The organism is Alloalcanivorax balearicus MACL04 (genome assembly GCF_025532145.1).
Classification (GTDB): Bacteria; Pseudomonadota; Gammaproteobacteria; order Pseudomonadales; family Alcanivoracaceae; genus Alloalcanivorax; species Alloalcanivorax balearicus.
Window position 1 is genome coordinate 1 of the sequence record NZ_ARXS01000005.1, and the last position, 114,845, is coordinate 114,845.

106 protein-coding genes, 1 other RNA gene and 2 pseudogenes (1 of these 109 running past the window's edge) are annotated in these 114,845 nt (G+C 62.4%); 49 read left to right on the forward strand and 60 right to left on the reverse strand.

Annotation, left to right across the window (positions count from 1 at the left end; translation table 11 throughout):
* Positions 1-83: 83 nt before the first annotated feature.
* Positions 84-1,724: a chaperonin GroEL gene (gene groL / locus MA04_RS05690; protein ID WP_014995777.1), complete on the reverse strand. Its 1,641-nt coding sequence runs from the start codon at positions 1,722-1,724 to the stop codon at positions 84-86.
* A 52-nt stretch (positions 1,725-1,776) separates the two neighbouring features.
* Positions 1,777-2,067 carry a co-chaperone GroES gene (groES, locus tag MA04_RS05695; protein ID WP_014995778.1) on the reverse strand — a complete coding sequence of 97 codons (291 nt, stop codon included), beginning with the start codon at positions 2,065-2,067 and terminating at the stop codon, positions 1,777-1,779.
* A gap of 296 nt (positions 2,068-2,363) precedes the next feature.
* Here groES and MA04_RS05700 point away from each other — a divergent pair, with 296 nt between their 5' ends.
* From MA04_RS05700 to MA04_RS05730, 7 genes are all read left to right on the forward strand, one after another.
* Positions 2,364-2,696: an MGMT family protein gene (locus MA04_RS05700; RefSeq protein WP_022993696.1), complete on the forward strand. Its 333-nt coding sequence runs from the start codon at positions 2,364-2,366 to the stop codon at positions 2,694-2,696.
* Positions 2,697-3,995, forward strand: coding sequence for an AmpG family muropeptide MFS transporter (locus tag MA04_RS05705; protein ID WP_262459743.1), 1,299 nt, complete (start codon positions 2,697-2,699; stop codon positions 3,993-3,995).
* Positions 3,992-4,861 carry a ketopantoate reductase family protein gene (locus MA04_RS05710; protein ID WP_262459744.1) on the forward strand — a complete coding sequence of 290 codons (870 nt, stop codon included), beginning with the start codon at positions 3,992-3,994 and terminating at the stop codon, positions 4,859-4,861. Before MA04_RS05705 ends, MA04_RS05710 begins: the two co-directional genes overlap by 4 nt.
* A 253-nt stretch (positions 4,862-5,114) precedes the next feature.
* Complete coding sequence (locus tag MA04_RS05715; protein WP_262459746.1) at positions 5,115-5,684, forward strand: cob(I)yrinic acid a,c-diamide adenosyltransferase; 570 nt, start codon at positions 5,115-5,117, stop codon at positions 5,682-5,684.
* 113 nt (positions 5,685-5,797) lie between these two features.
* The gene (locus MA04_RS05720; protein ID WP_163126290.1) at positions 5,798-7,174 is read left to right on the forward strand and encodes an ATP-binding protein; all 1,377 of its coding nucleotides are present in this window, start codon (positions 5,798-5,800) and stop codon (positions 7,172-7,174) included.
* Entirely contained in the window at positions 7,152-7,850 is a 699-nt protein-coding gene (locus MA04_RS05725; protein ID WP_262459747.1) for a response regulator, read from the forward strand. The genes MA04_RS05720 and MA04_RS05725 overlap by 23 nt, the downstream gene beginning before the upstream one ends.
* 85 nt (positions 7,851-7,935) lie before the next feature.
* Positions 7,936-8,283 (forward strand): Spy/CpxP family protein refolding chaperone, encoded by a 348-nt coding sequence (locus tag MA04_RS05730; protein ID WP_163126294.1) that lies wholly within the window; start codon positions 7,936-7,938, stop codon positions 8,281-8,283.
* 100 nt (positions 8,284-8,383) lie between these two features.
* Here MA04_RS05730 and aceF read toward each other — a convergent pair whose 3' ends face one another.
* The 5 genes from aceF to MA04_RS05755 all read right to left on the reverse strand — a co-directional run bounded on the left by aceF (position 8,384) and on the right by MA04_RS05755 (position 17,015).
* On the reverse strand, positions 8,384-10,090 hold the full coding sequence (gene aceF, locus MA04_RS05735; RefSeq protein WP_262459748.1) for a dihydrolipoyllysine-residue acetyltransferase: 1,707 nt from the start codon (positions 10,088-10,090) through the stop codon (positions 8,384-8,386).
* 37 nt (positions 10,091-10,127) lie between these two features.
* Positions 10,128-12,797: a pyruvate dehydrogenase (acetyl-transferring), homodimeric type gene (gene aceE, locus MA04_RS05740; protein WP_163126298.1), complete on the reverse strand. Its 2,670-nt coding sequence runs from the start codon at positions 12,795-12,797 to the stop codon at positions 10,128-10,130.
* Positions 12,798-13,318: 521 nt separating this feature from the next.
* Entirely contained in the window at positions 13,319-14,155 is an 837-nt protein-coding gene (locus MA04_RS05745) for a hypothetical protein (RefSeq protein WP_163126300.1), read from the reverse strand.
* Between the two features lie 53 nt (positions 14,156-14,208).
* Positions 14,209-14,778, reverse strand: coding sequence for a 1,6-anhydro-N-acetylmuramyl-L-alanine amidase AmpD (ampD, locus tag MA04_RS05750; RefSeq protein WP_262459749.1), 570 nt, complete (start codon positions 14,776-14,778; stop codon positions 14,209-14,211).
* Positions 14,779-14,810: 32 nt separating this feature from the next.
* Positions 14,811-17,015, reverse strand: coding sequence for a DUF1631 domain-containing protein (locus MA04_RS05755; protein WP_262459750.1), 2,205 nt, complete (start codon positions 17,013-17,015; stop codon positions 14,811-14,813).
* A 234-nt stretch (positions 17,016-17,249) separates the two neighbouring features.
* On the opposite strand from MA04_RS05755, the gene MA04_RS05760 reads away from it, so the two are divergent.
* The 8 genes from MA04_RS05760 (at position 17,250) to MA04_RS05795 (ending at position 24,859) form a co-directional block, all read left to right on the forward strand.
* Positions 17,250-18,581 carry an alanine/glycine:cation symporter family protein gene (locus MA04_RS05760; protein ID WP_080531396.1) on the forward strand — a complete coding sequence of 444 codons (1,332 nt, stop codon included), beginning with the start codon at positions 17,250-17,252 and terminating at the stop codon, positions 18,579-18,581.
* The gene (nadC, locus tag MA04_RS05765) at positions 18,578-19,429 is read left to right on the forward strand and encodes a carboxylating nicotinate-nucleotide diphosphorylase (protein WP_262459751.1); all 852 of its coding nucleotides are present in this window, start codon (positions 18,578-18,580) and stop codon (positions 19,427-19,429) included. Before MA04_RS05760 ends, nadC begins: the two co-directional genes overlap by 4 nt.
* A 192-nt stretch (positions 19,430-19,621) precedes the next feature.
* On the forward strand, positions 19,622-19,984 hold the full coding sequence (locus MA04_RS05770) for a glycine zipper family protein (RefSeq protein WP_262459752.1): 363 nt from the start codon (positions 19,622-19,624) through the stop codon (positions 19,982-19,984).
* Between the two features lie 249 nt (positions 19,985-20,233).
* Positions 20,234-21,274 (forward strand): TAXI family TRAP transporter solute-binding subunit, encoded by a 1,041-nt coding sequence (locus MA04_RS05775; RefSeq protein WP_080531399.1) that lies wholly within the window; start codon positions 20,234-20,236, stop codon positions 21,272-21,274.
* Between the two features lie 9 nt (positions 21,275-21,283).
* Positions 21,284-21,814, forward strand: coding sequence for a DUF1850 domain-containing protein (locus MA04_RS05780; RefSeq protein WP_262459753.1), 531 nt, complete (start codon positions 21,284-21,286; stop codon positions 21,812-21,814).
* Positions 21,815-21,861: 47 nt separating this feature from the next.
* Positions 21,862-24,021 carry a TRAP transporter permease gene (locus tag MA04_RS05785; RefSeq protein ID WP_262459754.1) on the forward strand — a complete coding sequence of 720 codons (2,160 nt, stop codon included), beginning with the start codon at positions 21,862-21,864 and terminating at the stop codon, positions 24,019-24,021.
* Between the two features lie 93 nt (positions 24,022-24,114).
* Positions 24,115-24,540: a hypothetical protein gene (locus tag MA04_RS05790; RefSeq protein WP_262459755.1), complete on the forward strand. Its 426-nt coding sequence runs from the start codon at positions 24,115-24,117 to the stop codon at positions 24,538-24,540.
* Positions 24,506-24,859 carry a hypothetical protein gene (locus MA04_RS05795; RefSeq protein ID WP_262459756.1) on the forward strand — a complete coding sequence of 118 codons (354 nt, stop codon included), beginning with the start codon at positions 24,506-24,508 and terminating at the stop codon, positions 24,857-24,859. The genes MA04_RS05790 and MA04_RS05795 overlap by 35 nt, the downstream gene beginning before the upstream one ends.
* Before the next feature lie 192 nt (positions 24,860-25,051).
* Here MA04_RS05795 and MA04_RS05800 read toward each other — a convergent pair whose 3' ends face one another.
* A complete protein-coding gene (locus tag MA04_RS05800) occupies positions 25,052-25,528 on the reverse strand; it encodes a pilin (protein WP_014995799.1) in 477 nt (158 codons plus the stop codon).
* A gap of 361 nt (positions 25,529-25,889) precedes the next feature.
* Here MA04_RS05800 and pilB point away from each other — a divergent pair, with 361 nt between their 5' ends.
* From pilB to MA04_RS05830, 5 genes are all read left to right on the forward strand, one after another.
* Positions 25,890-27,602, forward strand: coding sequence for a type IV-A pilus assembly ATPase PilB (gene pilB, locus MA04_RS05810; protein ID WP_262459757.1), 1,713 nt, complete (start codon positions 25,890-25,892; stop codon positions 27,600-27,602).
* A 71-nt stretch (positions 27,603-27,673) separates the two neighbouring features.
* A complete protein-coding gene (locus tag MA04_RS05815; RefSeq protein ID WP_262459758.1) occupies positions 27,674-28,897 on the forward strand; it encodes a type II secretion system F family protein in 1,224 nt (407 codons plus the stop codon).
* 27 nt (positions 28,898-28,924) lie between these two features.
* Positions 28,925-29,788, forward strand: coding sequence for a prepilin peptidase (locus MA04_RS05820; protein WP_262459760.1), 864 nt, complete (start codon positions 28,925-28,927; stop codon positions 29,786-29,788).
* Between the two features lie 216 nt (positions 29,789-30,004).
* Entirely contained in the window at positions 30,005-30,610 is a 606-nt protein-coding gene (gene coaE, locus MA04_RS05825; protein WP_262459761.1) for a dephospho-CoA kinase, read from the forward strand.
* Positions 30,600-30,794, forward strand: a complete 195-nt coding sequence (locus MA04_RS05830; protein ID WP_014995804.1) for a DNA gyrase inhibitor YacG — start codon at positions 30,600-30,602, stop codon at positions 30,792-30,794. The genes coaE and MA04_RS05830 overlap by 11 nt, the downstream gene beginning before the upstream one ends.
* A 171-nt stretch (positions 30,795-30,965) precedes the next feature.
* On the opposite strand, the gene MA04_RS05835 is transcribed toward MA04_RS05830, so the two are convergent.
* From MA04_RS05835 to MA04_RS05850, 4 genes are all read right to left on the reverse strand, one after another.
* On the reverse strand, positions 30,966-31,916 hold the full coding sequence (locus MA04_RS05835; RefSeq protein ID WP_262459763.1) for a Nudix family hydrolase: 951 nt from the start codon (positions 31,914-31,916) through the stop codon (positions 30,966-30,968).
* 2 nt (positions 31,917-31,918) lie between these two features.
* Positions 31,919-33,124 (reverse strand): bifunctional glutamate N-acetyltransferase/amino-acid acetyltransferase ArgJ, encoded by a 1,206-nt coding sequence (gene argJ, locus MA04_RS05840; protein WP_262459764.1) that lies wholly within the window; start codon positions 33,122-33,124, stop codon positions 31,919-31,921.
* A 169-nt stretch (positions 33,125-33,293) separates the two neighbouring features.
* The gene (gene secA, locus MA04_RS05845; protein WP_262459765.1) at positions 33,294-36,026 is read right to left on the reverse strand and encodes a preprotein translocase subunit SecA; all 2,733 of its coding nucleotides are present in this window, start codon (positions 36,024-36,026) and stop codon (positions 33,294-33,296) included.
* Between the two features lie 196 nt (positions 36,027-36,222).
* Positions 36,223-37,149: a M23 family metallopeptidase gene (locus MA04_RS05850; RefSeq protein WP_262459766.1), complete on the reverse strand. Its 927-nt coding sequence runs from the start codon at positions 37,147-37,149 to the stop codon at positions 36,223-36,225.
* A gap of 237 nt (positions 37,150-37,386) precedes the next feature.
* Between MA04_RS05850 and MA04_RS05855 the strand changes: the two genes are divergently transcribed.
* Positions 37,387-37,857 (forward strand): hypothetical protein, encoded by a 471-nt coding sequence (locus MA04_RS05855; protein WP_163126327.1) that lies wholly within the window; start codon positions 37,387-37,389, stop codon positions 37,855-37,857.
* A 79-nt stretch (positions 37,858-37,936) separates the two neighbouring features.
* Here the strand turns inward: MA04_RS05855 and lpxC are convergent, their stop codons facing one another.
* The 19 genes and pseudogenes from lpxC to rsmI all read right to left on the reverse strand — a co-directional run bounded on the left by lpxC (position 37,937) and on the right by rsmI (position 58,209).
* Positions 37,937-38,851 carry a UDP-3-O-acyl-N-acetylglucosamine deacetylase gene (lpxC, locus tag MA04_RS05860; RefSeq protein ID WP_163126330.1) on the reverse strand — a complete coding sequence of 305 codons (915 nt, stop codon included), beginning with the start codon at positions 38,849-38,851 and terminating at the stop codon, positions 37,937-37,939.
* Between the two features lie 137 nt (positions 38,852-38,988).
* On the reverse strand, positions 38,989-40,152 hold the full coding sequence (ftsZ, locus tag MA04_RS05865) for a cell division protein FtsZ (RefSeq protein WP_163126332.1): 1,164 nt from the start codon (positions 40,150-40,152) through the stop codon (positions 38,989-38,991).
* A gap of 109 nt (positions 40,153-40,261) precedes the next feature.
* On the reverse strand, positions 40,262-41,497 hold the full coding sequence (gene ftsA, locus MA04_RS05870) for a cell division protein FtsA (RefSeq protein ID WP_026948624.1): 1,236 nt from the start codon (positions 41,495-41,497) through the stop codon (positions 40,262-40,264).
* 19 nt (positions 41,498-41,516) lie between these two features.
* The gene (locus tag MA04_RS05875) at positions 41,517-42,350 is read right to left on the reverse strand and encodes a cell division protein FtsQ/DivIB (RefSeq protein ID WP_229682984.1); all 834 of its coding nucleotides are present in this window, start codon (positions 42,348-42,350) and stop codon (positions 41,517-41,519) included.
* Entirely contained in the window at positions 42,343-43,305 is a 963-nt protein-coding gene (locus MA04_RS05880; RefSeq protein ID WP_262459883.1) for a D-alanine--D-alanine ligase, read from the reverse strand. The genes MA04_RS05875 and MA04_RS05880 overlap by 8 nt, the downstream gene beginning before the upstream one ends.
* Complete coding sequence (murC, locus tag MA04_RS05885; protein WP_262459767.1) at positions 43,305-44,756, reverse strand: UDP-N-acetylmuramate--L-alanine ligase; 1,452 nt, start codon at positions 44,754-44,756, stop codon at positions 43,305-43,307. The genes MA04_RS05880 and murC overlap by 1 nt, the downstream gene beginning before the upstream one ends.
* Positions 44,746-45,813, reverse strand: coding sequence for an undecaprenyldiphospho-muramoylpentapeptide beta-N-acetylglucosaminyltransferase (gene murG, locus MA04_RS05890; protein ID WP_262459768.1), 1,068 nt, complete (start codon positions 45,811-45,813; stop codon positions 44,746-44,748). Before murG ends, murC begins: the two co-directional genes overlap by 11 nt.
* Positions 45,810-46,964: a putative lipid II flippase FtsW gene (gene ftsW / locus MA04_RS05895; RefSeq protein WP_240342759.1), complete on the reverse strand. Its 1,155-nt coding sequence runs from the start codon at positions 46,962-46,964 to the stop codon at positions 45,810-45,812. The genes murG and ftsW overlap by 4 nt, the downstream gene beginning before the upstream one ends.
* Positions 46,957-48,282: a UDP-N-acetylmuramoyl-L-alanine--D-glutamate ligase gene (gene murD, locus MA04_RS05900; protein WP_262459769.1), complete on the reverse strand. Its 1,326-nt coding sequence runs from the start codon at positions 48,280-48,282 to the stop codon at positions 46,957-46,959. Before murD ends, ftsW begins: the two co-directional genes overlap by 8 nt.
* A 2-nt stretch (positions 48,283-48,284) precedes the next feature.
* Entirely contained in the window at positions 48,285-49,367 is a 1,083-nt protein-coding gene (gene mraY / locus MA04_RS05905; RefSeq protein WP_014995819.1) for a phospho-N-acetylmuramoyl-pentapeptide-transferase, read from the reverse strand.
* The gene (locus MA04_RS05910) at positions 49,368-50,699 is read right to left on the reverse strand and encodes a UDP-N-acetylmuramoyl-tripeptide--D-alanyl-D-alanine ligase (RefSeq protein WP_262459770.1); all 1,332 of its coding nucleotides are present in this window, start codon (positions 50,697-50,699) and stop codon (positions 49,368-49,370) included.
* A complete protein-coding gene (locus MA04_RS05915; protein ID WP_262459771.1) occupies positions 50,696-52,168 on the reverse strand; it encodes a UDP-N-acetylmuramoyl-L-alanyl-D-glutamate--2,6-diaminopimelate ligase in 1,473 nt (490 codons plus the stop codon). Before MA04_RS05915 ends, MA04_RS05910 begins: the two co-directional genes overlap by 4 nt.
* Positions 52,165-53,904 (reverse strand): peptidoglycan D,D-transpeptidase FtsI family protein, encoded by a 1,740-nt coding sequence (locus tag MA04_RS05920; RefSeq protein ID WP_262459772.1) that lies wholly within the window; start codon positions 53,902-53,904, stop codon positions 52,165-52,167. Before MA04_RS05920 ends, MA04_RS05915 begins: the two co-directional genes overlap by 4 nt.
* A complete protein-coding gene (gene ftsL / locus MA04_RS05925) occupies positions 53,901-54,095 on the reverse strand; it encodes a cell division protein FtsL (RefSeq protein WP_262459884.1) in 195 nt (64 codons plus the stop codon). The genes MA04_RS05920 and ftsL overlap by 4 nt, the downstream gene beginning before the upstream one ends.
* 68 nt (positions 54,096-54,163) lie before the next feature.
* Positions 54,164-55,077, reverse strand: a pseudogene (gene rsmH / locus MA04_RS05930) (16S rRNA (cytosine(1402)-N(4))-methyltransferase RsmH).
* 17 nt (positions 55,078-55,094) lie between these two features.
* On the reverse strand, positions 55,095-55,538 hold the full coding sequence (mraZ, locus tag MA04_RS05935; RefSeq protein WP_014995825.1) for a division/cell wall cluster transcriptional repressor MraZ: 444 nt from the start codon (positions 55,536-55,538) through the stop codon (positions 55,095-55,097).
* A gap of 320 nt (positions 55,539-55,858) precedes the next feature.
* A complete protein-coding gene (locus MA04_RS05940; RefSeq protein WP_262459773.1) occupies positions 55,859-56,671 on the reverse strand; it encodes an MBL fold metallo-hydrolase in 813 nt (270 codons plus the stop codon).
* Between the two features lie 104 nt (positions 56,672-56,775).
* An RNA gene (gene rnpB / locus MA04_RS05945) (RNase P RNA component class A) lies at positions 56,776-57,133 on the reverse strand.
* A gap of 218 nt (positions 57,134-57,351) precedes the next feature.
* The gene (gene rsmI / locus MA04_RS05950; protein ID WP_163126350.1) at positions 57,352-58,209 is read right to left on the reverse strand and encodes a 16S rRNA (cytidine(1402)-2'-O)-methyltransferase; all 858 of its coding nucleotides are present in this window, start codon (positions 58,207-58,209) and stop codon (positions 57,352-57,354) included.
* Between the two features lie 129 nt (positions 58,210-58,338).
* Between rsmI and MA04_RS05955 the strand changes: the two genes are divergently transcribed.
* Genes MA04_RS05955 through MA04_RS05970 form a run of 4 tightly spaced genes read left to right on the forward strand, consistent with a single transcriptional unit; the run spans position 58,339 to position 61,667 of the window.
* Entirely contained in the window at positions 58,339-60,138 is a 1,800-nt protein-coding gene (locus MA04_RS05955; protein WP_262459774.1) for a penicillin-binding protein activator, read from the forward strand.
* 4 nt (positions 60,139-60,142) lie between these two features.
* Entirely contained in the window at positions 60,143-60,511 is a 369-nt protein-coding gene (locus tag MA04_RS05960; RefSeq protein ID WP_163126354.1) for a YraN family protein, read from the forward strand.
* Positions 60,511-61,098, forward strand: coding sequence for a phosphoheptose isomerase (locus MA04_RS05965; protein WP_085942845.1), 588 nt, complete (start codon positions 60,511-60,513; stop codon positions 61,096-61,098). Before MA04_RS05960 ends, MA04_RS05965 begins: the two co-directional genes overlap by 1 nt.
* Positions 61,098-61,667, forward strand: coding sequence for a BON domain-containing protein (locus tag MA04_RS05970; protein WP_163126356.1), 570 nt, complete (start codon positions 61,098-61,100; stop codon positions 61,665-61,667). The genes MA04_RS05965 and MA04_RS05970 overlap by 1 nt, the downstream gene beginning before the upstream one ends.
* 37 nt (positions 61,668-61,704) lie before the next feature.
* On the opposite strand, the gene MA04_RS05975 is transcribed toward MA04_RS05970, so the two are convergent.
* From MA04_RS05975 to MA04_RS05990, 4 genes are all read right to left on the reverse strand, one after another.
* Entirely contained in the window at positions 61,705-62,028 is a 324-nt protein-coding gene (locus tag MA04_RS05975; protein WP_262459775.1) for a DUF202 domain-containing protein, read from the reverse strand.
* Positions 62,029-62,041: 13 nt separating this feature from the next.
* A complete protein-coding gene (locus MA04_RS05980) occupies positions 62,042-62,410 on the reverse strand; it encodes a YidH family protein (protein WP_262459776.1) in 369 nt (122 codons plus the stop codon).
* A 72-nt stretch (positions 62,411-62,482) separates the two neighbouring features.
* Positions 62,483-63,619 carry a mandelate racemase/muconate lactonizing enzyme family protein gene (locus MA04_RS05985; protein WP_262459777.1) on the reverse strand — a complete coding sequence of 379 codons (1,137 nt, stop codon included), beginning with the start codon at positions 63,617-63,619 and terminating at the stop codon, positions 62,483-62,485.
* The gene (locus tag MA04_RS05990) at positions 63,616-64,356 is read right to left on the reverse strand and encodes a GntR family transcriptional regulator (protein ID WP_262459778.1); all 741 of its coding nucleotides are present in this window, start codon (positions 64,354-64,356) and stop codon (positions 63,616-63,618) included. Before MA04_RS05990 ends, MA04_RS05985 begins: the two co-directional genes overlap by 4 nt.
* 110 nt (positions 64,357-64,466) lie before the next feature.
* Here MA04_RS05990 and MA04_RS05995 point away from each other — a divergent pair, with 110 nt between their 5' ends.
* From MA04_RS05995 to MA04_RS06035, 9 genes and pseudogenes are all read left to right on the forward strand, one after another.
* Positions 64,467-66,092 (forward strand): GMC family oxidoreductase, encoded by a 1,626-nt coding sequence (locus MA04_RS05995; protein WP_262459779.1) that lies wholly within the window; start codon positions 64,467-64,469, stop codon positions 66,090-66,092.
* Positions 66,089-67,513 carry an aldehyde dehydrogenase family protein gene (locus MA04_RS06000; RefSeq protein WP_262459780.1) on the forward strand — a complete coding sequence of 475 codons (1,425 nt, stop codon included), beginning with the start codon at positions 66,089-66,091 and terminating at the stop codon, positions 67,511-67,513. The genes MA04_RS05995 and MA04_RS06000 overlap by 4 nt, the downstream gene beginning before the upstream one ends.
* A 20-nt stretch (positions 67,514-67,533) precedes the next feature.
* Positions 67,534-68,589: a TRAP transporter substrate-binding protein gene (locus tag MA04_RS06005; protein ID WP_262459781.1), complete on the forward strand. Its 1,056-nt coding sequence runs from the start codon at positions 67,534-67,536 to the stop codon at positions 68,587-68,589.
* Between the two features lie 55 nt (positions 68,590-68,644).
* The gene (locus MA04_RS06010; protein ID WP_262459782.1) at positions 68,645-69,118 is read left to right on the forward strand and encodes a TRAP transporter small permease; all 474 of its coding nucleotides are present in this window, start codon (positions 68,645-68,647) and stop codon (positions 69,116-69,118) included.
* The gene (locus MA04_RS06015) at positions 69,115-70,416 is read left to right on the forward strand and encodes a TRAP transporter large permease (protein ID WP_262459783.1); all 1,302 of its coding nucleotides are present in this window, start codon (positions 69,115-69,117) and stop codon (positions 70,414-70,416) included. The genes MA04_RS06010 and MA04_RS06015 overlap by 4 nt, the downstream gene beginning before the upstream one ends.
* Positions 70,417-70,586: 170 nt before the next feature.
* The gene (locus MA04_RS06020) at positions 70,587-72,146 is read left to right on the forward strand and encodes an AMP-binding protein (RefSeq protein WP_262459784.1); all 1,560 of its coding nucleotides are present in this window, start codon (positions 70,587-70,589) and stop codon (positions 72,144-72,146) included.
* A 141-nt stretch (positions 72,147-72,287) separates the two neighbouring features.
* Positions 72,288-73,073 carry an SDR family NAD(P)-dependent oxidoreductase gene (locus MA04_RS06025; protein ID WP_262459785.1) on the forward strand — a complete coding sequence of 262 codons (786 nt, stop codon included), beginning with the start codon at positions 72,288-72,290 and terminating at the stop codon, positions 73,071-73,073.
* A gap of 121 nt (positions 73,074-73,194) precedes the next feature.
* Positions 73,195-73,419: pseudogene (locus MA04_RS06030) on the forward strand (MFS transporter); the annotation flags it as partial.
* Between the two features lie 19 nt (positions 73,420-73,438).
* Positions 73,439-74,323, forward strand: a complete 885-nt coding sequence (locus tag MA04_RS06035) for an MFS transporter (protein ID WP_262459786.1) — start codon at positions 73,439-73,441, stop codon at positions 74,321-74,323.
* Between the two features lie 87 nt (positions 74,324-74,410).
* Here MA04_RS06035 and MA04_RS06040 read toward each other — a convergent pair whose 3' ends face one another.
* The 8 genes from MA04_RS06040 to rplM form a co-directional block, all read right to left on the reverse strand.
* Positions 74,411-76,405: an LTA synthase family protein gene (locus MA04_RS06040; RefSeq protein WP_163126365.1), complete on the reverse strand. Its 1,995-nt coding sequence runs from the start codon at positions 76,403-76,405 to the stop codon at positions 74,411-74,413.
* Between the two features lie 43 nt (positions 76,406-76,448).
* The gene (locus tag MA04_RS06045; RefSeq protein WP_022996217.1) at positions 76,449-76,856 is read right to left on the reverse strand and encodes a ClpXP protease specificity-enhancing factor; all 408 of its coding nucleotides are present in this window, start codon (positions 76,854-76,856) and stop codon (positions 76,449-76,451) included.
* A gap of 78 nt (positions 76,857-76,934) precedes the next feature.
* The gene (gene sspA, locus MA04_RS06050) at positions 76,935-77,573 is read right to left on the reverse strand and encodes a stringent starvation protein SspA (protein WP_022996218.1); all 639 of its coding nucleotides are present in this window, start codon (positions 77,571-77,573) and stop codon (positions 76,935-76,937) included.
* A gap of 91 nt (positions 77,574-77,664) precedes the next feature.
* A complete protein-coding gene (locus MA04_RS06055) occupies positions 77,665-78,321 on the reverse strand; it encodes a cytochrome c1 (RefSeq protein ID WP_262459787.1) in 657 nt (218 codons plus the stop codon).
* Positions 78,321-79,601: a cytochrome b gene (locus MA04_RS06060; RefSeq protein WP_205475426.1), complete on the reverse strand. Its 1,281-nt coding sequence runs from the start codon at positions 79,599-79,601 to the stop codon at positions 78,321-78,323. The genes MA04_RS06055 and MA04_RS06060 overlap by 1 nt, the downstream gene beginning before the upstream one ends.
* The gene (gene petA / locus MA04_RS06065) at positions 79,598-80,185 is read right to left on the reverse strand and encodes a ubiquinol-cytochrome c reductase iron-sulfur subunit (protein WP_163126369.1); all 588 of its coding nucleotides are present in this window, start codon (positions 80,183-80,185) and stop codon (positions 79,598-79,600) included. The genes MA04_RS06060 and petA overlap by 4 nt, the downstream gene beginning before the upstream one ends.
* Positions 80,186-80,711: 526 nt before the next feature.
* Positions 80,712-81,107 (reverse strand): 30S ribosomal protein S9, encoded by a 396-nt coding sequence (gene rpsI, locus MA04_RS06070; protein WP_022996222.1) that lies wholly within the window; start codon positions 81,105-81,107, stop codon positions 80,712-80,714.
* 11 nt (positions 81,108-81,118) lie between these two features.
* Positions 81,119-81,547, reverse strand: a complete 429-nt coding sequence (gene rplM / locus MA04_RS06075) for a 50S ribosomal protein L13 (RefSeq protein WP_022996223.1) — start codon at positions 81,545-81,547, stop codon at positions 81,119-81,121.
* Positions 81,548-81,786: 239 nt separating this feature from the next.
* On the opposite strand from rplM, the gene MA04_RS06080 reads away from it, so the two are divergent.
* The 4 genes from MA04_RS06080 (at position 81,787) to MA04_RS06095 (ending at position 86,077) form a co-directional block, all read left to right on the forward strand.
* On the forward strand, positions 81,787-82,824 hold the full coding sequence (locus MA04_RS06080; RefSeq protein ID WP_262459788.1) for an NADP(H)-dependent aldo-keto reductase: 1,038 nt from the start codon (positions 81,787-81,789) through the stop codon (positions 82,822-82,824).
* Positions 82,825-83,119: 295 nt separating this feature from the next.
* Positions 83,120-83,725, forward strand: a complete 606-nt coding sequence (locus tag MA04_RS06085) for a TetR/AcrR family transcriptional regulator (RefSeq protein WP_262459789.1) — start codon at positions 83,120-83,122, stop codon at positions 83,723-83,725.
* Positions 83,726-83,735: 10 nt separating this feature from the next.
* Positions 83,736-85,355 (forward strand): phytoene desaturase family protein, encoded by a 1,620-nt coding sequence (locus MA04_RS06090; RefSeq protein WP_262459790.1) that lies wholly within the window; start codon positions 83,736-83,738, stop codon positions 85,353-85,355.
* Between the two features lie 17 nt (positions 85,356-85,372).
* The gene (locus MA04_RS06095) at positions 85,373-86,077 is read left to right on the forward strand and encodes an SGNH/GDSL hydrolase family protein (protein WP_262459791.1); all 705 of its coding nucleotides are present in this window, start codon (positions 85,373-85,375) and stop codon (positions 86,075-86,077) included.
* Positions 86,078-86,081: 4 nt separating this feature from the next.
* Here the strand turns inward: MA04_RS06095 and MA04_RS06100 are convergent, their stop codons facing one another.
* On the reverse strand, positions 86,082-86,780 hold the full coding sequence (locus MA04_RS06100; RefSeq protein WP_163126382.1) for a GntR family transcriptional regulator: 699 nt from the start codon (positions 86,778-86,780) through the stop codon (positions 86,082-86,084).
* A gap of 223 nt (positions 86,781-87,003) precedes the next feature.
* Here MA04_RS06100 and MA04_RS06105 point away from each other — a divergent pair, with 223 nt between their 5' ends.
* From MA04_RS06105 to MA04_RS06135, 7 genes are all read left to right on the forward strand, one after another.
* Complete coding sequence (locus MA04_RS06105; protein ID WP_262459792.1) at positions 87,004-88,236, forward strand: branched-chain amino acid ABC transporter substrate-binding protein; 1,233 nt, start codon at positions 87,004-87,006, stop codon at positions 88,234-88,236.
* Positions 88,237-88,313: 77 nt separating this feature from the next.
* Positions 88,314-89,255 (forward strand): branched-chain amino acid ABC transporter permease, encoded by a 942-nt coding sequence (locus tag MA04_RS06110; RefSeq protein WP_014995856.1) that lies wholly within the window; start codon positions 88,314-88,316, stop codon positions 89,253-89,255.
* A gap of 10 nt (positions 89,256-89,265) precedes the next feature.
* On the forward strand, positions 89,266-90,555 hold the full coding sequence (locus MA04_RS06115; RefSeq protein ID WP_262459793.1) for a branched-chain amino acid ABC transporter permease: 1,290 nt from the start codon (positions 89,266-89,268) through the stop codon (positions 90,553-90,555).
* Positions 90,555-91,322 (forward strand): ABC transporter ATP-binding protein, encoded by a 768-nt coding sequence (locus MA04_RS06120; protein ID WP_205475427.1) that lies wholly within the window; start codon positions 90,555-90,557, stop codon positions 91,320-91,322. Before MA04_RS06115 ends, MA04_RS06120 begins: the two co-directional genes overlap by 1 nt.
* Positions 91,322-92,029 carry an ABC transporter ATP-binding protein gene (locus MA04_RS06125; RefSeq protein ID WP_080531419.1) on the forward strand — a complete coding sequence of 236 codons (708 nt, stop codon included), beginning with the start codon at positions 91,322-91,324 and terminating at the stop codon, positions 92,027-92,029. The genes MA04_RS06120 and MA04_RS06125 overlap by 1 nt, the downstream gene beginning before the upstream one ends.
* A gap of 10 nt (positions 92,030-92,039) precedes the next feature.
* Complete coding sequence (locus tag MA04_RS06130; RefSeq protein WP_163126388.1) at positions 92,040-93,656, forward strand: class I adenylate-forming enzyme family protein; 1,617 nt, start codon at positions 92,040-92,042, stop codon at positions 93,654-93,656.
* 8 nt (positions 93,657-93,664) lie between these two features.
* On the forward strand, positions 93,665-94,864 hold the full coding sequence (locus MA04_RS06135) for an acyl-CoA dehydrogenase family protein (RefSeq protein ID WP_262459794.1): 1,200 nt from the start codon (positions 93,665-93,667) through the stop codon (positions 94,862-94,864).
* A 75-nt stretch (positions 94,865-94,939) separates the two neighbouring features.
* On the opposite strand, the gene MA04_RS06140 is transcribed toward MA04_RS06135, so the two are convergent.
* Complete coding sequence (locus tag MA04_RS06140; RefSeq protein WP_262459795.1) at positions 94,940-95,260, reverse strand: HTH domain-containing protein; 321 nt, start codon at positions 95,258-95,260, stop codon at positions 94,940-94,942.
* Between the two features lie 121 nt (positions 95,261-95,381).
* On the opposite strand from MA04_RS06140, the gene MA04_RS06145 reads away from it, so the two are divergent.
* A complete protein-coding gene (locus MA04_RS06145; protein WP_262459796.1) occupies positions 95,382-95,636 on the forward strand; it encodes a type II toxin-antitoxin system HicA family toxin in 255 nt (84 codons plus the stop codon).
* Positions 95,633-95,965, forward strand: coding sequence for a type II toxin-antitoxin system HicB family antitoxin (locus MA04_RS06150; RefSeq protein ID WP_262459797.1), 333 nt, complete (start codon positions 95,633-95,635; stop codon positions 95,963-95,965). The genes MA04_RS06145 and MA04_RS06150 overlap by 4 nt, the downstream gene beginning before the upstream one ends.
* A 25-nt stretch (positions 95,966-95,990) precedes the next feature.
* Here MA04_RS06150 and MA04_RS06155 read toward each other — a convergent pair whose 3' ends face one another.
* The 5 genes from MA04_RS06155 to MA04_RS06175 form a co-directional block, all read right to left on the reverse strand.
* Positions 95,991-97,841, reverse strand: a complete 1,851-nt coding sequence (locus MA04_RS06155) for a hypothetical protein (protein WP_262459798.1) — start codon at positions 97,839-97,841, stop codon at positions 95,991-95,993.
* Positions 97,842-97,980: 139 nt separating this feature from the next.
* Positions 97,981-99,210: an OmpP1/FadL family transporter gene (locus tag MA04_RS06160; protein WP_205475429.1), complete on the reverse strand. Its 1,230-nt coding sequence runs from the start codon at positions 99,208-99,210 to the stop codon at positions 97,981-97,983.
* A gap of 360 nt (positions 99,211-99,570) precedes the next feature.
* Positions 99,571-100,716, reverse strand: coding sequence for an acyl-CoA dehydrogenase family protein (locus MA04_RS06165; protein ID WP_262459799.1), 1,146 nt, complete (start codon positions 100,714-100,716; stop codon positions 99,571-99,573).
* A gap of 97 nt (positions 100,717-100,813) precedes the next feature.
* Positions 100,814-101,902: a cell division protein ZapE gene (gene zapE, locus MA04_RS06170; RefSeq protein WP_022996243.1), complete on the reverse strand. Its 1,089-nt coding sequence runs from the start codon at positions 101,900-101,902 to the stop codon at positions 100,814-100,816.
* 116 nt (positions 101,903-102,018) lie between these two features.
* Complete coding sequence (locus tag MA04_RS06175) at positions 102,019-102,648, reverse strand: alpha/beta hydrolase (RefSeq protein ID WP_262459801.1); 630 nt, start codon at positions 102,646-102,648, stop codon at positions 102,019-102,021.
* Positions 102,649-102,932: 284 nt separating this feature from the next.
* Between MA04_RS06175 and MA04_RS06180 the strand changes: the two genes are divergently transcribed.
* Positions 102,933-103,445 carry a YhcB family protein gene (locus MA04_RS06180; protein ID WP_022996245.1) on the forward strand — a complete coding sequence of 171 codons (513 nt, stop codon included), beginning with the start codon at positions 102,933-102,935 and terminating at the stop codon, positions 103,443-103,445.
* Positions 103,446-103,547: 102 nt separating this feature from the next.
* Here MA04_RS06180 and sat read toward each other — a convergent pair whose 3' ends face one another.
* The 3 genes from sat to MA04_RS06195 all read right to left on the reverse strand — a co-directional run bounded on the left by sat (position 103,548) and on the right by MA04_RS06195 (position 106,762).
* Positions 103,548-104,762: a sulfate adenylyltransferase gene (sat, locus tag MA04_RS06185; protein ID WP_262459803.1), complete on the reverse strand. Its 1,215-nt coding sequence runs from the start codon at positions 104,760-104,762 to the stop codon at positions 103,548-103,550.
* 262 nt (positions 104,763-105,024) lie between these two features.
* The gene (locus tag MA04_RS06190; RefSeq protein ID WP_163126408.1) at positions 105,025-105,942 is read right to left on the reverse strand and encodes a diacylglycerol/lipid kinase family protein; all 918 of its coding nucleotides are present in this window, start codon (positions 105,940-105,942) and stop codon (positions 105,025-105,027) included.
* Positions 105,943-106,003: 61 nt separating this feature from the next.
* Positions 106,004-106,762 carry a Nif3-like dinuclear metal center hexameric protein gene (locus MA04_RS06195; protein ID WP_163126410.1) on the reverse strand — a complete coding sequence of 253 codons (759 nt, stop codon included), beginning with the start codon at positions 106,760-106,762 and terminating at the stop codon, positions 106,004-106,006.
* Between the two features lie 197 nt (positions 106,763-106,959).
* Here MA04_RS06195 and MA04_RS06200 point away from each other — a divergent pair, with 197 nt between their 5' ends.
* A complete protein-coding gene (locus MA04_RS06200) occupies positions 106,960-108,063 on the forward strand; it encodes a trypsin-like peptidase domain-containing protein (protein ID WP_163126412.1) in 1,104 nt (367 codons plus the stop codon).
* A 105-nt stretch (positions 108,064-108,168) separates the two neighbouring features.
* Here MA04_RS06200 and MA04_RS06205 read toward each other — a convergent pair whose 3' ends face one another.
* The 7 genes from MA04_RS06205 to MA04_RS06235 all read right to left on the reverse strand — a co-directional run.
* On the reverse strand, positions 108,169-109,794 hold the full coding sequence (locus MA04_RS06205; protein ID WP_262459806.1) for a DUF4139 domain-containing protein: 1,626 nt from the start codon (positions 109,792-109,794) through the stop codon (positions 108,169-108,171).
* A gap of 72 nt (positions 109,795-109,866) precedes the next feature.
* Positions 109,867-110,925, reverse strand: a complete 1,059-nt coding sequence (gene hisC, locus MA04_RS06210; protein ID WP_262459807.1) for a histidinol-phosphate transaminase — start codon at positions 110,923-110,925, stop codon at positions 109,867-109,869.
* Between the two features lie 78 nt (positions 110,926-111,003).
* A complete protein-coding gene (gene hisD / locus MA04_RS06215) occupies positions 111,004-112,305 on the reverse strand; it encodes a histidinol dehydrogenase (RefSeq protein ID WP_262459808.1) in 1,302 nt (433 codons plus the stop codon).
* A 1-nt stretch (position 112,306) separates the two neighbouring features.
* Complete coding sequence (gene hisG / locus MA04_RS06220; RefSeq protein WP_163126415.1) at positions 112,307-112,954, reverse strand: ATP phosphoribosyltransferase; 648 nt, start codon at positions 112,952-112,954, stop codon at positions 112,307-112,309.
* 10 nt (positions 112,955-112,964) lie between these two features.
* Positions 112,965-114,227, reverse strand: a complete 1,263-nt coding sequence (gene murA / locus MA04_RS06225) for a UDP-N-acetylglucosamine 1-carboxyvinyltransferase (RefSeq protein ID WP_163126416.1) — start codon at positions 114,225-114,227, stop codon at positions 112,965-112,967.
* 51 nt (positions 114,228-114,278) lie between these two features.
* Entirely contained in the window at positions 114,279-114,533 is a 255-nt protein-coding gene (locus MA04_RS06230) for a BolA family protein (RefSeq protein ID WP_014995896.1), read from the reverse strand.
* Positions 114,534-114,628: 95 nt separating this feature from the next.
* A protein-coding gene (locus MA04_RS06235) for an MlaC/ttg2D family ABC transporter substrate-binding protein (protein WP_262459809.1) crosses the window boundary here: on the reverse strand, positions 114,629-114,845 show its 3' end. The gene runs 428 nt beyond the window's last position; only the last 217 of its 645 coding nucleotides appear in the window; the start codon falls outside the window, past its right edge; the stop codon is at positions 114,629-114,631.

Genomic DNA, 114,845 nt, shown 5'->3' on the forward strand with positions numbered 1-114,845 from the left:
CCGGTAATCCGCGATGAACCATAAAAAAGCCCCGCCCTTGCGGGCGAGGCTTTTTCGGGCTTCGGTGGGAGCCGGAGCGGCGATTACATCATGCCGCCCATGCCACCCATTCCACCCATGCCGCCCATATCCGGAGCAGCACCTTTTTCTTCCGGCTTGTCCGCCACCATGGCTTCGGTGGTGATCATCAGACCGGCCACGGAAGCGGCGGCCTGCAGCGCGGAACGGGTGACCTTGGCGGGATCCAGGATACCCATTTCCAGCATGTCACCGTATTCGCCGGTGGCGGCGTTGTAACCGTAGTTACCGCTGCCGTTGCGAACTTCCTGCACGATCACGGACGCTTCGGCGCCAGCGTTGGTGGCGATCTGACGCAGCGGAGCCTGCAGAGCACGGATGGCGATGGTAATACCGGCATTCTGCTCTTCGTTGTCGCCTTTCAGGTCACCCATGTTGGCCAGAGCGCGTACCAGCGCCACGCCACCACCCGGGACCACGCCTTCTTCCACGGCGGCACGGGTTGCGTGCAGAGCATCGTCAACGCGGGCTTTCTTCTCTTTCATTTCCATTTCGGTGGCGGCACCGATCTTGATCACGGCCACGCCGCCGGCCAGTTTGGCCACACGCTCTTGCAGCTTCTCGCGATCGTAGTCGGAAGAGGAGTTATCAATCTCGCGACGGATCTGCTCGACACGGGCATCGATATCGCCTTGCTGGCCAGCGCCATCGACCAGGGTGGTGTTTTCCTTGTCGATGTTCACTTTCTTGGCGTTACCCAGATCTTCCAGGGAAACGTTCTCCAGGCTCAGGCCCACTTCCTCGGAGATCACGGTACCGCCGGTGAGGATGGCGATGTCCTGCAGCATGGCTTTGCGGCGATCGCCGAAGCCCGGCGCTTTCACGGCGGCGCATTTGATGATGCCGCGCATGTTGTTCACCACCAGGGTGGCCAGGGCTTCGCCTTCGATGTCCTCGGCGATGATCATCAGCGGACGACCGGCTTTGGCCACGTTCTCCAGTACCGGCAGCAGTTCGCGGATATTGGAGATCTTCTTGTCCACCAGCAGGATGTAGGGCTCTTCCAGCTCTACCTGCATTTTTTCCTGGTTGTTGATGAAGTACGGGCTCAGGTAACCGCGGTCGAACTGCATGCCTTCCACGACTTCCAGTTCGTTGGCCAGGGACTGGCCTTCCTCAACGGTGATCACGCCTTCCTTGCCCACTTTCTCCATGGCCTGGGCGATGATCTCGCCCACGGAGCTGTCGGCGTTGGCGGAGATGGTGCCCACCTGCTCGATGCTCTTGGTGTTGTCACAGGGGGTGGACAGTTTCTTGATTTCTTCGACCACGGCGATGACGGCTTTGTCGATGCCGCGCTTCAGATCCATCGGGTTCATGCCGGCGGCCACGGCTTTCAGGCCTTCGTTGACGATGGCCTGGGCCAGCACGGTGGCGGTGGTGGTGCCGTCACCGGCTTCGTCGTTGGCCTTGGAAGCGACTTCCTTGACCATTTGCGCACCCATGTTCTCGAACCGGTCTTCCAGCTCGATTTCCTTGGCCACGGACACGCCGTCCTTGGTGATGGCCGGAGCGCCGAAGGACTTCTCCAGCACCACGTTACGGCCTTTCGGACCCAGGGTGACTTTCACCGCGTCGGCCAGGATGTTCACGCCTTTCACCATGCGCTGGCGGGCGTCGTCACTAAACAGTACTTCTTTAGCCATTGTCGTGTTCCTCTGAAATTCGGTTATCCAGGAAAGCAGTGGGGAATAAGGATCAGCCTTCGATCACGGCCAGGATTTCAGCCTCGCTCATGATCAGCAGTTCTTCGCCTTCCACCTTCACGGTGTTACCGGCGTATTGGCCGAAGATCACCTTGTCGCCTGCTTTCACGTCCAGAGGACGCACGTCGCCGTTTTCCTGGATCTTGCCATTACCCACGGCGATCACTTCACCCCGGGAAGGCTTCTCAGCGGCTGAGCCGGGCAGCACGATACCGCCGGCGGTCTTGGTTTCTTCCTCTTCGCGACGCACCAGTACGCGATCATGCAACGGACGGATTTTCATTGCCTCTCTTCTCCTGTTGAGGTTTCAGCAATCAACGAATGTAGTCAGCATCATGGCCGGACCGGCATGGCCAGATCCGGCTTAGCACTCTATGCCAGAGAGTGCTAATCATAATTGGACCGTCATGACAGTCAATAGGCCGTCACGCCGGTGACCTCCTAATGGGGCTGCCAGCCGGCCTTTCAAGAGCGCGGAGCACAAAAAATCACCTGGAGTGATTTTTGACGTCGTGTCAGCGACGGCCCAAAGGGTGGATGGCGGTTGCGCGGTGCCCCCGGCACTTTCATACTCGCCGCATGAATCAGGAGTTCCGCGACGCGGTCTATCAGATTGTGGCGGCCATCCCCGCCGGCACCGTCTGCAGCTATGGTCAGGTGGCCCGTATGGCGGGTTACCCACGCCACGCCCGTTTTGTCGGCCGGTTGATGAGCCAGTTGCCCAAAGGCAGCAAACTACCGTGGCATCGGGTGATCCGGGGCGACGGCGGTCTGCCGTTGATCGGCACCCCCAGCGGAGAGACCCAACTGCGCCGGTTACACAAGGAAGGCGTGGCGGTGCTGGGCCACCGCGTGCCATTGCGCCGTTTCCAATGGCGCCCCGAGGCCGCCGAATCCGCCCCCGGAGAGTAAATGAAACTGGAAAACGCCTTTTTTGATCGCCGCATCCTGGTGATCTTTCTGCTGGGTATTGCCAGCGGCTTCCCCAAGGGCATGATCGTTTCCACCCTGTCCGCCTGGCTCACCGACGAGGGTCTGAGCCGTACCAGCCTGGGCCTGTTCGGTCTGGTCTCCCTGCCCTACGCGCTCAATTTTCTGTGGGCTCCATTGGTGGACAGTTTCCGTCTGGGACCGCTGGGGCGGGCGCTGGGCAAGCGCCGGGCCTGGATTCTGCTCAGCCAGATCGCACTGGTGGGGCTGCTGATCCTGCTCTCCGTGTTCACGCCCAGCAAACAGCTGCTGGCCGTGGGCATTATCTGTCTGATCATCGCTTTTGTTTCCGCCACCCAGGATATCGCCATCGACGCCCTGCGGATCGAATCCGTGCCGGTGGACCAGCAGGGCGCCGCCGCCTCCGCCGGCGTGGTGGGGTGGTTGCTGGGAAATCTGCTGATCGCCGGCATCGCCCTGTGGCTGACCGCCTTGCTCGACAGTTGGAACCAGATCTACCTGGTGATGAGCAGCGCCATGTTGTTCGGGGTGGCCGGCTGCCTGCTGGCACGGGAACCCGAAGACAGAACCATGGCGGGCGGACGCCTGGACGCCCCGCCGGGCGAGCGCATGGCACGCTGGCTGCAAAGCGCGGTATTCGCGCCTTTCATTGAGTTTTTCCGCCGCAACGGCACGCAGATGGCCGTGGTGCTGCTGGGGTTCATCTTTCTGTTCAAGATCGGCGAGGCGTTTCTCGGCACCATGTCGATCCGCTTCTACAACGAAATCGGCTACGAATGGGCGGAGGTGTTCGCCTACGTGAAAACCGCCGGCATGGTGGCACTCGGTGTTGGCAGCTTTCTCGGCGGTGCCATCAGTATCAAGTTGGGCGCCTCCCGGGGTCTGCTGGTAGCCGGGATCGCCATGGCCCTGACCAATCTGCTCTACGCCTGGCTGGCGGTGACCGGGCGTAACGACACCGTGCTGCTGACCTGCGTGATTCTCGACAACTTCACCGGCGGTGTTTCCACCATTGCCTTCGTCACTTATATCTCCGACCTGTGTAACCGGCAGTTCACCGCTACGCAGTATGCTCTGCTGGCATCGCTGGGCAATCTGGGCCGCACCACCCTGGCCGCCGGCAGCGGCTGGATGGTGGATCTTCTCGGAGGCCGCTGGGAGGTGTTCTTTATACTCACCGCGCTGATGGCGATACCGGGACTGCTGATTCTGCTGTGGCTGATCCGACACGGCGCCCGGCCGGAGGCACAACGGCTATGAGCACCTGGTACCTGCTCGGCGCCGGCAACATGGGCTTGCTGGCGGCGTACTACTTGCTCCAGGCCGGTTTCCCGGTGACCTTGCTGCGCCGCGACACCGCCAGCCCGCTTCGCAGGAGGCTCACCTTCGCCGACGGCAGGCCGTCATACGATCTGATCCTGCCGGTGCTTTCGCCCGCCGCGCTGACCGAACCGCCGCGCCATCTGATCGTGGCCTGCAAGGCGCCGTACAGCGCCACCGCCCTTGGGCAAGTGCCGCTGATCGCCGATACCCAGGTGCTGCGCCTGCAGAACGGTCTCGGCAGCCTTGATGGTCTGCTGCCAGAGGGCGTGCTGCCGATCGAGGTGGTCACCACTTCGGCGGTGAAGCAGGACGGGCCGGAACAACATCAGGTGGTGGCGGAAAACGAAACCTGGATGGGCGGCGGCGATGCCGCTCCGGACTGGTTCGAGCCGTTGAGCGCACACTGGCCGAACCTGAGCTGGCCAACGGACTTTCAACACCGCCAGTGGCATAAACTGGTGGCCAACGCGGTGATCAATCCGCTCACCGCGCTCCACGATGTGCCCAACGGCCGGCTGCTGGAAGACCGGGAGTTGCAACGCCAGGCCGCCGAACTGTGCCGGGAGGCCGACCAGTTGTTCACTGCTTTGGATCCGACCTGGCCCGGCGACTCCCTGCCCCGGGTGATGGCGGTGGCAAGCGCCACCGCGGGCAATACTTCGTCCATGCGTGCCGACGTCCGCAAAGGCGCCCGCACCGAGATCGATGCCATCAATGGCTATTTACTGCGCCGGGCCGCTGCCCAGGGGTTGTCACTGCCGGCCCATGAGCGCATCGTCGCCGCCATGACCTCGGAGACATGAAATCAGAGGTCGCTACAAGGCCGCTGTAGCTAGCCCTGCTGGCGAATAAGACACGGCGCCCAAAAGATTCGCCAGCAGGCTAGCTCCCACAGCGGCTTCGTAGCAGGGTGATCCGAAGCGAGCGGTTTCAGAGCTGGTGGAGAGCCGACGGTCGGCTCTCCTCCCCTCATGTCTCCGGGGTCGGGGCTGCACCCGTGGCGGAATCCGGAGTACATTCATGGATTCCACGCCACATCATCAAAAAGGAATCACCATGTCTTCCCGCAAGGATGAAAAGACCCGCATCAACCGGGTCATCACCCGCACCGGCGACGATGGCCAGACCGGCCTCGCCGATGGCAGCCGGGTCGCCAAGGACCATCCCCGCATCGAAGCCCTGGGCAGCCTGGATGAACTCAACAGCGCACTCGGCGTACTACGCGCTCACCCGCTTGATGAGGATCTGGACCGGTTGATCGAGAATTTGCAGCAATGGCTGTTCGATATCGGCGGCGAGCTGGCCATTCCCGCCACCGCGACCCTCACCGATGCCGAACTGGTGGAAATCGAATCCCAGGCCGATCTGATCAATGCCGAACTGCCGCCGCTGAAGGAGTTTGTATTACCCGGCGGCAACGCCGACGCCGCCTGGTGTCACCATTGCCGTACCGTGGCCCGGCGCGCCGAACGCCGGCTGGTGACGCTGGCCGCCGAGGAAGAGGTCAACCCGGTCAGCCTGGCGATCCTCAACCGTCTCGGCGACCTGCTGTTCATCATGGCCCGCCTGATCAATCTGCGCGCCGAAACGCCGGAATCACAGTGGGTACGGCGCGAAGATCGCTGACCGGACGCCGCGCGGCTTGGAGGCATTCCATTTTGAAAGAATGTGCAAGTCGCTAGGGAGACACCCCGGACGGCCTTACACTGGAGCGATTCTCCACGGCTCCCGCGGGCATCATGGGCATACGCAACAAGCTGTTCCTCACCTTTCTGGGTACTTTCCTGCTGCTGATCCTGGCGGCCAGCGCCTTCTATTACCTGTCGTTCGAGCAGAGCCTGTCCAAGTATCTGGATGAGCGTCAGCAAGCCCAGGTGGAACGGCTCGCCGATCACCTGGCAGTACTCTACGCGCAGCGGGGCAGCTGGGACTTTCTGTTACGTGACCCGCGTCAGTTGGGACGGCTGTACTGGCTCGCTGGTGACCGCAATCAGCCCGACCCGCGTAAAATCGATCGCGATGCCCATCGTCATCTGCAGTTGCTGACGGCCGACAAGCACCCTCTGCTGGGCCCACCAGTGGCGCCCAAATTCCGTCGCAAGGTGGCGATCCGTATCGGCGATCAGGTAGTGGGCTGGCTGGTCTATCCGGACCAGGAAGCGATCCGCGACTCCATGGATCGCCGATTCCAGGACCGGCAACTGCGTTTCATGCTGTGGATGACCCTGATTGGCCTGGCTCTGTCACTACTGGTGTCGTGGCTGCTGGCACGCCACTTCGTGGCACCGATCACCGCCCTGAGCCGCCATACCCGGCAACTGCGCGAAGGGAATTACGGGGCCCGGCTGACCAGTCAGCGGCGCGATGAGCTGGGCGATCTGATTCGCCATGTGGACAGCCTGGCGCAGCGCCTGAATCAGGGCCAGCAGGCCCGTCAGCGCTGGTTCTCTGATATCGCCCACGAGTTGCGCACGCCGTTGGCGGTACTGCGCGGCGAGCTGGAAGCGATCCAGGACGGCGTGCGTCCGATGAGCAAGGAGACCATCAGCACCCTGGAATCCGAGGTCCGGCACCTGACCCATCTGGTCAGCGATCTGCACGATCTGGCCCTGGCCGATGCCGGCAACCTGCGCTATCACTTTACCCGGATGGACCTGGACGCCCTCTGCGAGGACGCCGTGGACGCGGTGCGCCCGGCGATGCAGCGCCAGGGGTTGACCCTGCTCACCACCCTGCCGCCGGCCACCCTTAGCGGCGATCCGGTACGCCTGCGCCAGTTGCTCGATAATCTGCTGCACAACAGCCTGAAATACACCGATCAGGGTGGCGAAGTGCAACTGGTTCTGGACGACGAGCAGGACCATTGGCGCCTTACCATCAACGACACCGCTCCGGGTGTGCCAGAGGAAGCGTTGCCGAAACTGTTCGATCACCTGTTCCGGGTGGAAAGCTCGCGCAACCGCCGCACCGGCGGCGCCGGCCTGGGACTGGCGATCTGCCAGCGCATCGTCGAAGCCCATGGCGGCACCATCACGGCCGGGCACAGCCCGCTGGGCGGCCTGCGTATCACCATTCGATTGCCCAAGGATCATCATGCCCCGCGTACTGATCGTTGAAGACGAGCCCCGCCTGGCGCAGCTACTGGCGGACTATCTGACCCACAGTCACTTCCAGGCGGATCAGACCGCCAGTGTGCGGGAGGCGGAACGGCTCGTCCGTGAAGGAGGTTATCAGGCGGTACTGCTGGATCTGATGCTGCCCGACGGCGACGGCATGGAACTGTGCAAAACCATCCGCCGCTTCTCCCAGGTACCGATTCTGATGATCACCGCCCGGGTGGAAGAGGTGGATCGGTTGTTGGGGCTGGAGATCGGCGCCGACGACTACATTTGCAAGCCGTTCAGCCCCCGGGAAGTGGTGGCGCGGGTCAAGGCGGTGTTGCGCCGCTCCCTGGCCACGGAACAGGAACCGGGCAGCGGCCTGGAACTGGACCGTCACCGCTTCGAGGCGGTCTACCAAAGTGCCCGGGTGGCGCTCACCGCCATCGAGTTCGAACTGTTGGCCACCCTGGCCAAACAACCGGGCCGAATCTGGAGCCGCGATCATTTGATGGATGTGATCTACCCGGACCACCGAGTGGTCTCCGATCGCACCATAGACAGCCATATTCGCAAGCTGCGACGAAAACTGGGCGAAGGGCTGCCCGGTGACCACGACTGGATCGGCAGCGTCTACGGTGTGGGCTACCGTCTTCAGACCCGGCCGGAAGACGGTACCGACGAAGACGAATAAGCGCGGGTTGTTCCACGGTTCCTGCACGCTCTCTGCACATTTTTCTCCGACACTGGGTGCATCGAAGTTCAACGGAGAAAACGCCATGAAGAAAGCACTACTGATCGCCCTCACCCTGGTCACCACCACCGCCTTCGCCGGCCCCGGCATGGGTCACGGTTCGAAGATGAAGTTCGATCCGGAGCAACGCATGGACCGCATGGCGGAAACCCTGGAGTTGACCGACGCTCAACGTACCGAGATTGAATCGATCTTCGAGGAACAGCACGAGAAAATGAAAACGCTGCACGATGAGACCCGCGAACGAGTGGACGCGGTGTTAACCACGGAACAGCGGGACAAAGCGCAGGCACTGCAGGAAGAACGCAAGGAAAAGATGAAGGAGCGCATGGAACGGATGCAGCAGCGTCTGGAGCGGAAAAACGCGGAATAAACCACGACCGTGCTGAGATAATTCGCGGCCAAGGCCGCTCCCACAGCGACTTCTTGAAATAGCAATGGGAGCAGGCCAATTGGCCGCGATCTTTCTTTTACTACAGCAACACTCTACGCAAATCCCCCAGCAGACTGCTCAGGTAAGTGGTAAAGCGCGCCGCGTCGGCGCCGTCGATCACCCGGTGATCGTAGGACAGTGACAACGGCAGCGTCAGCCTGGGCTGGAACGCCTGGCCATCCCACACTGGTTTAGTGTCGGAGCGGCTGACACCGAGAATCGCCACCTCCGGCCAATTGACGATCGGCGTGAAGGCGGTCCCGCCGATACCGCCCAGGGACGAGATGCTGAAGCAGGCGCCCTTCATGTCCGCCGGTGTCAGCTTGCGATCCCGCGCCTTGGCCGCCAGTTCCGACATTTCCAGAGCAATCTCCTTGAGCCCTTTCTTGTCGGCGTCACGTAATACCGGCACCACCAGACCGTTGGGGGTGTCCACGGCGATGCCAATGTGCACATAGTCCTTCTGAATCAGGGCTTCGCCGCCTTTCTCCAGGGAACTGTTGAAACGCGGGAAGGCGCGCAACGCATTGGCACAGGCTTTCACCAGAAAGGCCAGCATGGTGAGCTTGACGCCTTCCTTCTCCAGCAGTTTGTTCTGGCTCTTGCGGAACGCTTCCAGGTCAGTGATATCGGCTTCGTCGAACTGGGTAACGTGCGGAATGGTGATCCAGCTGCGGTGCAGGTTGCGGGCCGCCACCTTACGCAGTTTGTTCAGTTCCACTCGCTCCACCGGTCCGAATTCGCTGAAATCAATGTCCGGCAAATCGTCCACCGGTGCCGCCGTGCCTGCCCCGGCCGGCGCTTCCATACGGCTTTTCAGATAGGCGTGGACGTCTTCCTTGAGGATACGCTCCTTGGGACCGGAGCCTTTGACCCGCGCCAGGTCCACACCGGTATCACGGGCCAGCTTGCGTACCGCCGGGCCGGCATGAACCTGGGCGGATGGCTGACCGGAGGACGCGGAAGCCGCGCTGCTCTCCTGTCTGGCAGGCGCCTGATCGGCCGGTTTTTGTGTCTGACCGGCACTTTTCGCCGGGCTGGATTCGGCTTTGGCCACGGCCTTGTCACCGCCGGCTTTCGCCGCCGCTTTACCGTCGTCGCCGGACGCTTTCTTCGCCCCGCCGCCGCCGGCCCCATCCAGATCCATCAGCTGATCACCGGTACCGACCTTGTCACCCACCTTGACCCGCAACCGGGCCACGGTGCCCGCCGCCGGCGAGGGGATGTCCAGGGACGCCTTGTCGGACTCCAGCACCACCAGGGTCTGCTCGGCCTCGACCTGATCCCCGTCCTGGACCGGGATCTCGATGATTTCAGCGCCTTCGATATCGCCAAGATCGGGCACCGTCACGGTCTGGCTGCCGCCTCCCTGGGGTGCTTCCTGTTCATCATCTTCGCTGTCAGCGCCTTCGTCCGTGCTTTTGCTCTCCTGTTCAGGCTCGGCTTCCTCAGCGCCATTCTGATCAGCTTGTTCCTCCCCGGCCGCCTGTCCGGCATCGTCGTCACCAGCTTCCGCCTCCAGCTCCAACAGCGGGTCGCCTTCCTTGACTTTGTCACCCTGCTTGACCAGAAGACCAAGCACTTTGCCGCCTTTGGGCGCTGGCACTTCCACCGTCGCCTTGTCCGATTCCAACACCACGATGGTGTCTTCCGGGGCAATGGTATCGCCCTCTTTCACCGTCACCTCGATGACATCAACAGGATCGCTGCTGCCGACATCGGGGACTCGAATAGTTTCCTTGCTCACGCTTTGCTCCTTCTTGTGGAAGAAGAGTGGAAAATCATTAGTGGGTCACCGGGTAGGGTTTGGCCGGATCGATTCGGTATTTTTCCATGGCTTTTTGCACCACGTCGGCATCGACCTCGCCTTCATCGCGCAGCGCGGTCAACGCCGCCAGCACCACGAAGTAGCGGTCCACCTCGAAGAAGTGGCGCAGTTGCGCACGGGAATCACTGCGGCCGAAGCCGTCGGTGCCCAGCACCCGGTAAGGCGCCTTGACCCAGGGCCTGATCTGATCCGCGTAAGCCCGTATGTAGTCGGTGGAAGCGATCACCGGGCCGGCACGGTCCGCCAGACAGCGCTCCACCCAGGTCGGTTCGTGCTTGTCGCGTTCCGGCGCCAGCATGCGATCACGGTCGGCACGGATGCCTTCACGGCGCAGCTCATTGAAGCTGGTGACACTCCACACGTCAGCGCTGACGCCAAAGTCCTGGTGCAGCAATTCCGCCGCGGCCTCCACCTCACGCAAAATAGTGCCGGAGCCCAACAGCTGCACCTTCGATGCCTTCTTACCACCCTTGCCTTCGTGCAACAGATACATGCCGCGACGAATGCCTTCCTCCGCCCCTTCCGGCATGGCGCCGTGCACGTAGTTCTCGTTCATCAGCGTCAGGTAGTAGAAGATGTTCTCGTGGTCTTCATACATGCGCTTCAGACCATCCTGCAGGATCACCGCCACTTCATACGCGTAGGTGGGATCGTAGCTGACGCAGTTCGGCACCGTGCTGGCGAGAACATGGCTGTGACCATCCTGGTGTTGCAGCCCTTCGCCATTGAGCGTGGTACGCCCGGCGGTGCCGCCCAGCAGGAAGCCGCGGGCCTGGCTGTCGCCGGCGGCCCACCAGAAATCCCCGGTGCGCTGGAAGCCGAACATGGAGTAGTAGATAAAGAACGGAATCAGGGTGAAATCGTGGACGCTGTAGCTGGTGGCCGCGGCGATCCAGGCGGCCATGGCGCCGGCTTCGTTGATGCCTTCCTCGAGGATCTGCCCTTTTTTGTCCTCGCGGTAGTACATCACCTGACCGGCATCCTCCGGCTCGTACTTCTGCCCCTTGGAAGAATAGATACCCAGTTGCCGGAACATGCCTTCCATACCGAAGGTGCGCGCTTCATCGGGTACGATCGGGACCACCCGCTGGCCCAGGGTCTTGTCCTTGACCAAAGCGTTGAGCATGCGCACGAACGCCATGGTGGTGGAAATCTCCCGGTCGCCGGTGCCTTCCAGAAAGTTGGAAAAGAAGTCCAGGCCCGGCATTTTCAGGGCCTGGCTGGCTTCACGCCGGCGCACCGGCATATAGCCGCCCAGTTTCTCCCGCTGCTGGCGCATGTAGCGCAGCTCCGGAGAATCCTCTTCCGGTTTGTAGTAGGGGATCGTTTCCAGCTCTTCGTCGGTGAACGGCATGTCGAAGCGATCGCGGAATTCCTTCAGGCTCTCCAGATCCATCTTCTTCATCTGGTGAGTCTTGTTGACCGCTTCCCCGGCACCGGTGGCGTAACCCTTCACGGTTTTCGCCAGAATCACGGTGGGCTGACCGGAGTGGTTCACCGCCTCGTTGTAGGCGGCAAATACCTTGAACGGGTCGTGGCCGCCGCGGTTGAGACGATAGATGTCCTCATCGCTCATGTGCTCGACCATTTTCTTCAGTTCCGGATAGGCACCGAAGAAGTGCTCGCGGGTGTAGGCACCGCCGTTCTTTTTGTAGGCCTGATATTCACCGTCCACGCACTCTTCCATGCGGCGGCGTAACAGTCCCTCGTCGTCCTTTTCCAACAACGGATCCCACAAGCGCCCCCAGATTACCTTGATCACGTTCCAGCCGGCTCCCCGGAACAAGCTTTCCAGTTCCTGGATGATCTTGCCGTTGCCGCGCACCGGACCATCCAGGCGCTGCAGGTTACAGTTGACCACGAACACCAGGTTATCGAGTTTCTCCCGCCCGGCCATGGACAGCGCGCCGAGGGATTCCGGCTCGTCCATTTCGCCGTCGCCGAGGAAGGCCCAGACCTTGCGATTATGATCGGCAACCAGCTCGCGGTTCTGCAGGTACTTCATCACATAGGCCTGGTAGATGGCCTGCATCGGCCCCAGCCCCATGGACACGGTGGGGAACTGCCAGAAGTCCGGCATCAGCCAGGGGTGCGGATAGGAGGATAGTCCCTTGCCCGCCACTTCCCGGCGGAAGTTATCCAGTTGCTCCTCGTCGATACGCCCTTCCAGGTAGGCACGGGCGTAGACACCGGGAGCGGAGTGTCCCTGAAAGAACACCAAGTCACCGGGGTTGTCATCGTGAGGAGCATGGAAGAAGTGATTGAAGCCGACGTCGTAGAGGGTGGCGGAAGAGGCGAAGCTGGCGATGTGACCACCCAGATCGTCATCGCTCTTATTGGCCCGTAGCACCGTCACCAACGCATTCCAGCGGATCAGGGAGCGAATACGCCGCTCCATGAACAAATCACCGGGTAACGGCGCCTCCTTGCGAGGCGGAATGGTGTTGATGTAAGGGGTGTTCAGGTGGGTGCGCAATACGCCTTGTTCCTGGGCTCCGTTGGTCAATATGTCCAACAGCCAGGCGGCCCGTTGCGGCCCCTCCCGTTCGATCACCGATTCCAGCGCGTCCAGCCATTCACGCGTTTCCGCCGGATCGATATCATCGAAGAAGTTTCTTTTCTGCATGGGCTTGCGTCCTTTTTAATCGCGTTAGCCACGCCGTCGCGGGATCGCCGCGACAGCGAATGTCGTGCCTGTGTCGACGGTTCCGGGTGTGGTCGTCGCGACAGGTCGAGGAAGCTCGCTCCTCCGGTGATTCGAGGGCAATCAACACCAGGGAGCTAGGAAACCGGAGCGTTATTCAGGGTTCCCTGACCAGGAGGTCACCGGCCATAGTAACAGGCCTCGAACGATTCCCCCACCGCTCCATGGCGGGCAAACCGTAACCGAAATAGCGTTTCATTTTTATGGGCAGACAGGAGCAATCATCCGAAGGGAGAACGCAAATCGTGGATCGTGAGTCGCTGCTGTCCCGCAGTTTGCCGTGACGGGTTGAATGGGTTCATCCGCCGGAAGCGAACACGCCGTTAAAACCACCCCGTCATCCCGGGCCTGACCCGGGATCTCCCTCTGGAGAGCAATGGACTTTGTAGAGGGAAATGCCGGATCAAGTCCGGCATGACGTGGTTCCTCTGAATTCATACCGATCAGGCCAGCAGGCTCCAGAGCGCGGCGAAGATCAGCCATACCGCCAGGGCGCGCAACAGCACTCCGTGCAGTGCCTCCAGACGATCCATTCCCGCCGCCAGCGGTTCCTCGGTGCTCTTCTCGGCGATTTCCTCCACCGGCTCCGCTGCCTGGGCGGTATCGTTGAGCAGTTCACGGCTATCGTCCAGGCGCCAGAGTTTACCCGCCGCCGCCCGCGTCACCGCGCCGAACTGTCCCGCCAGTGCCAGCGCCAGCACCGTCAGGCGCGCCGGAATCCAGCGCAGCGCCGCATCCAGACTCTGTGACCAGTCACTGTGTTCGCGGTGACGCTGCAACCAGGCCCGGTTAAGCACGAACAGCACCACCGCGCCGAACCCCAGCGTCATCAGCCAGAACAAAGCGGCGAACAAGACAAAGACCCGTTCCAGGAAGCCACTTTCCAACTGTCGGAACCAGTCCTGGGAACCGGCTTCGCCGGTGATCGGCAACGCCTGTTCGGCCCGCTCCCGCAGCGCTTCGCCGTCGTTCAGGCGCCCACACACCAGCAGTTCATCCACCAGTCGGAATTCGCTTTCCACACCGACCAGCCACAGCATCAGGGCGGTCCCCAATGCCAGCACCAGCAGGTTGCCCCAGCCGCCGGCCAGCCAATCGAACAGCAATGCCGCCAGGATCGCCGGCAGGGCCACGCTCAGCCACCAGCCCGGAATACCGTGACGCACCGGCGACAAGGTGGCGAGGCAGCGCTGGTGCCGATCCGGCCGCGCCAGCACCCCGGGCCAGCCGCCATCGCGACGACGCAAAGCCAGAACCAAAAGCAAGACGAGCAATTTCATAGCGCTCCCAGCGGTTTCCCTCGGTGGTTACTTTCAGTGGTTATGTCCAGCTGTCATTGCCAAACGCCGATCCGCGCCCAGTCAAAACAGGGACCCGGATCGGTTTTACGGCCCGGAGCGATGTGCTCATGGCCGGTGATGGTATCGCGGCTCAATCGAGGATAATCACGGATCAGAGCCGCCAGCAACGGCTTTAACGCCGCGTATTGACGTTCATCAAAGGCTTGATCATCGCATCCTTCCAGCTCGATGCCGAGCGCATAATCGTTGCAGTTGTCCCGCCCGCGCCAGGACGAGGCCCCGGCATGCCAGGCACGCTGGTCACAGGCGACGAACTGAACCAGCTCTCCGTCACGGCGAATCAGGAAATGGGCGGACACCCGCAGATCTCTCAAACCCTCGAAATAGGGGTGAGCCTCATGGTCAAGGCGGTTCTGGAACAGCGCTTCGATATGCGGGCCGCCAAACTGGCCCGGCGGCAGACTGATGTTGTGCAGAACGATCAGCCCAATGTCGTCCGGATCGGGGCGGGCATTGAAGTTCGGTGAGGGCACCTTGCGGGCTTGCTCCACCCAGTGCTCTTGCAAGGTATAGGTCGGCGTCAACGACGGTGATACGGACACGGAAACTCCCCAATGATGATGGGGAGCGCCGCTCAGTGGCCTTGCCGCCGGCGCAGATCGCCGATCACCGCCTCCAGGGCCCGGTCGAACAGCGCTCCCTCATCAATGAGTTTAACAGTGCCTTCCCGCATGGCAACGGCCAGCGCGGTGGCGTCGAATTCCTCCACCTTGATGCCCCGGCGGTTAATGAACACCAGTTTGGCGCCCTCGCGGATATTGGCCGCCAGTCGCGCGCGACGGGCCTCGTCGCCCATGCCGATTTCCACCCACTGACCGGGTCGCAGCGCCCGCGCCCGCGCCAGCAAGGCATCGTCCTCCGGCAAGGGTGAGGCGGTGACGTCCTCCGGCGCCGTTTTCACTTTCACCCGCCGCGGCTCCTGCCCCCGCAACATCGCCTCCTGGGCCAGGGCCAGGCCACGCACCAACGCCTGACTTTCCACCTCGTCATGCTGTATCGCCGCCAGCCCTTGAGCCACCGCCACCCTCAGTTTGGGTGCCATCTGGCGGGCCTTATGCTGATCGGCTTCCGTCGCGTGGGGCAGCAGACACCAGATCAGCGCATCGGCGATCTTGCTTTGCCGGCGCCAGGCTTCGCTGTCTTCTCCTTCACGCAGCAGGGTCAGGTACAGCACCTGTTGCCAACCCTGACGCAACAGGCGGATCAGCGCCTCCGGCAAGGCCCGGCCCGCCAGCCGCTGGTCCAGGTGCGCCCGCGCCCGCGTCATCGCCTGCTCGGCCCGGGCACGCCCCTCCTCGCTTTCGCGCAAACGTTGCGCCAGCCGGCGGGCACGGGTGTCCTGCTCACTGAAATACTCGTCGAATTCCGTCTGTAACTGGGCGAACAGGCCGTCGTCTTCATCGTAATGGTCGATAACCGTGTACACCGCCCGGCGGATACGCTGGTACAGCTCGTCACCAGTACCTTGCTGCGGATCCCACTGAGCGCCGGCCCGGGCCAGAGTGTTGAGCAACGCCCGGGCCGGATGGCCGTCGTCACCGAAAAAACCGTTGTCGTTGATCGCCACTTTCAGCAGCGGAATCTGCAGACGCCCGATCAACGCTTTGACGTCAGCGGGCAGCGATTCGTCATCCAGGATGAAGTCGAACAGCATGGCCACCAGATTGATGAGGTCATCATCGGCCTGCTCCAGGGCATGCACCACCGGGGCACCTTGCTGCTGGTCCCGCTGTTGATCCAGTTCCCGGGCCAGGGACTCGCGCAGTCCCTGACGTTCCTCCCGCCCCGGTTGCCCCTGGCCATCACGCTGCAGGCGCGACAACACCTGCATCAGATCGTCGCGGCTGACCGCCTGCACCGGTTGATCCAGGGTGATCGGCGCGCCATCCCGATGCGCCACGCCGTCCAGCAGCGTGGCCAGGCCGGAAAGATCAAACGGTTCCGGGGTCGCCTCCGGTACCGCCTTGGCCGGCCCCCGCAGCAAGGCCAGCAACTCGCCCAGTTGGCCAAGGTCGGCGCCGGAAGTTTGGCTATCACCGGCCTGGCGCGATTCCGTGCCGCCGGAACGCCGGGCCGGACGCCGCGCTACCGGCGCGCTGGCCAGTTCCGACAACACGCCGGCCTGCGCCAGAGTGCGATTAGCCTGCTCCACCAGGGCCGGCGCCTCGTCCATGACCACCCGCTCGAACAGCTTCAACACGATCAGGCGGGCGCGGATATCCAGCGACAAGCGCAATACGCAGTCGGCAAAGCAGGCGGCCAGTTGGCGGGGTTCCAGCGGATTGTTTTTCTCGCTGATCGCCACCTTGCCCTCGAACAGATATTCCAGGCGGTGACACAGCAGGGCCAGAGCCTCCTCGCAGCCGTTACGGGCCCGGCGCGCCAGATTATCCAGCGCCACGGAGATTTCCAGCTCGTCATTCTGCACCAGCGTCAGCGACTCGATGCCAGCGGAGGACGCCTCCGGAGACGGCTTGCGTTCCCGGCCGATCTCATTGAACAAGGCGACGATGCCGTCATGAAAGCCGGTTTCCAACGCCCGCCTTTGCAGGCGAAGTTCACGCATGGCGTCGAAGTACCGATCCCGCTCACGGTCGGTTTCGGTTTCCGCCATGTTGAACAGCATGTCGTCGGCGCCGTCGAGCATGCCCGCCAGCAGCGCCAGAGCCCGTTCCCGGGTGCACTCGCGAACCTGCTCCAGCGGACGCGGCAAAGGCTCGGCGCCGGCGGCGCGGGCGCGGCGACCTGGTGCGGTACCGATGTGCGTGACGTTGGTCATGGCTGATTACCCCGGAACCCCGAAAAGAAGGCCCAGCAAGAATGGCCCATACGGATGCAGAGAAACTAAGCTAGCACGCTCCAAAAATCACTATTTTGAACCAACTCTCAAATAAGACATTCGTCTCATTACAATCCCCCGCCTGGCCGGTAAAAACCCGCGAACCCCGGATTCCCGCTTTTCCCGGCAGGCCGAATTCCCTACTCTTCCTGTGAAAAGACAGGAAGGGAAACGATGGAAACCATCATTGATCACACCGAGGCCGTCCGCGACCTCATGTGGGGCTGGCCGGCTCTGATATTGATCGCCGGCACCGGTATTTATCTGAGTCTGCGCCTGGGATTCTTGCCCATCCGGCGCCTGGGATTCGGCTTTCGGCAGATGTTCCGCCCCTCCCAGGGCCAAGGCACCATCGGCTCCAACGCCGCGCTGGCCACGGCGCTGTCCGCCACCATCGGCACCGGCAACATCGTCGGCGTCGCCACCGCCATCGCTTCTGGCGGCCCCGGCGCGCTGGTATGGATGTGGCTGATCGCCCTGGTCGGCATGGCCACAAAATACGCCGAGGCGGTACTGGCGGTGCATTACCGGGAACAGGATCACCACGGGCAATACGTGGGCGGCCCGATGTACTACATCCGCAAGGGCATGGGGTCGCGCTGGGCCTGGCTGGCGGTGCTGTTCGCCTTCTTCGGCATGTGCGCCGGTTTCGGCATCGGCAACACCACGCAAACCCACTCCGTGGCCGATGGTCTCCACGATAGTTTTGGCGTACCCACCTGGACCACCGGGCTGGTGCTGATGGCCATGGTCGGTCTGGTGGTACTGGGCGGCATCAAGCGTATCGCCCGGGTAGCCACCTTCGTGGTGCCCTTCATGGCCCTGGCGTATCTGCTCACCGGCCTGGCGGTACTGGTGGATCACGCCGCCGCCCTGCCCGCCGCCATTGCTCTGTGCTTCGACGGCGCTTTCAGCGGCACCGCCGCCGCGGGCGGCTTCGCCGGCGCCGTGATCAAGGAGGCGATCCAATATGGTATCGCCCGGGGCATTTTCTCCAACGAGGCCGGCCTGGGCAGCGCCCCCATCGCCCATGCGTCCGCCAACACCGACCACCCCGCCCGCCAGGGCAGTGTCGCCATGCTCGGCACCTTTATCGACACCATCGTGGTATGCTCCGTCACCGGTCTGGCCATCGTCGCCAGTGGTGCCTGGACCAGCGGTGAAAAGGGCGCGCCCCTGTCCGCCCTGGCCTTTTCCAGCACTTTTGGCACCTATGGCGAAATCGTGGTGACCTGTGGCCTGGCCATCTTCGCGTTCACCACCCTGCTCGGCTGGAGCCTGTACAGCGAACGCTGCACCCAGTATTTGTTCGGCGACCGCGCACTGGTGCCGTTTCGCTGGGTCTGGGTGCTGGTGGTGCCAGTGGGCGCGATGATGGACCTGGGCCTGGTCTGGCCAATAGCCGATATCATGAACATTTTGATGGCGGTCCCGAATCTGATCGCTCTGTTATTCCTGGCCCCCGTGGTGGTGCGCCTCAGCAAAGAGTTTTTCGATCAACAATGACGACCCGATCCCTGCCCGACTACGCCCGCGCCGATATCGCGCGGGTCGTGGCCTTCGCTTTGCAAGAAGACATCGGCGACGGTGATATCACCGCGCGACTGATCCCCGAGTCCGCACAGGCGCAAGCCACCATTGTGACCCGCGAGGACGCGGTCATGTGCGGCGCGCCCTGGGCCGAGGAAGTATTCCGCCAATTGGGCGGCGTGGACGTGCAATGGCACGCCGGGGAAGGCGAGCGGTTGGCCGCCGGCACCGTGTTCTGCACGCTCAGCGGCAATACCCGCCGCATCCTCACCGGCGAACGGACCGCGCTGAATTTCCTGCAGACGTTGATGGCCACCGCCAGCAGCGCGCGGCGCTACGCCGACGCCGTGGCCGGCACCACGGTCACCGTGCTGGACACTCGCAAGACTTTGCCGGGCCTGCGCGCGGCACAGAAATACGCGGTCCTGTGTGGTGGCTGCGAAAACCATCGCCTGGGCTTGTACGACGCCTTCCTGATCAAGGAAAACCACATTACCGCCTGTGGTTCGATCACCGCCGCCATCGAACAGGCCCGTCGTGTCGCCGCCGACAAGAAAATCATCATCGAGGTGGAAAATCTGGACGAGTTGCGAGAAGCGGCGGCGCTGACTCCGGATCAGATCATGCTCGACAATTTCACCCCGGAGATGCTGGCCGAGGCCATGTCGCTGGCACCGCACAGCGCCCTGGAGATCTCCGGCAACCGCACTCTGGATGATGTCGCCGCCCTGCCGGACAGCCGCCCGCTTTACCTTTCCTCCGGCGCGCTGACCAAGCATTGTCAGGCAGTGGACCTGTCGCTGCGCCTGCAAGGGACGGCTTGAAAAGTGGACAGTTGATAGTGGACAGTTGACAGCGAAAAGCCAAAAGCCAGGTAACGTAAAATTCCCTGCTGTTCAGCCTCCATACGGCCAAATCGCGTATCATCGGGGTAAACGGAAGCAAGCGCCGGAGCTATCGACACGGCATCACATATCATGGAATGTGCATAACGAGGCAGACTAAGGAGAGAAGCCATGCGTGCAATGATCATCCTCGGTACCGCCGGATTGTTGCTGATGACCGGCTGCACCTCGACCAAACGGATCGTGGTGGACCCGCAGGGCGTGGATCAGGCCCAGTATCAGCAGGATCTGGCTGAATGCGACCAGGTCGCCGATCAGGTTTCCACCGGCCGTGATGCCACCGAAGGTGCCGTCGGCGGCGCGGTGATTGGCGGCATTCTCGGTGCCATCTTCGGTGATTCCGGCACCGCCGGTCGCATGGCCGGCGGTGGCGCGGTACTTGGCGGCGCCGGCAAGGCTGGGGACGCCCAACAGGAAAAGTCCCGGGTCATGAAAAACTGCATGCGCGGACGCGGTTATCGGGTACTGAACTAATTCAGCCTCAGAGGTCGCTACGAAGCCGCTGAGGGAGCTTGCCTGCGAGCGAGTTGGGCCGGTTTCCCAAAGATTCGATTGCAGGCAAGCTCCCACAGCGGCTTCGTAGCCCGGCTGTTCTTCCCCTTCTCTCCCTTCTTCCCCGTTCTACTTTAGTCTTAACCTCTTCACGTGGTATCAAAGTGATACGGCTCGTAAGCTAGTGCGGGTCCACGTATTCATCATGGCGATAAAAACAGGAGAAGCTCCATGACACCTCGTACTTTGATTCTTGCCGCCACGCTGGGGTTGTCCGGCGCCCTGCTCGCGGGTTGCAGCGACGAGCCCCAGGACGCACCACAGAGCGGAAGCGGCAGCGATGGCTCGGCTTCCGAACAAACCCAGACCAGCGACAGTAAACCGGTGAATTTGATCTTTGGTACCGGTGGGACTTCCGGTTCCTACTATCCCATCGGCGGCGCGCTGAAACCCATCTTCGAAGACAGTGACCTGATCGGCGGGGTGCAGGTGGTCTCCACCGGGGCCTCGGTGCAAAACATCCAGAATATTCAGGACGGCCTCAACCAGATCGCCATCGTCATGAGCGACGTGGCCTACGACGCGGTCAATGGCAACAATCAGTTCGCAGGCAACAAGGCCGACATCACCACCCTGGCCGGCCTCTACCCCAACGTGGTGCAAATCGTCGCCACCGCGGACAGCGGTATCGACAGCGTTGATGATCTGGCCGGCAAACGGGTCGGCGTGGGCAAGGTCGGTTCCGGCGTCGAACAGAGCGCCAAGATCGTGCTGGAAGCCACCGGCCTCAGCTACGATGATCTGGCCCGGGTCAGCCACACCGGCTACGCCGACAGCGTGACGGAAATGAGCAACGGCAACCTGGACGCGGCCTTCTTCACCTCCGGCGTTCCCAATTCCAGCATTACCGGGCTGATGCAGACCAACGACGTGACGTTCGTGCCGGTCACCGGCGAAGTGGCCGACAAGTTGCTCGAAGCCTATCCCTACTATGAGACGTACACCGTTCCCGCCGGTAAACCCGAACGCTACAACCTGGATGCCGAGGTCGCCACGGTGGCGATTCGCAACATCCTCATCGTTCCCGCCTCCATGGACGATAAGGTAGCAGAGGAATTAACCCGGCGTTTCGACGACTATCTGCACTCCGGCAAAGTGTCGGTTGGCGCCCTCAAGGACATTGACCCGGAAACCATGGACCAGCATCTGGTGGTTCCCCTGCATCCCGGCGCCAAGAGCTATTACGATGGCCGCAACGGCGGCGGCGAATAAGCCGACACGGTGGTAGCGAGGACCGGAACCCGGCGCCGCCGGCGGTTGGCGGCGGTTCTGATCATAGCGGCGGTTCTCGCGGCACTGCTTTGGCCGCGATCCTGGCTGGTGATTCAGGAAGGCAAGGCACTGCGTTACGCCTTCCCCACCACATCAGGTTCCGACTTCGTACTGCGCTGGACACACTCGGTGGAAAAAGAAGACTGGGAAGAACGGTTCCAGATTCAGACGGATGGCAGCCTGATGTTGGTGGAGACCCGGTTCAAGACCTTCGGTGCCGGTGTCCCCGCTGCCGTGGGCAGCGAAACCCGTCTTGAACAGGGCTGGGTGGTCATGAGCGGCATCCACCGCCCGGTGGATCCGCTGCATGTCCAAGCCGCCGAAGCTGAACACTACCGACTATGCTTCCAAGGGAGGACACTGGATCTGACGCATCCCGGTGTCCCACCGATTCTGACATTCACGACTCGGGAAGCCCCCTTGTTGACGATGCTGCCCGCCCGGTTCGGAACCTGGTGGCGGCAGTGGAGATCGCCATGAACCCATCTGCTTCGTCCCCATCCCCACTTCCACCGGAACCGGAGAGGGTGGAAACGGATCCCGCCATCAAGGAAGCGCTGGAAAAATACGATCGCGAAAGTCTGGTCCGCGACGCCCTGCCCCGCTGGATCCTCGCCTTTATTACCGTTGCGTGCGTCTTGCTGGCGTCCTTCCATTTGTACACGTCCTTTTCCGGGCCGCTGGTGGATATCGCCCAGCGCAGCATCCACCTCTATGTGTTGCTGGCTCTGGCGTTCATCCTCTATCCGATCACCAAAAAAGGAGCCCGCAACCGGATCCCGTGGTTCGACGCCATCCTGGTGGTGGTGGCTTTTGGCATTGGCGTTTATATGTTGGTGGTGACGGACCGGGTGATCACCTCGGGCGGCCGCATCAATCACATCGACATGGTGGTGGGCGCGGTGGCGATTCTGCTGGTGCTGGATGCCACCCGCAGAGTGACCGGCTGGGGCTTACCGATTCTGGCCACTCTTTTTCTGGTCTACGGCTTCTACGCCAAACTCTCGTTCTATCCGCAGATCAACGAGACCATCCTGCTGGCCACCGGGCGGCAAATCATGTCGCACCTGGTGTTCATCACCGAAGGTCTGCTCGGCACCGCCATCGCGGTATCCGCCAGCTACATTATTCTGTTCATTCTGTTCGGCGCTTTCCTGGTGAAATCCGGGCTGGGGCAGCTGTTCAATGATCTCGCCCTGGCCGTGGCGGGCCACACCCGGGGCGGTCCCGCCAAGGTGGCGGTGCTGGCCAGCGGTTTTCTCGGTTCCATCAACGGCTCGGCCATCGCCAACGTGGTGACCACCGGTGCCTTCACCATTCCATTGATGAAGCGAACCGGCTACAAGCCCAATTTCGCCGGCGCGGTCGAAGCCTCCGCCAGCGTCGGCGGACAGATTCTGCCACCGATCATGGGCGCCGCCGCCTTCATCATGGCGGAGGTGCTGTCGGTGCCCTACACCCAGGTGATCATGGCCGGCATCATTCCCGCCCTGCTGTTCTATCTCGGCGTGCTGTTCCAGGTGCACCTGCGAGCCATGCGCAACGGCCTGGAAGGCATTCCCCGCTCCCAACTGACGCCGATCAAGGAGGTGATGCTCAAACGCGGTCACCTGCTGGTGCCGATGGCGGTACTGATGTGGTTATTGTACGAAGGGCGAGCCCCGTTCTTCGCCGCGTTCTGGTCCATCGCCGCCACCGTACTGATTTGCGGCACCCGGCGGGTGACGATCGGAGCCACGATCCTGCTCACGCTGTTGATATTCGAGCCTCAGTTGCGCGCCCTGATTCTCGGGAATGCCATTCCGTCCATGCCAACCAGCCGCCTGACTCTGTTCGCGGTCATCGCCATTCCGGTGCTGATCAACGCGGTTCGCGCCCGGCTTGGCCTGGTGGCGGAGAAGATGGATGTGGCCGATTGCCGTGACGCCATGACCGACGGCGTGCGCAATTCCATTCCCGTGGCCCTGGCCTGCGGCGCCGTGGGCATCATCGTCGGGATCGCCACCCTCACCGGCATCGCGCTGGAAGCCGCCGACGCGGTGGTGCAACTGGGACGGGCCATTCCCTACCCGACGCTGCAACTGCTGGCGACCCTGATGCTGACCATGATCGCGTCCATCGTCCTGGGCATGGGCCTGCCGAGCATCCCCACCTACATCATCACCAGCACCATGGCGGCGCCGATCCTGCTCAATCTGCCTCTGTTCCGTGAACTGGCTGGCGACAACGACACCGCCATCTTCATCGCCCACATGTTCGTCTTCTACTTCGGCATCTTCGCCAACCTGACGCCACCGGTGGCCCTGGCCGCCTACGCCGGCGCCGGCATCAGCGGCGGCTCGCCCAACGCCACCGGTTTCCAGGCGATGAAACTGGCGGTGGCCGGCTTCGTCGTGCCTTACATGTTCGTGTTCGCCCACAACATGCTGATGATCGATGCCACCGTCGGCAACATCATCTGGGTGATCATCACCGGGACGGTGGGGGTGCTGCTGCTGGCAGTGGCGGTGGAAGGCTATCTGCGGCGCCCGCTAGGCGCGGTGTGGCGTCTGCTGGCGTTGGCCGGCGCGCTGTCACTGATCTATCCCGGCCTGTGGAGTGACGTACTGGGCGCGGTGATCACGGTGACGTTGTTTCTGTTGGCGAAGAAAGAGGGTTCCGCGACGCCGGTGGAGACCCGAGTCTAGGGCCGGTGCTCGCACACGAATCGCGCCATCCAAGTGGCGCGATTCTCGCTCTTATGCCAGAATCGCGCCACAGAGGTCAAAAATCGCGCCACCATGAGCTCTCCGGACGCCGTACTTCAAAGTCTTCAAGCCCACCCCGACGGCCTGAATATCAGCGAGCTTCTCGGGCTGCACCCGGACATTCCCCGCCGCACGCTTCAGCGATGGCTGGCGGTTCTGGTCACCCAACGCAAAGTGCGAACGGCAGGCGCCGCCCGGGCCCGCCGCTACATTGCCATTTTCCCATGGGGGACACCGGCCAAATCGAGCGACCGGCGGTCAGGCGCTATCCTGGACCGCCCGCTGATCGATCTGTCCTGGGCCTCCTGTCACCTTGAAGGCAACACCTACTCCCGTTTGGCCGCCAACCTTCCGCTTATCCGCGCCAACCTCTGCCCATTAACTTTCCTCGGCGTGCCGGAGCAGGCCTACAGCCATCCTGGGAGTGTACGAACTGACACGCATCGAACTCCTGCGTGATCTCTATCTTTGGGCCTATGAACGCTCCACCCAGGAATACCTGGCCATCAAACAGGAACTCGCGGAACCCGACCCGATGCGCCTGGCCTGGCGCCAAAGGATCAGGGAGACGGTCCGTCAGGTGGTGCTCCAGGCTGACAGCAACCCCTTGGACGTGATCAGGAACAGCCTGACGGATCTGGCTTCCGAAGAGGAACAGGGAGAAGTGGCGGACCTGATCATTGAGGAGCTACGCCGTCTCCACGAAGGCGTTTTGGCACGATACGGCCTGCGCCCGGCTGAGTTTCAGCACTGGAGAAATGTGCAAGGCTACCGCTAATACAGCTCCGTCATTGGGTACGGCGGAGCAGTTGTTGAAGCCGTTTGGGTTGCGATTGGGCGTGGTGTAAGAGCAGGTTTCGGGGATTACGGTTTACGAGGCTGGGCCTCGCTTTTTTGCCTGCGATTGCAAAGGCAAAAAGCAAGGCCCGACCCCGAATATGCCTTATTTTTCTTTTTAACCAACTAGCAATTAGCCCCGGCAAGAACTGGGAAGATACTGGCTAGTAACGGTGGTACCGTCTGCAGTATCACCACAACGCCAGCCGAAGATCGGATCACCAGCGGTACCTGCAGCAGTGGTAGCGTCGGTCAGCGGCACCAGGGTCAGCACGTTGGCACCGGCCAATTGCGGAATCTCAGTGGTATTAATCGTGATCGTGATAGCACCGGCAGCACTGGTGGCAACACTATCAACTTTTGCTGTGTTATTGCCCAATGCTGCACTAGTTTCACATCCCCAGGCATCAGCAGCCGGCAACGCACTTCCACTTTGGTATACCTCCGTCACCGTAGTACGGCAAGCGGAACCAGCAAGGATGGCCTCGGATACTTTTGCGCGCACGGTGTAGTCCTGATAAGCAGGCAAAGCCACCGCCGCCAGAATCCCGATGATCGCCACCACGATCATCAATTCAATCAGCGTAAAACCCTTTTGCACGTTTTTCATTGTTGCGTCTCCATAGCGGGAACTGTGTTTTCCGTGCTCACCCCCAAGGCGAGCGTCGCGCTTTCGTCAATGCAGCTACCGGGCCAATTTTCTTAAGCCAGGATTCACGGGGGCTGGAGACAAAGTGTGAACGGTGCACTCTGCCGCTATGCGTCAGCCATTGACCGGTTTTGTCACCCGGAATGGACGGGTTTGGGCACCTGTTCGGATGACGGCTCCGCTCCAGTACCCTCTCTCCGTCAAGGAAGTGGGACCCGGTTCTCAGCCGCCGGGCACAAGCTCTTTACAGCCCGGGCAAAGGCTGCCAATCTTCTGATACATAAGAATTATTTCCTATTCACGAACTCATTCTTTCCGACCCATGAGCAGTCCTCAATCATCCCTGAGCGGCCTAGCCCGCCGCCTGGTCAACGAAGGCCATCTGTCCACCGAGCAGGTGATGGAAGCGGCCGGTGCTGCCCGTCGGGAGCAGATGCCGCTGGTCCGCCGTCTGGTGGGCTCGGGTCTGATGACCGCGGCCACCGTGGCACGGGCCTCCGCCGAGGAGTTCGGGGATCCGGTCATAGACCTGGATGCGTTTTCCCCGGATGTCCTGGTCAAGGATCTGGTGGATGCCAAGCTGATCGCCCGTCACGCCGTGCTGCCCCTGTACAAAAGGGGCAGCCGTTTGTTCGTCGCCGTCTCCGACCCCACCAATCTGCCGGCGCTGGAGGAAATCCGCTTCAATACCGGTCTCAATGTGGAAACGGTGATTGTCGAGGACGACAAGCTGACCCGGTGGATCGACCGGCTGGAATCGGAGGCGGAGGGCAAGGCGTTCGCCGATCTCGACGAGGGCCTGGACAATCTGGATGTGGCCAACGGCGAAGCGGCCGCGGATTCCAAGGATGAAAACAACGGCGCCGACGATGCCCCCATCGTTCGCTTCGTCAACAAGCTGCTGCTGGACGCCATCAAGGGCGGCGCCTCGGACCTGCACTTCGAACCCTACGAAAAAACCTATCGGGTACGCTTCCGTCAGGACGGCGTGTTGCAGACCATGTCCAAGCCTCCGATCAACAGCGCCAGCAAGATCGCGGCCCGGCTCAAAGTGATGGCGCGTCTGGATATTTCCGAACGGCGGGTGCCCCAGGACGGTCGTATCAAGCTGAAGATTTCCAAGAATCGCGCCATCGATTTCCGGGTCAATACCTGCCCCACCCTGTTTGGCGAAAAGATCGTGATGCGGATTCTGGATCCGGACAGCGCCAAGATGGGCATTGATGCCCTGGGTTATGAGCCCGAGCAGAAAGACATGTACATGAGAGCCCTGAACCAGCCCCAGGGCATGATTCTGGTCACCGGCCCCACCGGTTCCGGTAAGACCGTGTCTCTTTATACCGGTGTGAATATTCTCAACACGCCGGAGCGCAACATCTCCACCGCCGAGGATCCGGTGGAAATCAACCTGGAAGGCATCAATCAGGTCAACGTGAATCCCAAGCAGGGGCTGGATTTCTCGTCCGCGCTACGGGCGTTCCTGCGTCAGGATCCCGACGTCATTCTGGTGGGGGAGATCCGCGATCTGGAGACCGCGGAAATCGCCGTGAAAGCGGCCCAGACCGGCCACCTGGTGTTATCAACCCTGCACACCAACAGCGCTCCGGAAACCCTGACCCGTCTGCGTAACATGGGGGTACCGTCCTTCAATATCGCCACTTCGGTAAGTCTGATTATTGCCCAGCGCCTGGCCCGCCGCCTTTGCAGCCACTGCAAGGAACCGGTGGATGTGCCCAAACCCTCGTTGCTTGCGATGGGTTTCACGGAACCGGACATCGAGAGTGGCTTTACTGTGTTCGGTCCGAAAGGCTGCCAAAAATGCAATAACGGCTACAGGGGCCGGGTCGGGATCTACGAGGTGGTCCGGGTCACGGACGGCATTGCCCGCATCATCATGCAGGATGGCAATTCCATCGAGATCGCCGACCAGTGCCGCAAGGAAGGCTTCAACGATCTGCGCCGCTCCGGGCTGCTCAAGGTGATGCAGGGGGTCACCAGTCTGGAGGAAATGGACCGGGTCACCAGCGGCCACTAGAACGTTTATGGGGGACGTGTGCACGGAATTTCCGTGGCGCGTGACACGATTAAGGGGGATACAGGACGCCTATGGCTAAGACAGCGGCGCAGCAGAAAACCGCCACTTTTCTCTACGAAGGCCTTGATCGCAAGGGCAGTAAAGTCAAAGGGGAAATCAGCGGCAAGGGCCCGGCGCTGGTGCGCGCGGAACTGCGCCGCCAGGGCATTCAGGCACGTAAAGTCATCAAAAAGCGGGAGCTGTCCCTGGGCGGCAAAAAGAAGATCAAACCCGCCGACATCGCCCTGTTCACCCGCCAGATGGCCACCATGATGAAAGCCGGCGTACCGTTGGTGCAATCCTTCGATATCGTTGCCGATGGCCTGGACAATCCATCGATGAAGGACGTCGTGCTGAAGATCAAGACCGAGGTGGAAGGCGGAAACAACTTCGCCGGAGCGCTGCGACAGCACCCTATGCTGTTCGACGATCTGTATTGCAGCCTGATCGAATCCGGCGAGGCTTCCGGCTCGCTGGAGACCATGCTGGATCGTGTCGCGCTCTATAAAGAAAAAAGCGAGGCCTTGAAATCCAAAATCCGCAAGGCGGTGAAATACCCCATTGCCGTCATCTGTATCGCCGTCATCGTCACCGGCATCCTTCTGGTAAAAGTGGTGCCGACCTTTCAGGAATTGTTTGAAGGGTTCGGAGCCGAGTTGCCCGCCTTTACCCAATTCGTCATCGGATTGTCCGAAGGACTGCAGGCTCATTTTCTCCCCATACTGCTCGGTGCTGGCGCACTCATTGCTGGCTTCATCCAGGGGAGGAAGCGTTCCCAAGCGTTCAAGGATGCCGTGGATCGCTTATTGCTGCGCTTGCCGATTATTGGCGACATTACTCACAAAGCCACCGTCGCCCGGTTCGCCCGAACCCTGTCCACCACCTTCGCCGCCGGGGTTCCTCTGATCGACGCCCTGGACGCCTGTGCCGGCGCCACCGGCAATGTGGTTTATCGCAAGGCGGTACTGCAGGTCAAAGAAGACGTGGCCACTGGCCAGCAGCTACAATTCGCCATGCGCTCCACCGGCGTGTTCCCGCCGATGGCCTTGCAGATGACCGCCATCGGTGAGGAATCCGGGGCCCTGGACGGTATGCTTGGTAAAGTCGCCACCTACTACGAGGATGAGGTGGATAATCTCGTGGATGGTCTGACCAGCATGCTGGAGCCGCTGATCATGTCGGTGCTGGGCGTGCTGATCGGTGGCCTGATCATCGCCATGTATCTGCCGATCTTCCAACTGGGTCAGGTGGTCTGACCAACAACAGACAGGATAACGTCATTCGTGTTTAGCTTTCTCGCCGACCAGCCCGCACTGCTCATTATCTTCTGTACCGTGTTCGGGCTGCTGGTGGGCAGCTTTCTCAATGTGGTGATTCACCGCGTACCGCGAATGATGGAACGCACCTGGCGGCGTGAAGCCCAGGAAGTGCTGGAACTGCCCATCGAGGAAACCAGCCCTTATAACCTGGTGGTACCCCGCTCCCGCTGCCCGCATTGCGATCATGCCATCCGCTGGCATGAAAACATCCCGGTGATCAGTTGGCTGCTATTGAAGGGACGTTGTAGCGCCTGCGGCCAGGGCATCAGTGCCCGCTACCCCTTGATTGAACTGCTCAGCGCCCTGATCGCCGCCGTTTGCGCCTGGCAGTTTGGTTATGGGAGCTGGTTGGTGTTCATACTGTTCGCCAGCTTTACCCTGCTGGCGCTGGCGGCCATCGATCTGGATACCACGCTGCTCCCTGACGCCATGACCTTCCCGCTGCTGTGGGCAGGTCTGCTGGCGGCGTTGCTGGGCATCTCACCGGTTTCCCTGCCAGACGCCGTCGTCGGCGCCATGGCCGGTTATCTGTCGTTGTGGAGCCTGTACTGGGTATTCAAACTGGTCACCGGCAAGGAAGGCATGGGCTACGGTGACTTCAAACTGCTCGCCGCGCTGGGCGCCTGGCTGGGCTGGCAGTATCTGCCGCTGGTGATTCTGTTGTCCTCGGTGGTGGGGCTGGTGTTCGCCATTGGCATGATGGCGAATGGCGGCCTCAAAAAGGGTCAGGGCATTCCCTTCGGTCCCTATCTGGCCATTGCCGGCTGGATCGCGCTGCTATGGGGTGAGCGGATCGTCGGTGCTTATCTGGGCCTGTTTCAATTCTAGGATATCGCCTTCTCCGCCTACAAAGTCGCTGTGGGAGCTTGCCTGCAAGCGAATTGTGTTTCAGGGAAAGATTCGCTGGCAGGCAAGCTCCCACAGCGGCTTCGTAGCAACCCATGAATTTATCCACGAGGCCGACGGCAGCCTGGGGAGGCGGCGTTCTGGATTTTTCCGGCTCCGCCGTGTAGTTTGCAGACCAGTTCCGGGTGGAGACAAAGCATGTATGTGGTAGGTGTCACCGGTGGCATTGGCAGTGGTAAAACCGCCGCCACCGATTTCCTGGCCCGTCTGGGCATTACCATCGTCGATGCGGATCAGGCATCCCGGATCGTGGTGGAGCCGGGGCAGCCGGCACTCCATGCCATCGTCGATCGATTCGGCGAGCGGATACTGCAGGAGGACGGCACGCTCAATCGCCGGGCTCTGCGCGATATCGTATTCAGCAATGATCAGGCACGGCGGGAGTTGGAAGCGATTACCCATCCGGCCATCGGCGACGAGCTGCGCCGGCAGATCCAGGGCAGCGATAGCGACTACACCGTGCTGGTTTCGCCTTTGCTGCTGGAAGGGCGGCAAAAGGACATGACCCATCGCGTTCTGGTGGTCGATGTGCCCGGTGAAATTCAGGTGGCCCGCACCGTGAATCGGGATCAGGTCCCCATGGAGCAGGTGGAGGCGATCATGCGCGCCCAGCTATCGCGGGAAGAGCGCCTGGCCCTGGCCCACGATGTGGTGACCAACGACGGTCCCCTGGAACGGCTTCATCAGCAACTGGAACAACTGCATCAACGTTATCTGGAGTTAGCCCGACGTCATGGCGGATAACACCACTCGTATCTATCCCTGCCCCCATTGCAAGAAACCCACGCGCTGGGACGACAACCCCTGGCGGCCGTTTTGCAGCGAACGGTGCAAGATGATCGATCTGGGCGCCTGGGCCTCGGAGCAACATATGATTCCGGGGGATCCGAACGCACCGGTGGACGATCTCGACGACCCGGAGCGGTGATACAAGCCCGTTTTACGCGCCAGCCAGGTCTTTCGGAAATCGCTACAAAGCCACTGTAGGAGCTTGCCTGCAAGCGAAGGGCTTTCGGGCGACAAGAGATTCGCTTGCAGGCAAGCTCCTACAGTGGCTTCGTGCTCCCTTCTGAGGGGGAAGCTGCCTGAAAGGCCGGGGTCAGCCCAACCCGGGCCAGAAAGCGCGGATGCCGGCGACGCCATAGGCACCGTGTTGACGGGCCGTGGTCAGATCATCCGGGGACAACCCGCCCAGGGCATAAAACACCAAAGGCCGCCCTTCGGTGAGCGCCGCGAAACGGTCCCATCCCATGGGCGCCACATCAGGATGCGTGGCGGTGGCCTGCACCGACGATACCACCGCCATCGGGATATCCAGCGCCAGAGCCTGCTCCAGGGCGGCAGTGTCGTGGCAAGCGGCGGAGATCACGCCAGCAAATCCACTCAACTCCGGCGTCGCCGCGGCCATCAGCGCCCGCCGGCTCAAATGCAATCCGCTGGCCCCTTCCCGCGCCGCCAGCGCCGCATCGTCCCGAACCCAGAAACGCAGCGCCCGCTCACGGCAGAGAGCCGCCAGCCGCGGCAGTGCCGGGTCCTGACTCCAACTGCGCAAATACACGCCCTGCCGTCGCGGGTCCAGTTGCTCCAGCCCCTGGATCACGGCTTGCTCGTCGAGGCCCTCGGGCACCACCACCCATTCCGGCGGCAATCTCAGCGCCAGTGCCACCGGGCGATTGGCGGCGGGAAACGCACGCTCGGTGATATCAGCCAGCGGCACCCACTCCACCGGCTGGCCCTCGCGGCCATGGGGCTCGCCGCTGTAGCGCCGTACCTCACGGAAATGCAGGGTGACCTTCAGGTCCGGGTAGCAGTGGCGCACGGTCATGAACGGCGTGCATCCGGTCACATCCAGTCCGAGCTCTTCGTGCAGTTCCCTGGCCAGGGCAACATCGAGGGCTTCTCCCGGCTCCACCTTGCCTCCCGGAAACTCCCACAGCCCGCCCTGATGCTTGTGCTCGGGGCGGCGGCTCAGGCACAAACGTCCGTCTCCATCGCGGATAATGCCCGCCACCACGGTGATTTCCGGAAGGGTCTCATGGGAATCAGACATGGTCAGGTACGATACTCGGCGTTGATTTTCACGTAGTCATAGCTGAAATCACAGGTCCACATTTGCCCCCGGCCCGCTCCCGCCGCCAGATCCACGCGGATGGTGATTTCCGGACGCGCCATGACAGCGGCGCCGCGTTCCTCGGTGTAATCGTCGTCGACGCCACCTTCATTGACGATACGAACATCATCCAGCCAGATCGCCACCCGGTTCACATCCAGGGTGTCGATCGGCGCCCGCCCCACGGCGGCCAGGATCCGGCCCCAGTTGGGGTCGGAGGCAAACAGGGCGGTTTTGACCAGCGGGGAGTGGGCAATGGTCTCCGCCACCGCCACGGCGTCAGCGTCGCTGGCGGCACCTTCCACCTGGATCTCGACGAACTTGGAGGCTCCTTCGGCATCGCGGATCAGCGCCTGGGCCAGTTCCACGAACACCTGTTCCAGCGCCTGGAATACCAAGCGGGCGGCCTCGCTGTCCTGCCGCTCGATCGGCGCCGCCCCGGACCGGCCGGTGGCGATCAGAATGCAGGCGTCATTGGTGGAGGTGTCACCATCCACGGTGATGCGATTAAACGAGGCATCCGCCAGTTGGCGCACCCAGCGATCCAGCAACGGCTTGGCGATATCCGCGTCGGTGGCGATGTAACCCAGCATGGTGGCCATGTTCGGCCTGATCATGCCGGCCCCCTTGGCGATGCCGGTGATGTTCACCGGTACGCCGTCCAGCTCCAGGCGGCGACTGGCCACTTTCGGCACCGTGTCGGTGGTCATGATGCCCTCGGCGGCGTTACCCCACCCGTGCTCATCAAGAGTCTCCAGCGCCGCCGGCAAGCCGTTCTCAAACGGTTCCATGGCGAACGGTTCACCGATCACGCCGGTGGAAAACGGCAGCACTTCAGCCGGGTGGCACAGAGCCAGCTCCGACAGCAGCACGCAGGTCTCCTCACACAGAGCCAGCCCCTTGTCACCGGTACCGGCATTGGCATAGCCGGTGTTGATCATCAGGTAGCGAGGCGCTTTTTCCGTCAGGTTACGGCGTGCCACCTGTACCGGCGCGGCCTGGAAGCGGTTGCGGGTGAATACGCCAGCGGCACGGCTGCCCGGCGCCAGCTCGATCACCACCAGGTCCTTACGTTGGGCTTTTTTAATGCCCGCTTCCACCGCGGCCAGGCGCACACCGGCCACCGGAAACCACTGCGACTGCGTCATGTTCGATCCTTCACCAAGGGTCATGGAATAATTCGGGCCACCTGTTCGCGGCCCCGGTTAATAGCATGGCCTTTCCGGGCCGAAAGGGGCAAGGGCCCCGAACGCACCAACCCCGCCGATGGCGGGGTTGGATGGAAAAGCGCTCACCCCTTGCGGGGAACCACAATGATCACGTTTCCAGACGGCCGCAGCAGTGCTTGTACTTTTTGCCGGAACCGCAAACACAGGGTTCATTGCGGCCCACTTTACGGCCTTCACGCACCACCGGCTGGGCCACCTGCGGCGGCCCCTGGGTCTGGATACCGTCGCCGGACGCGGTGGGTGCGGCTATCTGCTCCTGCTGCGCCTTCATCCGCTCCGCCTGTATCCGGGCTTCTTCCTGGCGCTGGGCTTCCAGCCGTTCCACTTCATCATCGCGTCGCACCTCGAAATTGTGCAGTACGCGGATCAGCTCGTGCTGGATCTGGTTCAGCATGGCCTGGAACAGCTCGAAGGCTTCCTTCTTATATTCCTGTTTCGGGTTCTTCTGCGCGTAACCGCGCAAGTGGATGCCCTGGCGCAGATGATCCATGCTGGCCAGGTGGTCCTTCCAATGACGGTCGAGGATCTGCAGCATCAGGTGTTTTTCAATCTGGCGCAGAGTTTCCTCGCCGACCTCCTGCTCCTTGCGGCGGTACTCCTCTTCCATGGTCTCGATGACCTTTTCCACCACCCCGTCGATGTGCAGCCCGGTATCTTCCTGCAGCCACTGGCTTACCGGCGCCCGGCAGCTGTACTCGGTCGCCAGGGTGCGCTCCAGCCCATCCACATCCCATTGATCTTCCACCGAACCGGGCGGCATGTAGGCGTGAATTTCATCCGGCATCACGTCACGACGGATGCTTTCGATGGAGGACGCCAGGCTCTCGGATTCCAGAATCTGCTCGCGCTGGCTGTACACCACGCGGCGCTGGTCATTGGCCACGTTATCGTATTCAAGCAGATTCTTCCGGATATCGAAGTTGCGCGCTTCCACCTTGCGCTGGGCGTTCTCGATGGCGCGGGTCACCCAGCGGTGCTCGATGGCCTCACCGTCCTTCAGGCCGAGTGAACGCATCATGTTACGCACCCGGTCGGAGGCGAAGATGCGCATCAGGTCGTCTTCCATGGACAGGAAAAAGCGGGTGTACCCCGGATCGCCCTGACGGCCGGCACGGCCACGCAACTGGTTGTCGATACGGCGGGATTCGTGCCGCTCGGAGCCGATGATATGCAGGCCGCCGGCCTCCAGCACCCTGGCGTGGTTGTCCCGCCATTCGTCCCGGATCTTCCGCGCTTCCGCGCCATCCGAATCATCGAGATGCTTGATCTGCTCCTCCGGATTGCCGCCGAGCACGATGTCGGTACCCCGACCGGCCATGTTGGTGGCGATGGTCACGCTGCCCGGGCGCCCGGCCTGGGCAATGATCTGGGCTTCACGCTCGTGCTGCTTGGCGTTCAGCACCTCGTGTTTGATCTTGTCCTGATTGAGGCGATGGGACAGGTATTCGGAGGCCTCGATGGTGGCGGTGCCCACCAGTACCGGCGCGCCTTTTTCGACGCACTGTTTCACCTCATCGACAATCGCTTCGAATTTTTCCTTCAGTGTCAGATAGACCAGATCGTTGGCGTCGATCCGCGCCATCGGACGGTTGGTGGGGACCACCACCACATCCATACCGTAGATCTGACGAAACTCCACCGCTTCGGTGTCGGCGGTACCGGTCATGCCGGAGAGTTTGTCGTAAAGGCGGAAGTAGTTCTGGAACGTGGTCGAGGCGAGCGTCTGGTTCTCCTGCTGGATGCGCACCCCTTCCTTGGCTTCCACCGCCTGGTGGATGCCGTCGGACCAGCGCCGGCCCGGCATGGTCCGACCGGTGTGCTCATCGACGATGACGATCTGGTCGTTCTGCACCACGTACTCCCGATCCCGGTGGAACAAGGCGTGGGCCTTCAGGGCGGCGTGCACGTGATGCAGCAGCGTCAGATTATGGGCCGCGTACAGGCTCTCCCCCTGCTCCAGCAGATCGTTCTCCACCAGCAAGGACTCGATCAGCTGGTGACCTTCCTCGGTCAGCTCCACTTGCCGCTGTTTCTCATCGATCACATAGTGACCGGTTTCATCGCCCTCCTCCGGCTGCGGCTGAAGCCGTGGCATCAACAGATTGATCTGGCGATACAGTTCGGAGGAGTCGGAGGCGGGGCCGGAAATAATCAGCGGGGTACGGGCTTCGTCGATGAGGATGGAATCCACTTCATCGACGATGGCGAAGTTGAGTTTGCGCTGCACCCGGTCTTCCAGCCGGAAGGCCATGTTGTCACGCAGATAGTCGAAGCCGTATTCGTTGTTGGTGCCGTAAATAAGGTCGGAACCATAGGCTTCGCGTTTTTCCGGCGCCGGCTGCTGGGAATAAATAATGCCGACGGTGAGGCCGAGAAACTCGTACAGGGGACGCATCCAGTTGGCGTCCCGCTCGGCCAGGTATTCGTTCACGGTCACCACGTGCACGCCCAGGCCGGACAGGGCGTTGAGATAGGCCGGCAAGGTCGCGGTGAGGGTTTTACCTTCACCGGTGCGCATCTCGGCGATACGCCCTTCGTGCAAAGCGATCCCGCCCAATAACTGCACATCGAAGTGACGCATGCCCATGATTCGCGTGGCGGCCTCGCGGACCACGGCGAACGCTTCTGGCAACAGTTCATCCAGCGTCTTGCCCTCGGCGAAGGCGGCCCTCAATTCGCCGGTCTTGGCTTTCAGCGCCTCGTCATCCAGTTTGGCCATGTCGTCACCAAGCGCGTTGATCGCCGTGACCAGGCGGCTCATACGCTTGAGTTCACGGTCATTTTTGGTGCCGAAGACTTTCTTTGCGATGGAAGACAGCATGAAACGTCCGTTTTTTCTCAATGGGTGGAGCAGAGCGCCCCGCGCTAAGGAGGGATCATTCTACTCACGAGATTGGGTAGGGGCGACCATAATTCAAGCCTTGGGCGGAGGAATCAAGACCCGGGTGACGGTCCCTGACCAATGGGGGCGCTTGACAGCGCCCCGGTTCTCACCCGCCTCCGCCAGGGATGGCGGGCTAGCGGCGCGCCCGAGCGATATAAGGGGAAGGATCCACCTGCTGGCCGTTCTTCAACACTTCGTAATGCACATGGGGACCGGTGGAACGGCCGCTGCTGCCGACAATGGCGACGGTATCGCCGGTGCGCACGATATCCCCGACCTCCACGGTCACGCTCTTGGCGTGGGCATAGCGAGAGCTGATGCCGTTACCGTGATTGATTTCCACCAACTGGCCGTAGCCGGTCTTCTTGCCGGCGAAGGTGACGACACCGGACGCGGTGGCAATGATCGGCGACCCGTCCCGGGCGGCGAAATCCACGCCCTTGTGCCAGGCCACCCGGCCACTGAACGGATCGGTGCGGCGACCATAACGGCTGGACATCCAGCCATGCGGAATCGGTCGACCGGACAGGAAGGTTTCATCCTTGAGTTGACGGTTCGCCAGCAGCTTTTCCAGGATGTCCAACTGCTGTTCGCGCCGTTGCAAGGCGGTGGTCACCCGCTCCAGTTCCTGCATGAAGGACGGCGGCGTAAAGCTGCTGCTGCCCTCCACTTCCGGCCCCCCGATGGCCGGGGCGCTGCTGAAATCGAATTCCTGGCCGTCGATGCCGGCCACGTCCACCAGACGTTCCCCGAGGGCATCCAGACGCACCAGGCGGGCTTCGGTGTCCGCCAGTTGCAGGGTCAAAGCGCGGAACTGTTCAGCGCTGAGACGGGACAAGTCCGCCACTTCACGCTTCTGCTCGTTGAGTTCGTTCTGGAACCGCTCGGCCACGGCTTCGGTGTACGCCGGCGGCACCAGTTTGTAGTTCAGCCAGTAGGCGCCGCTACCCAGGGCCACCGGCAGCGCCACCATTATAAAAAGCGCCAGATACAACCAGGATCGGGATAACTGCACCGATCGGGCATGGCCGCCCTTGCTGTTAAGCCATATGATGTTCATGAGTGTGGAAACACCCCTTCCAAAAAGTCTTCAGGCCAACGGTCCGAGGGCCCGCGGAATACCCATTCATAAATGACAATGCCGGTGGTGCCGGGCGGCACCGTCGCCCGCTGGTCTCCCCGGTTTCCTTCGTGCCGCCCGGCCGGTTATGGTCTGGCCGTGGTTCGACGAGCCCGGAGTAGCTGGCGAGAGACTTATCGTTTTTTTACAATTAGCCGGGTAGTGTAAGGAAATACCATGGCCAACACAAACCGGCCCCAAAATCTCGGGGCGCTGCTCAAACGTCATCCCAGATTGGGACGGCTGGCGGCCAATGCTCGCGCGCAGCCCGCACCCTCTCAAGGCGGCGACCCGCGAACCTGCCTGCCGCCCGCGCTGCGTGACCGGGTCATGCTGGTGGAAGAGTCGCAACGCTGGCTGGCGCTGGTGGAAAACAGTGCCACCGCGCAGTTGTTGCGCTTCCATCTGCCCCGGCTGCAACGGGCTCTGCCCGGCGCCGCCAGCGTCAAAATCGTGGTGACCGGCCGGCGCCAGCTTGATAGCGGCTCCGGTTCCTCCGCGCACTCCACGGATGAAGGCAAATACCGTGCCATGGGACCGGTTCTGGATGCGGAAAGTGCGGCTCATATTGCTCGCGCGGCGCGTGACATGGACGACCCGGGCCTGAGTGAGGCCCTGGCCCGATTGGCCAGCCGGGTCAAAAAGTGACGGGAAGGGTCATCTGAAGGGCGTAACTGCCCACCCCGGCCGCGGGAGGGTGGCCGGAGTGGATCAGGGAAGCGCACCGTTATTCGGCGGTGGCCAAAGGTCCGGCGTAGGAGATCGGCGCCGCGTCCGCGTCCTCGAACGTCACCACTTCATAGGCGTCCGGCTGACTCAGCAGTTCGCGCAGCAGGGCGTTGTTCAAAGCGTGACCGGACTTGTGACCCACGAATTCGCCAATCAGGCTATAGCCCAATTGATACAGGTCGCCGATGGCGTCCAGCATCTTGTGTTTCACGAATTCGTCGTCGTAACGCAGACCGTCCTCGTTAAGGATGCGGTATTCGTCCACCACGATGGCATTGTCGACGCTGCCGCCCAACGCCAGATTCTGGCTACGCAGGAACTCGATATCACGCATGAACCCGAAGGTCCGGGCGCGCGCCACTTCCTTCACGAACGAGGTCGTGGAGAAATCGATGCTCGCCAGTTGATCGCGTTCCTCGAAGACCGGGTGGTCGAATTCGATCGAGAAAGTCACCTTGAACCCGTCAAAAGGCACGAAAGTGGCAATCTTGTCGCCTTCTTTCACCGTCACCTTCTTCTTGATCCGGATGAACTTCTTGGCCGCCTCCTGCTCACGGATACCCGCGGACTGCAGCAGGAATACGAAGGGCCCGGCACTGCCATCCATGATCGGGACTTCCGGTGCCGACAACTCCACATAGGCGTTATCGACCCCCAGCCCGGCCATGGCGGAGAGCAAATGCTCGACCGTGCCCACCTTGACGCCGTTCTGCACCAGGGTCGTGGACAAGGTGGTTTCTCCCACACTGTGGGCACCTGCCTTGATCTCCACTACCGGGTCCAGATCCACGCGGCGAAACACGATGCCAGTGTCCACCGGCGCCGGACGTACCGTCAGGTAGACTTTCTCACCAGTATGCAACCCTACGCCGGTGGCGCGAATTACGTTTTTGAGTGTTCGTTGTCTGATCATCGATCCGTCACAAAGCTACCGGTATCCTGAAAAATAAGGATACTGCCATCCTCGAAGCGTTATAAGAGGATAAGTATACCCAAAATCCTCTTACCGCACCATTGACCGTGCCTATCGCGCCGTTAGCCGCGCCGCCGTCAGTCGGCCTGACGGCGGAGGAAGGTCGGGATATCAATAAAGTCCAGATCTTCCGCGGTATTCACCGCGCCACGGCCGGAACCGCCCATGCTTTGTTGCACAGCACGACGACGCTCGACGGCGGGACGCTCCAGGTCGTTGTAGTCCACCCGGCCTTCCGCGCCCAGAGAGTTCTGACGGCCACGAACCACTTTCAGTTCCTGCTGGGCACCCAAACCGGTGGCGACCACCGTCACACTGATATTGTCGCCCATATCCGGGTCGATGGCCGTGCCGATGATCACATTGGCTTCCTCGCTGGCCAGCTCGCTGACGATGTCACCCACCTCGGAGAACTCATCCAGAGCGATGGACTCGTTGGCGGTGATGTTGATCAGGATGCCACGGGCGCCACGCAGATCCACATCTTCCAGCAGCGGGCTGGAAATGGCGGCCTGAGCGGCTTCGGAGGCCCGGTTGTCGCCGGTGGCGATACCGGTACCCATCATCGCGGTACCCAGTTCACTCATCACCGTGCGCACGTCGGCGAAGTCGACGTTGATCATGCCGGGACGGACGATCAGATCGGCGATCCCTTTCACCGCGCCCTGCAGTACTTCGTTGGCCGCTTTGAAAGCGTCCAGCAGGGTGGTGGAACCGCCCAGCACCGACTGCAGCTTCTCGTTGGGGATGGTGATCAGGGAGTGCACCTGGTCACGCAGGGCCTGGATGCCTTCCTGGGCGGAGCGCATGCGCTTCTTGCCCTCGAACGGGAACGGTTTGGTCACCACCGCCACCGTGAGGATACCCAGTTCCTTGGCGATCTCGGCCACCACCGGCGCCGCGCCGGTACCGGTACCACCGCCCATGCCGGCGGTGACGAACACCATGTCCGCGCCGTCGAGCAACTCGGCGATGCGGTCACGATCCTCCAGCGCCGCCTGCCGGCCAATTTCCGGATTGGCACCGGCACCCAGACCCTTGGTCACCTGGCTGCCCAGTTGAATCACGGTCTTGGCCGAGGAGTTGCGCAGGGCTTGTGCATCGGTATTGGCGCAAATGAAATCCACGCCTTCCACGTTAGAGCGCACCATGTGGTCCACGGCGTTGCCGCCGCCACCACCAACGCCCACCACTTTGATCACCGCGCCATGGGGTACGGAATCTTCCAGTTTGAATTGCATAATTGATCTCCCGCTTGTTGCTTCCCTGGTTACTGCCTTTTCCAAATCGGGCCAACCTGTCCGGCCCGTTTTGAAACCGTTAAAGTGTCTGACGCCGGACGTCAGACACTTAAAAATTGCCCTGGAACCAGCGCTTGAAGCGCTCGACCCAGTTCACCTGTCCACCACCGGCCTGGGCGCGCGCGCTCAGACCTTCCTTCTCCATCCGCAGCCCGTAGAGCAGCAGGCCCACGGAAGTGGAATAAATCGGGTTGCGCACCACGTCGGTGAGCCCGGCCACGCCCTGCGGCGTACCCAACCGTACCGGCATATGAAAAATCTCCTCCGCCAGTTCCACCGCGCCTTCGATCTTCGAGGAGCCACCGGTCAGAACAATGCCGCCGGGGATCAGGTCCTCGTACCCGGACCGGCGGATTTCCGCCTGGATCAGGGTGAACAGTTCGTCGTAGCGCGGCTCCACCACTTCCGCCAGATTCTGACGGCTGAGGGTGCGCGGCGGCCGATCGCCGACGCTCGGCACCTTGATGGTTTCGTCAGCACCGGCCAGTTGCGTCAGCGCGCAGGCGTACTTGATCTTGATCTCGTCGGCGTGCTGCTTCGGCGTGCGCAGCGCCATGGCGATATCGTTGGTGACCTGATCACCGGCAATCGGAATATTGGCGGTGTGGCGGATCGCCCCTTCGGTGAAGATGGCGATATCGGTGGTACCGCCGCCGATGTCGACGATGCATACACCCAATTCACGCTCGTCCTCGGTGAGTACCGAATAAGCGCTGGCCAATTGCTCGAGGATGATGTCCTCCACTTCGAGACCGCAGCGGCGCACGCATTTTTCCACGTTCTGGGCCGCGTTCACGGCGCAGGTCACCAGGTGCACCTTGGCTTCCAGGCGCACCCCGCTCATGCCCACTGGCTCGCGCACCCCTTCCTGGTTGTCCACCACGTATTCCTGTGGCAGCACATGCAGGGTCTTCTGGTCCGCCGGAATCGCCACCGCCTGGGCGGCATCGATGACGCGGTCGATATCCGCCTGCATCACCTCCCGGTCACGGATGGCGACGATGCCGTGGGAGTTGAGGCTGCGCACGTGGGATCCGGCGATGCCGGCGTAGACCGAGTGGATCTGGCAGCCGGCCATCAGTTCCGCCTCCTCCACCGCCCGCTGGATCGAGCGCACCGTGGCCTCGATATCCACCACCACGCCTTTCTTCATGCCGCGGGAGGGCTGCGACCCGAGGCCCACCACCTCGACGGTGCCTTCGCTGGTCACCTGACCCACGATCGCCACCACCTTGGAGGTACCGATGTCCAGTCCCACGATCATGTTGTCCATTGCGTTCGCCATTAGCGCCTGCCTCGATCCGTTATACTTTGCCCGCCCGGCGGGCGGATGCCGCTTGCGCGTCCTGGTCATCCCGCCAGGTGACCGCCACGCCATCGGCGTAGCGCAGATCCACCCGGGCCACGCCGCGACTGTCGGTGCTCAGCACCCCGCGGTACAACCGCACGAAGCGGCGCAGCTTGTTCACGTACTGTTCCCGATCCACCACCAACTGCATGTTGTTATTCAGGGTCAGGCGGGCGGTGAGACGCGCGTTCACCTCCATCCGCTCGATCCCCAGGCCAATGTCGCTGAGCAGTTTGGCCATGCTGTGGTAGTAGCTCATTACTTCGTCGAGCCGTTGTTCCGGTCCGTTCAGACGCGGCAGACCGGAAAGGTCGTACTGCTTCAGCGCCTTGAACGGTTCGCCGGTATTGGAGACCAGCAAGGTCTCGTTCCACACCGCCACCGGTTCCCGCTCGGTGACGGTGAGCACCACGGTATCCGGCCACTGGCGCCGCACCGAGACATCCGCCACCCAGCTCAGTTCCCGCGCCTGGTCATAGATCCGGTCCAATGGCGCGGTAAAGTAGTTGGCGTCACGCACCAGGGTGGCCAGCTTGGTCTGCACCTGCTGCTGACGGCGGACGTCGGTGACACCGTCCACGCCCACCTTGCGCACCGGGTAGTGATCCAACACCCGTGGCAGGTAAATCACGCCGCCCACCAGCACCGCCGCTACCAGGGCCACCAGCACCGCCGGCACCGCCGCCGCCAGGCGCTCACGCAGCGGCACCCGGGGCGTCTTGCGCCGGACGCTGGAAGCACCACGGGAACGCGGTTGCACTCCCTGTTGACGGCGAGGCGCCTTAGCCACGGCGTTTACCTCCTTTGCGCGGCGGGAACCGGTCCACCGCGTCCAACAGAATCCGCGCCACCAGAATCGGAAACTCGTCACCAGCGGCACGGGCGGCCATCGGCACCAGGCTGTGGTCGGTCATGCCGGGCACCGTGTTCACTTCCAGCAGTTGCCAGCGACCCTGTTCGTCACGCATCACATCGACGCGCCCCCAGCCCTGGCAGCCCACCACCTTGAAGGCCCGCAGCGACAGCGCCCGCAGTGCGCTCTCGTCCTCGTCGCTGAGCCCCGCCGGACACAGGTACTCGGTGCTGTTGGACTGGTACTTGGCCTCGTAGTCATAGAACTGATTCGGTGTCTTCAGCCGGATCGCCGGCAGCACCTGCTCGCCGACCACGGATACGGTGTACTCGGAGCCATTGACCCAGGCCTCCACCAGCACTTCGCTGTCGTACTGGCGGGCGTCATCCAGCGCCCTGCGCAGCTGCGTCTCGTCCTCCACCTTGGCCATGCCAATGGAGGAACCTTCATGGGCCGGCTTCACCATCAGCGGGAAGCCCAATTCGGCCAGCGCCTCGCCGTCATCATCCGCGCCCACCACATGGAACGCCGGGGTCGGCAGGCCGACGCCTTTCCACAGCCATTTGCTGCGCACCTTGTCCATGCCGATGGCCGAAGCCATCACCCCGGAGCCGGTGTACGGCACACCGAGATGTTCCAGCACGCCCTGGATCACGCCGTCCTCGCCACCACGGCCGTGCAAGGCGATGAAGGCCACGTCAAAGCCCTTGAGGGTTTCGACCCCCACTTCCGACGGATCCACCAACTCAGCGATCAATCCCAATTGGCGCAGCGCCTGATGGACCTCGGCACCGCTTTTCAGGGATACCGGGCGCTCGGCCGAGCTGCCGCCGGCCAGCACCGCCACCCGACCGATGCGTGCCAATCGTTGTTTCATGGCGTTATCGATCATCATGACCGTTCTCCTCTCACCCGCTCGGCCAGATCCCGCGCGATCGTTCCCACGTTACCGGCCCCCTGGGTCACCAGCAGATCACCGTCGCGCAGCAGGTTCTCCAGCAAGGCGGGCAGTTCCGCCGGGTCGTCGACGAACACCGGTTCCACCTGGCCGCGCTGACGGATACTGCGACACAGGGCACGAGCGTCGGCGCCCGGCACCGGCTCCTCGCCGGCGGCATACACTTCCAGCATCAGCAGCACATCCACCCGCGACAGCACCTCGACGAAATCCTCGTAAAGGTCCTGGGTCCGGGTATAACGGTGCGGCTGAAACAGCATCACCAGCCGCCGTTGCGGCCAGCCCTCGCGGATCGCCGCCACGGTGGCGGCCACTTCCCGGGGGTGGTGACCGTAATCGTCCACCAGGGTGGCGCCGCCGCCCTGGCAGGGATATTCACCAAGCACATCGAAGCGCCGGCCCACCCCGCTAAAGCCGTTCAGGGCACGCACGATGGCCTCATCCGGAGCCCCTTCATCACTGGCCACGGCAATCGCCGCCAGCGCATTCAGAATGTTGTGACGCCCCGGCATGTTCAGAGTGATCTCCAGCGGTTCACCCTCGGCGCGCACCACCCGGAAACTGGTGCTCATGCCGTGGGCGCTGACCGCTTCGGCACGCAGATCCGCGTCCTCGTCGAAGCCGTAGCGGATCACCTGCCGGTTCACCCGCGGCAGTAATCGGCGCACCACCGGATCATCGACGCACATCACCGCCACGCCGTAGAACGGCAGATTGTGGAGAAACTCGATGAAGGTATTCTCCAGGCGGGCGAAATCACCGCCGTAGGTGTGCATATGGTCGGCATCGATGTTGGTGACGATGGCACTCATCGGCTGCAGGTGCAGGAAGCTGGCATCGGACTCGTCCGCCTCGGCCACCAGATAACGGCTCTGACCCAGGCGGGCGTTGGTGCCGGCACTGTTGAGACGGCCGCCGATGACAAAAGTCGGGTCCAGTCCGGCCTCACCGAGAATCGCCGCCACCATGGAAGTAGTGGTGGTCTTGCCGTGGGTACCGGCCACCGCGATGCCGTGACGGAAGCGCATCAGCTCCGCCAGCATCTGCGCTCTCGGCACCACCGGGATACGCAACTCGTGGGCACGCGCCACTTCCACGTTATCCGCGCTCACCGCGGTGGAGGTCACCACCACGTCGGCGCCTTCAATGTTCTCGGCGCGGTGGCCAATGTCCACGCGCACGCCCAGCCGGCGCAGACGTACCACCACCGGCGACTCCTTGATGTCACTGCCGCTGACCTGGTAGCCCTGGTTGGCCAGCACCTCGGCGATACCGCACATCCCGGCGCCGCCGATGCCGACAAAATGGATGCCGCGAATGCGCCGCATCTCCGGCACCACATGGCTGTTGGCGGCCTGGTTACTGGCGGCGACGTTATCGGCCATCGGCCACCTCCTCACAAAGTCGGGCCACCCGCTCGGCGCTGTCGGCGATGGCCAGTTGACGGGCGCGGCAGGCGAGTTCCGCCAGCGCATCCCGCTCGGTCATGCCGGCCAGACTGCGCGCCAGGGCGCTGGCGTTCATATCCCGCTGCGGCAGCATCAGGGCGGCGCCGCGATCCACCAGCCAGTTGGCGTTGAGGGTCTGGTGGTCGTCCACCGCCGTCGGCAGCGGTACGAACAACGCCGCTACACCGGCGGCGGCCACTTCCGCCACGGTCAAGGCGCCGGCACGGCAAACCACCAGATCGGCCCAGTCGTAGGCCTGCGCCATGTCATCGATGAATTCGGTCACCGTGGCGTTGAGCCCCAACGCCTTGTATACCGGCCGGGCCTCCTCGGCGCGGCCACGACCACATTGGTGGCGCACTTCCAGGTGTGGCCCCAGCGCGGCCAGCAGCAGTTCCGGCAAATCCTGATTCAAGGCCAGAGCGCCCTGGCTGCCGCCCAGCACCAGCACCCGCAGGGGGCCGCGCCGGCTGGCGTAGCGCTGGGCCGGATCGTTCAGGCCGGTGATGTCCTCGCGTACCGGATTACCCACCCAGATAGCGCCGGGCATGGCCCCTTCGAAGCCTTCCAGCACCTGATCACTGAAGCGGGCCAGCAACCGGTTGGTCATTCCCGGTACCGCATTCTGTTCATGGATCACCAGAGGCACACCGCACAGCCGCGCGGCCAGACCGCCGGGCGCACTGACGAAGCCACCGAAGCCCACCACCAGCACCGGCCGCTCACGGCGAATCACGGACCGGGCCTGCCACACCGCGCGAATCAACTGCAGCGGACCAATCAATTTGCGTTTGAGGCCGCCACCGCGCAGCCGGCCCACGCCCAGGGTCGCCACCGGGAAGCCGTAACGCGGTACCAGCCGCGTTTCCATGCCGTCCTCGGCACCCAGCCAGAGGATGCGGTGGCCAGCGGCCTGCAATTGCTCGGCCACGGCCAGGGCGGGGAAAACGTGGCCGCCGGTACCGCCGGCCATGATCAGGATGGTCCCGCTCATCGCTTCGCCCTCCCCCGCGCTTGCAGTTCCTGCTGCTCCGCGCTGGCGCGCAATACCAGCGCCACCATCACCGCGGAAATTACCAGCGAGGAACCGCCATAGCTGACAAAAGGCAAAGTCAGCCCCTTGGTGGGCAGGACACCCATATTGACTCCCAGATTGATGAACGCCTGGGCGCATAACACAAAGGCGATGCCGTAAACCACATAGGCGTGGTAGAGAAAACCCCGTTGTTCCAGGTTGTGACCAATACGGAACACGCGCCAGCCGAGCAGGCCGAAGCCGAAAATCAGCAGCAGGGTGCCGAACAGTCCCCACTCTTCGGCCAGCACCGCGAAAACAAAATCAGTGTGCGCTTCCGGCAGGTAAAACAATTTCTGCACGCTGTTGCCCAGACCCACGCCGAACCAGTTGCCGCGGCCGAAAGCGATCAGACTCTGCGTCAGCTGGTAGCCGGATCCGTACTGATCCGCCCAGGGATCGAGAAAACTCATCAGCCGCGCCACCCGATAGGGTTCCGCCACGGCCACCAAGGCCGCCAGGCCCACCGCCACCAGCCCGATCAGCAGGAATCGCAGGGTCGGCACACCGGCCAGGAACAACATGCCCATGGTGGTGATACCGAGCACCACCACGGCGCCGAAATCCGGTTCCAGCAACAGCATGAAAGTCAGCAGTCCCAACACCCCCAGCGGCACGAAAAAGGCCTTCCACTGGGTTTCCAGCTCCGCCTTGCGCTGTGCCACATAGCCGGCCAGGTAAAGCACGAAACACAACTTGACGATTTCGGAGGCCTGAATCGTCATACCCGGCAGCGCGATCCAGCGCGTGGAGCCGTTCACTTCACGGCCCAGGCCGGGTACGAACACCAAAACCAGCGCCACCACCGCCACCGGCAGCATGGCGAAGCGCAGCCGCTCCAGCAGTGCCAGCGGCACGCAGCAGTACACGGCGGCGCCCACACCCAGGCTGATCAGCAAATAGGTGCCATGGCGAATGCCGTAATAGAACGGGTTGTCCAGCCGGGTCTCGGCAATCTGCAGCGAGGCGGACGTCACCATCACCAGCCCCACCAACGTCAAGCCGATCGCCGACCACATCAAAACCTGATCGAGCTGCCCGGTCCGCGGACGCATGAGCACACTAGCCATGGCTCACCTCCCGGGCGTGACGGGCGAAATCATCGCCACGTTCGATGTAGCCGCTGTACATGTCGAAGGACGCGCAGGCCGGCGACAGCAGCACCGCATCACCGGGCTGGGCCAGTTGCCGCGCCCGCGTCACCGCCTCGGCCATGGTCTCAACCCGTTCACGCGGCACGCCAATCAGACCGTCCGCCACCTTGTCCGCGTCTTCACCGAGCAGCAGCGCCGCGCGCAGGTATTGCCGGGCCGGCTCCGCCAGCGGAGAGAAATCCTGCCCCTTGCCCTGCCCGCCGGCGATCAGAATCACCTTGCCATTGATGGCCTCGCCAATGCCGGTCAACGCCGCCAGCGTGGCGCCCACATTGGTGGCCTTGGAATCGTTGAACCAGCGCACGTCGCCGGTTTCCGCCACCCTCTGGCAGCGATGGGGCAAGCCCTGGAACGCACAGACCGTGGCCAGTGCGGTCTCCCGTTCCAGCCCCAGAGCATCGGCCATGGCCAGCACCGCCAGTACGTTCATGGCGTTGTGATGGCCGGTGAGCGTCAGTTGGTCCAGCGTCAACAGGGTTTCGCCCTTGTAAAGCAGAGCGTTCCGGTCGCTGTCGAGCCGATAGTCCGCTTGCGGGTGGCTGCCGAAGGTCACTTCCCGCGGCACCGGCACCTGAGGGCGGGTGGCCACGTCATCGCGATTCCATACCGCCACCTGACAGCCGTCGTAGATGCGCTGCTTGGCGGCCAGGTAGTCACTGAAGCGGTTGTAGCGATCCAGATGGTCCTGGGACACATTGAGGATCGTGGCCACCTGGGCATTCAGGCTGTAGGTGGTCTCCAGCTGGAAGCTGGACAGCTCCAGGACGTACAGACCGGCGTCGCTGGCCAACAGATCCAGCGCCGGGATTCCCAGGTTGCCGCCAACCCCCGGCTGACGGCCGCAGGCTTCGGCCACTTCACCGAGCAGGGTGGTGACGGTGCTCTTGGCATTGGAACCGGTGATCGCCACCAGCGGGCGGCTGGCGGCACGGGCGAACAGTTCGATGTCGCCGATCACTTCCTTGCCTTCCGCGATCTGCGCGGCGATGGCCGGGGTGGAAATCGCCACGCCGGGGCTGACGATCAGACGGCGGGCACGTTCCATCCAGCCTTTCTTGAAGCCGCCGGTATGCACCTTCAGTTTGGGGAATTCCGCGTGCAGATCATCCAGGCCCGCCGGGGACTGACGGGTGTCGAGAGCGCGCACGGCCATACCCTGCCCCTGCAAATAGCGGAGCACGGAGCGGCCGGAAACACCCAGGCCAATGACCAGATCAAACGCGTCCTTCGTCATCCTTACCTCAGTTTCAGGGTCGCCAGACCCACCAGTACGAGCATTACGGTAATAATCCAGAACCGGACGATGATCTTCGGTTCCGGCCACCCCTTCAGTTCAAAGTGGTGGTGGATGGGCGCCATACGGAAGATGCGCCGACCGGTGAGCTTGAACGACGCCACCTGCAACATCACCGACACGGTCTCCATCACGAACACGCCGCCCATGATGAACAACACGATTTCCTGGCGGACGATCACCGCCATCACGCCGAGCACCGCGCCCAGCGCCAACGCGCCCACATCGCCCATGAACACCTGGGCCGGATAGGCGTTGAACCAGAGAAAGCCAAGCCCCGCTCCGCACAGACCGGCGACGATCACCACCAGTTCGCCGGCACCGGCGATATAGGGGATCTGCAGGTAGGTGGCGAACTCGGCGTGGCCACTGGCGTAGGCGAAAATACCCAGCGCCGCCGCCACCAGCACGGTGGGCATGATCGCCAGCCCGTCCAGGCCATCGGTCAGGTTGACCGCGTTGGAGGTGCCGTTGATGACGAAATAGGTCAGCACCACATAGAACCAGCTCAGGTTGATGGCCACGTTCTTGAAGAACGGCACGATCAATTGCGTTTCCGCCGGGCTTTGTGCGGTGAAGAACAGCACCAGTGCCGCGCCCAGCGCCCCCACCGACTGCCAGAAGTATTTCCAGCGCGCGGGCAGGCCGCGCGGGTTCTTTTCGATCACCTTGCGCCAGTCGTCCACCCAGCCGACGGCGCCGAACACCACCAGCACGCCCAGTGTTACCCAGACGTACCGATTGGACAGGTCCGCCCACAGCAGCGTCGCCACGGCGATGGAAACCAGGATCAGGCCGCCGCCCATGGTCGGCGTGCCGGCCTTGCTCAGATGGCTCTTCGGGCCATCGTCCCGGATCGCCTGGCCGACCTGTTTTTCCTGCAGTTTGCGAATCATCACCGGCCCGATCCAGAACGCCAGGAACAGCGCGGTGAGCACCGCCATGATGGCGCGCATGGTGATGTACTGGAAAACCAGGAATCCGCTGTACAGGCTCGATAGATTCTCCGCCAGCCAAAGCAGCATTTAGTGTCCCCCCTTGAGTTCTTCAAGCCGGTGCACCACAAGCTCCATGCGGGCAGTGCGTGAGCCTTTCACCAATACCGTGCCGCCAGCGTCGAGAACCGTGCCGGCATGCGCGGCGGCGTCATCGTGATCCGCCGCCAGAACGGCGCCTTCGCCGAAGCCCGCCGCGGCGGCTTCCGCCCCGGGCATGGCAATCAAAACATCCAGATCCCGGGACGCTTCTTCGCCCAGGGAACGCATGATGTCGCCGGCGCCGGGCCCCAATTCCCCCAAAGCCCCCAGCACCAGAGTTCGCGGCGCCGGCCGGTCGGCCAGCCAGCGCACCGCCGCCCGCACCGAACCGGGATTGGCGTTGTAGGTGTCATCCACCAACAGGCCGCTCCCCAGCTTCTTCAGATTCATCCGCCCCGGCACCGGACTCAGCGATTGCCAGCGGCCGATCACGTCGGCCAGCTCAACCCCCAGAGCACTGACGGCTGCCAGTGCCAACAAAGCGTTCTCTACTTGGTGGGCGCCGGCCAGCGGCACCCGCACCGGCAGTCCCTGAGGCATCAGCCGGAAACGCACCTCGGCGTCCTCCAGAACCACCTCTTCGGCACGCAGCGCGCCATCCGCGCCGCCAACGCGGACCACGTTCAAACCGCGCTTGGCCGCTTCCCCGGCGAAGAAGTCGGCGAAGCCATCGGCGTTGTTGATCACCGCGGTGGCACCCGCCGCACAGCCAGAGAAAATCTCCGCCTTGGCGCGGGCAATGCCTTCCATGGTGCCGAAGCCCTCCAGATGAGCGCCGGTCACATTGGTGATCAACACCACCCGCGGCCGTACCAGCGAGCTGGTCCAGGCAATTTCGCCCGGCGCATTGGCACCCAGTTCGATCACCGCCTGACGCACCTGGTCATCGAACCGCAGCAAGGTCAGTGGCACCCCGATGTCGTTGTTGAGATTGCCCAGGGTCGCCAGGGTCCCTTCGCCCAGCAACGCGGCGATCATTTCCTTCACCGTGGTCTTGCCGGCGTTGCCGGTCACCGCCACCCGGGGAATCGCGAATCCGGCGGCGTAACCCGCCGCCAGCAGGCCCAGCCCACGGCGCGAATCCGCCACCGTCACCTGGGACTCGAAAACGTCCTGATCGGTTTCCACCAGCGCGGCCACGGCGCCGGCTTCACGGGCCTGCTCCAGGAAGGCATGGCCGTCGAAGCGTTCGCCACGCAGGGCCACGAACAAGGTACCAGCGGACAATCGGCGGGTATCGGTGGACACCGCGCTGATATCCCGGTCGGCGCCGCGCAGTACGCCACCGGTCCACTCGCTGATCCGTGACAGACGCATCATGCCTGCCCTCCCCGGCGTGCCAGCGCCGCCCGGGCCAGCGCCCGATCGTCCATGGGATAACGATGGCCGGCCACTTCCTGATAACGTTCGTGGCCTTTGCCGGCGATCAATACCACATCACCGGCCTCGGCTTCGGCGATGGCCCTGGCCACGGCTTCGGGCCGGTCGCTCAGACATAGCGCTGCTTGCGGCCGGTTCATGCCACCACGGATTTGTTCGATGATGCCTTCCGGCGCCTCATTGCGCGGGTTATCGCTGGTGAGCACCACGCGGTCGGCCAGCTTTTCCGCCACCGCGCCCATCAGCGGGCGCTTGCCGGTGTCACGGTCACCGCCGCAACCCACCACGCACCACAGCCGACCGGGGAAATGACCGCGCACACCGCTCAGGGCCTTCTCCAGACCGTCCGGTGTATGGGCGTAATCCACTACCACTACCGGCTGCCCCGGCTGGCACAGGGATTCCATCCGTCCCGGCACCGACGTCAGCGCGCCCAGTCCCTGACTGAGCGCCTCGTTGTCCCAACCCAATCCGTGCAGAACACCGGCCACCGCCATCACATTGCTCAAATTGAAGTCGCCGTACAGCGGCAGACGCAGGGATACCGGCTCGCCACCCACGCTCAATACCATTTCCATGCCTTCTGGCAGGGCGCGATGCTCCAGACAACGAACGGTGGCGCCATCCGTGGATCCAAACGTCACGCAACGCACACCATCGTCAAGGCTGGCCACCAGCGTGGAAGCGGCCTCGTCGTCGGTGTTGATCACCGCCATGGCCAGCCCCGGACGGGTGAACAAAGAACACTTGGCGTTCAGATAGGCGTCCATGCTGCCGTGGTAATCCAGATGGTCGCGGCTGAGGTTGCTGAACACCGCGCAGGGCACTCTGGTGTCCCCCAGACGCCCCTGATCGAGAGCGTGGGAGGACACTTCCATGGCAACGTAATCGGCGCCTTTTTCCCGCAGACCGTACAATGCCGACTGCAGGGTGATCGGGTCCGGCGTGGTGTGGCCGGTATCCGCTTCTTCCCCTTTCAGTCCCACCCCCAGGGTACCGACCAGTCCACAGCGGTGGCCGACGGCGTCAAGGGCGTCGCGCAGGAACCAGGTAATACTGGTTTTACCGTTGGTGCCGGTCACTCCGACAACGTTCAGTTGGTTGGCGGGGCAGCCATAAAAACGGGCGGCCAGGGTACCGATCCCGCGGCCAAGCCCGGGAATCCCGATGCGCGGCACCGCGCCGCTCTGGTCAACGGTGAAGGCGTCGCCTTCCTGCAGGATGGCCGCGGCTCCGGCCTCGACGGCGGCACCGATATAACTGCGGCCATCAGCACGGAATCCGGGCACCGCCAGGAACACATCACCGGGGCGGACCGCCCGGCTGTCCAGCCGCAGCGCCATAACCGGCAAGCCGGCCAGGTCGGCCGGCAATGCAAGATCGGTCAGCAATTGGCCCAGGGTGATCATGTGCGACCCTCCCCGTCCGGCTCACCGGCGATGACCCCTTCCGGTTTGTCCGGCGGCACGTGCATGGCACGCAGGGCGCCGCCAACAATGGTGGAGAATACCGGCGCCGCCACCAGACCGCCGTAGTAGGCGCTTTGGTCCGGATCATCGATCACCACCACGGCGGCGATGCGCGGATCGGTGGCCGGCGCCAGACCCGCGAAAATGCCCTGATAGCGGTGTTCGGCATAGCCGGTGGCGGTCAGTTTGTGCACCGTGCCGGTCTTGCCCGCCACCTGATAACCGGGGATACGGGCACGGCGGGCGGTGCCCAACTGGCCGACCACGGTTTCCAGCATGTCGACAATGGCACGGGCGGTATCCGTGCCAATCACCCGCTCGCCCTGGGGTGCCTCATCCACCTTGATCATGGACAGCGGCACCCGGCGCCCCTGATTACCGAGAATGGCGTAGGCCTGTGCCAGTTGCAGAGCCGTCACGCTGACACCATAGCCGTAGGACAGCGCCGCCCGTTCCACATCACGCCACTTGGCACGGATCGGCAGCACCCCGCCGCTCTCGCCAGGAAAGCGCACGCCGGTGGGCTGGCCGAAGCCGAACCGCTCGAGCATGGCCGGCAACACCTGTTGATCCATGGACAGCGCCAGTTTGCTGGTGCCCACGTTGGAGCTCTTGGTCAACACCGTGGTCACATCGATGACGCCATAATCACGATGGTCGCGAATGGTTTTCGGCCCCACACGCAGATAGCCCGGGTGGGTATTAATGGCGGTGGCGGGGGTAACCATGCCCTGCTCCAGGGCCGCGGCCACGGTGAACGGTTTCACCGTGGAACCGGGCTCGAACAGGTCGGTGACGGCCCGGTTGCGCAGGCTGGAGGTATTGATGCCACTGCGGTTGTTGGGGTTGTAGCCCGGCTGATTGACCATGGCCAGAACCTCGCCGGTCTTCACGTCCAGCACCACCACCGAACCACCGGTGGCACCGAAACGTTGCACCGCGGACATCAGCTCCTTGTACGCCAGATACTGCAACCGCAGATCCAAGCTCAGGGTGACATCCTCACCCGGACGCGCCGGCTCGATCAGTTCGATGTCCTGAATCACCCGTCCCAGCAGGTCACGGACCACTTTTTTGCGGCCCGGCGCGCCGGTGAGCTGCTTGTCGAAGGCCAGTTCCACGCCTTCCTGGCCCTGCTCATCAATGTTGGTGAACCCGACCACATGACTGGTCACTTCACCGGCCGGGTAATAGCGGCGGTACTCCGTCAGCGAATAGACACCCGGCACGCCCAGGGACAGTACGGATTCCGCCTGTTCCGGCGCCAACCCACGAGCCAGATAGATGAACTCCCGGCTGGCATGCGCTTTCACGCGCCGGGCGAAATGCGCCCGGTCAATAATCGGGTTGCCGGTCAGCTTGGACCATTGCTGCTGATTCTCCATCGCTTCCTGGGGGTTCGCCCACAGCGTCACCACCGGAGTACTGACCGCCAGCGGCCGGCCATTGCGATCGCGAATCACGCCCCGATTGGCGGCCAGGGGTTCCACCCGCAAATTGCGAATATCGCCCTGGTGGGCCAGGAATTCATGCTCGACCACCTGCAGGTCCACCGCCCGCACCACTAACACACTGGCGCACACCAGCCAGAACGCCAGCACCAGGTGCCAGCGTCTGCCGGTCCAGCGTTTGCTGGCGACCGGTTTGCGTGTCGCTTTGCGTTTGTTGGCGCTCATGGCCGTGTCAACACTCGCTCATCGGTGGTCGGGACTTTCATGCCCAGCTTTTCTCTGGCCAGGCTCTCCACCCGGGCGTAACTGCCCCAGGTGCTGTGTTCCAAAAGCAACTGGCCCCACTGGGTTTCCAGTTGCGCCTGGCGCCGTTGCAGCCGCTGACTCTCATCGGTCAGGCGGCGTGCCTCGTGCACCGTATAACTGACGGCCAGTGCCGACCCCACTACCAGGATCAGCAACGGCCAATGCAGCCAGCGGGCCATCAGGCCACCCGCTCCGCCACGCGCAGCACCGCGCTGCGGGCGCGTGGGTTATGCCGCACTTCTTCCTCCGCGGCCCGCCGGGCCTTGCCCAACGGCCGCAGCCGCTGTGGTGTTTCCTCACCCAGCGGCAGGCCGCGGCGCCATGCCGGACTGGTCGCGGATAAACAGCTTCACCAGCCGGTCTTCCAAAGAATGGAAGCTGATAACGGCGAGACGCCCGCCTCTCGAGCGTTTGTGCCAGAGTCGCTTCCAGCGCCTCCAACTCCCTGTTGATGTGGATGCGCAGGGCCTGGAAGCTGCGCGTCGCCGGATGCTTGCCTGGATCGCCCTTGCCCAGCACCGACTCAATCAGATCGGCCAGTTGGCGGGTGGTCCGCAACGGCGTTTCCTGACGGCGCGCGACTATGGCACGGGCAATGCGCCGTGACTTGCGCTCCTCGCCGAAGCGATACAACACATCGGCGATGTCTTTTTCCTCGGCGCGGGCCAGCCAGTCGGCCACGCTTTCACCACTGCCCGGATCCATGCGCATGTCCAGCGGACCGTCGCGCAGAAAACTGAACCCGCGGCTGGCGTCGTCCAACTGCGGCGAGGACACACCCAGATCCAGCAACAGACCGTCAATCGGCCGCCCGGCCTCACTCACCAGCTCCGGCAGACAGTCAAAACGGCCGGCGTGAATACAAAACCGGGCATCTTCCGCCTCCAGTTGCTCACCGGTGGCCACCGCTTGCGGGTCACGGTCCACGCCCGTCAGGCGCCCGGCGGGCGACAGCAGGGACAACAAGGCACGACTGTGGCCACCGCGGCCAAAGGTGCCGTCCACATAGAAGCCGTCGTCCCGCGTGAACCACATTTCCAGTACCTCCTCCAGCATCACCGGCTGGTGTGCGTACTGCTTCCCGTTGTTCATGCCATGACCTCGCGGCGTCAGAACGACAGAGCCTGCACGCTCTCGGGCATGGCTTCCTGGTCCAGGTTCTGCTGTTCGAGTTCGTTCCAGGTGTCTTCGGCCCAGATTTCAAAGCGGTGCAGCAGCCCCACCAACATGGCGCGCTTCTCCAGCCCGACCACGTCCCGCAGTTCCGGCGGCACCAGCAGACGACCATTACCGTCCATGTCCATTTCCACCGCCTGCCCCAGGAACCGGCGCTTCAACGCACGAACCTGGGCGTGGGCGTCACTCTGCGCGGCTACCTGGCGGGCGATCTCACGCCACTCGGGAAACGGGTACATCACCAGACAGGCGTCATAGGGGTGCTGAGTAAGCACGACGCGGCCACCGCAAGCGCTGTTCAGCGACTCACGGTAGCGCGTCGGCACGGTCAGCCGACCTTTTGCATCCAGATTGAGCGCGGTACGCCCATTGAACACTGGCCTTCCCCTTTTATGTCGGAGCATTGGGAGCGGTCATCCGTCCCACTTCGCCACACCGGATGAAGCCTTTTTCCCACTTCATCCCACTTTTCACCACATTGCGACACTCTATGGCCAGCGCTTTTCACAAGTCAAGTTTCACGACATTGGCGAATGTAAAAGAAATTCCTTGAAAATCAGTTTGTTAGCTGTGTCACATTGAAAGGGGAATAAAGGAGGGGAAATTGGTTCTGAAACTAATCAGACAGCTGCGCCCTGGAGCTGAGAAAGCACTTTAAGTATTAGATCATTTAGAAATAATAAATTATATTTAATGTTTATTTTGTTCTTTCTGGGTGAGCGCCAACTCTCCCGGGAAGCCGGTAATGCTCCACCCCCATCAAGTCGGGGCCACATTCCAACCGTTCCAGCCAATCCAGAAAGCGCCCAATGGTCACTCGAGACGCAAAATAGCCCCCGTGCTGCGGCACGATCATTGCCGGACTCAATTCCCGCACCATGCGCACCCAGTAGCGACAAGCACGGTTGCCAGCCATGTAGCGCCGATGAAACCCGGCCATGGCCGGAATGTGATCCTCGAAACGGCTCACCTCGCCTTCCTCCCCACCCAGAGAGGCGCCGATATCACCGGAAAACAGGATGCGGCTGAGTGGATCGTAAAAACTGAAATTACCCACCGAATGCAAGAAGTGGGCGGGCAAGGCCCACAGTTCCGAATCCGCGAACGGCAATATCGCCCCTTTGTCCGGCAGCGCCAGAATCCGCTCCTGCCATTGCTCGCCCACCCGCGAAGTGACAAAGGTGGACGCCAGATGGGGCAGAAACCGCGACCAGAGCCGGGATACCGCCACCTTGCAGTGGGAATGCAACATCCAGCGCGGCAGCGAGGCGATGATATCCGGGTCCTGGTGGGACGCCAGAATGTAGGTGAGATCACGCAGGTTGAGATGACGGCTCAATTCGATGGTCAGAGGGGTATAGGTAAGATCGCCGCCGGGATCGATCAGCGCGCCCTGTTCGCCATGGCGAATGGCGAACTGATTGGCCTGCACGCCTTCGCCCTGGACCAGATCATGAAATCTGGCCACCACGTGATCGCCCTGTTGGAACAGAATATCCGCCCGTGTCATCGCGCCTCCTCCTTGATGTAAATCAAGTATTTTGCATAGGCGCGACGGAGGGCACTTGATCTGTATCAAGACCCGTCCAGGACGGGTCCCGACATTGAGGCAATAAGGTGGGCCGGTCGATAAGCCGGGTTCTGTCGTGGGCAGCCATTCATCTGGGATCCCCGTCACCGGGGACCTCTAGCGACCTACCCGGATCCAGCGCGGGCCACGCCATTGGATCCCTATTTGGTCTTGCTCCGGGTGGGGTTTACCCTGCCACCGCTGTTACCAGCGGCGCGGTGCGCTCTTACCGCACCTTTTCACCCTTACCCGCCCCCGAAGGAACAGGCGGTCTATTTTCTGCGGCACTGGCCGTAGCCACACCGTCACCAGTGTGGCCCCCAGGCGTTACCTGGCACCCTGCCCTGTGGAGCCCGGACTTTCCTCCAGCGGTTTCCCGCCAGCGGCTGCCTGACCGACCCGGGCGCAGCATAATGGATTCAGTTAATAGTGAACAGGGAATAGTTAATAGTTGCGCGAGCAGCGACAGAGTGTCCTTAAAGGTACCAGGCCGCGCCCAGCCCCAGGAGGCACTCTTCCCGCTTTTCAAAGAAGGCTCGGGCACCAAACCAAGAATTGCGGATAAGCAAGGGCGTTTTGCAAAACCGCAACGCCTCTTGTTTTTCGCTGTTACCTATTCACTATTCACTGTTAACTGCTTCCAGGTAGTTGTACAGCGCCTGCCGCTTGAGCCCGGTATGCGCGGCCAGCACGCGGGCGGCGCGGGACAGGGGCAGTTCTTCCAGCAGGGCGCGGGCCAGGGCCCGGTCGCGCTCGCTGAGCTGGTCGCTTTGCAGCGCCGGTCCCAGCACCAGCACCAGTTCTCCACGCTGCTGGTCCTTGTCGGCGCGCACCCATTCCAGCACCTCCGCGACCGGTCCCCGGCGTACGGTTTCGAAGCGCTTGGTCAGTTCCCGGCACAGGGTCAGTTCCCGCTCCGGTGCCACTTTCGGTGCCAATGCCTCAAGCAGGGACAGCACCCGATGGGGCGCTTCGTAAATAATGGAGGTCACGTCAGCGGCGGCCAGGCGCTCCAGAACCCGTTCACGGGCGGCGCCCTTGGCCGGCGGAAAACCTTCAAACAAAAAGCGGTCGCTGGGCTGGCCGGCCACCGCCAGCGCCGCCAGCAGCGCCGAGGCCCCGGGGATCGGCACCACCGCCACCCCGGCGTCCTGGCAAGCCCGTACCAGACGGTAGCCCGGATCACTGACCAGCGGCGTGCCGGCATCGCTGATTAATGCGCCACTCTCGCCATCGGCCAGCCGTGCCACCAGATCCGGAGCCCGTTGCTGTTCATTGTGGTCGTGGCAACTGATCAGGCGGGGGGAAATCCCCAGTTGCTGCATCAGCCCCTGGCTGTGCCGGGTGTCCTCGGCGGCCACCCAATCCACCTCCTGTAACACCTGGATGGCGCGCCGGGAAATATCGTCCAGATTACCGATCGGTGTGCTGACTACGTACAGGTAGCCCGCTTCGGCGTCGTGGCAGGGTCGGGTCATTTTACGTGCTCTGTCTCACTGATAGGGCAAGAGAAGGGGCGCGCAGCGCCGCCGGGGGTTATTCGCGAGTCGGAAAGTCCCTACAATACCGGCTCCATTCCCGCAGTAGCAAAGGGTTATCCCACCGTCATGGAATTGAGACAGGTTAAATGGGCCGCGTTGCTGGTGATCCTCGCCATCACCGGCTGCGTCCAGACACCGGGGGCGTACCAGCGCACCGGCACCCCCGCCATGGACACGGCTCCCGCCCGTGAAGCCCCTTCCAGCACCGAATCCGCAAGACAACGCCTTGGTGATATGGCGGATCCGGCGCGGACCGATACCGCCCTATCGTGGGCCAGCTATTACCTGGTCAACGACCGGGCCAGGGAAGCCAGTGAAGTGCTGGACCTGGTGCGCGGCGGCGCCCAGAGCATGGATCAGCGTTTCCGCTGGTTGCAGTTGAGTGCCCAGGCCTTGCTTGGCCAACGCAAACCGCAACAGGCGCTGGATCTGCTCAACAATTACCAGGGGGACATCCGCTCCCTGCCCGCGGATCAGCAGGCACGCCTGGCTTTGCTGCGGGCGGATGCCCTTGCTCTCAACGACAACTTGATGGAAAGCCTCAAGGAGCGGGTCGAAATCCAGCCGCGACTGGGGCGCTCCGACCGCGCCTACAACCAGGATATGACCTGGCAGGCGCTGCTGCGTGTACCGCGCAGCCAATTGCAGCGGGAAGCCGAGGGCGCCAGCGGTGATCTGCTCGGCTGGCTGGAACTGGCGGACATCTACCGCGACGCCCAGGCTGGTCTCGATGATCAGGTGGCGCGCATCAACGACTGGCAGCAGCGCTGGCCGCAGCACCCGGCTCAGGCACAGTTGCCCGAGACCCTCAACGCCATGCGCCGCGCCGCGCAGGAGCGGCCGGCCCGGGTCGCGGTTCTGCTGCCGGAAAGCGGCCCGCTCGCCTACGCCGGCAACGCTCTCCATGACGGTTTGATGGCGGGCTACTATCTGGCCCGTGATAACGGCGACTACACCCCCGAGTTGCGCTTCTACGATACCGCCGACGCCGATGCCGTCCAGGTTTACCAGCAGGCGGTGATGGATGGTGCTCAGTTCGTGATCGGCCCGCTGGCCAAGGACCAGGTCGCCGCCATCGCCGCACTCGGCACCCCGCCGGTGCCCACTCTGGCGCTGAATTACCTGGACGACGGCGGCAACGGCCTCTATCAGTTCGGCCTGGCGCCGGAAGACGAGGCCCGTCAGGTGGCCCGTGACGGCTCCGCCGCCGGCGCGGTGAGAGCAGGCGTACTCTACCCCAATTCGGAGTGGGGCTACCGCGTCGCCGAGGCGTTCAGTGATGCCTGGCAGTCACAAGGTGGCTCCATCGTGGCCAGCCGCACCTACGCCGATGACGATATCGGCGGCTCGGTGAAAGCCTTCCTCGATGAAGCCCGTAGCAATCTCGGTTCCAGCGGCGGCAAGGAATTCCGCCCCCGCGGCCCGGAGGACATGGCGTTTGTGTTCCTGGTAGCCAACGCCGACCAGGGACGTCAGGTCAAACCGGCCCTGAACTACCACTACGCCCGCTATCTGCCGGTGCACAGCACCTCGTACATTTACGGCGGAGTCCCTGATCCGCGCCGCGACCAGGATCTGGACCGGGTCCAGTTCGTGGACATGCCCTGGGTGTTGAACCCGGACCAGCGTCTCAAGGATATGGCCGCGGCGAACTGGCCCGATGGCCACGGTCGTTACACGCGCCTGTTCGCCATGGGCGTGGACGCCTTCCGTCTGCAGGCCCGGCTGCCCATGCTGAACAGCGCCCCGGGCAGCACCTTGTCCGGCGCCACCGGCGTGCTGCACCTGGACGGCAAACGTGTGGTGCGCCAACTGCAGTGGGCCACCTTCAAAGGGGGTCTGCCCAGCCCGCTGCTGACGCCCTGATCCGATGCTCGGCGCCTGGCGTGGTCAACGGGCGGAGTGGCAGGCCTTGCGCTGGTTGCGGGAGCGGGGCCTGCGCCCGGTGGCGCGGAACTACCGTTGCCGCCGAGGCGAGGTGGACCTGATCATGACCCACCACGACACCCTGGTCTTCATTGAGGTACGCTGGCGCAGCCGTCGCGACTACGGTGGCGCGCTGGCCTCGGTGACCCGCGCCAAACAACGGCGGCTGCACGTCGCCGCCCGTCATTTTCTGGCTCATAATGCCCGCTGGGGCTCTCATCCCTGCCGTTTCGACGTGCTCGGACTGGAACCGGATGGTGACGGAGAGGTCCGTTACCAATGGGTGCAAAACGCTTTTTACGGAGACGAATGATGAGTGTGGATCGCATCAGGCAATTGTTCGCCGAAAGTCTGGAGACCAAGGCAAAGGCCGGGGAAGTGCTCCCCGAGGTGATCGCCATGGCCGGCCAGGTGATGGTGGAATGCCTGCTCAACGGCGGCAAGATTCTCAGTTGCGGCAATGGCGGTTCCGCTGGCGATGCCCAGCACTTCTCCTCCGAATTGCTCAACCGCTTCGAAATGGAGCGCCCGGCGCTGCCGGCGGTGGCACTGACCACCGACTCCTCCACCCTGACCTCCATCGCCAACGATTACAGCTATAACGAGATCTTCTCCAAGCAGGTGCGCGCGCTTGGCAACAGCGGCGACGTGCTGCTGGCGATTTCCACCAGCGGTAATTCCGCCAACGTGATCCAGGCGATCCAGGCGGCCCACGACCGTGACATGAAGGTCGTGGCGATGACCGGCCGGGAAGGCGGCGAGATGGTGAACCTGTACGGCCCCCAGGACATCGAAATCCGGGTGCCGGCGCACTCCACTGCCCGCATTCAGGAAGTACACCTTCTGGTGATTCACTCCCTGTGTGATTTTATCGATCAACAGCTGTTCGGAGGAGCCTGATGCGCGTCACCGGTTTGATCGTGTTGTTGGCCGCCCTGCTCACCACGGGCTGCACCACCATGACCAAGAACATGTCGGAGCAGCCGGTGGATCAGGACCACGGCTCCCGCACCTTCGGGGCGTTCATCGAGGACGGCAACATCGAGCGCAAGGTGAAGATCAATCTGGCCCGCACCAGCGCCGATCTGGACGAATCCCACATTGTCGTGGTCAGCTTCAACGGCAATGTGCTGTTGGCCGGCCAGGTGGCCAGTGAATCACTGAAAGCCCAGGCGGAAAATATCGCCGGCGAAGTGCGCCATGTGCGCAACGTCCACAATGAACTGCGCGTGGCCGGCAACAACTCCGCCATGGCCCGCACCAACGACGCCTGGCTCACCACCAAGGTGAAAAGCCGCCTGGTGCTGAGCGGCGATACCCCTGGCATGCGCACCAAGGTGGTCACCGAGAACGGCGTGGTTTATTTGATGGGGCTGCTCACCCATGAAGAAGCCGACCAGGCGGTGCAAAAAGTTCAAAAAGTCGGCGGCGTGCAGAAGATCGTCAAGATTATCGAATACATCGACTGATCCATCCGGGGCGGCCCTACCGCCGCCTCTTGCCTGATCATCTTCCGAGCACCGCCACCAGACTGGCGGTCGCCAGCGACAACACCGCCACTGACAACCACACCACTGAAACCGTGGCTGGCAACGCGCCCCCTCTATTCATGTAACCAGCCTGCAGACAATAGCGGCGATACAGCGATTTGCCGATCAACAAAGCGCAAAACAGTGCTAGCACCATAAGCCCATGGGAAACTCCGGAATGATGCGGCAGCCAGCGCATCAATATCACACCAACCACCGTCAGGGATACCATGGTGCGCCGCCAGGAAAGCCAGTTGCGCTCAGGCTGCAATCCAGGGTCCGCGTGCAAACGATGCCCCATCAATCACCATCAGTCACGATGACAACAGCAGCACCGCGAGCAATAACGTCACCATTGCCACCATCAAGGACAACACCGGAATCTGAAACGGCGGCGGGATCGGGCGGTCTTCGCGCATAGCCTGCTCGATTCTCAACCAGCGCAGACAGGCGCCAGCACTGACCCCCATAGCCAGAACGATCAGAGCGACAGCCAAACCAAGCCGGACAGCGGGCGAGAATAAGGTATTGGCAAACGCTTCCATGGCAATGCCTCCCGCCAACAACGCCAAAGCGGTACGAATCCATGCCAGGAAAGTGCGTTCGTTAGCCAATGTGAAGCGCGGGTCCGGTGCCTCCCCTTTATCCAGAGACCACCACCGCAAGCGACGAGTTGAGTTCAAAACAGCCCCTTTTTTTGCGGCGCCCATCGAAACCATGATGCCGGACGGCAGCCATGGCCTCCGTCCGAACCGTTACCGGAATTCTCCTACCCGGTAGCGTTCGAGTCCGGCAAGGGCAGCCAGATCACCGATACCAGGCTCCCCACCCAATGATGCCTGTCCTCCTTCCACTTGGTTCAATGGGCCGCATAATTCAGTACGCAATGGGTTCGGATTGGCATCCACTTCCAGAGCACCCTCTCCCCCTACCGCAGCCAGCAAATGGCCGGAGGCCAGCAGACCGATACCGCCACCCAGGTAGTGCGGGTAGTAATGCAGCCCGGCATTGTTGATGGACCGAGCCAGCGGTAGCAGGCGGCTGATACCACCCCACTTGGCAACGTCCGGCTGCAGGATCGACAACGCGCCGCTGTCGATGGCCTCATGGAAACGCGCCTCACCTAACAGGTTTTCACCGGCCGATACTGGAATATCGGTGAGCGCCGCCAGTTCCTGCCACTCTGACCAGGGCGCGGTGCACCGCAGCGGTTCCTCGATCCACTTCAGCCCCAGGCGATTCAGGGCAGGCAACTGTTCCCGGGCCTGGTCCAGGGTCCAACCCTGGTTCACGTCCACCATCAACGATGCTTGGTCTCCCAGGGTGTCGCGCAACGCCGCCAGATTGGCCAGGTCCCGCGTCGCGCCAAATCCGATCTTCAGTTTGAAGCGTGTGTAACCTTGCGCCGCCCGCTCCACAGCCAGTCGCTCCGGCGCTGTGGGGTTGAGACCGCTGGCGTACACCGGGATACGATCCGTGTCGCCGCCCAGATATTGCCAGAGCGGCTGACCGGCACGGCGCGCGCACAGGTCCCACAGCGCCAGATCGATGCCGGACAGACACTGGGCGAACGGCCCCGGCTCGGCGGATTGCAGCGCCAGCACCCGGGTACCTGCGTCCAGCGCCTCATAGGCCGCTGCCGGCGAATCGAATACCCGATCCACCATTTGCGCGCGGAACACGCTTTCCACCAAGCGAGCACGGTGTTCTGCCCCGACCATTGGAAAATTACACCAGATCTCGCCCCAGCCCTGATACCCATCCTGGTCAGTCACTCGTACCACTACCATCGGCCGGTCCATCATGGTGCCAAAGGAAGTTTCCACCGGGGTATCCAGGGGGCAGCGGTACACAAAGGTATCGAGGGCGCGGACGGCTACCGGGTCGTTCATGCTTTCAGATCCATTTCCAAATGAATGTAATCGCCGCGGTAGGTAGCCTCGGCGACGTAGATGATGGCGTTGTCGGAGTCCACCAGCACCCGCCGCACATTGGCGATCGGGTCGCCCAGTGGCATGTCCAGCAGTCGCGCCACTTCCAGATCGGCCTTGGAAATGGTGATGCTCTGCTTGGCCTGCGCCACGGTCAGATCCAGGGACATCAGCACCGGCAGAATGATCTCGTTACGGAAACGCTTCTCCGCCTTCTTGAACACGCGCTTTTCGAGATAGATGGAGATCACGCAATACTTCACGCCTTGCCGGGCGTGCACCCGACGCAGGTGCTGGTAGTGCGCGGCCGGGACACCGTCACTGTCGGTAAGGCTCGGCGGTGTACTGGAATCGGAGATGTTGGTGACCACCGGAGTGTCGCCGCGATAAGCCTCCACCAGGGCGTTGAGGGTGGTTTCCACCTTCACTGGGTGCTGGTCCGCGCCGCCCTTGAGCACCAGGGTGCCGACGCCACGCTGTACCTTGATCAGACCGGAGCGGGCCAGCAACTGCAGCGCCTGGCGCACCGTCACCCGGGACACCGAAAACTCCTTCATCAGTACTTCGATGGGCGGCAGCATGCTGCCCTCCGCCCACACGCCCCGCCCGATCCGATAGCGGATGATGTCCGCCACCTGCAAGTAGAGTGGAATCGGGCTCGCGTTCATCAGCCCGCGGTCGTCGTTGTGATCAGCCATCCATCCCTTCCCGGCAAATGCTTGACACGAAACCTAGCATGTGGAAACGTTCGCATCAACTGATGTCCTAACATTAGGACTTCATGACTTCTCGCCGCAAGGAGTACACGGTGTCCGACAAACAATACGACTACATCGTGGTGGGCGCCGGTTCGGCCGGCTGCATCGTCGCGAACCGGCTGTCCGCGAACCGCGACAACCGGGTGCTGTTGCTGGAAGCGGGCGGCTGGGACCGCAATTTCTGGCTGCACTTTCCGGTGGGCTACTACCGCTCGATTTACGATACCCGTGTGGCGCGTCTGTTCGACACCGGGCCCTCCGAGGGCAGTGGCGGGCGCAATATCGTCTGGCCGCGGGGCAAGGTGATCGGCGGTTCCAGTTCCATCAACGGGCTGATCTTTATTCGCGGCCAGCGCGAGGATTTCGACAGCTGGGCCGAACAGGGCGCCACCGGCTGGTCCTATGACGAGGTACTTCCCTATTTCCGCCGCCTGGAACGCTATACCGGCACCGACCGGGGCGATGCCAGCCGCGGCGACCGGGGCGAGCTGGAAGTGTCGGACATGCGCACCAACAACCCGGCCTGCCAGGCCTGGCTGCGCGCCGCCGGGGAATACGGCCTGCCCTTCAATCCGGACATGAACAGCACCCACACCCTTGGCGTGGGCCCCTACCAGCTAAGCCTCAAGGGCCGCTGGCGCTGCAGTTCCGCCAAGGCGTTTCTGACTCCGATCAAGGACCGTCCCAACCTGACCATCGTCACCGAGGCACCCACCAATCGGGTGCTGTTCGAAGGCAACCAGGCGGTAGGCGTGGAATGGCGCCGGAACGGCGCCGTGCACCGGGCCGGCGCCAGCCGTGAAGTGATTCTGTGCGCCGGCGCCATCCAGACGCCACAACTGCTGCAGTTGTCCGGCGTCGGTCCCGCTGAATTGCTGCGCCGGCACGGTATCAAGCCGATTCATGACGCACCGGAGGTGGGCGCCAATCTGCAGGACCACTACCAGGTGCGGGCCATCTACCGGTTGAAGCGGAAGCTGTCGCTGAACACCGATGTGCGCAACCCGATCAAGCTGGCGAAGATGGGACTGGAATGGCTGCTGAACGCCTCCGGCTCCCTTACCGTGGGTGCCGGCCAGGTAGGCGGCAGCGCCTGCACTCGCTACGCCGACGGTGGCCGGCCGGATGTGCAGTTCAACGTGATGCCGCTGTCCGTGGACAAGCCGGGCACGCCGTTGCACCGCTACCCCGGTTTCACCGCTTCGGTGTGGCAGTGCCACCCGCGCTCCCGTGGCCGGGTACGCATCGCCTCCGCCAACCCGGACGCCGCGCCGGTGATCGAGCCGCGCTATTTCTCCGACCCCCACGACCGCAAGGTGATCGTCGAAGGCATGAAAATTCTCCGTGACATCGCCCGCCAGCCGGCGTTCCGCGAACTCTGGGACGTGGAGATGGAACCCGGCGAGCAGGTGGACGGCGACGACGCCTTGTGGGAGTCCGCCCGGCAGCGCGGCGGCACCGTGTTCCATTGCGTCGGCACCTGCCGCATGGGCAGCGACGACGGCGCCGTGGTCGATCCACGCTTGCGCGTACGTGGTGTGGAAGGCCTGCGCGTGGTGGACGCCTCGGTAATGCCCACGGTGACCTCCGCCAATACCAATGCGCCCTCACTGATGATCGGTGAAAAAGGCGCGGCCCTGATTCTTGAAGACGCCAACCCGGAGTCCCAACCATGAAATTCGATTACCGCAGCCATCTCGGAGGGGGCACGCCCTTCGATACCGTGAACCCGGCCCGCCCCGACCAGGTGGTGGGTAGTTACGCGGAAGTGACCGACCCGGACGCCGTGGACCGGGTGTTCAACGAGGCCGCCCGCGCCCAGGCCGAGTGGGCGGGGGTGCCACCGGTGGTGCGTGGCGACCGGCTGCTGGCGTTCCTCGATGAGGTGGTGGCGAACGTGGACCGCATCGCCGAGGCCATCACCCTGGAACAGGGCAAGCCACTCAATGAAGCACGCAATGAAACCCTCAAGGGTTGCGCCGAAGGCCGCTTCATGGCCGGCGAAGCGGCGCGTCAGCAACTGCAGACCACCGCCGCCGCCCGCCCGCGGGTGCGCAATCTGATCCTGCGCCGTCCGCGCGGCACCCTGCTGGCCATCTGCCCGTGGAACTTCCCGGCGATGACACCGCTGCGCAAACTGTGCCCGGCCATCGCCTTCGGCAATGCGCTGGTGATCAAACCATCCCAGTTCACCCCGGCGGCAGCCTTTCTGCTGGCGGAAATCGCCGCGCGACACTTCCCCGCCGGCCTGGTGCAGGTGCTGCCCTGCGGCGGCGCCTTCGCCAGCCAGCTCACCGCCGCCGGCCGCTTCGACGGGGTCAGCTTCACCGGCTCGGTGGCGGTGGGACGCAAGGTCGGCCTGGCCGCCGCCGAGGGCCTGGTGCCCGCGCAACTGGAACTGGGCGGCAAGAATGGCGTGATCATCAATGACAGCGCTGACCTGGACAGTTGCCTGGACCAGGTGTTCGGCGCTGCCTTCCAGACCGGCGGCCAACGCTGCACCAGCCTCAGCCGGGTAATCGTACACAGCGATCTGCACCAGGACGTGGTTAGCGGCCTTACCGAACGGGTGCGGGCCCTACGTCTGGGCGATGGCCTGGACCACGCCACCACCCTCGGCCCGCTGTGCAACGGTGCCCACTTCGACAGCGTCAAAACGCTCACCGCCCGCGCCGTGGACGAGGGCGCCACCCTGGTCACCGGCGGCGAGCCGGCCACCGTGCCCGGTTGCGAGGGCGGCTATTTCTTCGCCCCCACACTGCTGGACAACGCCGGCGTGTCCGACACCGCCAGCCGTCAGGAAATCTTCGGCCCGGTGCTCTCGGTGCTGCCCTACGACGACGCCGACCAGGCCCTGTCGATCCTCAACGACACCGAATACGGGCTCACCTCCAGCCTGTTCTCGGATTCCCATGCGCTGATCCAGCGCTTCCTGGACGAAAGCCGCAACGGAATGCTGCACGTGAACAACGGCACGGCGCCGGACGTGAACATGCCGTTCGGCGGCATGAAGCATTCCGGGCTGGGCGCTTACTCGGTGGGCGCTTCGGCGTCCGCCTTCTACACCATAGAACAGGCCGCTTACTTGGCTTGGTAAATAACAACAGGGTGATAATCATGAGAACAATCGCCAAACTGGCTGTGCTGGCCACCATTTTATTGACCCACTCGGTGGCCGCCGACACCCCCAATCCGTTCGACTACCGGTCGGTGCCCAAGGAAGGTGATCAGATCACCATGCGGCTGGCCCACTCTCTGAATATGGAGTGGAGCTCGCAAACCGTGGCGCTGAAACGCTTCGCGGAACTGGTCGCCATCTACACCGACAACCGCATCCGCCCGGTGATCTTTCCGGGCTCCCAGCTCGGCAGCGAAAAGGAAATGCTGCAGCAGGCCCGTCAGGGCGTCATCCAGGTGACGATTCCCGCCACCAACAACATGGCCCAGGTAGCGCCCAGCCTGAACGTTCTGCTGCTACCCTATCTCACCCAGAGCACCGAGGAATCCAACTACCTGCTGGACCACATCACACCGGTGCTGCAACCCCGGGTGATCGAGGAAGCGGGTGTCCGCATTATCGGCTGGGAAAATACCGGCTGGCGGCATTTTTTCTATAACGCTCCGGAGCCCATCGAAACGCCGGAGGATCTGGCGCCGCTGAAAATGCGCGTACCGCCCAACGCGATCATGCTCGGCACCTATAAATCCTGGAATGCCTCACCGGCGCCAATCGCCTGGAACGAACTGTACAGCGCTCTGCAACAAGGCGTGGTGGAAGGCGGCGACAGTCCGGTAAGCGACATCATCGGCATGAAATTCGATGAGGTGATCAAGCGCATCTCACGGCTGCACTACACCATCCTCACCCATCCCATCGTGGTGTCCGAGCGCTGGTTCCAGGACCTGGCGCCGGACTTGCAGAAAGCAGTATTGCGAGCTGGTCGCGAAACCACGGAATACGTGCGCTGGTGGCAGCCACTGGACGAGGCACGCTGGTGGAAACTGGCTGAGGAAGCGGGCGTTGAGATCACCGACATCAAGGACGAGACGCCCTGGGCGGAGAAAGCCCGCGCCGCCTGGCCCACCTATTACCCCCTGATCGGCGAGGATGGTGAGGCACTGACCAGGAAAGCGCTGGACATCCTCGAGACCTATAAAGCGAGCAATCAATAAAACAATTCAGCCCGCGGTCAGGACGGCGCAGGCCGTTCCGACGGGAGACAGACTTATGTACAACCTGTTGAGAAAGTCCCAATTGGCGCTGTGCCACACGTTGCTGTCGGGCATGGTGCTGGCGCTGCTGCTGCAGATCTTCGGCCGCAGTTTCAACGCCGGCCTGGAATGGACCGAGGAACTGTCCCGGTTCGCCTTTATCTCCTTCGTCTTTATCAGCGCCAGTTACTCATCGCTGACCAGAGCGGACCTGCGCATCGGCGTCTTCGCCGACTGGCTGAGCCGGCGCCTGGGGCGGGGTCCGGTGGAAATCATGACCACGGCCCTGCTGCTGTTGTTTGACGTGCTGATGATCATCTACTGCTATCGCAACGTCATCGATGGCATTAAATACCCGAGCGTGTCGCCGGTGCTCGGTTTCAATACCAACTATCTGTTCGTGGTGTTGATCCTGGCGTTCGTACTATCGGCGCTGGGCCGGCTGTTCGGCCGCAACGCCGGTGGCGAGGCCGGGGAGGGTCTGGCATGACTACCGTGCAATGGGTACTGATCATTATGCTGCCGGCACTGCTGCTGCTCGGCGTGCCGATCTACGCGGCGCTCGGTCTCACTGGCTTCGCCGCCGCCTGGTTTCTCGGCGCCGACCTGGTGTTCGCTGCGCAGAGTATTTTCAACGGCGTGGACAACTTCGCGCTGCTGGCGATTCCGGCCTTTATCCTGGCCGGCAATATCATGGAAAAGGGCGGCCTGACCCACGATATTATCCGCATCTTCCGACGCATGTTCGGGCACATTCCCGGCAGCCTGGGCATGGTGACGATTCTGTCGTGCATGTTCTTCGCCGCCATTTCCGGATCCGGGCCGGGTACCGTGGCGGCGATCGGTTCGATTATGATTCCGTCCATGGTGCGTTACGGCTACCCGGCACCCTACGCGGCCTCGGTCACCGCCACTGGCGGCACTCTGGGCATCCTGATTCCCCCCAGTAACCCGATGATCATCTACGCCATCATCGCCAATGTGTCGATCGCCGACGTATTCGCCGCCGGTCTGCTGCCCGGGCTGTTGATGGGCGTGGTGCTGGTATTCACCGCCTATGTGATGGCCAAACGTTCCGGTGCCGTGGTCAATCCGGCGCATGAGCAGGAGGACGAAAACGAGAGCCTGGGCGCGTTGATCTGGCACGCCAAATTCGCCCTGTTTTTGCCGGTGCTGATTCTTGGCGGCATCTACTCGGGCCTGTTCACCCCGGTGGAGGCATCGGTGGTGGCGGTCTTTTACGCGCTGGTGGTGGCCCGTTTCGTGTATCGACAACTGGACGCCCAGGCACTGCACGAAGCCTTCGAGCAGACCCACCGCATCTCCGGCGCGCTGATGATCGTGGTCGCCTGCTCAGCGCTGCTGGCCAAGGTGATCACCCTGGAAACCATTCCACAGCAGATCTCCGTGGCCATGTCCGGTGTCTCCACCAATCCGCTGGTGATTCTGCTGTGGATCAACGTGTTCCTGATCTTGGTGGGCACCTTCATGGAAACCATGTCGGCGATCATCATCCTGGCGCCGATCCTGGTGCCGCTGGTCACCGCCTTCGGCATCAACCCGGTGCACTTCGGCATCATTCTGGTGACCAATATCCAGATCGCCTTCCTGACACCGCCGCTGGGGGTCAACCTGTTCGTGTCCAGTCAGATTTCCGGGGTACCGGTGGAGAAGATCATTCGCAGCATCTGGCCGTTCCTGCTGGCCCTGCTGGGGGTGCTGGCGCTAGTGACCTTGTTCCCTCAACTCAGTCTCGCACTGCCGGAACTGCTCCGGTCTCTACGCTGATTCAGCCCCGCGGCGTTCTCATGGGGACGCCGCCTCCCCTCCTTCGAAACCACCGCTTCGTCGGTTCCGACGATGCTCACCCACTCCCGCCCTCGCTAACGTAATACACCGACCCATCCGGCTCTCCGCCTGCCGCCCGACAACGACAACGACAACAATCAGGTGCCTCCATGACCGTCCCGTTGATGACGCTGAAATCCCTGTATACCGGTGCTCTGGCCCGTTTCACGGACCGCTGCGCGCTGACCATGGGGGGCCGCGGCCTCAGTTACGCCGAACTGCAGCGCGGCAGCTTTCAGGTCGGCAACGCCCTCATTGACCTCGGTGTCACCCCGGGCACCCGGGTAGCACTCGCCATGGCCAATTGCCTGGAGTTCGCGGTGGCGGCCCAGGGGCTGATCCAGGCCGGCGCCACCCGGGTGGCCCTGAACAGCATGCTCAGCGACGACGAGGTGCTCTATATTCTGGCGGATTCCAACACCCGGGTGGCCATCGTCGATGCTCAACGTTTCGAGTTGCTCTCCCGCCACCGCGATCGCTTGCCGGAACTGGAACAGGTCATCGCACTCGGGCCGACGCGGGATTGCCCGTCGGACATGATGCCCTGGGATGATTTTCTCGCCTCCGGCAAGCCGGAGTACACCGACGTCAACGTGACACCGGATGATCTCGCCTTCATTCCCTATACCGGCGGCACCACGGGCAAACCCAAGGGGGTCCTGCACAACCAACAAAACATTTATCTGAACCTGCTTTCCCATCAGATGGAGCTGGCACTGCAAGACGACGAGCGCTTCCTGCTCACCTCGCCTCTGCCCCATGCCGCCGGGAGTATCCTGATGGTCGGGTTGCTGAAAGGGGCTACCCATTACATCGAACCCGGATTCGATCCCGCCACCGTGATCCGCCGCATCAGCGAGGACAAGGTCACTCTCACCTTCATGGTACCCACCATGATTTACCGGCTGCTGGACTGGCTGGAGGCCAATCCGGAGCCCCGTCCGGATCTGAGTTCGCTGCGCACCATGCTGTACGGCGCCGCCCCGATCACGGTGGAGCGTCTGACTCAGGGCCTGGAAACCTTCGGGCCGGTGTTCATGCAGCTCTACGGCCAGTCGGAAGCGCCCAACTTCATCACCCGTCTGCGCCGGGAGGACCACGACCCGGCTTATCCGGAGCGGTTGCTCAGCTGCGGTCAGGCCGCGACCATGAGTCAGGTCCGTATCGTCGATGGCAACGGGGAACCGGTACCCGCGGGTGAAAGCGGCGAAGTGGCGGCTCGCACGCCGTACAACATGCTCGGTTATCACGGCCTGCCGGAGAAAAGCGCCGAAACGCTGGTGGACGGCTGGCTGCACACCGGTGACATCGGACGGATGGACGCGGACGGTTATCTGTACCTGCTGGACCGCAAGAACGACATGATCATCAGCGGCGGCATGAACGTGTACACCTCGGAGGTGGAGAACGCCATCCAGCCGTACCCCGGAGTCGGCCAGGTGGCGGTGGTCGGCCTGCCCGACCCGGACTGGGGCGACGCGGTGACGGCGTTCGTGGTGCCCGATGCTGGTGCCGAGCTTGACCTGGAAGCCCTGCTGCGCCACTGCAAAGGCGCTCTGTCCAAGTACAAGGTCCCCAAACAGATCCACCTGCTCGACAGTCTGCCACTCACCGCTTACGGCAAACTGGACAAGAAAGCCCTTCGCCAGCAATGGGCGGCCGATTCCTAGCGCCTGTTCACACCGTGAGCGCTGTATTCGCGAGCAAGCTCGCTTCCCACAAAGGGAACTGCGGAGCCGCTGTGGGAAGCTGCCTTGGCAGCGAATTGGCGTGTGGCGCAAACATCGTGAACCTGCAAGAGAGGTCCAAGCATGAGTAGCCTCACCGAATTGAGCCGTTCTCTGAACGGTGCCCGGGTCCTGGTGACCGGTGGCGCCAGCGGCATGGGACGGGCCACCGCCCGGGTGTTCGCCAGCGAGGGCGCGCGGGTTGCCGTTACCGACCGCGATGGTGACGGCGCCGGGCAGGTGGCCATGGAGATCCGGGAGGCGGGTTTCCAGGCGCAAAGCTGGGCCCTGGACGTGAGCGACGCCGCGGCGATCGAAGCGGCCACCGCCGAGGTGGCCGAAGCCTTCGGCGGCCTGGACATTCTCATCAACAATGCCGGGGTCTCCGGCTTCACCGCCATCTCGTCCTCGGCGGACGACTACGAGGCCACGTGGCACACCAGCCTGTCGATTCTGCTGACCGCTCAGCAACGCCTGGTACGGGCCGCGCTGCCCCACCTGAGAAGCTCGGACCATCCGCGCATCGTCAATATCGCCTCCACCGAAGCGCTCGGCGCCACCGCCGAGAACAGCGCCTATGCGGCGGCCAAGGCTGGCGTTACCGGCCTGACCCGCGCCCTGGCGGTGGAGTTGGGCAAGGAAGGCATCACCGTCAATTGCATCTGCCCTGGCCCCATCGACACCGGCATGACCGCGCGGATCGCCGACGAGCACAAGGCCATTTTCGCCAGACGGCGAACCGCCTTACGACGCTATGGCGCACCGGAAGAGGTAGCGCATATGACCGTCAGCCTGTGCCTGCCGGCGGCATCCTACCTCACCGGCGCGGTGATTCCGGTGGACGGTGGTCTGATGGCGCGCAACGCGTGATGGATACGGTTGCGTGCTGCGCGCATGACGCCGACCATGCTGATCCGGTCTTACCAGAGTGATCCCCCCAATGCCGCGAACCGATAACAGGCCCAACCCCTTCGTCATGGCCGTGTCCGCCATGCTGGTGGCGCTGGTGGTGATTGTCTTCGCCCGCCTGGCCTACGGCCTGCTGCTGCCGGCCATGCGCACCGATCTCGGGCTGAGCTACCGCCAGGCCGGCGCTTTGGGCACGGTCACCGCCCTGGGTTATCTGCTGTTCGTATTGCTTGGCGGCCTCGCGGCCAGCCGCTGGGGCGCCCGCAATACGGTGGTTTTCGGTCTGGCCGCGGTGACCTTCGGCTTTGCCGGGCTGGCGGGCGCCGATGGCCTTGCTCGGTTTCGGCACCGCGTTCTGCTTCGCTCCCACGGTGTCGCTGCTGGCCACCTGGTACCCGGAGCGGCGCGGGATGATGATCGGCTGCATGACCGCCGGCGTTGGCGCGGGGATCTTCTTCATCGGGCTGCTGGTGCCCTGGCTCTCCGATCTTTTTGGTGCGAACGGCTGGCGGGTGACCTGGGGGATTTTCGCCGCCGTCGCCGGCGCTGTCGGCTTACTGGTCCTGCTGGCGGTGCGTGATCCCCCCGCCGCTGATGATGCCGGCACGGCGCGGCCGCCCTCGGCGGACAAATGGCTGATCTACCGGAATCCCCGGGTCATCATCATGGCGCTGGTGTACGGCATCATCGGCATGGTGTACATCACCCAGGCTCTGTTCATGGTCAGCTACGTGGTGGAATCCGGCTTCGACGAAACCATCGCCGGGTGGCTGATGGCGATGATGGGGCTGCTCTCCGTCCTCAGCGGCCCGCTATGGGGCTCGCTGTCGGACAGCTGGGGGCGCGGCAATACTCTGAGCCTGGCCATGTCGGTGGTGACCGTTGCCATGGCGCTGCCATTGGTCGATCAGAGCCTGCCTCTGTTCATCGCCCATTTCTTCTTCATGGGCTGCGCGGTCAATGGGGTCTTCACCCTGATCCAGGCCGCCAGTACCGATCAGGTGGCGCCGCGTTACATTCCCATCGCGTTCAGTTATGTCACCCTGTTCTTCGCCGGCGGACAACTTATCGGCCCGGCGGTGGCGGGCTGGCTGATCGAGACGCAGGGAGGTTTCCCGCTCGCCATCGGCTTCACTTGCTTCTGGCTGATCGTCGGGTTGTTTCTGACCCAGCGTATTCGCCGGTTTCCGGCTGATGTGGCGGTGTCTTGAAAAGGTTGGTGATTGTGTCGGCCTGTGAGGTTTCACCCTCTCCCTTGAGGGGAGAGGGGTTGGGGGAGAGGGTGAAACCCAAGAGCGTCAGGGCCGGTTGTGATGGAGCATATAACGCCCCGCCTGATACAGCCCTTCCAGCAGTTCCTTGCGGTCCTGGAACACCTCCGGCTGGTCCGCGCGAACATCCGCTTCCAGGCGTGGATCCTTCAGATCGTAAAGCCGCGCGTTGTCACCGTCGTAGTACATGCTCAGGTGATAATCCTCGCCAACCAGGCCGATCAACGGCCGATGGGAACGGTCACCGCCGAAGGTGATCGCGTATGAGGGGCCCTCGATGTCCAGCAGGTCCCGCCCCATGGTGCGGTTCTCATACGGCAACCCGGCCAGCCCCAGCGCCATGGGCATGATATCCACCAGGCTGGCGGGGCGCTCGATCACCCGGTGCTCACCAATGACGTCGGGGCCGTAGATGATCAACGGCACATGATGCTTGTCCAGCAGCAGGGACTCGCTGTAACCCATATGCCGGGACGGTTCGGAGCGATCGTTATGGTCCCCGTACAGAATGAAGATGGTGTTGTCCGCGTAATGGGAATTGGCCACCAGGTCATTCAGGTAGTAACCGATGTTGTAATCCAGCAGACGCACCGCGTTGTACTGATCGTTGCCGAGGAAGCTGTGCTGGCGCACTTTGTCTTCCGGCGGATTGATCACCTCGAAGTTGGAATCATCATCGGGAATGGTGAACGGCCGATGGTTGCCCGCGGTCTGGATAAAGGCGATGAACGGCTTGTCCGGATCCAGTTGGTCCAGGCGCTGGTGAGCGGCCTTGAACAGATCCCGGTCCGAAATACCCCAGACATCGATGTTGGGAGCGTCGTAGTCTCCGGCCTCCCACAACTCCAGATCCTGAATGTTGTTCTTCAATACACCTCGGATATTGGCCCAGCCGGCGGAACCGCCTATGAAGTAAAGGCGCTCGTAGCCTTTAAAAGCGTTGACCAGGGTGTACTGATTGACGATCTGCGGATCCCGGGAGGCGGTGGAGCCGCCCCAGGTAATGTCGGGAATCCCGGTCACCAGACCAAACACGGTGCGGGCGGTACCGCTGGAGGGCACCATGAAATTGGGGAAGAACAGCCCTTGATTACCGAGACGGTCCAGATTGGGCGTGGCTTCCATGGGGTTGCCAAACAGCCCCATACGATTGGCGCCCATGGATTCCAGGTGAATCAGAACCACATTGGGCGGCCGCTGCGGGGCCTGGCCGGGCACCGAGCGGGCAAACGTCATGATCTCGGGATCCGGATTGGTCACTCCCAGGTATTCCGCCACCCGCTGATAGCGCAGCGCCAGCAGCTCGTCATCATGCTCCCGGGTACCGGTGGTGTAGGTGTCGTAAAAGAAAATCGCCGGGTTCAACCCCAGTGACGCCACCTGCAGATTGTTGGAAAAGTAAGCGTCACTCCAGCGCAGCGGCACGGTGCCGGTTTGCCCCATGATCCCCAGAGCGTACAGATAGATACCCAACGCCACGGCGATGGTGCCACCCAACCAGCCCCGCCCCGGCGCCGGGCGGCGCGCGAAGGCGGCAATCGGCTTGCGCCCCAACCAGGCGCCCACCGCCAGCGTCACCAGCAGCAGCAGCGCCAGCCACACCACCGGGTAGCTCTCCCACACCATCTGCAGGGAATCCCCACGGTTGGTCAGGAAACGCAACACAGAGCTGTTCAGGCGCTCTTCCAGATAGCTGTAGTGGGCGAAATCCGCGATGTAAACGAAACAGGCCACGGCGGAGGCCAGAGCCAGCCAGGCCACCGCCAGTTTCCGGGCCAGTTGCCCGTGGCGCAGACCGAGCAGACCCGGCAGCAGGCTGAGAATGGCCACCGGCAGAACAATCAGCAGGGCCAAACGCAAGTCGAAGCGGACACCAATGCCGAAGGCATGCCAGAGTTCTTGCGAAGGCAGTTCCAGGCCGGAAAGGAAAAACCAGAAGAACGCCCCCCTCAGTACCACGAAAACCAGGAAGAACGCGGCAACCAGGCTCAGGATCAATCGCACACGTGGCGAAAACAGCATACAGGCTCCACAATCAGATGCGGGTTATCGGGGTCGGCGGCGCTTATTTCACCACACGTAAACGCGGGCCCTTGTCGGGACCTTTGTCGGGGCCATTGTCATCGGGGCCGTCTTCAGGGGGATCCGGGGGTGGATCCATGGGCTCGAACGCCATGCCCTGGCCGTTTTCCCGGGCGAAAATGGCGATCACCGCGCCCACCGGCACTCTGAGATGATGCGGCACGCCGCCGAAACGGGCAGAAAAGACGATCTCATCGTTACCCGCCACGAACTGGGTCACGGCCCGGGGAGCCACGTTCAGTACGATCTGACCATCCTTGACGAATTCCTGCGGCACTTCGGTGCCGGGATAGCCCGCGTCCACCGCCAGATGAGGGGTGAGACCGTTATCGCATATCCACTCGTGGGTAGCGCGAATCAAATAGGGCCGGTTGGAAGTCATTTCGGACATAACAGCAGGGCTTTTCCGATGGATGCGGCCGCGCTCCGGCGGCAAAAAAAGCCCGTGCGCAAGGGCACGGGCCGGGGTTCACAGCGCCAGGCGCATTTCCCGCTCAGCCTCGGTCAGGCTGGCCTGGAAGCTGTCACGGTCAAACAAACGCTCGGCATAATCCAGCAGCGGCTTGGCCTGCTTGGCCGGCAGGTCCACACCCAGAATGGGCAACCGCCACAAAATCGGCGCCACCACGCAATCCACCAGGGTGAACTCCTCGCTCATGAAGAACGGCAGCTCATTGAAGATCGGCGCGGTGGCGATCATTCCTTCGCGCAGTTCCTTGCGGCGCTTGTTCAAAGCGGCGTCTTTCTCCTCGCCCAGCACCAGGGCGTCCACATGGCCGCACCAGTCACGCTCGATACGGTGCACCAGCAGACGACTCTGCGCCCGCGCCACCGGATACACCGGCAGCAACGGCGGATGCGGGAAGCGCTCGTCCAGATACTCCATGATCACCGTGGACTGATACAGGGTCAGCTCACGGTCCACCAGGGTCGGGACCTCGTTATACGGATTCAGGGCCGCCAGATCTTCCGGTTTGTCCCGGCTGTCCACGTCCACGATATCCACGGTTACGCCCTTCTCCGCCAGGACAATACGCACCCGGTGGCTGTAGTGATCGTCCGGGGAAGAGAAGAAAGTCATTGAGGAACGTTTGGTCACCACGCCCATGGTCGAGTCATCTCCAAGCATCATCTAATAACACAAACAGGGTAGCCGCTTGCGCGGTTACCCTGTTGCAGGCTGGATCGACGTTCGTGGATCAGTGAACGTCTTTCCAGTATTCCTTCTTCAGCAGGTACGCCGGTACGAGAAGGATAGCAAGGAACACGAGCACGTAAACACCAATCCGCTCACGGGTGGGCGCAATCGGCTCCGCCGCGTAAGTGAGGAAGTTGGTGATATCGCCCATGGCGGCCTTGAATTCCTCTTCATCCAGGGCTTCCTGCATACCGGCCATCACATGCGGCATACCGACGTTCGGGAACACCTTGTTGTTGTACCCGAACGGACGGGATTCATCCTCATAGAAGCCGATCAGATAAGAGTACAGCCAATCCGGGGATTGCAGACGCGCTTCCAGGGTCAGATCCGGCGGCGCGGTCCCGAACCACTTCTTGGCATCGTCCTTATCCATGGCGTTCTGCATCCGATCGCCAATCTTATCACTGGTGAAGTTCATATACTTCAGTACCAGCTCATCCGGAATGCCCAGGTCCTCGCCCATACGGCCGTAACGCAGATATTCCAGACTATGACAACCCATGCAGTAGTTCACGAACAGCTTGGCACCGTTCTGCAGGCTCACTTTGTCCTGCAGATTGACCGGAGCCTTCTCATACTCAGCGTCATGGCCACCGGCGGCCACAGCCAATACCGGCAAACAGCTGAACAAAATGGCGGCAAAAAACTTCTTCATCAGTGACCCCCCGTGACGCGCTCAGGTACCGGCTTGGATTTTTCGAATCGATGGCCGAATGGCAGTATCACGATGAAGAACAGGAAGTAATACACCGTGCCGATCTGCGCCACGGTCTTCGCCAGACCGGTGGCCGGCTGGGTCCCGAGATAACCGAGGATCAGGAAGTCCACCACGAACAACGCCAGGGTAATTTTGCTCACCAGGCCCTTGTAACGGATGGACTTGACCGGATGGCGGTCCAGCCAGGGCAGCAGGAACAGAATGGCGATGGCGCCACCCATGGCGATCAGCCCCCAGGCCTTGGAGGAGATAAACCAATCGATGGTGGTGGCGCGCAGCATCGCGTAATAGGGGCCGTAGTACCACACCGGAGCGATGTGATCCGGGGTCTTCAGCGGATCCGCCGGCGCGAAGTTCGGCTTCTCGATCAAATAGCCGCCGCCGGTGGGGAAGTAGAAGATCACCACCGCGAACACCATCATGAAGATGATGACGCCAGGCAGGTCCTTGACGGTGTAGTAAGGGTGGAACGGGATGCCGTCTTTGGGGATGCCGTTCTCATCCTTGTTCTTCTTGATTTCCACGCCATCCGGGTTGTTGGAGCCCACTTCATGCAGCGCCAGGATGTGCAGGAAAACCAGAGCCACCAGCACCAGCGGAATCGCCACCACGTGCAGGGCGAAGAATTTGTTCACGGTGGCGGTGGACAGCAGATAGTCGCCACGCACCCAGGTGGTGAGGGCCTCACCGATTTCCTTGGCGTCGTTGGCGTCGATGAACGGAATCACGTCGAACGGAATCGCGCCGGCCAGGGAAATGATCACCTGAGCGCCCCAGTAGGACATGTTACCCCAGGGCAGCACATAGCCGAGGAAACCTTCGGCCATCAGTGCCACGTAGATCAACATGCCGAAGATCCACACCAATTCCCGCGGCGGCTTGTAGGAGCCGTACAGCAGGCCACGGAACATGTGGATGTACACCACGGCGAAGAAGGCGGAAGCGCCGACCGCATGCATATAGCGGATCAGCCAGCCCCACTGCACGTCGCGCATGATGTACTCGACGGACTCGAAGCCCTGGCTGGGAGAGAAGAACATGGTCAACCAGATGCCGGTGAGCAGCTGGTTCACCAGTACCACCATGGAGAGCACCCCAAAGTAGTACCAGAAGTTGAAGTTCTTCGGAGCGTAGTACTCCGACATGTGCTTTTTGTAGGTGTTAACGACGGGAAGACGCGCATCCACCCAATCGATCAAGCCATTCACCACTCTCATGCCTGAGTCTCCCCTTCTTCAGAGCCGACGATGATCACGGACTCGCTCAGATAAGAGTGCGGCGGAACCACCAGGTTGGTGGGAGCCGGCACGCCTTGGTAAACACGTCCCGCCAGGTCGAACATGGAACCGTGGCAGGGACAGAAAAAGCCGCCATGATCCAGTTGCACGGTGGGCTCTTGCTCATACAGGGGGGAGCAACCGAGGTGAGTACAGGTGCCAATCAGCACCAGATATTCTTTCTTGATGGAGCGCCACTGATTCTTGGCGTACGGCGGTTGTTGATCTTGCTCGGAACCGGGGTCGCGCAGCGAACCCTCGATCTGGGCCAGGCCTGCGAGCATCTCGTCGGTGCGATTCACTACCCACACCGGCTGCCCACGCCATTCCTGTACCACTCGCTGGCCCAATTCCAACTTGCTGATATCGACCTGGACCGGGGCGCCGGCGTTCTCCGCCTTGGCGCTAGGCAGCCAGGATTTCACGAAAGGAACCGCCAGCCCCACTGCACCTGCTGCTCCGATCGCCGATGTCAGGCCAATCAGAAAGGTGCGGCGGCTGGTATTTACGCCGTCATTGCTCATTGAGATCTTCTCCCCTGGAGCCTGTTTTCATCTGTCTTTTCCATCGTTCGCCGCGTTGCTCTTCCGGTGGATGCCAGGCTTCACATCCACACCCGGATCCGTGCCAGGAATGTCGAGCCACGCCAGCCACACCACCAGGGCATGGCACACACCAATGCTATGTCAGGCAGGGGCGGAAGGCCCGGACCCGGACGGACAAGGGTGTGTGAAACGGCAACACCGAACCGGTTTGTTATTTAAATCCCGCAGGACGAATGATGCCGACAACAGCGGATCAAATCGAACGAAAGCGGGCTCCGTCAGAGCGCGGGAGTGACCCAGATCAGGCAAAGATGTCCCGGACCGGGACGAGAGGTCAGAGCTCACGCTTCAGGCGGAGTAAGGCGGCCGAAATGGTAAAGAAAAAACCCACATCTTACAACCGGTTATTCCGGGGAGAGACGCCCGGTAAACCCCTGATTTGAACGCAAAAAAGCCCGGCATTGCCGGGCTTTTCGCAAGCGTGAGCGGTATTCGGCGGTGCCGATTAACGCTTGGAGTACTGCGGACGCTTACGCGCTTTGTGCAGACCCACTTTCTTACGCTCGACTTCACGGGCGTCACGGGTGACGTAGCCAGCACGACGCAGCGCGCCACGCATTTCACCGTCGTACTCCATCAGAGCACGGGTAATGCCGTGACGAATGGCACCGGCCTGGCCGTTGTTGCCACCGCCTTTCACGGTCACGTAGACGTCGAAACGGTCAGTCATGTTCACCAGTTCCAGCGGCTGGCGCACCACCATCCGGTTGGTCTCGCGACCGAAGAACTGATCCAGCGGGCGACCGTTAACGGTGATGTTACCGCTACCAGGGCGCAGGAAAACGCGTGCGGCGGCGGTTTTACGACGACCGGTTCCGTAATCGGCGTTTGCAGTTGCCATCGACTAACCCCTTAGATTTCCAGCTGCTGCGGCTGCTGAGCAGCATGAGGATGCTCGGCGCCGGCGTAGACTTTGAGTTTGCTGAACATGGCGCGACCCAGCGGAGTACGCGGCAGCATGCCCTTCACGGCCTTTTCGATAACCAACTGCGGCTTGCTGCCGATCAGGGTTTCGAAGTTGGCTTCCTTGATGCCGCCCGGATAGCCGGTATGACGATAGTACATCTTGTTACTGGCTTTTTTGCCAGTAACCGCCACTTTCTCGGCGTTGATCACCACGATATAGTCGCCGGTGTCCACATGCGGAGTGAATTCCGGCTTGTGTTTACCGCGCAGACGACTGGCGATCTCTGTAGCCAGCCGACCCAGCGTTTTGCCGGAGGCGTCTACCACATACCAGTCGCGCTTTACGCTTTCCGGTTTCGCGCTGAAGGTCTTCATGGGAGTCTTCCCTAAAAATTTGTGCCCTAAATTCAGATGCTTACGGGTTCCAGGAACCCGCCGACGTTAAGCCCGCCGGGCAAGAGGGCACGAATTGTACTTAAGCGCCCGGGTAAAGACAAGCACGGAAAACGGGAAATTGTTGGGTATAGTCAGCTGACTCGTTCTTACCTGAAAAGACACCCGGAAAGACACCTGAAAAGCCGCCCGGACAGACCCGGATAGATTAAGGAGCCACCATGGAATACCGCTTTCTCGGCCATACCGAGTTGAAAGTCAGCAGCCTGTGCCTGGGCACCATGACCTGGGGCAATCAGAACACCGCCGAGGACGGCTTCGCGCAGATGGATCTGGCCCTCGAACAGGGGGTCAATTTCTTCGATACGGCGGAAATGTACGCGGTTCCGGCCAGCCCGGACACCTCTTTCCGCACCGAAGCCATCATTGGCGAATGGTTCGCCCGCACCGGTAACCGCGACAAGGTGGTACTGGCCACCAAGGCCGCCGGCCCTGGTGATTACGTCAAACATATCCGCGGCGGGCCGCGCCTGAGCCCGGCAAGCTTGCAAGAGGCGGTGGAAGGCAGCCTCAAGCGCCTGCAAACCGATGTTATCGATGTCTATCAACTGCACTGGCCGGAGCGCCCCACCAATTACTTTGGCCGCCTTGGCTACAAACACCGCGAGGACAACCAGGCGGTACCGATCGCGGAAACCGTGGCCGGCCTGAAGGCACTGGTGGACGCCGGCAAGATCCGCCACTGGGGTCTGTCCAACGAAACCCCCTGGGGCACCATGAGCTTCCTCCGCGAGGCGGAAAAGATCGGCCTGGAGCGTCCGGTATCGATCCAGAACCCCTATTCCCTGCTCAACCGCAGCTTCGAAGTGGGCCTGGCCGAGGTAGCGCACCGTGAAGGCGTTGGCCTGCTCGCCTACTCCCCACTGGCCTTCGGCCTGCTCAGCGGCAAATACCGTCACGGCCAGCGGCCGGAAAAAGGCCGGCTGACACTGTTCAAGCACTTTTCCCGCTACACCAACGAACAGTCCGTCGCCGCCACCGAAGCCTATTGTCAGTTGGCGGAGCAACACGGAATCAGCCCCACCCAACTGGCGCTGCAGTTCGTCACCACCCGGCCCTTCGTCACCAGCAACATCATTGGCGCCACCACTCTGGAGCAACTCCAGGAAAACCTGGATAGCGTCAATCTGAGCTGGAACGACGAGTTGGAGAAGGAGATCGAGGCGATTCATACCCGCTTCCCTTATCCGGCGCCCTGACGCGCGAACTGCGCTCGGGCAATTCGCAAAGCGGCTTCGTAGTCCATTGCTGTGGGCAGCGGCCTTGGCCGCGAATGCCCCCCGCTCCGTTGGCCATTCGCTTGCAAGCAAGCTTCCCACAGCGGTTTGCAGCATGATCTGTGGGAGCCAGCCTGCTAGCGAATGGCACGCTGGCGTGGCGGCCTGGTAGCCCCCCCCGGTAGATGTTTCCCAGCCCCCTCTTGACGGCTCCCTTGTTATCGGTGCAATGTTATCGGCGCAATGTTAACGTCGTTAACACAGCATCGGGATCAGCATGACCTCCACCTATCATCACGGCGATCTGTACCGTCAGGCTCTGGAACAGGCGCAGGCCCTCCTCCATGAGGAAGGCGCGGCGGCGGTCACCCTGCGTGCCCTGGCCCGCCGTCTGCAAGTGACCGCGCCGGCGCTGTACCGGCATTTCCGCAATCGCGACAGTCTGCTTGCCGCCCTGGCCGTGCACGGCTTCCGGGAGCTGCGCCGGCAACTGCTGGCGGTGCGGCGGGATGACGCCCTGGAGCAACTGACCGGCATCGGCCAGGCCTACATCGCCTTCGCTCAGGCACGGCCCAATCTGTACCGGCTGATGTTCGGCGGCCAGTTGCTGCCGCGCGGCGCCCATCCGGACCTGGACGCCGCCGGCCTCGGCGCCTTCGCCGTTCTGCAGCAAAGCATTGATGACGCTCTCGCCGCCGGCTATCTGAATGGCCAGCCGGCCGGCCCGCTGACCGCCGCCGCCTGGTCCCTGGTGCACGGTTTCGCCGAACTGACCATTGATGGCCATCTGCCCGACGAGCAGCAGGCACCGGGCCTGGCGGCTCTGGTCACCCGGCTGCTGCTGCCCGGCGGCCCGTCTTCCCGCGATAACAACAACCCCTGAGGAGCCCATCATGCCCAGCCCCAGTACTCTGCGAATAGGCCGACGTTACCGCGCCAACCGCCTGCAAGGCCGTTACGATGTTCTGGTCATCGGCTCCGGCATCGGCGGGCTCAGCGCCGCCGCCTGTCTGAGCAAGCTCGGCAAGAAAGTGGCGGTGTTCGAGCAGCACTACACCGCCGGCGGCTTTACCCACGCCTACGAGCGCAACGGCTACGAATGGGACGTGGGCGTTCACTACATCGGTGACGTGGGCAAGGACCATACCCTGGCAAAACGGCTGTTCGACCATATCAGTGACGGCCAATTGAAATGGGCGCCGATGGATCCCTGCTACGACCGCATCCATATCGGCGACCGGCAGTACGACCTGATGGCCGGCCCCAAGGCCTTCGTCGAGACCTTGAAGCGAGCCTTCCCGGACGACCATGCCGCCATCGACCGCTATATGGCGCTCACCGCCAAGGCCGCCACCGCGATCCAGGTGCTGACCACCGCCAAGGTACTGCCCGGCGCCGTCGGTAAATTATTGGCCAAGGGGCTGAGTCTCACCGGGGCCGGCAAGCTGAACCGGCCCACCGCCGAAGTGCTGGGCGAACTGACCGACAATCGCGAGTTGATCGCGGTGCTCACCGGCCAGTGGGGCGATAACGGCCTGCCACCGGAGCAGTCCAGTTTTCTGATCCACGCCATCATCGCCCGCCATTATCTGTATGGCGGCTTCTACCCGGTGGGCGGCGCTTCGGCCATGGCCACAACCATTATCCCGGTGATCCAGCAAGGCGGCGGCGACGTCTTCACCTACGCCGACGTGCGGGAGATCGTCATCGAGAACGGTCGCGCCACCGGTCTGAGGCTGGCGGACGACAATGTGGTTTCCGCGCCGGTGATCATCAGCGACGCCGGTGTCTTCAACACCTTCCAGAACCTGTTGCCGGACACCTGCCCGCAGCGCCAGAGCTATCTGGACCGGCTGACCCGGGTGCAACGTTCCATGGCCAGCGCCTGCCTGTACGTGGGCCTGAACGCGGACGCCGCCAACCTGGGATTGCCAAAGACCAATTTCTGGATTTACCCGGACAACGACTATCAGCGGCAACTGGAGCAAGCCCTGGCGGCCCCCGATGATCACGATATTCCGCTGACCTATATTTCCTTCCCCAGCGCCAAGGACCCCAGTTTCAGCGAACGCTATCCGGGCCGCGCCACCATCGAGATCGTCGCCGCCGCCCCCTACGAATGGTTCCAGGCCTGGGACGGCACCCCCTGGGGCAAACGGGGCGAAGATTACGAGGCGGTCAAGGAAGCGTTCTCACAGCGGCTGCTGGAAAAACTGTTCGAGAAAATGCCACACCTGCGGGAGCACCTTGATTACTACGAGCTCTCCACTCCGCTTTCCACCGCTTATTTCTGCCGCTACCCCAGTGGCGAAATTTATGGCCTGAACCACGATCCAAACCGGTTCGAGCAACAATGGCTGCGCCCCAAGACCACCATTCCCGGCCTCTATCTCACCGGCCAGGATGTGCTCACCTGCGGCGTCGCCGGGGCCATGATCGCCGGGCTGGTCACCGCCATTTCGGTGGGCGGCGTGCGCGCCCTGCCGTTGGCCAAGACCATGTTCGCGGGCTGACTCTTCATGGAGTAATCATGATTCGTTTCTGGCTGGCGCTGTTGCTGTTGTCCCCGTGGCTGCTGTGGCAGGCGAAACGCACTCGGGCGACCACGCCGCGCCTGCCGGAGGCGGGCGGCGAACCGAGCGGCCAGAGCGGAGATACCGGCCCGGTGCTACGACTGCTGGTGGTGGGAGAGTCCACCGCCGCCAGCGTCGGTGTTGGTGACCATCAACAAGGCCTGGCGGCGCATTTGGCCGCGCAATTGAGCCGGCGCCATGGCCGCATCGTGTTGTGGCGAACCGTGGGCGTCAACGGCATTCGCGCCGCCGCGCTGATCAGGCACCTGCCCAGGGCGCCGGAGACGGATGTGGCGATAATCAGCCTGGGCGTCAATGACACCACTGGCCTGACCCGGCGCCGCGGCTATCGCCAAGCATTGGCGGAGCTGATCGCCGAACTACGGCGGGACAAAGCCGATCTACCGGTTTATCTGCTGGCGGTGCCTCCGATGCAGCGTTTCACTGCCCTGCCTCGGCCGTTACGAGACTTGCTGGGTTGGCGTGCACAGGGGCTGGATCGGGTGCAGCAGGATCTGGCCCGCACGTTGGCCGGCGTACACCACCTGGCTTATCCGCTGGTGGAAGGCAAGGATCTGCTGGCCGGGGACGGCTATCACCCCTCCGAACAAGGCTATGCGCTTATCGCCCGAACGGTGGCGGACGACATCAGCATGCCTTGAACGCCTAGCCCCCGTTTCCGTAAAACGCCGCATCCGGCAGGCTCTGGATCGCCAGCCGGGAGCTGCGGATGTGCAGACGGGTGCAACGCTCCGCCCGTTTCGGATTACCGGCCAGAATCGCCTCCCCCATGATCTGATACTCGCGGAAGCGGCGCGGCGGGTTGGTGAACTGATCGTAGGACTGAAACTGCTGGCGCAACAGCTGCACCATGGTCGCCGGCAGCATACCCGGTAATTCCCGGTTGCCGCCGATGTCGATCATCACACCGTAAAAGCGGTCCCGTTGCTCCAGATAGGCGAAACTCAGCCCACGCCGGCGGTGAGCCAGCAGTTCGTCAAACACCTCTTCAAAACGCTGGCGATAATCGGCCTGGTCGATGCGCTGTGCCGCCAATCGTGCCGCCAACCCCAGCAATACCTCGATGTTCTGCAGCAGGTCACGCACTTCTTCCCGGCTCAGCGAGCGGATATAGGCGCCCTTGTGCCGGGTCAGCGTAATGATCCGTTCCGCCGCCAGCCGCTTCAACGCTTCCCGCACCGGCCCCCGGCTCACCCCCAGCTCGCGGGTCAGATCCGCTTCCACCAGCCGCTGCCCCGGCACATAACGGCCGCTGCCAATGCCTTTGCAAATGGCCTGGATCACCGCATCCGGTGAACTCAACGGCGGCGTGGCAGGCAGGGTGGCGTCTTCGGCTCTGCGCATGGGAAACGGTCCTTGATCGTCGTTTTTAGGGGCCGGAGCAGGCTGGCAGCGCATTCTAATGAGGCCTCGCCCGGTACGCATCTTCGAATTATGTTAGCAATATTGTCCTACGATATTGACCCACAATAATCCATGGGCTAGTTTCAGACAAACGCAACACCTCACCACCCGCCGCGCCACCGGGCCCGGCGTATAAACACAACAACCATTGAGGAGGCACACCATGCCACGTTGGATCACCACGGCCGCGGCCATCACCGCCCTGGGCGCCATCGCTCCCGCGGTTCAGGCCGAACCTCTGAAAATCGCCATCATCGAATCCCTGTCCGGCCCGCAAACCTCCACCGGCCGCCTGATCGCCACCGCCGCTGAGTATGTGATCGATCAAGCCAACACCAACGGCGGTTTCAACGGCGAACCCATCCAGGTGAAGGAGTACGACAACGCCGGCGACACCTCCGGCGCCGCCACCAAATTCCGCGAAGCGGCGGCCGACGGCGCCCACGTCATCATTCAGGGCGCGTCCTCGGCGATTGGCGGCCAGGTCACCGAAGACGTACGCAAGCACAATATCCGCAACCCCGACAATCCGATCATCTATATCAATGTCGGTGCCGAGGCCATGGAGCTGCGCGGCAAGAAGTGTCATTTCCACGCCTTCCACTTCACCACCACCGCGCCCTATCGCACCGTCCCGCTGATGCAGGTCATGTCCGAACAGGGCGATCTGGGCAAGCGCGTTTATTCCATCAACCAGAACTACTCCTGGGGCCGCGACATGGAAACCGCCATCGTCGACAACGCGGACCGGTTCGATTACCAGGTGGTGGACAAGGTGCTTCACGAGGTGAACCGGATCCAGGACTTCTCTCCGTTCGTGGCCCGCATCAAATCGGAAAATCCGGATTCCGTGATCACCGGCAACTGGTCCAATGACCTGCTGCTGCTGATGAAGGCGGTGGGCGACGCCAACCTGGATATCACCTTCGGCACCATCTTCATGGACCAGCCCGGCAATGTGGCCAACGCCGGTGATGTGGCCGAGGGCCATTACGTGGCCCACAGCAGCAACATAGAACTGCTCGACGAGGCCGGCCCCGAAGCCTACAAGAAAGCCACCGGCCACTATCCGGTGTTCATCGAACCGACCACCCTGAATGGCGTCGGCCTGTTCGCCGAAGCCCTGAAACAAGTGAATTTCGACGGCGGCGATATCAACGTCAACGAAATCGCCCTGGCCATGGAAAACACCACCTTCGATAACGGTCTGGGCGGTATGCATGTCCGCAAGGCGGACCATCAGGCGGTGATCCCCATCGTGGTGTCCCAGGTGGCCAGCGGCGTCAAGTACCCGGTGGACGGCACCGAGCTGGGCTTCAAGCCGATCAAGACCGTGGCCGGCGAGGACGCCATCTATCCGGCCCAGGACAGCTGCCGCATGCGGCGCCCGAAATAACCCATCCCGCTCCGATTCCGCGGCCGCGCCTCCCTGGGAGCCGGCCGCCATACTGATAACAACATCGGGAGAGACGCATGGAGTTTCTGATCGTCTCCACGCTGAACGGCGTCATCTACGGCATGCTCCTGTTCATGGTGTCCGCCGGGTTGACGTTGATTTTCGGCATGATGGGCGTGCTCAACTTCGCCCACGCTTCGTTCTACATGTTGGGCGCCTATTTCGCCTACACCCTTTCCGGCCTGTTCAATTTCTGGGTGGGGCTGATCGTCGCCCCGCTATTGGTGGCCATCATCGGCATGTTCATTGAGCGTTACATGCTGCGCCGGGTGCATGCCCACGGCCACGCCCACGAGCTGCTGCTGACCTTCGGCCTGGTGTTCATCTTCGAGGAGTTGATCAAGCTGTTTTACGGCGACTTCCCGGTGAATTATCAGCGCCCGGACTACCTCAATTTCGCCATTTTCAATCTGTTCGGCACCGACTATCCGTTCTATCGCGTGTTCATCGGTCTGGTGGCGTTGTTGATGTTCATCGTGCTGTTCGTACTGTTGACCCGCACCCGAGTGGGCATGGTGGTGCGTGCCGCCGAACGCTTGCCGGACACCGCGCGGGCACTGGGGCATAACGTGCCCATGGTGTTCCTCGGCGTGTTCGGCGCCGGCGCGGCCCTGGCCGGCTTGTCCGGCGCGGTGGCCGGCGCGTTCTTTCCCACCAATCCGAACATGGCCCTGGAGCTGGGCGTGATCGTTTTCGTGGTGGTGGTGGTCGGCGGACTCGGGTCCCTGGCCGGCTCACTGATCGCCTCGTTGCTGATCGGCGTGTTCAGCTCGTTCGCGGTGGGCCTGGACTGGTCCCTGGCCTCGCTGTTCGGCCTGATCGGCCTGGGAGACTGGGCCAACAGCCTGGGGGGACTGGTGACCATGCCGCTGTCCTCGATTTCCGCCACCGTTCCCTTCCTGTTGATGCTCATCGTGCTGCTGGTGCGTCCAGCCGGCCTGATGGGTTCAAAGAATTAAGGAGGCCACGATGCGATACGCCCTGATTGCCATCCTGGCTCTGCTGGCGCTGCTGATCATCGCGCCGCCCCTGCTCGGCACCGGCTGGCAGTACGCGCTGATCAACGCCTTGATCGCCGCCCTGTTCGCCGCCGCCTTCAATCTTCTGGTGGGCCAGGGAGGCATGTTGTCCTTCGGTCACGCCGCCTATTTTGGTGTCGGCGCCTTCACCGTGATCCATCTGATGCAGTCGGTGGAATACGGGGATATCCCCTTCCCCACCGTGCTGCTGCCGCTGGCCGGTGCCGCCGTCAGCCTGCTGTGCGGCGCCCTGGCCGGCTTCTTCGCCACCATGCGTTCCGGCGTCTATTTCGCGCTGGTGACCCTGGCTCTGGCGGAGCTGCTGCACTCCCTGGCACCGCACTGGGACGAAATGTTTGGCGGCGAAGCCGGATTATCGTCCATGCGCATGCCCTCCCTGGGCTTCACCTTCGGCTCCACGCTGGAAGTCTATTACCTGACGCTGTCCTGGGTGGTGATCTGCATCGGCCTGCTCTACGCCTACACCCGCACGCCTTTCGGACGGCTCACCCTGGCATTGCGCGACAACGAGCAGCGCATCCGCTTCATGGGCTTCAACGCCCACGGCACCAAGATCGTGGTATTCGCCATCTCCGCCATGTTCTCCGGTGTCGCCGGCAGCCTCATGGCGATCTCCAACGAAACCGCCAACTACAGTGTGTTCAGCACCCAGGTCTCGGCCCTGGTGGTGCTGCATACCTTCGTTGGCGGTTCCACCATCTTCTTTGGTCCGATCGTCGGCGCTTGCGTGCTGTCACTGTTCACCTTCGTGGTCTCGGGCGTCACCCACTCGTGGATGCTCTATCAGGGCATCATCTTCGTGCTGGTCATGCTGTTCGCGCCCAAGGGCATCGGCGGCGTCATCCAGGCTCACATCGAACAACGCCATGCCTTGCCCTGGAAGCGGCTGGCCGCCCCGTACGCGCTCGCCACTCTGGCCGGCTTGATGGTCGCCTGCGCCACCGTGTTCGTGGTGCAGAGTCTGGAAATCGTGCTGTCCCGGGAGTACGCGGCGGCGGTGGCCCGCACCGGCGAATATGCGCCGTACACGGTGTTCGCCCGGGAATGGCAGGTGTTCCATCCCTTCACGTGGCTGTTCCCGGTGCTGTTGCTGGTGCCCGGTCTGTACCTGCTGCGCCGAGCCTTCGCCCGCATCAAGGCGTTATGGGACAAGGACGACGACGATGACAACGGCGACGTCCCCGCCGCCACGCAGCAACTGATGGAAGGAGGACGCTGATGGACACCGGAATGCAGCCCGACGTCCTGGTTATCGACGACTTGCAAAAACACTTCGGCGGCCTGGAAATCATGCGCGGCGTGGACCTCACTATTAAACAAGGCGAACGCCACGCCCTGGTCGGCCCCAATGGCGCCGGCAAATCCACCCTGTTCAATCTGATCTCCGGAGAGCACCGCCCCAGCGGCGGGCAGATCTATCTGCGCGGCCAGCGCATCAGCGGTCTGAAACCGGAACAGATCAGCCGTCGCGGTCTGACCCGGTCGTTTCAGATCACCAATGTGTTCAGCCGCATGAGCGCTTTCGAAAACATCCGCATCGGTGTCATGGCCCGGCACGGCATTCGCTTCAACCTGTATCGGCGGATCAAACCGATGCGCGCCATCAATGACGAAGCCCATGCTCTGCTGCAACAAGTGCGCCTGGACCACCGTGCCGACAACCTCGCTTCGGATCTCACCTACTCGGAGCAACGGGCGCTGGAGATCGGCATGACCCTGGCCACCGGCGCGGAAGTGATCTTGCTGGACGAACCCACCGCCGGCATGTCCCGGGACGAAACCGCCTACATGGTGGAGTTGATCCGCCAGGTCACCGAAGGCAAGACATTGATGATGGTGGAGCACGACATGAGCGTGGTGTTTGGTTTGTGCGACCGCATCTCGGTGCTGGTCTACGGCCGTATTCTCGCCACCGGCAGTCCCGAGGAGATTCGCTCTAATCAGGAGGTGCAAAGCGCCTATCTGGGCGAGGAGGAGGAACACTGATGCTGTTGGACATCGACCATCTGCACGCCTATTACGGCAAGAGCCATATTCTGCACGGCGTGCGTTTCACCATGCCGGAACCCCGCATCGTCGCCTTGCTGGGGCGCAACGGCGCCGGCCGCTCCACCACCCTGAAAGCGATGATGGGGCTGGTGCCTCCCAGCCAGGGCAAGGTGGCGCTCAATGGCGAGGATCTGGCCGGCCGTCCGGCCCATGTCATCGCCCGGCGCGGCCTGGGTTACGTACCGGAAGAACGTCAGGTCTTCCCCAACCTCACCGTGGAAGAAAATCTGATGATGGGCATGCAGACCGGCGCCGAGGGCGCCCCTCGCTGGCAGGCGGAGGATATGTACCAGTACTTCCCCCGCCTGCGTGAACGCCGCAATCAGAAAGCCGGCTACCTGTCCGGCGGCGAACAGCAAATGCTCACCATCTGCCGTTCGCTGCTCGGCAATCCACTGGTGCTGCTGGTGGATGAACCCACCGAAGGACTGGCGCCAATGATCGTGCAAGTGGTCATGGACGTGATCCGTGACATTCACCAGCGCGGCGTGGGGGTGTTGCTGGTGGAACAGAAGATGACCATGGCCTTGCGCGTGGCCAGCCATGTACTGGTGATGGGACACGGCCAGATCGTCTTCACCGGTTCCACCGCCGACATGCAGGCGCGGGATGACATTCGCCGCGACTGGTTGGAAGTGGCCTGAGGAGAGCAGTGTGAACCATCCCAGCAATCGCTTCGACATGCATTACGAAACGCACTTCGGCGGCCGTGTCATTCGCTGTTTCCGGCAGCGGCCAACCTCGGTGCAAGCCATGCTGCAATCCGCCCTGGAGCGCAATCCCGACGGCGATGCCTTCGTGGTCGAGGGCGAACGCGTCAGCTATCACCAACTGGCACGGCGGGCCTCGCGGGTCGCGGCCGCCTTCCAGCAACTTGGGGTGCGCCCCGGAGACCGGGTGGCGCTGGTGCTGCGCAACGGCCCGGCGTTGATGTACGGCCTTTATGGCGCGCTCTGGCTCGGCGCCATCGCGGTTCCCCTGAACGCCCGTGAACAAGGCGTCGGGCTCGGCTATATTTTTTCCGATTGCGCGCCCAAAGTGGCTATCGCCGAAGCCGACCTGGTACAGCGGCTACACGACGGCGGCGCCACCAAAGATCTGGTCGCGCTGTTCGCGGCAGGGGGCGACGCCGAAGGAGCCCGCCCCTTCGAGGCTTTGCTCGGAGGCGCCGACACCAGGCTGCCGCTGGCCCGCCCCGACCAGGAAGACACCGCCGTTTTGCTCTACACCTCCGGCACCACCGGCCGCCCCAAGGGCGCCATGCAGACCCACCTCAATATCGCCCATACCGTCAAACTGTGGGAAAAATCCATGGACCTGCGCTTCGCCGAGCGCTCCGTCCTGGCCGTTCCCGGCAGCCACGTCACTGGTTTGATGGGTATCATCTTCACCATGGCGCACATGGCCGGCTGCACTCTGATCATGCCGCAATTCGACGCCGCCGAATTCAATCAACTGGTCGCCGATGAAAGCGCCACCAGCACCATCATGGTTCCTGCCATGTACAAGCTATGCCTGATGCGCGCCAACTTCGACACGCTTGATCTGAGCAGCTGGCGGGTCGGTGCATTCGGCGGCGCCCCCATGCCGGAATCGACCATCGTCGAGTTTGGCCAGCGGCTGCCACACCTGCAATTAATGAATGCCTACGGCGCCACGGAAACCTGCACCGCCGTCACCGCCATGCCACCGGAAACACAGCTGGAGCACCTGGACAGCATCGGACGGGTATTGGATGGCGTAGATATCCGCATCATGGACGAACAAGGCCAAGAGCGGCCGGCGGGGGAGTCCGGGGAGTTATGGATCTCCGGGCCGGTGGTGATTCCCGGCTACTGGCAGGATGCGGAACGCACCGCGGAGAATTTCGTCGACGGCTATTGGCGCTCCGGCGACATCGGTGACATCAGCGCCGATGGCTATGTGCGCATCTTTGATCGCAAGAAAGACATGATTATTCGCGGCGGCTACAACATCTATTGCATCGAAGTGGAAAACGCCATCGCCTATCACCCGGCCGTGGCCGAGTGCGCGGTGATCGGCGTGCCGGATCCGGTGCTCGGCGAAAAAATTCTGGCGGTGGTCAGCAGTCAGGACAGCGACCTCGATGCCGATACGCTCCGCCGCTTCTGCGCCGAACGCCTGGCCGACTACAAAGTCCTCGATTTTGTTCATCTGCAACGGGAGCCGCTACCGCGCAATGCCAACGGCAAAGTAATGAAGACCACCTTGCGCGATCGCCTCGCCCACCCCGAAACCGAACCTTGTTGAGAACCACCATGGATTTCGCCTACCCGGAAAAAACACAAACACTCATCGCCCAGCTCAACGCCTTCATGGACGAACATATCTATCCCAACGAAGCCCGCTACGAAGAGGAGCTGGCCGCCGGCAACTACTGGCCGGAAGTGGTTGAGGAACTGAAGCCGAAAGCCCGCGCCGCCGGCCTGTGGAACCTGTTCCTGCCGGAATCGGAACACGGCGCCGGACTCACCAATCTGGAATACGCTCCTCTGTGTGAAATCATGGGACGGGTAATGTGGGCGCCGGAAGTGTTCAACTGCTCGGCCCCGGACACCGGCAATATGGAAGTGCTGGCCCGCTACGGTACGCCGGAGCAGCAAAAACAATGGCTGCAGCCGCTGCTCGACGGCGAGATCCGCTCCTGCTTCGCCATGACCGAACCGGACGTGGCCTCCTCCGACGCCACCAACATCCAAAGCGCCATCGTGCGTGACGGTGATGACTACGTCATCAACGGGCGCAAATGGTTTTCTTCGGGATCGCCGGATGAGCGTTGCAAGATTTTCATCTTCATGGGCAAGACCGACCCGGACAACCCCAACCGGCACAAACAGCAATCCATGATTCTGGTGCCCCGGGACACCCCGGGCATTACCGTGGTCCGCCCCCTGCCCGTCTTCGGCTTTTCCGGCACGCCGGACGTCACCGGAGAAGTCCGTTTCGAAAACGTGCGCGTACCCGCCAGCAATATGCTGCTGGGCGAAGGCCGTGGTTTTGAAATCGCCCAGGGCCGCCTCGGCCCCGGCCGTATCCATCACTGCATGCGTCTGATTGGCCTGGCGGAACGGGCGCTGGAGAAAATGTGCAAACGCACCCAGGAACGGGTCGCCTTCGGCAAACCGGTGGCGGAACAAACCGTGACCCTGGAACGCATCGCCGAATCCCGTATTCTCATTGACCAGACCCGGCTGCTGGTACTCAACGCCGCTCACATGATGGACACCGTCGGCAACAAAGTGGCGCGCAAGGAAATCGCCATGATCAAGGTGGCCGCCCCCAACATGGCCGCCCGTGTCATCGACTGGGCCATCCAGGCCCACGGCGGCGGTGGCGTCACCAACGACTTCGGCCTTGCCAAAGCCTACGCCAACGCGCGCATGCTGCGCCTGGCCGACGGCCCCGACGAAGTCCACCGCAACCAGATCGGACGGCTGGAACTGGCGCGGTATCGTTAATCAGGCACTCTGCCTAACTGCTCTCACAAGATCGTCTTGTGGGAGCGGTCCAAGGGCAATGATACCGGCCTCAACTCATGCCTTCAGGATCACCCTTCCCTGGCGCCCTGACTCACCCTCTGCTTCAAAGCAGACATCTTTATGACTATCAATAAACATGGCCTGCACTTCTCTCCCTGCCTGCGCGGCAGCGAACGGTTTCGGGTCGTAGTAATGGCCGTTGCGGTCCCGGTCGTAAACGATGGGCGCGCCAAAGAAATCCCTGAGATATTCGAAATCCCGGGTGATGGTGTTGCGGGTTACCCCCAGTTCTTCGATCAGTCGCCGCATGGGTACGGGTTGCCGGGCACTGCGCAACAGACCGTGGATGCGGTAAAAACGCTCCAGGTGGGTCACGGCAAATCCTTATGCATTTTTCTTTTATAATCGACTTTACTCTTTTGTGAACTGCGTCACAACCCAAGCCGAGCCTCCCTGAGTTTGTCATACCAGAGAAATGGTATTACTATTTGATACCATGAACGGCAAGCAGCGCAACACTCTGAAGGCCATCTACTCCAGCCCTGCTCCGAAATCGCTGGAGTGGAAGCGGATTGAGTCGCTCTTTATGGCTCTCGGTGCCAACACTATCGAAGGGAATGGCTCGAGGGTGCGCTTCGAGCTGAATGGTGTGATCGGCACTTTTCACCGTCCCCATCCCGACAAGGAGGCCAAGCCGTATCAGGTACGTGACGCACGGGCCTTCCTTGAGCAAGCAGGAGTTACCCCATGAATGCAATGACCTACAAGGGCTATGCAGCCCGCATCGATTACAGTGACGAAGACAATCTATTCGTGGGACACATCGCAGGCATTCGTGATGTGGTGGGCTTTCATGGCGAGTCCGTTCAGGAATTGCGCGCCGCCTTCGAGGAAGCCGTCGATGACTATCTCGATACCTGCGCCAAACTGAATCGCCAGCCGCAAAAACCCTACTCCGGCAAGCTCAGCCTGCGACTGGAGCCAGAGTTGCACGCAACGGTTGCGGTCAGAGCTGAACTCGCGCACAAGAGCATCAACCAATGGGTCACCGATGTGCTGAGCCGAGAAACTCGCACATAACAGTCCAGCAATAAAGCCATCCCACCTAAGGACGCACCGAAGGTGGAGAGAAATGCTCATGCGGCTCCGGCCGGTATTGGTACGCTCCCGGCGATGCCGGGAAGGCCATTGGCATCGCGCACTCAGGGCCGCTAGATACGAACGACACCCCCGCGCATAGCGGCTCCGGAGTGAGGCTTTCCATTTGGGCGCGAATGGCCGGCGCCTGCTCGGGATAGATCCGGTCCAGCACATACCCCACCCGTTCAGCCACGCCGTTTTGCGCGATGCGATGCCGCCAGCCCTGGCGCACTACATAGTCGATGTCGGTGACGGCGAGATCCCGTTGGTATCCCAGACGAAATCCGGTCAGGGCCTCTTCGAACAGCATGGCCAGGTCTTCGCGGGGCGTGGTGTAGGCGTAGAAGTCGTTGGTGACGTCGGCGAAGAACCAGTCCGCCACCTGATCCGGGTCCAGTTGTTTCTGCGCTTCGGTGATGGGGTCGCCGTAATAGCGGACCCGGGCCAGTTGCGTCAAGTTGGTGTCCCGTGGACCTCCGGGCAAGGTGGCGGAAACCGGTGTGCGGCGATTGACCTCGTCGACGATACGCAGCTCAGCGTCCAGAAAGGGAAGCACGGAAGGCGGCAGATAATCGTTGGCGTGGGCCAGTTCGTGATAAAGGGTGTTGGTCAGTCGGGGGCGCAAGCGATCTTCGCTGATCACCACCCGCTCGCCGGCGGCGGGCAAAGTGGGCATGGGCCCATGGTCGGAGAGAAAACGGCTGACGATCCGGAACGGCAGGTCTTCACCGAAACCACTACGGGCATCCGGCTGCTCGTTGATCAGATCCCGCTCCTCCGGGGTGAGCCACAGGTAACGGGGATCCAGGTAGATGGCGCCGGTGAGCGCCCAGTAAAACGAGGGGCGCAGGTCGCTGGAGATCACCACGGCGGTCACTGGCCGCAGCAGGTGGCGCAAATCCGTTTGCGTCTCAGGGTCGCGTAATAACGCTTCGAAACGCTCGCCCATCCAGTCGTGGCTGACCAGCACCCGATCCATGATCCGGTCCACCGTGGGCAAATCCCCCTGTCTTCCCAATGGCGGCAGTTCCGACACCCGGCACAGCCGGGCACCATCCAGTTGATTGTCATAGACACAACGTTCCAATACCGGCCGATAGGTTGAATCCCGCCGATAGGCTCGCACTTCCTGCAGCGGTGTCGTCGTGGCGCAGTTCGCGCCGTCTCCGGCACAGAAGTAGGGGCTGGTCACCGGCGGACGATTGCGTACCACCACCCGCGCCTGGTCAGTGAAGGTGCCTTCAGCGGTATCCACGCTGGCTTCGAACACCAGTACCCGGTCGCCCGGCACATCAGGCGCGGTCAGGTACACCAACGCCGGGTCACTGCCGTAGGCGAGGCCGGCGGCGGGGCCGCTCACCTGACGAAATCGGGGTGCCGAGGCCGGCGCCTGGTCATCCAGCCAGAAACGCAGGGAAGTGCGCCCGCCGGCACTGACCGAGCGATCCGCACGCAGAGCGGCCCGGGCCGGCTCGCCGTCATCCGCCACCGTGACGGCAAACTCATCGCTGATGCTGCCCTGGTCCGAGCCGGCCTGGAAACGAAATCGATAAAGCCCGGGGTCGCCGACCCGGAAGCTGATCGCCGGACCGTGGCGGTCCGGTAATGCCACCGGCGTGCCGTCCAGCTGTGTCCATTGGTATTGATCATACCGGTCCGGCAAAACAGCGACGATGCCCACCACTTCATTGATACGAGCGTGGCTGTCGCCATACAGGGTCAGTTCGGTGACGTCATCTTGAGGCACCGGCTCTCCGCCACTGGAGCGGCAAGCCACCAGCGGTATAAAAAACAGCAGTAGCGCGACTCTGAACATGATCCCATCCCGGTCCGAGTTATCGACAGACTGAAGGAGGGGTAATGGCGGGACAATAGGGTTTACGTTAACGGGAAGGAGTGCGGAAGCAAAAACGGCGCGGCCGAAGCCGCGCCGTCGAGATCGTCCCGAAAGGCGATCAGAAGGTGTAGTTGAGCTGTGCGCCCACTACGTTGGCATCCAGTTCGTAGGTGCCGGACAGGGGCGGCTTGGTACCGTCCTGACGGGTGATATCCGCGTCGCTGACGAAGATATGCGCGTAGCCTACATCGATGCTCATGTTGTCGGTGGGCTTGAAGCCGGCACCCAGGGTAACCCAGACGCGATCAGAGTCCGGAGACGCCGCGGACCGGTTGGAAGTACCTTGGGTGGAGTCTTCCTTGGCCACGCCGAAGCGCAACACGGTGTCGTTGGTCAGAGTGTGACGCAGACCCAGGGAGTAACGCACGGTGTTCTCCCAGTCGAAGTTTTCCACGGCGGGATTCGGCAACGGAGCCGGGCCACTGTGTTTGACGTCCAGTGTGCTCAGGTCGCTCCACTCCATCCATTCGACGCCCAGCAGCAATTGGGTACGGTCGGTCATGTTACCGGCGTAAGAGAGCTGCAGGCTGGCCGGCAGATCAATGTCGGCTTTGCCGGAATATTTTCCTGCCAGGGGTCCGGCGGACACCGGATGGAAGGTGATATCACCGTCCACGGTGTATTCCATTTTGGAGCGATAGGCTACACCAAAGCGGTTGTTGTCGTCCGCCTGGTAGGTCAGGCCGACGTTCCAGCCCACGGCATCATCGTCGCCTTCCAGACGGGTGGCGGCGTTTTGCAGATCCGCGTCGATGGTCTGATAGCTGACGCCCACACCCAGGTTCAACCGGTCGGTGACCTGAATACCCAGGGACGGGTTGATGTTCACGGTCTTGACGTCGGATTCCTGCGCGTAGAAATCACCGGAGGTAACGCCTGGAGCCACGACGTTACCCCAACCGTTCTGATACTCGATCTTGGTGCCGAACGGCGCGGTCAGCGCCAGACCAAAGGTCATGGTGTCGTTGATCGGTACCGCCAGAAACGCGCTGCCGACAAACGGCTCCACATCCTTGAAGTTGCCTGGACCACCCACACCATCGGCTTTGAAGTCGGTGTCGATCCAGACCTGATGACCGGCCACGGAGACCTGGGCCTTCTTCAGGCCAGCCAGAGTCGCCGGGTTATACCATTGATTGGAGGCGTCTTCACTGAGCACCCCGGAACCGGCATAGGCGGTACCCAGGGCGGAAACGGATTGATAAGAGACAGAGAACCCGGAACCCATTGCCGAACTCACCGCCAGTGACAGCGCCGATCCTGCCAGAATCGCACCTTTTATTTTCATGATTTTCTCCATCATCCTGCGAGCTGAATAAAGGCGTCCTTGGGTGAAACTCATGAACAAGTCTCAAGCCCCTTATACACCTGATAAAAGCACCCGCCTAGCCACCACATTGGGCCAATCGCCGCCTTCCGCACGGCCATAGAACATGGCCTTCGCGGGGGCACTGCGACGTTCGCGGAACCCGGATTCCTTTTATTTTCCCCACTGGAACGGGCCCGGGACGCCTCAGCGAGCACTTGTGCGCAAAGGTTATACAGAGATATACATTTGGGGAAGATTTGTATTGTAAAACCGCACCCACGTGCCGGATCGCTCAAAGGCGGCCGGTACGTGGGGGGGGGACAGGAGTGGAGGGGCGGATCAGCCAGCGAGCAGGGCCCGGCTGATGATGGTCTTCATGATCTCATTGGTGCCGCCGTAGATACGCTGCACCCGCGAGTCAGCGAACATGCGTGCCACCGGATACTCCCACATATAGCCGTAACCGCCGTGCAGCTGCACGCATTCGTCGACGATCTCACACTGCAGGTCGGACACGTAGTACTTGGCACCGGCGGCGGTGGGCACGTCCAGTTCCTTCTTCAGGTGCAACTCCAGACAGCGGTCCACGTAGGCGCGGGCCACTTCCAATTTGGTGTGCATCTCCGCCAGCTTGAACTGGGTGTTCTGGAAGTCGGCGACGCGACGCCCAAAGGCGGTGCGCTCCTTCACATAGTTGAGGGTATGCTCAAATGCGCTTTCCGCCATGGCCAGGCCGTTAATCGCGATACCCAGACGCTCCTGAGGCAATTCCTGCATCAGGTAAATGAAGCCCATGCCCTCCTCGCCGATCAGGTTCTCCGCCGGCACTTTCACGTCCTGGAAGAACAGCTCGGAGGTGTCCTGGGCCTTCATGCCCACCTTCTTCAGGTTCTTGCCTTTCTCGAAGCCCGGCGTGCCCGCGTCCACCAGCAGCAGGCTGATGCCCTTGGCCCCCTTCTCAGGATCGGTCTTGGCCACCACGATGACGATATCGGCGTTTTGACCATTGGTAATGAAGGTTTTGGAGCCGTTCAGGATGTAGTGATCGCCCTGCTTCACCGCATTGGTCTTGACCCCTTGCAGGTCCGAGCCGGCACCGGGCTCACTCATGGCGATGGCGCCGATCAGCTCACCGGTCACCATCTTCGGCAGGTACTTCTGCTTGAGCGCCTCCGAACCATAGTGCTCGATATAGGGAGCGACGATCTCGGTATGCAGGCCCCAGCCGATACCGGTCAGGCCGGCGCGAGAAACCTCCTCGCTGACCACCACGCTGTAGAGGAAATCCGCGTCAATGCCACCGTAGGCTTCGCTGACCATCGGGCACAGAAACCCCTGTTCCCCCGCTTTACGCCACAGTTCGCGCGGCACCTGGCCCTCCTCTTCCCATTGTTCATGGTGAGGCACGGCTTCATTTTCCAGAAAACGGCGGACGGTATCGCGGAACGCTTCGTGGTCGGAACTGAACAGGGTACGGGGGATCATGATGTTCTCCGGTTGTTGTTGGGTAAACCGGCGCTCAGCCGGCGAAACAGTCAACCAGAGTGAAACAAGTGGCGCGGGCGGACAATGACCAAAACGATCAGGCCAGATGCTCTCTCGCCAGGTATTCCTGCGATTGCATTTCCAGCAAACGGCTGCGGGTACGCTCGAATTCAAACTCCAGGCGCCCACCTGCATAGAGGTCCTCGATCGGCACCTCGGCGGTCATCACCAGCTTGACCCCACGGTCATAGAATTCGTCGACCAGGTTGATGAAACGGCGGGCGCGGTCGTCGGTGGCCACGCCCATGCGTTCCACGCCGGATACCAGCACGGTATGGAATTCCCGTGCGATTTCGATGTAATCATTCTGGCTGCGCGGACCGTCACAGAGCGCCTCGAATTCGAACCAGACCACATCATCGGCGGACTTCAGGGTGGCGATCTTGCGCCCTTCCACCAGAATATTGCCCTGCTCCCGGCGGCGGCCATGATCACCGGAAAGCGCCTCGAAACGTTCGCAAATAAAGCGGTCCGCTTCCGGCCCCAGCGGGCAATGGTACAGCTCGGCCTGCTCCAGCAAGCGCAACCGGTAATCCTTGCCGCCGTCCACGTTGAGCACCCGGGTATGCTGCTTGATCAAGGCGATGGCCGGCAGGAAACGGGCCCGTTGCAGACCGTCCTTGTAAAGCCCGTCCGGCTCGATATTGGACGTGGCCACCAGCGTCACGCCCTGGTCGAACAGGGTCTCCATGATGGTGCCAAGAATCATGGCGTCGGTGATGTCGGTGACGAAGAACTCGTCGAAACACAGCACCCGATAACGTTGGGCGAATTCCCGGGCAATATTGGTGAGCGGGTTTTTCTCCCCCTGGCGGGCGCGCATTTCCCGGTGGATCCGCTGCATGAAGCGGTGGAAGTGCATACGCCGTTTTTCCTCGAACGGCAGCGCCTCGAAGAACACATCCATCAGGTAGGTCTTGCCACGACCCACGCCGCCCCACATGTACAGGCCCATTTCCGGTGTTGGCTTGCGTTTGCGCAGCCGGCCCAGCAAGCCGCCGCCATTGCGTGGCTCAAGCAGCCGGTGATAGAGAGCATCCAGGGCCCGTACAGCCTCTTCCTGGGCAGCGTCGTGCATGAACTCCGGGCTGGCCAGATCGGCCTGATACTTCTCTAGCGGCGTCATCGGTTGGGCAAACTCAAACGGCCAGTGGACGGCGGCTCAATGTAGCGTCCTCATTGCCAGGAGACAAGCAACACGCGGAATCTCGGCTCACCAGCCACGATTCCGTCGACCGCTATTCACGGCAGCCGCGAAGCGGCGACGTCGCGCAATTCCAGCAGATGGCCGTGGAAAAAATGGCCGCTCTCGGGGAAACGGATCAGGTCCGGCGCCAAGGGCGTGGTCTCGACCCAGCGGAACACCTTGTCCACCGGCACCACTTCGTCGTCCTCCCCCTGAACCACCGTCACCGGGCAGCCAACCGATTCGATCTCGTCAAAGGGGTAGTTGTGCACCGCCGGCGCCACCAGAAACAGCGCCTTGGGTCCGCTGTCATTGGCGGCCAGAACCTCGGCGCCACGGGCGGCCACGAAAGTGCCAAAGGAAAACCCCGCCAGCCAGAACGGCAATCCCGGATAACGCTTACTCAGCCAGTTATGCACCGCCACCAGGTCCTCGGTTTCGCCGATGCCGTCACTGTAGGCGCCCTGGCTGGCGCCGACACCGCGAAAGTTGAATCGCACCACGGCGGCATCCGCCTCGCGGGCGGCGCGACTCAACGTAGTGACGACTTTATTGTCCATGGTGCCACCAAACAACGGGTGAGGATGACAGATAATGGCGATCATCCGCGGGTTTTCGGTGGTCCCTTCCAGCACGGCCTCGAGTTTGCCTTCCGGCCCGTCCAGCAACAGCCGTTCTGAGCTCATGATTATCCTCCCGAATTCCTGGTGTGGCGCGCGTTTTTCCGCCGGTCCCTGACGCTGATCCGGCTCATGTTTTTAAATGCCGGCGGCCGTTTACAGTTGGCGCCCGGGCAATGTCTGTGCTGCAATACGGCTTGATCCGGGTACGGCACCAAACCGCGCAGTCGTCGTTGTATGGTGCATGACAATGGTGGACGGCGCGAGCCGTGTGGAACGGAGCGGGTCCACCGGGTATCTGGTGCGCCATCCGGGTAGTAGGACCTGTTCAGGGTCGCTAGGAGTATGACATGGATATGCTGACAACCAATCTGATCTCATTCGCCGTGGGCCTGGTGCTGGGCGCCGGCCTGCTTTATTGGCTGCTGCCCGCGCGCCGCCAGTCCAGCCGCGTGCTGCGCGACCGCGATGACGCCCGTCAGGCGCTCAATCATTATCGGGATCAGGTGGATCATCATTTCCTGCGTACCGCCGAGTTGGTCAACGAACTGACCAACGCCTATCGCGCGGTACATCAGCAATTGTCCGAAGGCGCCAGTGAATTGTGCAGTGAAGCGGGCCGCCAGCGGGCCGCCGCCAAATCCCTGGACGCCGCCGGCGAACAGAATATGCCGGTATCCCAACCGCTGGATTACGCGCCCAAGGCCAAGGGAACCCTGGCCGAGGATTTCGGTCTGCGCGCCAATCCGGACGGTCCGTTCGAACCGGTCAACGTGGACGACAACGCGAAGCCGGCGAACTTCGTCGAGCCGCCGCGGGATTACGCGGACGTGGACAGCGAAAGCGACGACAAGAAAGCCTGAAACCCTTCGCGGCCGAGGCCGCTTCCCACAGCAGCTTGGTAGCTCCTCCGTGGGAAGCGGCCTCGGCCGCGAATCAAGTCTCGATAGTCTTCAAGCAGCCGCTCAGCGGGCGGAGTGGCCTTTCAGCTCCACTTTCACCTTCTCGTGCTCTTGCAACCCTTCGTAGTAACGGCGCAGCACTTCCAGCACTTCCGGACGGCTGAAGTTATCCGGCACATCGCCGCCTTCGCTCAACAGCTTGCGCAGCTTGGTGCCGGAAACCAGTACCCGGTCTTCCGCTTCGTGCGGACAGGTGCGCATGGACGCCATGGTGCCGCACTTGTCGCACCAGAAAGTCCAATCGATTTTCAGCGGCTGGGTGATCAGCGCGTCATCGGCGATTTCATCGAAAATATGGTGGGCGTCGAACGGACCGTAGTAGTCGCCCACGCCGGCATGGTCACGACCAACGATCAAATGGGAGCAGCCGTAATTCTGACGGAACAGGGCGTGCAGCAGCGCCTCGCGAGGCCCGGCATAACGCATGTCCAGCGGGTAGCCGGATTGCACCACGGTGTTCTTCACGAAGTACTTGTCGATCAGGGTGCCAATGGCTTCCTGGCGCACCTCGGCGGGGATATCGCCGGGTTTCAGGTTGCCCAGCAGGGAATGCACCATGACACCGTCGCAGATCTCGATGGCGATTTTCGCCAGGTGCTCATGGGAGCGGTGCATCGGGTTCCGGGTCTGGAAAGCGGCCACGGTTTTCCAGCCTTTTTCCTCGAACATGGCGCGGGTTTCAGTGGGCGTCATATAGATGCCGGCGTACTTGGTGGGGAACTCGCCCTGGCTGAACACCTTGACCGGACCGGCCAGGTTCACTTCGCCCTGGGCCATCACCATCTTCACGCCCGGGTGCTCTTCATCGGTGGTCTTGAACACCTGCTGGCATTCGTGGGCCTTGTCGATGCCGTACTTTTCGGTCAGCGTCAGCACGCCCATGATCTCACCGGTCTCATCCACCAGCGCCACGTCCTGCCCTTCATTCAAGCCCTCGGCGGTGGCCGCGTCGGTGGACAGGGTGATCGGGATCGGCCAGAACACGCCGTCCGCCAGCGTCATGTTGTCACACACGCTCTGCCAGTCCGCCTTGCCCATGAACCCGTCCAGGGGGGTGAAACCGCCGATGCCGAACATGATCAGGTCACCCCGCTCCCGGGAGCTGAGGGTGATTTTCGGTAGGGTTTCGGCGGCTTGCAGCGCCTGCTCCCGCTCGGAGCCTTCCAGCAGCAGGATCTTCAGCGTATCGCTGCCATGCGGTTTCACCAGTTGTGACATGTTCACTCCCTAGAGGTCATTTTTTGGGCATTAACGGGCGCGGATTATACCGGCCGGCGGCGGCGATCCTCCACCGCTACTAAGAATATTACGTTTGGGTCTTATGCTATACGGGCGATGAACCATGAATGGCGGCTGTGGGAAGCCAGCTTGCTGGCGAAGAGGTTTACGGACCTTCGCCAGCAAGCTGGGCTCCCACAGCGGCTAAGGAGCCGTGTGTTTTGTCTTTTCGCTGTCAACTGCCCACTGTCAATTGTCAACTCTATTGCGGCACCCGGACCGGCACCGCCTGATTCTCCAGCACGATTTCCGCTGGTAACCAACCGGCGGGATCGCCGTCCGCCTGGATCGGCTCCGGCCCCGGTCTCGGCCAGGCCGCCTCGTCCACCGGTCGGACTTCACTGCCGGCCAAATACCGGGACACTTCCACGGTGACTTTCTCCGCGCTCACCGAGGCCACGCCGTCCCGCCGTTCCAGCCGCCCCATCATCAGCGCCACCAGGCATCCCAACAAGAACCACACCCCGGAGCGCTGAAACAGCAGCACCTGTAACTTGGCGCGGGCAATATTGGCCTGCCGGCTGAGCACGAAACTGCCGCCGTAATAACGGCCATTGGTGATCACCGCGGAGAAACAGTCCAGGGGCCGGCCATCCACCGATACCCGATAGCTCACCTTGCCGTAGCGGGCCAGTTGCCGAAGCATGCAGAGGGCGTAAGCCAGCTTGCCGAGCCGCCGTTTCAGGATCAGGTCCACCTGATCGACCACCCAGGCGTCGTAGCCCACCCCGCACATGACCATGAAGCGGCGGCCATTGAGCGTCGCCGGCGTCACCGGCAGGGAGCGGCCGGACAGAACCACCTTCGCCGCCGCTTCCGGACGGCGCGGCAGCCCCAGTTCCTTGGCCAGTACATTGGCGGTGCCGATCGGGAACAACGCCAGCGCCACACCGGGCCGCAGGCCGTTGAGCACCTCATTGACCGTGCCGTCACCGCCGGCCGCCACTACGCAATCCCCCTGGTCTTCCAGGCCCTTCAGGTAGCGGATCGCATCCCCGGGAGAGCGGGTGTGATAGAGGCGGACGCGCGCTCCGCCCTGCTCCAGGGTCCGGATAAAATGCCGCAGTCGGCGGTCCCGACCGCCGCCGGCGGTGGGATTGAAAATGACGGTTATGTTCATGCTGTCCTGTACTGCATGCGCCCGGCGTGAATGGCACGCCATGGCGAGTCAGAAGGGGGCCTCAAACCGGGTTGTCGATATCAATGAAGGTGTGTTCCAGACCGTATTCATCCGCCAGCCATTCCCCCACGGCCTGCACGCCGTAGCGCTCGGTGGCGTGATGGCCGCAGGCGAAGTAATGAATGCCGGTTTCTCGGGCGAAATGGGTGGTGGGTTCGGAAATCTCACCGCTCAGGTAGGCGTCCACGCCCAGCGCCTGGGCCTGATCAATAAAACCCTGAGCGGCACCGGTGCACCAGGCCAGGGTCTCGATCTCGTCCTGAGTATCGCCGATATGCAGCACCTGACGCCCCAGTACCGATTCCACATGGGAGGCAAACTCGTCGGCGGTCATCGGCCCGTCCAAACGCCCAACGTTGCCAATCGGGAAGCTGTCCTGCGGCTGTAGTCCGCCCTCCACCACCAGGCCCAGACGCCGCGCCAGCTGCGCATTGTTGCCCAGCTCGGGGTGGGCATCCAGGGGCAAATGATAGGCGAACAGGCTGATGTCATGCCGCAGCAGGCTCTGCAAACGCTGCTTCTTCATGCCGCGCACCCTGGCATCCTCGTTCTTCCAGAAATAGCCGTGATGCACCAGAATCGCGTCCGCTTCCTCGACGATGGCGGCATCAATCAACGCCTGACAGGCGGTGACGCCGGTGACCAGATGACGCACCTGCTCGCGCCCCTCCACTTGCAGGCCGTTGGGGCAGTAGTCCTTGAACCGGTGACTTTGCAGCTCGGTGTCCAGCACCGACAACAGACGGTCTCGTTTCAGCATGAGGGCACCCTCCCGGAATCGATTGGCAGCTTACGGCAAGCCCATTCTACCGTCGATCTGCTACCATGAGCGCTTTATGGAACCACCGCGGCGGCCCGCTCAGCCCGGCAAACTAGCCGGTTCGCCGGGCCGGGGCAAGTTTCTCTCTGTTTCTCTACAACCGGTGCGCGCACCGAGGCAAAAAACGAGGCATTTTCATGGGGGCTGTAACTCGACTGATCCGTTTCCTCGCCTTACCGGTGCTCGCCGGTCTGCTGGTGGGGTTCGGCGTGCTCTGGTGGCACCAGCAGGGACCCGGCTCCACGCGCGGCCAGGGCGCCCCCAGCCCGGACAGCTACGCCAGCGCGGTCAACCAGGCGGCTCCGGCGGTGGTGAATATCTACACCACGCAGATCGTCTCCACCGGCGCCATCACCCAGGATCCGCTGTTCAACCGTTTCATGGAACAGCCTCGCCGGGAGCGCGCCCTGGCCAGCCTGGGTTCCGGTGTGATTGTCGCCGACGACGGTTATATCCTCACCAGCTATCACGTGATCCGGGACGCCGACGAGATCCTGGTGTCATTGCGCGACGGCCGGGATGCTCCCGCCCGGGTGGTCGGCACGGATCCGGAGACCGATCTGGCGCTGCTGCAGATCGCCCTGGAGGATTTGCCTAAAATCGAGTTGAACGGTCCGGATCAGGTGACCGTCGGCGATGTGGTGCTGGCCATCGGCAACCCGCTGGGCGTGGGCCAGACCGTGTCCATGGGCATCGTCAGCGCTACCGGCCGCAGCCATCTGGGCATCGCCACGTTCGAAAACTTCATTCAAACCGACGCCGCCATTAACCGCGGCAACTCCGGTGGCGCGCTGATCGATACGCGCGGTCACCTGATCGGCATCAACACGGCGATCCTTTCCTCCACCGGCGGATGGCAGGGTATCGGCTTCGCCACGCCCGCGTCCATCGCCCGCGAGGTGATGTCGGACCTGATCGAACACGGCCGGGTGATCCGGGGCTATCTCGGTGTCACGGTGCAGGACATCACGCCTTCTCTGGCGGAAACCTTCGATATGGATCGGGTAGCCGGCGGCGTGATCACCCAGGTAGTAGTGGACAGTCCGGCCAATCAGGGAGGCCTGCAACCCGGCGACGTCCTGATCGGCATCGACGGTGAGACCATGAAGGACGGTTACGAGGCCATGAACCGCATCGCCGGCACCGCTCCGGACACCAAGGTGACGCTCAACGTGATCCGCAACCGCACCCGCATGGATGTCGAAGTCACCATCGGCACCCGGCCGGCGGCTGAGGGCTGAGGCTGATTCGCTGCCAAGGCAGCTCCCACAGCGGCCCGGAAACACTGCTGTGGGAAGCTGCCTTGGCAGCGAATCAACCCTTGAATTCATGCCCCGCCCCGTCGCCTAACGCGGCAGGCCTTCCACTCCGGTCAGATCCATATCGGTGGGGTAACGCAGCTGGAAGCCGTGCTCCAGGCGCGTCTCCTGATCCGCGGACACGGTGCGCTCCCAGGCCATCAGCCCTTTGATATCGCGGACATTGCTCTGGTCTGGCTGGGCTCCCGTGGCTTCCAGCTTGATGCGGTCATCATTGGGGACCGGCTGACGGTCGTACAGCACCACGTCCACCGGCTTATCATAGCCCGAGGCAACGGTAATACTGCGCGTCACCGTAAGCGTGTTCTCCTTGCTGATCAGGCCGGCCTCGCCCCGGCTGGCGGGCTCGGTGACCACTTCCACCCGCAGCCGGGGGTCGTCACCAAAACTCATCCGCACCGTTTCCCCGAGCTGGATGCCTTCCGCGCGACCGTAGCTGGACAGCCTTTGCCCGTCACGCAGCACCGTCACCTGACCGCTCAGCCAGGGCACGCCGCTGCTGTTTTTCCATTCCCCCACCAGCAGCACCGCGGGTTGTTGCCACAAATAGCTCTCGCGGCTCAAGGTCACCGGTACCACCGCATCCTGATAAGCGATGCGGGCGGTGCTGCCGTCGCTGGCCAGGGACAGGGGCGCGTCCAGCGGCACCCGCATATCAAACCCATGGGCCACTGGCTGCGGCGTCGGAGCCGGCGCGGCGGCTTTAAGGCTTGATCCCGCCATCGACATGTCCGCCGCTTCGTAGGCCACGTCTTCCCTTGCCATCGATTTCATGGCTTTCGGGGGATTGGGGTTAAGCAGGCCGATGATCCACGGCTGTGGTTCCGGTACCGGTCGATAGCCGGCCGGCAACAGCCCGAGGGTGGCTTTGACGTCGCTCCAGTCCTCACCGGTGTTATTGCGGACTTCGGCGTAGGCGTTCAGATCAATCTGTTCCGCGCCACTGTCCAGGTTGGCCTGGAGCTGATTACTCCAGCCGGCCTGATGGGTGAAGTAGCGCAAAGCCAGATCCGCGGTGCCGGCCTGTTCGGCGACCAGATCCACCACCAGCACCTGGCGCTGTTGCTGTTGTTGGCCCAACTGCGAGCGTTGCTGCTGCAGCGCCTGCAGCTGCCGTTGCCAGTCCGGCCGTTGCGCCGCCCGCTCATTGATCGCGGACTGACGCTGATTGACCGCCTCACGGATCTGAGCCCAGGCACTGGACCACTTTTCCACCGGCACTTCGCTGTACAGCGCCGGCCCTTGCGGCGCCTGCCCGAGCAGGGATTGCAATTGCTGGATCTGATCCTGGTCGAGGCGGTCGGCGATGGCGGCCTCCTGGATGCGGCGCTCTAGCGCGGCGATTTGTTCATCCAATGCCTGGCGGCGCTCGGAGACATCCTCGGCGTTACTTTCCCGGCGGCGCTGGACGCCCTCGAGCACGGCCCCGTTGACCTCGATCCGGAGGCGATCCAAATCCAGTTCCGGCAGATCGGCAATGGTCAGTTGATGCTGCCCGGCCGGCAACGACTGACTCAACGTGCGGGTCAACTCGGCCTGGGAGGGAAACAGCACCACCTCGGTTACCGGAGCGGTGACGGGAAAGACCGCGGCGAACGCCGCGGGCGGGCACAGACCAGCGACCAACGCGGGCAACAGCAGGCGTTTCATCATGGCGTCCTTGTATGACTAAACGAGAGTATGACTAAACGGGTGTACCACCAAACAAAAGCAATGTCTGGCAGGTTATAGCAACCGGTCCAGCGCGGCCACCAGTGTCTGATTCTGCCCGGCGGTGCCAATGGTGATGCGCAGATAATCGGCGATACGCTCCGGCTTGCCGAAATGACGCACGATCACGCCTTGCTCGCGCAGGCCCCGGGCCAGATCAGCGCCGCTGTGCCCGGGATGGCGGGTGAAGACAAAATTGGCGGCGGAAGGCAACGTCTGAAAGCCACGCTCGGCCAACTGCCCGATCAACCAGCCGCGCTGTTCCACTACCCGATCCCGGCCCTGACGGAACCAGGCATCGTCCTCGAAGGCGGCCTTGCCAGCGGCGACCGCCAACCGGTCCAGCGGATAGGAATTGAAACTGTCCTTGATGCGGGTGAGCCCCTCGATCAGCGCTTCGTCACCCACCGCCAGACCGATACGCAAGCCGGCCAGGGAACGGGACTTGGAAAGGGTCTGGGTCACCAGCAGGTTCGGATAGCGGCCAATCAAAGCGATGGCGCTGTCGCCGCCGAAATCGATATAGGCTTCGTCCACCACCACTACCGACTCGGTGTTACGCCGCAGCAGCGCCTCGATGTCCGCCAGCGGCAACAGACGGCCGGTGGGCGCATTGGGGTTGGGGAAGATAATGCCGCCGTTCAGGGCATCATAATCGGTCAACCGGATGGACAGGTCCTGGTCCAGCGGCACGGTCTGATAGTCGATACCGTACAACCCGCAGTAGACCTTATAAAAACTGTAGGTGATGTCCGGGAACAGCAGCGGCCGGGACTGGCGAAACAGCCCCATGAAAATGTGGGCGAGCACTTCGTCGGAGCCGTTACCGACAAACACCTGTTCCGGTTTGATCCGATAGTAGTCGGCGATGGCCTCGCACAGCGCGGTGCTGCGCGGATCCGGGTACAAACGCAAGCGGTCATCCGCTTCCGCCCGGATAGCGTCCAGCACTTTCGGCGATGGCCCCTGCGGGTGCTCATTGGTGTTCAGCTTGACCAGGTTGGCCATCTTCGGCTGTTCACCGGGCACATAGGGCGCGAGATCGCGAACGAACGGACTCCAGAATTTGCTCATAACCCATCGCGGTCGCTGGACCGCTCCTACGGTGCGTTGATCCTGTCGTGGGGGCGGACCGGGCCACTCCCCACGACGTTAGCTCTTCTTGATGCGGTACTCGGCGCTGCGGGCATGGGCAGTGAAGCTCTCGCCCCGCGCCAGAACGGAGGCGATACGCCCCAGCTCGCTGGCCCCTTCCGGGGAGCAGCCGATCAAGGAACTGCGTTTCTGGAAATCGTACACGCCCAACGGCGAGGAGAACCGGGCCGTGGCGCTGGTCGGCAGCACGTGATTGGGGCCCGCGCAGTAGTCACCCAGCGCCTCCGGCGTATGGCGTCCGAGGAAAATGGCACCGGCGTGGCGCACCTTGCGCGCCCAGGCCTCGGCGTCATCCATGGACAATTCCAGGTGTTCGGGACTGATGCGATTGACCACATCCAGGGCCTGATCCAGGTCCGCCACTTGAATCAGGGCGCCCCGGTTGGCCATGGAGGTGCGGATGATCTCTTCCCGCTCCAGGGTCGGCGCCAGGCGGTCCATGGCGGTGTCCACCCGCTTGAGGAACTCCGTGTCCGGGCTGACCAGAATCGACTGCGCTTCCTCGTCGTGTTCGGCCTGGGAAAACAGATCCATGGCGATCCACTCGGGATCGGTTTTGCCGTCGCACACCACCAGAATCTCGGACGGGCCGGCGATCATGTCGATGCCCACCTTGCCGAACACCTGGCGCTTGGCCTCCGCCACATAGATATTGCCCGGCCCGACGATCTTATCCACCGCCGGCACGGTCTCGGTACCATACGTCAACGCCGCCACTGCCTGGGCGCCACCGAGGGAAAAGAACCGCTCGACGCCGGCTATCGCCGCCGCCGCCAGCACCACGTCGTTCAACTCGCCATCCGGCGCCGGGCTGACCATGACGATTTCGCCCACCCCGGCCACGTAGGCCGGCAGCGCGTTCATCAGCACCGAGCTGGGATAGGCGGCCTTGCCGCCGGGCACGTAGATGCCGACCCGGTCCAGCGGCGTGACCTGCTGCCCCAACAACGAGCCGTGCTCATCCCGGTACTGCCAGGAATCCTGCTTCTGCTTTTCGTGGTAGGCGCGCACCCGCCGGGCAGCCGCCTCCAGGGCTTCCCGCAGGGCCACGGGGATCCGCTCCAGCGCCGCCAGCAGTTGCTCCCGGTTCACGGTCAGTTCGGCCATGGACGTCACTTGCCGGCGATCGAACCGGTTGGTGTAGTCGATCACCGCCTGGTCACCGCGCTGGGCGACATCCTTGAGGATGCCGCGCACGCGCTCGGCCACTTCCTCGTCGCGTTCCTCCGACCAGGCCGTGAGCGCCGTCAAACGCTCGGCGAAATCGCTGTCGCCCGCGTCCAGCCAGTTGGTTTTCATGTCATTGCTCCCGTCGCGCCGCCACTGCTTTCGCCACCTGATCCAGGATCGCCTGAATCTGGCTGTGACGGGTCTTCATGCTGGCCCGGTTGACCACCACCCGGGAAGAAATAGTGGCGATCGTTTCCGTGGGTTCAAGGCCATTGGCACGCAGGGTGTTGCCGGTATCGACGATGTCCACGATGCGGTCCGCCAGCCCCACCAGCGGCGCCAGTTCCATGGCGCCGTACAGTTTGATCACCTCTGCCTGGCGGCCCTGCTGGGCAAAGTAGCTTTTCGCCACATTGACGAATTTGGTCGCCACCCGCAGGCGTCCGCTCACCGGCGGGGCGTCCTTGAGCGCCGCCACCATCAGCTTGCAGCGGGCGATCTCCAGGTCCAGCGGCTCGAACAGGCCTTCCGCGCCGTGCTCCATCAACACGTCCTTGCCGGCCACGCCGATGTCGGCACCGCCGTGCTGCACATAGGGCGGCACATCGGTGGCGCGAATAACGATGATCTTCACGTCTTCGCGGGTGGTGTCGAAGATCAGCTTGCGGGAAGCGGACGGATCCTCGGTCATCTCAATGCCCGCCTCCTTCAACAGAGGCAGCGTGTCTTTGAGGATGCGGCCCTTGGAAAGGGCGATGATCAGCGGTTTCTGGCTCATGGCTTCACGGTCAGGATGGGACGCGACGGATGGTCGCCCCCAGGGATTGCAGTTTTTCCTCGATGCACTCATAGCCCCGGTCGACATGGTAGATCCGATCCACCAGGGTATCGCCCTTGGCCACCAGGCCGGCGATCACCAGGGAAGCAGAGGCTCGCAGGTCGGTGGCCATCACCGGAGCGCCGGTCAGCGACTCGACGCCACGGCAAATGGCGGTGTTGCCTTGCACCTCGATATGGGCGCCCATGCGATTCAGTTCCTGCACGTGCATGAAGCGGTTCTCGAACACCGTCTCGACGATGGTGCCGGTGCCTTCAGCCACCGTGTTCATGGCCATGAACTGGGCCTGCATATCGGTCGGCATCGCCGGATAAGGCGCGGTGCGCAGGCTTATCGCTTGCGGTCGGCGGCCTTCCATATCAAGGCTGATCCAGTCTTCCCCCGTCTCGATCACCGCACCGGCCTCGCGCAATTTCTGCAGTACCGAATCCAGCAGGGCCGGATCGGTGTTCTTGGCCTTGACGCGGCCGCCGGTGATGGCGGCGGCGATCAGATAAGTGCCGGTCTCGATACGGTCGGAGATCACGTCATGGTGACAGGCGCCCAGCGAGGTGACGCCCTCCACCACGATGGTGTCGGTGCCCGCGCCGGTGATCTTGCCGCCCATGCGATTGATGAAGTTGGCCAGATCCACCACTTCCGGCTCGCGCGCGGCGTTTTCCAGCACCGTGGTGCCTTCGGCCAGGGCGGCGGCCATCAACAGGTTCTCGGTGCCGGTCACGGTCACCGTATCCATGACGATGCGGGCGCCCTTGAGACGCCCCTGCACCTGGGCGGAGATATACCCGTTCATCACCTCGATCTCGGCGCCCATGGCTTCGAGCCCCTTGAGGTGGATGTCCACCGGCCGCGAGCCAATGGCACAACCGCCGGGCAGGGACACCTCGGCACGGCCAAAGTGCGCCACCAGCGGCCCCAGTACCAGGATCGAGGCACGCATGGTTTTCACCAGCTCATAGGGCGCGGTGAACTCGCGGATACCGGTGGGGTTCACCGCCACGTTCATGCGATCGTCCAGCACCACATGCACGCCCATCCGGCCGAGCAGCTCGATCAGGGTAGTGACGTCCTGCAAATGCGGCAGGTTGCCTACGGTGACGGTCTCGTCGGCCAGCAGGGTGGCGGCGAGAATCGGCAACGATGAGTTCTTGGAGCCGGAAATACGGATCTCGCCATCCAGGCGCTGTCCACCGGTAATCTTGAGTTTGTCCATGCGGATCTCTTAGAGCCTGTTGGTAAAGGCAGATGGCGGGCCGCTCGGGGCTCAGGCCAGCCCCATCTTCTGGGCTTTTTCCCACTCGGCCCGGGTATAGGTCTGGATGCTTACGGCATGAATGGTACCGTCGGCGATCGCCTGGTTAATGCAGCCGTAGACCAGTTGCTGCTTCTTCACCGGCATCAGGCCCTCGAAGGCATCGGATACCACGCGGATCAGAAAGCGGTCACCGCCGCCGTCCACCGCCACCTCGGCATCGTCGAAGCCGGCTTCCACCAGCGCCTTCACGTCTTCCGGATTCATGGGAACTCCTCATTCGAATGAACCGGCAATAATACGCGAGGGCGCGGGGCCTTGCCATGCCGGCCCCGCGTCAATGAGGGAGGGAAACGGAGGAATCAGTTGACGTTGGCCTTGTTCTCGACTTCGTCGGCCACATCGGCGGCGGACCAGTTGGCGATGACCACGTCCATATCATTGTGCTGTTGCATGGACTGAGCGAACTGCTGCTTGTAGATCTGACTCAGATCAAGTCCATTGACATAAACATTAACCACACGCCATTGGCCGCCATCCAGGAACAGGGTAAAGAAGATCGGCACCACCTGGCCGGAG

Excerpts from the sequence above, each read along its gene's own strand:
- groL (WP_014995777.1), bottom strand. The coding sequence starts at position 1,724 with ATGGCTAAAGAAGTACTGTTTAGTGACGACGCCCGCCAGCGCATGGTG.
- groES (WP_014995778.1), bottom strand. The coding sequence starts at position 2,067 with ATGAAAATCCGTCCGTTGCATGATCGCGTACTGGTGCGTCGCGAAGAG.
- MA04_RS05700 (WP_022993696.1), top strand. The coding sequence starts at position 2,364 with ATGAATCAGGAGTTCCGCGACGCGGTCTATCAGATTGTGGCGGCCATC.
- MA04_RS05705 (WP_262459743.1), top strand. The coding sequence starts at position 2,697 with ATGAAACTGGAAAACGCCTTTTTTGATCGCCGCATCCTGGTGATCTTT.
- MA04_RS05710 (WP_262459744.1), top strand. The coding sequence starts at position 3,992 with ATGAGCACCTGGTACCTGCTCGGCGCCGGCAACATGGGCTTGCTGGCG.
- MA04_RS05715 (WP_262459746.1), top strand. The coding sequence starts at position 5,115 with ATGTCTTCCCGCAAGGATGAAAAGACCCGCATCAACCGGGTCATCACC.
- MA04_RS05720 (WP_163126290.1), top strand. The coding sequence starts at position 5,798 with ATGGGCATACGCAACAAGCTGTTCCTCACCTTTCTGGGTACTTTCCTG.
- MA04_RS05725 (WP_262459747.1), top strand. The coding sequence starts at position 7,152 with ATGCCCCGCGTACTGATCGTTGAAGACGAGCCCCGCCTGGCGCAGCTA.
- MA04_RS05730 (WP_163126294.1), top strand. The coding sequence starts at position 7,936 with ATGAAGAAAGCACTACTGATCGCCCTCACCCTGGTCACCACCACCGCC.
- aceE (WP_163126298.1), bottom strand. The coding sequence starts at position 12,797 with ATGCAGAAAAGAAACTTCTTCGATGATATCGATCCGGCGGAAACGCGT.
- MA04_RS05745 (WP_163126300.1), bottom strand. The coding sequence starts at position 14,155 with ATGAAATTGCTCGTCTTGCTTTTGGTTCTGGCTTTGCGTCGTCGCGAT.
- MA04_RS05755 (WP_262459750.1), bottom strand. The coding sequence starts at position 17,015 with ATGACCAACGTCACGCACATCGGTACCGCACCAGGTCGCCGCGCCCGC.
- MA04_RS05760 (WP_080531396.1), top strand. The coding sequence starts at position 17,250 with ATGGAAACCATCATTGATCACACCGAGGCCGTCCGCGACCTCATGTGG.
- nadC (WP_262459751.1), top strand. The coding sequence starts at position 18,578 with ATGACGACCCGATCCCTGCCCGACTACGCCCGCGCCGATATCGCGCGG.
- MA04_RS05770 (WP_262459752.1), top strand. The coding sequence starts at position 19,622 with ATGCGTGCAATGATCATCCTCGGTACCGCCGGATTGTTGCTGATGACC.
- MA04_RS05775 (WP_080531399.1), top strand. The coding sequence starts at position 20,234 with ATGACACCTCGTACTTTGATTCTTGCCGCCACGCTGGGGTTGTCCGGC.
- MA04_RS05790 (WP_262459755.1), top strand. The coding sequence starts at position 24,115 with ATGAGCTCTCCGGACGCCGTACTTCAAAGTCTTCAAGCCCACCCCGAC.
- MA04_RS05800 (WP_014995799.1), bottom strand. The coding sequence starts at position 25,528 with ATGAAAAACGTGCAAAAGGGTTTTACGCTGATTGAATTGATGATCGTG.
- pilB (WP_262459757.1), top strand. The coding sequence starts at position 25,890 with ATGAGCAGTCCTCAATCATCCCTGAGCGGCCTAGCCCGCCGCCTGGTC.
- MA04_RS05815 (WP_262459758.1), top strand. The coding sequence starts at position 27,674 with ATGGCTAAGACAGCGGCGCAGCAGAAAACCGCCACTTTTCTCTACGAA.
- coaE (WP_262459761.1), top strand. The coding sequence starts at position 30,005 with ATGTATGTGGTAGGTGTCACCGGTGGCATTGGCAGTGGTAAAACCGCC.
- MA04_RS05830 (WP_014995804.1), top strand. The coding sequence starts at position 30,600 with ATGGCGGATAACACCACTCGTATCTATCCCTGCCCCCATTGCAAGAAA.
- MA04_RS05835 (WP_262459763.1), bottom strand. The coding sequence starts at position 31,916 with ATGTCTGATTCCCATGAGACCCTTCCGGAAATCACCGTGGTGGCGGGC.
- argJ (WP_262459764.1), bottom strand. The coding sequence starts at position 33,124 with ATGACGCAGTCGCAGTGGTTTCCGGTGGCCGGTGTGCGCCTGGCCGCG.
- secA (WP_262459765.1), bottom strand. The coding sequence starts at position 36,026 with ATGCTGTCTTCCATCGCAAAGAAAGTCTTCGGCACCAAAAATGACCGT.
- MA04_RS05850 (WP_262459766.1), bottom strand. The coding sequence starts at position 37,149 with ATGAACATCATATGGCTTAACAGCAAGGGCGGCCATGCCCGATCGGTG.
- MA04_RS05855 (WP_163126327.1), top strand. The coding sequence starts at position 37,387 with ATGGCCAACACAAACCGGCCCCAAAATCTCGGGGCGCTGCTCAAACGT.
- lpxC (WP_163126330.1), bottom strand. The coding sequence starts at position 38,851 with ATGATCAGACAACGAACACTCAAAAACGTAATTCGCGCCACCGGCGTA.
- ftsZ (WP_163126332.1), bottom strand. The coding sequence starts at position 40,152 with ATGCAATTCAAACTGGAAGATTCCGTACCCCATGGCGCGGTGATCAAA.
- ftsA (WP_026948624.1), bottom strand. The coding sequence starts at position 41,497 with ATGGCGAACGCAATGGACAACATGATCGTGGGACTGGACATCGGTACC.
- MA04_RS05880 (WP_262459883.1), bottom strand. The coding sequence starts at position 43,305 with ATGATCGATAACGCCATGAAACAACGATTGGCACGCATCGGTCGGGTG.
- murC (WP_262459767.1), bottom strand. The coding sequence starts at position 44,756 with ATGGCCGATAACGTCGCCGCCAGTAACCAGGCCGCCAACAGCCATGTG.
- murG (WP_262459768.1), bottom strand. The coding sequence starts at position 45,813 with ATGAGCGGGACCATCCTGATCATGGCCGGCGGTACCGGCGGCCACGTT.
- ftsW (WP_240342759.1), bottom strand. The coding sequence starts at position 46,964 with ATGGCTAGTGTGCTCATGCGTCCGCGGACCGGGCAGCTCGATCAGGTT.
- murD (WP_262459769.1), bottom strand. The coding sequence starts at position 48,282 with ATGACGAAGGACGCGTTTGATCTGGTCATTGGCCTGGGTGTTTCCGGC.
- mraY (WP_014995819.1), bottom strand. The coding sequence starts at position 49,367 with ATGCTGCTTTGGCTGGCGGAGAATCTATCGAGCCTGTACAGCGGATTC.
- MA04_RS05910 (WP_262459770.1), bottom strand. The coding sequence starts at position 50,699 with ATGATGCGTCTGTCACGGATCAGCGAGTGGACCGGTGGCGTACTGCGC.
- MA04_RS05915 (WP_262459771.1), bottom strand. The coding sequence starts at position 52,168 with ATGATCACCCTGGGCCAATTGCTGACCGATCTTGCATTGCCGGCCGAC.
- MA04_RS05920 (WP_262459772.1), bottom strand. The coding sequence starts at position 53,904 with ATGAGCGCCAACAAACGCAAAGCGACACGCAAACCGGTCGCCAGCAAA.
- MA04_RS05940 (WP_262459773.1), bottom strand. The coding sequence starts at position 56,671 with ATGACACGGGCGGATATTCTGTTCCAACAGGGCGATCACGTGGTGGCC.
- rsmI (WP_163126350.1), bottom strand. The coding sequence starts at position 58,209 with ATGACCCGACCCTGCCACGACGCCGAAGCGGGCTACCTGTACGTAGTC.
- MA04_RS05955 (WP_262459774.1), top strand. The coding sequence starts at position 58,339 with ATGGAATTGAGACAGGTTAAATGGGCCGCGTTGCTGGTGATCCTCGCC.
- MA04_RS05960 (WP_163126354.1), top strand. The coding sequence starts at position 60,143 with ATGCTCGGCGCCTGGCGTGGTCAACGGGCGGAGTGGCAGGCCTTGCGC.
- MA04_RS05965 (WP_085942845.1), top strand. The coding sequence starts at position 60,511 with ATGAGTGTGGATCGCATCAGGCAATTGTTCGCCGAAAGTCTGGAGACC.
- MA04_RS05970 (WP_163126356.1), top strand. The coding sequence starts at position 61,098 with ATGCGCGTCACCGGTTTGATCGTGTTGTTGGCCGCCCTGCTCACCACG.
- MA04_RS05975 (WP_262459775.1), bottom strand. The coding sequence starts at position 62,028 with ATGGGGCATCGTTTGCACGCGGACCCTGGATTGCAGCCTGAGCGCAAC.
- MA04_RS05985 (WP_262459777.1), bottom strand. The coding sequence starts at position 63,619 with ATGAACGACCCGGTAGCCGTCCGCGCCCTCGATACCTTTGTGTACCGC.
- MA04_RS05990 (WP_262459778.1), bottom strand. The coding sequence starts at position 64,356 with ATGGCTGATCACAACGACGACCGCGGGCTGATGAACGCGAGCCCGATT.
- MA04_RS06000 (WP_262459780.1), top strand. The coding sequence starts at position 66,089 with ATGAAATTCGATTACCGCAGCCATCTCGGAGGGGGCACGCCCTTCGAT.
- MA04_RS06005 (WP_262459781.1), top strand. The coding sequence starts at position 67,534 with ATGAGAACAATCGCCAAACTGGCTGTGCTGGCCACCATTTTATTGACC.
- MA04_RS06010 (WP_262459782.1), top strand. The coding sequence starts at position 68,645 with ATGTACAACCTGTTGAGAAAGTCCCAATTGGCGCTGTGCCACACGTTG.
- MA04_RS06015 (WP_262459783.1), top strand. The coding sequence starts at position 69,115 with ATGACTACCGTGCAATGGGTACTGATCATTATGCTGCCGGCACTGCTG.
- MA04_RS06020 (WP_262459784.1), top strand. The coding sequence starts at position 70,587 with ATGACCGTCCCGTTGATGACGCTGAAATCCCTGTATACCGGTGCTCTG.
- MA04_RS06025 (WP_262459785.1), top strand. The coding sequence starts at position 72,288 with ATGAGTAGCCTCACCGAATTGAGCCGTTCTCTGAACGGTGCCCGGGTC.
- MA04_RS06035 (WP_262459786.1), top strand. The coding sequence starts at position 73,439 with ATGGCCTTGCTCGGTTTCGGCACCGCGTTCTGCTTCGCTCCCACGGTG.
- MA04_RS06040 (WP_163126365.1), bottom strand. The coding sequence starts at position 76,405 with ATGCTGTTTTCGCCACGTGTGCGATTGATCCTGAGCCTGGTTGCCGCG.
- MA04_RS06045 (WP_022996217.1), bottom strand. The coding sequence starts at position 76,856 with ATGTCCGAAATGACTTCCAACCGGCCCTATTTGATTCGCGCTACCCAC.
- sspA (WP_022996218.1), bottom strand. The coding sequence starts at position 77,573 with ATGGGCGTGGTGACCAAACGTTCCTCAATGACTTTCTTCTCTTCCCCG.
- MA04_RS06055 (WP_262459787.1), bottom strand. The coding sequence starts at position 78,321 with ATGAAGAAGTTTTTTGCCGCCATTTTGTTCAGCTGTTTGCCGGTATTG.
- MA04_RS06060 (WP_205475426.1), bottom strand. The coding sequence starts at position 79,601 with ATGAGAGTGGTGAATGGCTTGATCGATTGGGTGGATGCGCGTCTTCCC.
- petA (WP_163126369.1), bottom strand. The coding sequence starts at position 80,185 with ATGAGCAATGACGGCGTAAATACCAGCCGCCGCACCTTTCTGATTGGC.
- rpsI (WP_022996222.1), bottom strand. The coding sequence starts at position 81,107 with ATGGCAACTGCAAACGCCGATTACGGAACCGGTCGTCGTAAAACCGCC.
- rplM (WP_022996223.1), bottom strand. The coding sequence starts at position 81,547 with ATGAAGACCTTCAGCGCGAAACCGGAAAGCGTAAAGCGCGACTGGTAT.
- MA04_RS06080 (WP_262459788.1), top strand. The coding sequence starts at position 81,787 with ATGGAATACCGCTTTCTCGGCCATACCGAGTTGAAAGTCAGCAGCCTG.
- MA04_RS06085 (WP_262459789.1), top strand. The coding sequence starts at position 83,120 with ATGACCTCCACCTATCATCACGGCGATCTGTACCGTCAGGCTCTGGAA.
- MA04_RS06090 (WP_262459790.1), top strand. The coding sequence starts at position 83,736 with ATGCCCAGCCCCAGTACTCTGCGAATAGGCCGACGTTACCGCGCCAAC.
- MA04_RS06095 (WP_262459791.1), top strand. The coding sequence starts at position 85,373 with ATGATTCGTTTCTGGCTGGCGCTGTTGCTGTTGTCCCCGTGGCTGCTG.
- MA04_RS06100 (WP_163126382.1), bottom strand. The coding sequence starts at position 86,780 with ATGCGCAGAGCCGAAGACGCCACCCTGCCTGCCACGCCGCCGTTGAGT.
- MA04_RS06105 (WP_262459792.1), top strand. The coding sequence starts at position 87,004 with ATGCCACGTTGGATCACCACGGCCGCGGCCATCACCGCCCTGGGCGCC.
- MA04_RS06110 (WP_014995856.1), top strand. The coding sequence starts at position 88,314 with ATGGAGTTTCTGATCGTCTCCACGCTGAACGGCGTCATCTACGGCATG.
- MA04_RS06115 (WP_262459793.1), top strand. The coding sequence starts at position 89,266 with ATGCGATACGCCCTGATTGCCATCCTGGCTCTGCTGGCGCTGCTGATC.
- MA04_RS06120 (WP_205475427.1), top strand. The coding sequence starts at position 90,555 with ATGGACACCGGAATGCAGCCCGACGTCCTGGTTATCGACGACTTGCAA.
- MA04_RS06125 (WP_080531419.1), top strand. The coding sequence starts at position 91,322 with ATGCTGTTGGACATCGACCATCTGCACGCCTATTACGGCAAGAGCCAT.
- MA04_RS06135 (WP_262459794.1), top strand. The coding sequence starts at position 93,665 with ATGGATTTCGCCTACCCGGAAAAAACACAAACACTCATCGCCCAGCTC.
- MA04_RS06145 (WP_262459796.1), top strand. The coding sequence starts at position 95,382 with ATGAACGGCAAGCAGCGCAACACTCTGAAGGCCATCTACTCCAGCCCT.
- MA04_RS06150 (WP_262459797.1), top strand. The coding sequence starts at position 95,633 with ATGAATGCAATGACCTACAAGGGCTATGCAGCCCGCATCGATTACAGT.
- MA04_RS06155 (WP_262459798.1), bottom strand. The coding sequence starts at position 97,841 with ATGTTCAGAGTCGCGCTACTGCTGTTTTTTATACCGCTGGTGGCTTGC.
- MA04_RS06160 (WP_205475429.1), bottom strand. The coding sequence starts at position 99,210 with ATGAAAATAAAAGGTGCGATTCTGGCAGGATCGGCGCTGTCACTGGCG.
- MA04_RS06165 (WP_262459799.1), bottom strand. The coding sequence starts at position 100,716 with ATGATCCCCCGTACCCTGTTCAGTTCCGACCACGAAGCGTTCCGCGAT.
- zapE (WP_022996243.1), bottom strand. The coding sequence starts at position 101,902 with ATGACGCCGCTAGAGAAGTATCAGGCCGATCTGGCCAGCCCGGAGTTC.
- MA04_RS06175 (WP_262459801.1), bottom strand. The coding sequence starts at position 102,648 with ATGAGCTCAGAACGGCTGTTGCTGGACGGGCCGGAAGGCAAACTCGAG.
- MA04_RS06180 (WP_022996245.1), top strand. The coding sequence starts at position 102,933 with ATGGATATGCTGACAACCAATCTGATCTCATTCGCCGTGGGCCTGGTG.
- sat (WP_262459803.1), bottom strand. The coding sequence starts at position 104,762 with ATGTCACAACTGGTGAAACCGCATGGCAGCGATACGCTGAAGATCCTG.
- MA04_RS06190 (WP_163126408.1), bottom strand. The coding sequence starts at position 105,942 with ATGAACATAACCGTCATTTTCAATCCCACCGCCGGCGGCGGTCGGGAC.
- MA04_RS06195 (WP_163126410.1), bottom strand. The coding sequence starts at position 106,762 with ATGCTGAAACGAGACCGTCTGTTGTCGGTGCTGGACACCGAGCTGCAA.
- MA04_RS06200 (WP_163126412.1), top strand. The coding sequence starts at position 106,960 with ATGGGGGCTGTAACTCGACTGATCCGTTTCCTCGCCTTACCGGTGCTC.
- MA04_RS06205 (WP_262459806.1), bottom strand. The coding sequence starts at position 109,794 with ATGATGAAACGCCTGCTGTTGCCCGCGTTGGTCGCTGGTCTGTGCCCG.
- hisC (WP_262459807.1), bottom strand. The coding sequence starts at position 110,925 with ATGAGCAAATTCTGGAGTCCGTTCGTTCGCGATCTCGCGCCCTATGTG.
- hisD (WP_262459808.1), bottom strand. The coding sequence starts at position 112,305 with ATGAAAACCAACTGGCTGGACGCGGGCGACAGCGATTTCGCCGAGCGT.
- hisG (WP_163126415.1), bottom strand. The coding sequence starts at position 112,954 with ATGAGCCAGAAACCGCTGATCATCGCCCTTTCCAAGGGCCGCATCCTC.
- murA (WP_163126416.1), bottom strand. The coding sequence starts at position 114,227 with ATGGACAAACTCAAGATTACCGGTGGACAGCGCCTGGATGGCGAGATC.
- MA04_RS06230 (WP_014995896.1), bottom strand. The coding sequence starts at position 114,533 with ATGAATCCGGAAGACGTGAAGGCGCTGGTGGAAGCCGGCTTCGACGAT.